The organism is Flavobacterium humi, from assembly GCF_004745595.1.
Classification (GTDB): domain Bacteria; phylum Bacteroidota; class Bacteroidia; order Flavobacteriales; family Flavobacteriaceae; genus Flavobacterium; species Flavobacterium humi.
In genome coordinates this window covers 115,344-230,686 of the sequence record NZ_SRLH01000002.1, presented here as the reverse complement: position 1 = coordinate 230,686, position 115,343 = coordinate 115,344, and the positions used below count along the sequence as shown (strand labels likewise).

103 protein-coding genes and 1 other RNA gene (2 of these 104 cut by a window edge) are annotated in these 115,343 nt (G+C 37.2%); 40 read left to right on the top strand and 64 right to left on the bottom strand.

What is annotated here, in order from left to right; translation table 11 throughout:
- Nucleotides 1–816 carry the 5' portion of a hypothetical protein gene (locus tag E4635_RS03960; protein ID WP_135525325.1) on the bottom strand. Its footprint begins 534 nt before the window's first position, so only the first 816 of its 1,350 coding nucleotides appear in the window; the start codon lies at nt 814–816; the stop codon falls past the left edge of the window.
- Nucleotides 817–1,359: 543 nt separating this feature from the next.
- On the opposite strand from E4635_RS03960, the gene E4635_RS03955 reads away from it, so the two are divergent.
- The 7 genes from E4635_RS03955 (at nt 1,360) to E4635_RS03925 (ending at nt 6,442) form a co-directional block, all read left to right on the top strand.
- Complete coding sequence (locus tag E4635_RS03955) at nt 1,360–1,737, top strand: single-stranded DNA-binding protein (protein WP_135525324.1); 378 nt, start codon at nt 1,360–1,362, stop codon at nt 1,735–1,737.
- Nucleotides 1,738–1,782: 45 nt separating this feature from the next.
- A complete protein-coding gene (locus E4635_RS03950) occupies nt 1,783–2,856 on the top strand; it encodes a DUF932 domain-containing protein (protein WP_135525323.1) in 1,074 nt (357 codons plus the stop codon).
- Between the two features lie 92 nt (nt 2,857–2,948).
- Complete coding sequence (locus E4635_RS03945) at nt 2,949–3,488, top strand: PRTRC system protein E (RefSeq protein ID WP_135525322.1); 540 nt, start codon at nt 2,949–2,951, stop codon at nt 3,486–3,488.
- Between the two features lie 18 nt (nt 3,489–3,506).
- Nucleotides 3,507–3,725: a PRTRC system protein C gene (locus E4635_RS03940; protein ID WP_135525321.1), complete on the top strand. Its 219-nt coding sequence runs from the start codon at nt 3,507–3,509 to the stop codon at nt 3,723–3,725.
- Nucleotides 3,726–3,741: 16 nt separating this feature from the next.
- Nucleotides 3,742–4,914: a hypothetical protein gene (locus E4635_RS03935; RefSeq protein ID WP_135525320.1), complete on the top strand. Its 1,173-nt coding sequence runs from the start codon at nt 3,742–3,744 to the stop codon at nt 4,912–4,914.
- Nucleotides 4,911–5,636: a PRTRC system protein B gene (locus tag E4635_RS03930; protein WP_135525319.1), complete on the top strand. Its 726-nt coding sequence runs from the start codon at nt 4,911–4,913 to the stop codon at nt 5,634–5,636. The genes E4635_RS03935 and E4635_RS03930 overlap by 4 nt, the downstream gene beginning before the upstream one ends.
- Nucleotides 5,636–6,442, top strand: a complete 807-nt coding sequence (locus E4635_RS03925) for a PRTRC system ThiF family protein (protein ID WP_135525318.1) — start codon at nt 5,636–5,638, stop codon at nt 6,440–6,442. Before E4635_RS03930 ends, E4635_RS03925 begins: the two co-directional genes overlap by 1 nt.
- 261 nt (nt 6,443–6,703) lie before the next feature.
- On the opposite strand, the gene E4635_RS03920 is transcribed toward E4635_RS03925, so the two are convergent.
- Nucleotides 6,704–7,471: an XRE family transcriptional regulator gene (locus E4635_RS03920; protein WP_135525317.1), complete on the bottom strand. Its 768-nt coding sequence runs from the start codon at nt 7,469–7,471 to the stop codon at nt 6,704–6,706.
- 100 nt (nt 7,472–7,571) lie between these two features.
- Here E4635_RS03920 and dinB point away from each other — a divergent pair, with 100 nt between their 5' ends.
- From dinB to E4635_RS03895, 5 genes are all read left to right on the top strand, one after another.
- Nucleotides 7,572–8,780 (top strand): DNA polymerase IV, encoded by a 1,209-nt coding sequence (dinB, locus tag E4635_RS03915; protein ID WP_135525316.1) that lies wholly within the window; start codon nt 7,572–7,574, stop codon nt 8,778–8,780.
- Complete coding sequence (locus E4635_RS03910) at nt 8,780–11,836, top strand: DNA polymerase III subunit alpha (protein WP_135525315.1); 3,057 nt, start codon at nt 8,780–8,782, stop codon at nt 11,834–11,836. The genes dinB and E4635_RS03910 overlap by 1 nt, the downstream gene beginning before the upstream one ends.
- A 37-nt stretch (nt 11,837–11,873) precedes the next feature.
- Entirely contained in the window at nt 11,874–12,497 is a 624-nt protein-coding gene (locus tag E4635_RS03905) for an alpha-ketoglutarate-dependent dioxygenase AlkB family protein (RefSeq protein WP_135525593.1), read from the top strand.
- Between the two features lie 175 nt (nt 12,498–12,672).
- Nucleotides 12,673–13,230: a hypothetical protein gene (locus tag E4635_RS03900; protein ID WP_135525314.1), complete on the top strand. Its 558-nt coding sequence runs from the start codon at nt 12,673–12,675 to the stop codon at nt 13,228–13,230.
- Between the two features lie 138 nt (nt 13,231–13,368).
- On the top strand, nt 13,369–14,361 hold the full coding sequence (locus E4635_RS03895) for a hypothetical protein (protein WP_135525313.1): 993 nt from the start codon (nt 13,369–13,371) through the stop codon (nt 14,359–14,361).
- Nucleotides 14,362–14,614: 253 nt separating this feature from the next.
- Here E4635_RS03895 and E4635_RS03890 read toward each other — a convergent pair whose 3' ends face one another.
- Genes E4635_RS03890 through E4635_RS03835 form a run of 12 tightly spaced genes read right to left on the bottom strand, consistent with a single transcriptional unit; the run spans nt 14,615 to nt 24,089 of the window.
- Nucleotides 14,615–15,076 (bottom strand): TraQ conjugal transfer family protein, encoded by a 462-nt coding sequence (locus E4635_RS03890; protein WP_135525312.1) that lies wholly within the window; start codon nt 15,074–15,076, stop codon nt 14,615–14,617.
- An 11-nt stretch (nt 15,077–15,087) separates the two neighbouring features.
- Nucleotides 15,088–15,648, bottom strand: coding sequence for a conjugal transfer protein TraO (locus tag E4635_RS03885; RefSeq protein ID WP_135525311.1), 561 nt, complete (start codon nt 15,646–15,648; stop codon nt 15,088–15,090).
- 21 nt (nt 15,649–15,669) lie between these two features.
- Nucleotides 15,670–16,563 (bottom strand): conjugative transposon protein TraN, encoded by an 894-nt coding sequence (traN, locus tag E4635_RS03880; RefSeq protein WP_135525310.1) that lies wholly within the window; start codon nt 16,561–16,563, stop codon nt 15,670–15,672.
- Nucleotides 16,564–16,585: 22 nt separating this feature from the next.
- Nucleotides 16,586–17,911: a conjugative transposon protein TraM gene (traM, locus tag E4635_RS03875; protein WP_135525309.1), complete on the bottom strand. Its 1,326-nt coding sequence runs from the start codon at nt 17,909–17,911 to the stop codon at nt 16,586–16,588.
- Nucleotides 17,898–18,185 (bottom strand): nitrogen regulatory IIA protein, encoded by a 288-nt coding sequence (locus tag E4635_RS03870; RefSeq protein WP_135525308.1) that lies wholly within the window; start codon nt 18,183–18,185, stop codon nt 17,898–17,900. Before E4635_RS03870 ends, traM begins: the two co-directional genes overlap by 14 nt.
- A gap of 14 nt (nt 18,186–18,199) precedes the next feature.
- Nucleotides 18,200–18,625, bottom strand: coding sequence for a hypothetical protein (locus E4635_RS03865; RefSeq protein WP_135525307.1), 426 nt, complete (start codon nt 18,623–18,625; stop codon nt 18,200–18,202).
- 11 nt (nt 18,626–18,636) lie between these two features.
- Nucleotides 18,637–19,260, bottom strand: coding sequence for a conjugative transposon protein TraK (gene traK, locus E4635_RS03860; protein WP_135525306.1), 624 nt, complete (start codon nt 19,258–19,260; stop codon nt 18,637–18,639).
- 20 nt (nt 19,261–19,280) lie between these two features.
- The gene (traJ, locus tag E4635_RS03855; RefSeq protein WP_135525305.1) at nt 19,281–20,276 is read right to left on the bottom strand and encodes a conjugative transposon protein TraJ; all 996 of its coding nucleotides are present in this window, start codon (nt 20,274–20,276) and stop codon (nt 19,281–19,283) included.
- A gap of 2 nt (nt 20,277–20,278) precedes the next feature.
- Complete coding sequence (locus E4635_RS03850; RefSeq protein ID WP_135525304.1) at nt 20,279–20,911, bottom strand: DUF4141 domain-containing protein; 633 nt, start codon at nt 20,909–20,911, stop codon at nt 20,279–20,281.
- 29 nt (nt 20,912–20,940) lie between these two features.
- The gene (locus tag E4635_RS03845) at nt 20,941–23,445 is read right to left on the bottom strand and encodes a TraG family conjugative transposon ATPase (protein ID WP_135525303.1); all 2,505 of its coding nucleotides are present in this window, start codon (nt 23,443–23,445) and stop codon (nt 20,941–20,943) included.
- Complete coding sequence (locus E4635_RS03840; protein ID WP_135525302.1) at nt 23,442–23,774, bottom strand: DUF4133 domain-containing protein; 333 nt, start codon at nt 23,772–23,774, stop codon at nt 23,442–23,444. The genes E4635_RS03845 and E4635_RS03840 overlap by 4 nt, the downstream gene beginning before the upstream one ends.
- 9 nt (nt 23,775–23,783) lie before the next feature.
- Complete coding sequence (locus E4635_RS03835) at nt 23,784–24,089, bottom strand: DUF4134 domain-containing protein (RefSeq protein WP_135525301.1); 306 nt, start codon at nt 24,087–24,089, stop codon at nt 23,784–23,786.
- Nucleotides 24,090–24,270: 181 nt separating this feature from the next.
- Between E4635_RS03835 and E4635_RS03830 the strand changes: the two genes are divergently transcribed.
- The 4 genes from E4635_RS03830 to E4635_RS03815 are packed head-to-tail and all read left to right on the top strand — an operon-like array spanning nt 24,271 to nt 29,595.
- Nucleotides 24,271–25,413 carry a cysteine desulfurase family protein gene (locus E4635_RS03830; protein ID WP_135525300.1) on the top strand — a complete coding sequence of 381 codons (1,143 nt, stop codon included), beginning with the start codon at nt 24,271–24,273 and terminating at the stop codon, nt 25,411–25,413.
- Nucleotides 25,414–25,425: 12 nt separating this feature from the next.
- Entirely contained in the window at nt 25,426–27,807 is a 2,382-nt protein-coding gene (locus E4635_RS03825; protein ID WP_135525299.1) for a hypothetical protein, read from the top strand.
- Nucleotides 27,808–27,823: 16 nt separating this feature from the next.
- Entirely contained in the window at nt 27,824–28,348 is a 525-nt protein-coding gene (locus tag E4635_RS03820; RefSeq protein ID WP_135525298.1) for a hypothetical protein, read from the top strand.
- Between the two features lie 2 nt (nt 28,349–28,350).
- Nucleotides 28,351–29,595, top strand: a complete 1,245-nt coding sequence (locus tag E4635_RS03815; protein ID WP_135525297.1) for a DNA sulfur modification protein DndB — start codon at nt 28,351–28,353, stop codon at nt 29,593–29,595.
- 164 nt (nt 29,596–29,759) lie between these two features.
- Here the strand turns inward: E4635_RS03815 and E4635_RS03810 are convergent, their stop codons facing one another.
- From E4635_RS03810 to E4635_RS03765, 9 genes are all read right to left on the bottom strand, one after another.
- Nucleotides 29,760–30,614 (bottom strand): SIR2 family protein, encoded by an 855-nt coding sequence (locus E4635_RS03810; protein WP_135525296.1) that lies wholly within the window; start codon nt 30,612–30,614, stop codon nt 29,760–29,762.
- Between the two features lie 2 nt (nt 30,615–30,616).
- Complete coding sequence (locus E4635_RS03805; protein WP_135525295.1) at nt 30,617–31,651, bottom strand: DUF262 domain-containing protein; 1,035 nt, start codon at nt 31,649–31,651, stop codon at nt 30,617–30,619.
- 8 nt (nt 31,652–31,659) lie between these two features.
- Nucleotides 31,660–32,766 (bottom strand): phosphoadenosine phosphosulfate reductase family protein, encoded by a 1,107-nt coding sequence (locus E4635_RS03800; RefSeq protein WP_135525294.1) that lies wholly within the window; start codon nt 32,764–32,766, stop codon nt 31,660–31,662.
- Entirely contained in the window at nt 32,766–35,981 is a 3,216-nt protein-coding gene (locus tag E4635_RS03795; RefSeq protein ID WP_135525293.1) for a hypothetical protein, read from the bottom strand. Before E4635_RS03795 ends, E4635_RS03800 begins: the two co-directional genes overlap by 1 nt.
- Nucleotides 35,971–36,867 (bottom strand): DUF4007 family protein, encoded by an 897-nt coding sequence (locus E4635_RS03790; protein WP_135525292.1) that lies wholly within the window; start codon nt 36,865–36,867, stop codon nt 35,971–35,973. Before E4635_RS03790 ends, E4635_RS03795 begins: the two co-directional genes overlap by 11 nt.
- A 340-nt stretch (nt 36,868–37,207) precedes the next feature.
- Complete coding sequence (locus E4635_RS03780; protein WP_135525291.1) at nt 37,208–37,738, bottom strand: hypothetical protein; 531 nt, start codon at nt 37,736–37,738, stop codon at nt 37,208–37,210.
- A gap of 32 nt (nt 37,739–37,770) precedes the next feature.
- On the bottom strand, nt 37,771–38,403 hold the full coding sequence (locus E4635_RS03775) for a conjugal transfer protein TraD (protein ID WP_135525290.1): 633 nt from the start codon (nt 38,401–38,403) through the stop codon (nt 37,771–37,773).
- Nucleotides 38,404–38,411: 8 nt separating this feature from the next.
- The gene (locus E4635_RS03770; protein ID WP_135525289.1) at nt 38,412–38,816 is read right to left on the bottom strand and encodes a DUF3408 domain-containing protein; all 405 of its coding nucleotides are present in this window, start codon (nt 38,814–38,816) and stop codon (nt 38,412–38,414) included.
- Nucleotides 38,817–38,829: 13 nt separating this feature from the next.
- On the bottom strand, nt 38,830–39,597 hold the full coding sequence (locus E4635_RS03765) for a ParA family protein (RefSeq protein ID WP_135525288.1): 768 nt from the start codon (nt 39,595–39,597) through the stop codon (nt 38,830–38,832).
- A 683-nt stretch (nt 39,598–40,280) separates the two neighbouring features.
- Between E4635_RS03765 and mobA the strand changes: the two genes are divergently transcribed.
- From mobA to mobC, 3 genes are read left to right on the top strand one after another with little or no spacing between them, the layout of a single operon-like run.
- Nucleotides 40,281–40,712 carry a conjugal transfer protein MobA gene (gene mobA, locus E4635_RS03760; RefSeq protein WP_135525592.1) on the top strand — a complete coding sequence of 144 codons (432 nt, stop codon included), beginning with the start codon at nt 40,281–40,283 and terminating at the stop codon, nt 40,710–40,712.
- 8 nt (nt 40,713–40,720) lie between these two features.
- A complete protein-coding gene (gene mobB, locus E4635_RS03755; protein WP_135525287.1) occupies nt 40,721–42,022 on the top strand; it encodes a conjugal transfer protein MobB in 1,302 nt (433 codons plus the stop codon).
- Nucleotides 42,023–42,032: 10 nt separating this feature from the next.
- On the top strand, nt 42,033–44,066 hold the full coding sequence (gene mobC, locus E4635_RS03750) for a conjugal transfer protein MobC (RefSeq protein ID WP_135525286.1): 2,034 nt from the start codon (nt 42,033–42,035) through the stop codon (nt 44,064–44,066).
- 21 nt (nt 44,067–44,087) lie between these two features.
- On the opposite strand, the gene E4635_RS03745 is transcribed toward mobC, so the two are convergent.
- Both E4635_RS03745 and E4635_RS03740 read right to left on the bottom strand, forming a co-directional pair.
- Nucleotides 44,088–49,412 carry an N-6 DNA methylase gene (locus E4635_RS03745; RefSeq protein ID WP_135525285.1) on the bottom strand — a complete coding sequence of 1,775 codons (5,325 nt, stop codon included), beginning with the start codon at nt 49,410–49,412 and terminating at the stop codon, nt 44,088–44,090.
- Nucleotides 49,399–49,833, bottom strand: coding sequence for a DUF1896 domain-containing protein (locus E4635_RS03740; protein ID WP_135525284.1), 435 nt, complete (start codon nt 49,831–49,833; stop codon nt 49,399–49,401). Before E4635_RS03740 ends, E4635_RS03745 begins: the two co-directional genes overlap by 14 nt.
- Before the next feature lie 239 nt (nt 49,834–50,072).
- Here E4635_RS03740 and E4635_RS03735 point away from each other — a divergent pair, with 239 nt between their 5' ends.
- The 3 genes from E4635_RS03735 (at nt 50,073) to E4635_RS03725 (ending at nt 51,977) form a co-directional block, all read left to right on the top strand.
- Nucleotides 50,073–50,528: a MauE/DoxX family redox-associated membrane protein gene (locus E4635_RS03735; RefSeq protein WP_135525283.1), complete on the top strand. Its 456-nt coding sequence runs from the start codon at nt 50,073–50,075 to the stop codon at nt 50,526–50,528.
- Nucleotides 50,525–51,619, top strand: coding sequence for a hypothetical protein (locus E4635_RS03730; RefSeq protein ID WP_135525282.1), 1,095 nt, complete (start codon nt 50,525–50,527; stop codon nt 51,617–51,619). Before E4635_RS03735 ends, E4635_RS03730 begins: the two co-directional genes overlap by 4 nt.
- Before the next feature lie 82 nt (nt 51,620–51,701).
- Nucleotides 51,702–51,977 (top strand): DUF6520 family protein, encoded by a 276-nt coding sequence (locus E4635_RS03725; protein WP_135525281.1) that lies wholly within the window; start codon nt 51,702–51,704, stop codon nt 51,975–51,977.
- An 89-nt stretch (nt 51,978–52,066) separates the two neighbouring features.
- Here E4635_RS03725 and E4635_RS03720 read toward each other — a convergent pair whose 3' ends face one another.
- From E4635_RS03720 to E4635_RS03710, 3 genes are read right to left on the bottom strand one after another with little or no spacing between them, the layout of a single operon-like run.
- On the bottom strand, nt 52,067–54,691 hold the full coding sequence (locus tag E4635_RS03720) for an alpha/beta hydrolase family protein (protein ID WP_135525280.1): 2,625 nt from the start codon (nt 54,689–54,691) through the stop codon (nt 52,067–52,069).
- A complete protein-coding gene (locus E4635_RS03715; RefSeq protein WP_135525279.1) occupies nt 54,691–56,121 on the bottom strand; it encodes a RagB/SusD family nutrient uptake outer membrane protein in 1,431 nt (476 codons plus the stop codon). Before E4635_RS03715 ends, E4635_RS03720 begins: the two co-directional genes overlap by 1 nt.
- A gap of 16 nt (nt 56,122–56,137) precedes the next feature.
- Nucleotides 56,138–59,155, bottom strand: coding sequence for a SusC/RagA family TonB-linked outer membrane protein (locus E4635_RS03710; RefSeq protein WP_135525278.1), 3,018 nt, complete (start codon nt 59,153–59,155; stop codon nt 56,138–56,140).
- Nucleotides 59,156–59,669: 514 nt separating this feature from the next.
- Here E4635_RS03710 and E4635_RS03705 point away from each other — a divergent pair.
- From E4635_RS03705 to E4635_RS03695, 3 genes are all read left to right on the top strand, one after another.
- A complete protein-coding gene (locus E4635_RS03705) occupies nt 59,670–59,978 on the top strand; it encodes a hypothetical protein (protein ID WP_135525277.1) in 309 nt (102 codons plus the stop codon).
- A gap of 91 nt (nt 59,979–60,069) precedes the next feature.
- Nucleotides 60,070–61,110: a phage exclusion protein Lit family protein gene (locus E4635_RS03700; protein WP_135525276.1), complete on the top strand. Its 1,041-nt coding sequence runs from the start codon at nt 60,070–60,072 to the stop codon at nt 61,108–61,110.
- A 59-nt stretch (nt 61,111–61,169) separates the two neighbouring features.
- A complete protein-coding gene (locus E4635_RS03695; protein ID WP_135525275.1) occupies nt 61,170–61,718 on the top strand; it encodes a hypothetical protein in 549 nt (182 codons plus the stop codon).
- A 57-nt stretch (nt 61,719–61,775) separates the two neighbouring features.
- On the opposite strand, the gene E4635_RS03690 is transcribed toward E4635_RS03695, so the two are convergent.
- The gene (locus tag E4635_RS03690) at nt 61,776–62,078 is read right to left on the bottom strand and encodes a hypothetical protein (RefSeq protein WP_135525274.1); all 303 of its coding nucleotides are present in this window, start codon (nt 62,076–62,078) and stop codon (nt 61,776–61,778) included.
- Nucleotides 62,079–62,195: 117 nt separating this feature from the next.
- A complete protein-coding gene (locus E4635_RS03685; RefSeq protein ID WP_135525273.1) occupies nt 62,196–63,044 on the bottom strand; it encodes a hypothetical protein in 849 nt (282 codons plus the stop codon).
- 170 nt (nt 63,045–63,214) lie between these two features.
- Here E4635_RS03685 and E4635_RS03680 point away from each other — a divergent pair, with 170 nt between their 5' ends.
- Entirely contained in the window at nt 63,215–64,183 is a 969-nt protein-coding gene (locus E4635_RS03680) for a hypothetical protein (RefSeq protein WP_135525272.1), read from the top strand.
- Between the two features lie 30 nt (nt 64,184–64,213).
- On the opposite strand, the gene gwsS is transcribed toward E4635_RS03680, so the two are convergent.
- The 12 genes from gwsS to E4635_RS03620 form a co-directional block, all read right to left on the bottom strand.
- The gene (gene gwsS / locus E4635_RS03675) at nt 64,214–65,308 is read right to left on the bottom strand and encodes a grasp-with-spasm system SPASM domain peptide maturase (protein ID WP_135525271.1); all 1,095 of its coding nucleotides are present in this window, start codon (nt 65,306–65,308) and stop codon (nt 64,214–64,216) included.
- A gap of 2 nt (nt 65,309–65,310) precedes the next feature.
- A complete protein-coding gene (locus E4635_RS03670) occupies nt 65,311–65,499 on the bottom strand; it encodes a hypothetical protein (protein WP_135525270.1) in 189 nt (62 codons plus the stop codon).
- Nucleotides 65,489–66,409, bottom strand: a complete 921-nt coding sequence (gene gwsG, locus E4635_RS03665) for a grasp-with-spasm system ATP-grasp peptide maturase (RefSeq protein ID WP_169630195.1) — start codon at nt 66,407–66,409, stop codon at nt 65,489–65,491. Before gwsG ends, E4635_RS03670 begins: the two co-directional genes overlap by 11 nt.
- A 57-nt stretch (nt 66,410–66,466) precedes the next feature.
- Nucleotides 66,467–66,694 carry a hypothetical protein gene (locus tag E4635_RS03660; RefSeq protein WP_135525268.1) on the bottom strand — a complete coding sequence of 76 codons (228 nt, stop codon included), beginning with the start codon at nt 66,692–66,694 and terminating at the stop codon, nt 66,467–66,469.
- Nucleotides 66,695–66,711: 17 nt separating this feature from the next.
- Nucleotides 66,712–67,695, bottom strand: a complete 984-nt coding sequence (locus E4635_RS03655) for a hypothetical protein (protein ID WP_135525267.1) — start codon at nt 67,693–67,695, stop codon at nt 66,712–66,714.
- Between the two features lie 9 nt (nt 67,696–67,704).
- Entirely contained in the window at nt 67,705–68,430 is a 726-nt protein-coding gene (locus E4635_RS03650; protein ID WP_136937706.1) for a hypothetical protein, read from the bottom strand.
- 463 nt (nt 68,431–68,893) lie between these two features.
- Entirely contained in the window at nt 68,894–70,984 is a 2,091-nt protein-coding gene (locus tag E4635_RS03645; protein ID WP_135525265.1) for a type IA DNA topoisomerase, read from the bottom strand.
- Nucleotides 70,985–71,002: 18 nt separating this feature from the next.
- On the bottom strand, nt 71,003–72,442 hold the full coding sequence (locus tag E4635_RS03640; protein WP_135525264.1) for a DUF3945 domain-containing protein: 1,440 nt from the start codon (nt 72,440–72,442) through the stop codon (nt 71,003–71,005).
- A gap of 91 nt (nt 72,443–72,533) precedes the next feature.
- The gene (locus tag E4635_RS03635; RefSeq protein ID WP_135525263.1) at nt 72,534–72,839 is read right to left on the bottom strand and encodes a helix-turn-helix domain-containing protein; all 306 of its coding nucleotides are present in this window, start codon (nt 72,837–72,839) and stop codon (nt 72,534–72,536) included.
- A 275-nt stretch (nt 72,840–73,114) separates the two neighbouring features.
- Nucleotides 73,115–73,966 (bottom strand): RteC domain-containing protein, encoded by an 852-nt coding sequence (locus E4635_RS03630; RefSeq protein ID WP_135525262.1) that lies wholly within the window; start codon nt 73,964–73,966, stop codon nt 73,115–73,117.
- A 77-nt stretch (nt 73,967–74,043) separates the two neighbouring features.
- Complete coding sequence (locus E4635_RS03625; RefSeq protein ID WP_169630194.1) at nt 74,044–74,760, bottom strand: helix-turn-helix domain-containing protein; 717 nt, start codon at nt 74,758–74,760, stop codon at nt 74,044–74,046.
- A gap of 481 nt (nt 74,761–75,241) precedes the next feature.
- Nucleotides 75,242–75,946, bottom strand: coding sequence for a hypothetical protein (locus tag E4635_RS03620; RefSeq protein WP_135525260.1), 705 nt, complete (start codon nt 75,944–75,946; stop codon nt 75,242–75,244).
- A 351-nt stretch (nt 75,947–76,297) separates the two neighbouring features.
- Between E4635_RS03620 and E4635_RS03615 the strand changes: the two genes are divergently transcribed.
- The 8 genes from E4635_RS03615 (at nt 76,298) to E4635_RS15695 (ending at nt 89,017) form a co-directional block, all read left to right on the top strand.
- Nucleotides 76,298–78,007 carry an AraC family transcriptional regulator gene (locus E4635_RS03615; protein WP_135525259.1) on the top strand — a complete coding sequence of 570 codons (1,710 nt, stop codon included), beginning with the start codon at nt 76,298–76,300 and terminating at the stop codon, nt 78,005–78,007.
- 225 nt (nt 78,008–78,232) lie between these two features.
- On the top strand, nt 78,233–78,688 hold the full coding sequence (locus E4635_RS03610; protein ID WP_246020672.1) for a T9SS type A sorting domain-containing protein: 456 nt from the start codon (nt 78,233–78,235) through the stop codon (nt 78,686–78,688).
- A gap of 2 nt (nt 78,689–78,690) precedes the next feature.
- Nucleotides 78,691–85,413, top strand: coding sequence for an RHS repeat-associated core domain-containing protein (locus tag E4635_RS03605; protein ID WP_135525258.1), 6,723 nt, complete (start codon nt 78,691–78,693; stop codon nt 85,411–85,413).
- A 6-nt stretch (nt 85,414–85,419) separates the two neighbouring features.
- Complete coding sequence (locus E4635_RS03600) at nt 85,420–86,043, top strand: hypothetical protein (protein WP_135525257.1); 624 nt, start codon at nt 85,420–85,422, stop codon at nt 86,041–86,043.
- A 100-nt stretch (nt 86,044–86,143) separates the two neighbouring features.
- Entirely contained in the window at nt 86,144–86,470 is a 327-nt protein-coding gene (locus E4635_RS03595) for a hypothetical protein (RefSeq protein WP_135525256.1), read from the top strand.
- 166 nt (nt 86,471–86,636) lie between these two features.
- Entirely contained in the window at nt 86,637–87,104 is a 468-nt protein-coding gene (locus E4635_RS03590; protein ID WP_135525255.1) for a hypothetical protein, read from the top strand.
- A 157-nt stretch (nt 87,105–87,261) separates the two neighbouring features.
- Complete coding sequence (locus tag E4635_RS03585; protein ID WP_135525254.1) at nt 87,262–87,477, top strand: hypothetical protein; 216 nt, start codon at nt 87,262–87,264, stop codon at nt 87,475–87,477.
- Nucleotides 87,461–89,017 (top strand): recombinase family protein, encoded by a 1,557-nt coding sequence (locus tag E4635_RS15695; protein WP_169630193.1) that lies wholly within the window; start codon nt 87,461–87,463, stop codon nt 89,015–89,017. Before E4635_RS03585 ends, E4635_RS15695 begins: the two co-directional genes overlap by 17 nt.
- Here E4635_RS15695 and ssrA read toward each other — a convergent pair.
- Both ssrA and E4635_RS03565 read right to left on the bottom strand, forming a co-directional pair.
- Nucleotides 88,972–89,368: a transfer-messenger RNA gene (ssrA, locus tag E4635_RS03570) on the bottom strand. The two genes, E4635_RS15695 and ssrA, sit on opposite strands and share 46 nt — an antisense overlap.
- Nucleotides 89,369–89,407: 39 nt before the next feature.
- Nucleotides 89,408–90,532, bottom strand: a complete 1,125-nt coding sequence (locus E4635_RS03565; protein ID WP_246020666.1) for a serine hydrolase domain-containing protein — start codon at nt 90,530–90,532, stop codon at nt 89,408–89,410.
- A 244-nt stretch (nt 90,533–90,776) separates the two neighbouring features.
- Here E4635_RS03565 and E4635_RS03560 point away from each other — a divergent pair, with 244 nt between their 5' ends.
- Together E4635_RS03560 and E4635_RS03555 are read left to right on the top strand one after the other, a co-directional pair.
- Nucleotides 90,777–91,979 carry an NAD(P)-dependent oxidoreductase gene (locus E4635_RS03560; RefSeq protein WP_135525252.1) on the top strand — a complete coding sequence of 401 codons (1,203 nt, stop codon included), beginning with the start codon at nt 90,777–90,779 and terminating at the stop codon, nt 91,977–91,979.
- Between the two features lie 72 nt (nt 91,980–92,051).
- On the top strand, nt 92,052–93,425 hold the full coding sequence (locus tag E4635_RS03555; protein WP_135525251.1) for a M28 family peptidase: 1,374 nt from the start codon (nt 92,052–92,054) through the stop codon (nt 93,423–93,425).
- 35 nt (nt 93,426–93,460) lie between these two features.
- Here E4635_RS03555 and creD read toward each other — a convergent pair whose 3' ends face one another.
- The 20 genes from creD to E4635_RS03455 form a co-directional block, all read right to left on the bottom strand.
- Nucleotides 93,461–94,828, bottom strand: a complete 1,368-nt coding sequence (creD, locus tag E4635_RS03550) for a cell envelope integrity protein CreD (protein ID WP_135525250.1) — start codon at nt 94,826–94,828, stop codon at nt 93,461–93,463.
- 28 nt (nt 94,829–94,856) lie between these two features.
- The gene (locus E4635_RS03545) at nt 94,857–95,159 is read right to left on the bottom strand and encodes a hypothetical protein (RefSeq protein WP_135525249.1); all 303 of its coding nucleotides are present in this window, start codon (nt 95,157–95,159) and stop codon (nt 94,857–94,859) included.
- Nucleotides 95,160–95,161: 2 nt separating this feature from the next.
- Complete coding sequence (locus tag E4635_RS03540) at nt 95,162–95,617, bottom strand: hypothetical protein (protein WP_135525248.1); 456 nt, start codon at nt 95,615–95,617, stop codon at nt 95,162–95,164.
- Nucleotides 95,618–95,668: 51 nt separating this feature from the next.
- Nucleotides 95,669–95,965, bottom strand: a complete 297-nt coding sequence (locus tag E4635_RS03535; RefSeq protein ID WP_135525247.1) for a winged helix-turn-helix domain-containing protein — start codon at nt 95,963–95,965, stop codon at nt 95,669–95,671.
- Between the two features lie 3 nt (nt 95,966–95,968).
- The gene (locus E4635_RS03530) at nt 95,969–96,637 is read right to left on the bottom strand and encodes a YiiX family permuted papain-like enzyme (RefSeq protein WP_135525246.1); all 669 of its coding nucleotides are present in this window, start codon (nt 96,635–96,637) and stop codon (nt 95,969–95,971) included.
- 5 nt (nt 96,638–96,642) lie between these two features.
- Nucleotides 96,643–97,251, bottom strand: a complete 609-nt coding sequence (locus E4635_RS03525) for a hypothetical protein (protein WP_135525245.1) — start codon at nt 97,249–97,251, stop codon at nt 96,643–96,645.
- A gap of 153 nt (nt 97,252–97,404) precedes the next feature.
- Complete coding sequence (locus tag E4635_RS03520; RefSeq protein ID WP_135525244.1) at nt 97,405–98,256, bottom strand: hypothetical protein; 852 nt, start codon at nt 98,254–98,256, stop codon at nt 97,405–97,407.
- A 15-nt stretch (nt 98,257–98,271) separates the two neighbouring features.
- Entirely contained in the window at nt 98,272–99,090 is an 819-nt protein-coding gene (gene kdsA / locus E4635_RS03515; protein ID WP_135525243.1) for a 3-deoxy-8-phosphooctulonate synthase, read from the bottom strand.
- A 68-nt stretch (nt 99,091–99,158) separates the two neighbouring features.
- Nucleotides 99,159–100,748, bottom strand: a complete 1,590-nt coding sequence (locus tag E4635_RS03510; protein ID WP_135525242.1) for an MDR family MFS transporter — start codon at nt 100,746–100,748, stop codon at nt 99,159–99,161.
- A 132-nt stretch (nt 100,749–100,880) separates the two neighbouring features.
- A complete protein-coding gene (locus tag E4635_RS03505) occupies nt 100,881–101,960 on the bottom strand; it encodes an HlyD family secretion protein (RefSeq protein ID WP_135525241.1) in 1,080 nt (359 codons plus the stop codon).
- A 13-nt stretch (nt 101,961–101,973) separates the two neighbouring features.
- Nucleotides 101,974–103,296 (bottom strand): TolC family protein, encoded by a 1,323-nt coding sequence (locus tag E4635_RS03500; RefSeq protein WP_135525240.1) that lies wholly within the window; start codon nt 103,294–103,296, stop codon nt 101,974–101,976.
- Nucleotides 103,286–103,909 (bottom strand): TetR/AcrR family transcriptional regulator, encoded by a 624-nt coding sequence (locus E4635_RS03495; RefSeq protein WP_135525239.1) that lies wholly within the window; start codon nt 103,907–103,909, stop codon nt 103,286–103,288. The genes E4635_RS03500 and E4635_RS03495 overlap by 11 nt, the downstream gene beginning before the upstream one ends.
- A 162-nt stretch (nt 103,910–104,071) precedes the next feature.
- Nucleotides 104,072–104,947, bottom strand: coding sequence for a metalloprotease (locus E4635_RS03490; protein WP_135525238.1), 876 nt, complete (start codon nt 104,945–104,947; stop codon nt 104,072–104,074).
- Nucleotides 104,948–105,069: 122 nt separating this feature from the next.
- On the bottom strand, nt 105,070–105,831 hold the full coding sequence (trpA, locus tag E4635_RS03485) for a tryptophan synthase subunit alpha (protein ID WP_135525237.1): 762 nt from the start codon (nt 105,829–105,831) through the stop codon (nt 105,070–105,072).
- Between the two features lie 49 nt (nt 105,832–105,880).
- The gene (gene trpB, locus E4635_RS03480) at nt 105,881–107,059 is read right to left on the bottom strand and encodes a tryptophan synthase subunit beta (protein ID WP_135525236.1); all 1,179 of its coding nucleotides are present in this window, start codon (nt 107,057–107,059) and stop codon (nt 105,881–105,883) included.
- A gap of 2 nt (nt 107,060–107,061) precedes the next feature.
- Nucleotides 107,062–107,655, bottom strand: a complete 594-nt coding sequence (locus tag E4635_RS03475) for a phosphoribosylanthranilate isomerase (protein WP_135525235.1) — start codon at nt 107,653–107,655, stop codon at nt 107,062–107,064.
- Nucleotides 107,656–107,660: 5 nt separating this feature from the next.
- A complete protein-coding gene (trpC, locus tag E4635_RS03470) occupies nt 107,661–108,443 on the bottom strand; it encodes an indole-3-glycerol phosphate synthase TrpC (RefSeq protein WP_135525234.1) in 783 nt (260 codons plus the stop codon).
- A 2-nt stretch (nt 108,444–108,445) separates the two neighbouring features.
- Nucleotides 108,446–109,438, bottom strand: coding sequence for an anthranilate phosphoribosyltransferase (gene trpD, locus E4635_RS03465; protein ID WP_135525233.1), 993 nt, complete (start codon nt 109,436–109,438; stop codon nt 108,446–108,448).
- Between the two features lie 144 nt (nt 109,439–109,582).
- Entirely contained in the window at nt 109,583–110,152 is a 570-nt protein-coding gene (locus tag E4635_RS03460; RefSeq protein WP_135525232.1) for an anthranilate synthase component II, read from the bottom strand.
- Between the two features lie 34 nt (nt 110,153–110,186).
- Entirely contained in the window at nt 110,187–111,587 is a 1,401-nt protein-coding gene (locus E4635_RS03455) for an anthranilate synthase component I family protein (RefSeq protein ID WP_135525231.1), read from the bottom strand.
- A 332-nt stretch (nt 111,588–111,919) separates the two neighbouring features.
- Between E4635_RS03455 and E4635_RS03450 the strand changes: the two genes are divergently transcribed.
- The 4 genes from E4635_RS03450 to E4635_RS03435 form a co-directional block, all read left to right on the top strand.
- Entirely contained in the window at nt 111,920–112,435 is a 516-nt protein-coding gene (locus tag E4635_RS03450; protein ID WP_135525230.1) for a DUF2975 domain-containing protein, read from the top strand.
- Nucleotides 112,436–112,438: 3 nt separating this feature from the next.
- Entirely contained in the window at nt 112,439–112,645 is a 207-nt protein-coding gene (locus E4635_RS03445; protein ID WP_135525229.1) for a helix-turn-helix domain-containing protein, read from the top strand.
- A 111-nt stretch (nt 112,646–112,756) separates the two neighbouring features.
- Complete coding sequence (locus E4635_RS03440) at nt 112,757–113,653, top strand: ABC transporter ATP-binding protein (protein WP_135525228.1); 897 nt, start codon at nt 112,757–112,759, stop codon at nt 113,651–113,653.
- Nucleotides 113,646–115,343, top strand: partial view of an ABC transporter permease/M1 family aminopeptidase gene (locus E4635_RS03435; RefSeq protein ID WP_135525227.1) — the 5' end (the start) only. 1,860 nt of this gene lie beyond the right edge of the window; the window shows 1,698 of its 3,558 coding nt (coding positions 1–1,698); its start codon is at nt 113,646–113,648; the stop codon falls past the right edge of the window. The genes E4635_RS03440 and E4635_RS03435 overlap by 8 nt, the downstream gene beginning before the upstream one ends.

The window sequence follows — 115,343 nt, the reverse complement described above, 5'->3', positions numbered from 1 at the left end:
TATGTGAGCTGAAGTAACAATCCCTCTAAAAGTATTGTTACCGAGCTTTGATTCTACCGCGCAACAGATTGATCCCGCATATTCTGCATTATCATCTCTAGCAATTTCTGAACGTAGTTGAGAATATTGGATTTTTGCCTTACCAGTGCCTTTGATAATCTCAGTCCCAATAATTTTGATTGTATTATCCGGCATTCTTACTTCCAAAACAGAAGGAATATCAGATGAATTATCATCTTTTAGATATATGGCAATGACATGAGTAACAGGATCGACGGAATTAGATACTGCATCGCTGATAGTTATAATATTAAGATATTTTGCCATTAAATATTCTTTATTTTGCAGTATTGCAAGACGTGCAATGTCCGCGCTTGTGAACTCTAAAGCAGCAATCCCTACTTTTTCTGGTTCTTTGAACACCGCCATCCTACTTTCAAAAAAACTCTGTGTTGCCTTTGCACCAAATGTAAAAGCGATAATTCCTACCCAATATTGATCAATACCAATATCTTTCAATGAGTCAATCTCATTACCCCAACCAATTTTAAGCATTAGCATGCAGATGACATTCGTCATCATAAAAACTACAATTCTCATTGTACTTAACCCTTCGTTTCCTTCAAGCAAAGAAGGAAAAGCCAGGGAAAAACCAAGCATAGTTATAAAAAAAGAAATTGCTATAATATTAGCCACAGGATTTTTTGTCTCAAATGAACATATCATCAAGGAAACTACCCCAATAGCCATTAAACAAAAGCCTATAAAGCGAAGTACTGTGAGCTTACCTTCATTTTTTTCTATAATGTCCCTCATAATAGTGTTTGGGTGGTTAGAAGTTAATAGTTGAGTGTTTTTGACTAAATAAAAATATAATGAGAGTTAATTGATATTAATCATCAAATTTATGTCATATATAACTATTTAAAATAAGTACAAATACCTGTTTTTTAGTGTTTTATAAGAATAATGAGCAGAAAAATCGAAAACAACTTAATGTATGGAATTAGTTGGCTTGATAAGTCACCCTAATCCATGTTTTGTTATTCCGTACTTAAACGGAGAATAAGAATCGAGTAATCTTACCGGAACATTTTCCAATACGAAAGGGACAAAAAGGCAGCTAAGGTATTATGGACACCAGCCGCCCCTGCCGCCAAAAGACTACGGCATAAACGGTTTCCTCCCCTAAAGGGTGCCCCTCCAATTATTCCGTTTCCTTTTTGCTTTCCGCGTTGTCCATACCTTTTTATGGCTTTCTTTTTTCCCTTTTTCTTTTGGAAAAATGCTTTTTGAGGCAGGCAGGTTAAGAGAAAAAAAAGCGAAACAGGAATGTATAACATTTAAAGGACACAGATTATGAACATTATCGGAAGAGTGACAAAAGATGCGGAAGTACGCACATTGTCAAACAGCAAACAAGTAGTAAACTTTTCAGTAGCCATCAACGACAGCTACCGAAATAAAGCGGGCGAGCGCATAGAGCAGACAACGTATTTCGATTGTGCTTATTGGATTACCCCAAAGGTAGCGGAGATACTCACTAAAGGTTCCATAGTGGAACTTACAGGCAGGGTAAGCGCAAGAGCGTGGACGGGCAGTAACGGAGAAACGCATGCAGGGCTGAATTTCAATACCTCACAAATCAAACTGCACGGAGGAGGTAAAAAATCCCAAATGGCACAAGCCTCTACAGGAAACAAAAATGACAAGACAGCGGAAGACCTCCCATTTTAAAAAAGGGTTACGAAGCAATTTTTAAACATTTAAAATTTCAAAATCATGGCACATAATATCAATTTCAACAGCGAAACAGGACGTTATTCATTTTTCAGCGTTAAAGAAAAAGCGTGGCACGGCTTGGGGCAGATTATAGAGCAATACCCGACAAGCGAAGAGGCTATAAAGCACGCAGGATTAGATTATGAAGTCGCTAAAAGCCCGCTATACATAAAAGGTTCAGGCATTATACAAACTTCTGACGGTATTGAGATAGGCAGTAACGAATTGGAAGTGCCTAACTACTTTGCCAACATCCGTACTGATAACAATGCAGTATTAGGCGTAGTGGGCAAAGACTACCACATCGTACAGAACCGTGAAGCATTCAATTTCTTTGATGAGATTGTAGGCGGTGGCGAGGGTATTCTGTACGAAACCGCAGGAGCGTTGGGCAATGGCGAACGTATATTTATCACAGCCAAACTGCCCGATTATATACGTGTAGGCAATGGCGACGATGTTACTGAGAAGTATATCTTTCTGACCACTTCGCACGATGGAAGCGGAAGTATTACAGCCGCTTTTACCCCTATCCGCATCGTATGTCAAAACACTCTTAACGCTTCGCTTCGTTCGATGAGCAACGTGGTACGTATCAAACACACTTCAGGAGCAAAACAGCGTTTGGATAATGCCCACAAAGTTATGGGATTGGCAAACACTTTAAGCAGTCAATTAGAGGGCATATTTAATGAATGGGCTAAAGTAAAGGTAACAGACCAGGAAGTAAAAAAGCTAATTCAACTGGCACTCTGCCCAAATAAAGAGACTTACGATTTGCTCAAAAAAGGGGCTGAAGATGAGGTTTCCACCTTGTTCAAAAACACCGTAGAAGATGCCTTTGCCTATGCAATGGTAAGCGATACACAGCAGATGGACACAACTAAAGGCACATTATTCGGGGCATACAATGCCGTGACAGGCTACTATCAGAATGTACGCAGTTACAAAGATAATGAAGCCAAGTTACAAAGTATTGTAATGGGCGGTACGGCACAGCTAAAGTCCCAAAAGGCTTTTGAATTGTGTACCTCTTTTGCATCGGATGGAGCGGAAATTTTAAACCTTAATTAAATAAACAAAGGCTATCGCCTTACATAGTGGTAGCCTTTAAAAAACTTTATGAGGTGAGCATTAGATGAATGGACAATTAAATTTTTAGAAAGATGAATACAAATTTTTTCAATCAGATAGCACAGATGGACTTGCAGGGAGATTTACACCTGACCATCACAAAAGGAGTAGAAAGCAATCTTATTGTATCTGTGATACTTCAAAACGAACAATGCGGGGATAATGCGAAGAATATCATACCGCCCCTTAATCTTAGGGGAACAGCAGAAGAACTGGACAATGGTTTCTTTGAGAAAATAACCACTCCTATACAGACCGCATCGGGCTTGATGGTCGATATGGAAGGATTTATGAAGCAATTGGAGGAAGCCAAAAAGCAATCCGCAATGGAGAAAGAAAAAGCCGATAAGAACAAGAAAGAGCAGGAAGCCAAAGACAAGAAGTATAAAGACGGCATGGGAAAGGCTGATGAATTAGAGAAAGAGGGCAAATTCCGTGAGGCGTGGATGAAAGTACCTGAAATAGCAGAGTTCCCTGAAAAGGCTGATGAGATACGCAGACGCAAAACGGAACTATCAGATAAGTTTTCCGCACCAAGTCTTTTTGGAACAGAACAGCAACAGAATGTATAACCGCAAAATTCAGAAATCATGTTACTAGCAACACAATTGGAACGAGTGTTTATACTCAAAGACAAGGGACAGGACATCAGGCTGACTGACCCTGAACCACGCTGGAGCGTGGAAGCCGTATTGAATTTTTATGCCAATACATACCCCATTTTGACTACCGCTAAAATATCCGCTCCGGCCATCAAAGATGATGCGGTCGAATACCGATTTGAGAGCGTTATGGGGACTAAAGGTTAACCAAAAACTTAAAGCAATGAATTATGTACAAACACATTATATCGGGAACAATCAGCCCGCCCGAACAAGAAAGGCAAAAGCAGTTGTATCAACAGCTCAGCAGGTTCGAGCATTGGATGCAAAAACCGAAAGATGCCAGCGAGATTCAGAAAGACAGACGCAAATCAGTACCAATACGGATGCTTCCAATGGTTTTCTAAAGACTTCTTTCCTGCCTAAACTCAAAGAAACCAAAATGGTACAGGCTTGTCAGAAAACAGCAAAAACGGAAAAGGATTTTTATAAGTCCCTTTCCCAACTTGCAGAGCATTACAAGATAGAACCGATGCAGACCAGTCAATTTGACTATCCCTACAATATGGCATTGGCTGTATGGGATATGGAAGAAAAGCTAAAACAGCGTGTTGTAAACTGGCAGGAAATACGTTTGCTGCAGGACAGTAAGAAAACCTATTTTATCAGTGAAGAGAAATACAACACAGGCACAACCCTGTATTACATTCCTATTGAACCGCTTTATCAGATGTTGCACGACCCCAAGTACAGAAGGAATGCCCAATTGCTCGTTTCAGTTTGCTCTTACCTCTATCATATTGCGGATATTCCCTATTTCAGACAGGAAAACAGTTATTTGTATTGGATGTATGAAATGCACAAGGAATGGGCAGAACAGGATGATGAAACAGACGAAGCAGAAGCGTATCAATCTGAATCTAGCAAAGCGGAAGTAATTGGGGATTGTATCGAGCAAAAGATTTTTAGCACTATCAATTTACAGGTTTTTGAACAGCGTTTAAATGCTTTTAAAAGCCGTGATACCTTCGACTACAAGTGTTGGCAGGTGGCTTGTACTGCCTTGGCTTTATATACTGAGTACCCGCAGGAAAGCATTTTCCGAAATGCACCAATGCAGGATGATCCCGACAATGAAGAGGAGGAATGCGAAACCATCGGCATGGAAAAGTATATTTCCTTTATATCACATACCAAAGGATGGCTGTACGAAAACATAGTCGAGAGCATCAATAACGAGTTTAATGAGTATGGAGTAATGGACGAACCGACCATTTGCAAATGTTTTGACGGCAGAGATGTAACCAGTACCAATCTTGATTTTGAGAACCGATTATTTGCCCTATTGGACGATATGTGCAGTCTATTGTATAACTATAAAACCGCTGAAAAATGAACAATACAAACAATATAACCGCAAGTTTTGGAACATTGTACCACCCAAAATGTGCTTTGGTTTTCTATGAAACAAAAGGAAGCAATAACGAGGTATATGTAGAGCATTTTGATATGGATAAAAACGGAAGCCCTATAAATGCACATCCTCTCACAGTAAGGGAAGCCAATGTATTGGCAAAGGCATTGCAGACCGAAAAGGACAAGGACAAAGCCTTTTTGAAATCCAATGGAATCCTGCCGACTAATATTTTGAATATCAATCCCAATGCTGATAGGGGTGCAGTATTATGGTACACCAAAGCACAAAAGAGACAATTGTATTTTGTAAACGGTTTGGACATCCCAAACGGTACAGCGTATGTGCCTCCGATGGTTTGGTACGCCAGCAAAAACAGCCTTTGGGTACTTGCACTCACAAGTGACAGAAGACCGACAGAAAAAACACCTTTGTACTACGCACCTTTTTTCAACATTTATGAAGATGGCAGGGTATGCATGGGGTCGGTCAGTATCAACATCAAAAACTCGGCTTCGATAGAGGAATTTACAGGGGCTTGGGAAGACTATTTTTTTAACAGCTATTTCAGCCATTTACTGGGAAGTAACAGCCCGATAAAAGGTAATTGTGTAAGCCTGTGGAAAGACCTTATCGGGACAGGAAAACCCTTTCCGAAAGAAGTATTGAAGAAGCATAACAAAACAGTTAAAAATCTATTGTGATGGATACTGATAAAACAAAAATGCATTTTACGGACAATTACCTGATAAATCCGACAAACCCCATTACCGTAAACCTAATCGGTGCGGGCGGTACAGGCTCAAAAGTATTGACTGCACTTATGGAAATGAACCACAGTCTCGTAGAACTCGGACACGCAGGATTGTCCGTCCGTCTTTGGGATGATGATATTGTAACGAGTGCCAATTTAGGCAGACAGCGTTTTGCAGAATGTGAAACAGGGTTGTACAAATCCGTTGCCCTTATAAACCGAGCGAACCGTTTTATGGGAACGAACTGGAAAGCGGAAACCGTGAAATTTGAAAAAAACACTTTGGGAAAATTGCCCAAAAGTGCAGAAGCCACTCTTTATATTTCCTGTGTAGACAGCGTACAATCCCGCTTTGATATTGCAGATATTCTAAGCCTGCAAAACAACCACAGACTCCATAGGGATGCACCAAAATACTGGCTGGACTTTGGGAACAGTCAGCATACAGGACAGGTAATACTATCCACTATTGGAATCATAAAACAACCTAATTCTGAAAAGTACGAAACGGTGGCAGGTCTGCCATTAGTTACCGAAGAATTTGGAGAGTTATTAAAGCAGTCTGAAGGGCAGGACGACACACCAAGCTGTTCCCTTGCCGAAGCATTGGAGAAACAGGAATTGTTTATCAATTCCGCACTGGCTCAGATGGGATGCTCTTTATTATGGGGTTTGTTTCGCTATGGAATGACCCAGTACAGGGGATTTTTCCTGAACCTGAAAGATTTCCGTTCACAGCCCATACCACTCGCCTGACCTCAAAAGTCGGGCGGCAAAAAGACAAACCCTTCCGATGGTCGGGACTGTCTTTTTGCATAAAAGCGGAACAGCCACATTGGTAAAATGTACCTTTCCGAATTTCCCCTCCCTGCATTTTTCCAAAGAGGCTGGTATTTATTACAGGGACGCAGATCCCTAAGATAAATTCTGCGGACTTCTTTTCTTTCTTCAGTCAGGCGGCCAAAGAAAAGAAGCAAAAGAAGGTCGCTCTGGAGGCACCCATTTTATTGCCAATTTTTAAGCCAATTTTTGTTTTACTTCCTTAATATCATTACTGAGACTTTGGAACATCTGCTCCACACTTAATGCCGAAGCGGTTTCCTGTTTGCTGTCATCCCTTCCAATATGGGCGACATATTCCCAAATCTCCAAAATGTCAGAGAGTTTAATATCATAAGGATTGTAAATTACATTGTCCGGTGCTACCGTAAAGGAGTCCGGATTTTTTTTGCTCAGCCGTTTATAGGTGATCCCCTCGCTGACCGTAATTAGGATATATGTCTTATCATTTCTCACTTCGCCCAGATTCTCAATGTATTTCCCCACAACGAAAGTTTTGTTGTTATGCGGCGGCATGGAATCCCCGTCAATGGGAAAAGCCCTGAATTTACCGGGTCCCAAAAATGGCAGTGTAAGCTGCTGCAGGCTTTCCATAAATTCAGCATCGGCATAACCCGTAAGATAACCTGCCTGGGCTTTATGCGGTATAATTTCTATTAGGTTGTTTCCCTCACGATCGACAACAACAGGCAGTACAATCCTGTTGTCTTCTAACTGCAGTAAATTTTCAATGGAGATTTTCCTTAAATCAACGGTCAGCAGTAAATCAATGCTGATATAATAATACCTTGAAATGGCTAAGAGCGTTTCTGCCGGCGGTGTGTTCTTTCCGTATTCATATTTCTTATAACGGTCAACGGGTAAATTCATACCGTCAGCCACTTCTTGCTGGGACATGTTTCTCCTGCTTCTCAGCCACTTCAGATTGTCAGAAATATACAACATACGTTAAAGGGATTTTAAATCACTACAAAGATAAATAAAATAGTGATTTAACGTCCTAATTTTGTAAATATATATTTCAACCTAAAATATTCAGGATAACATGACACGTGCCATCGTACATATGGATTTGGACACCTTTTTTGTCTCCTGCGCAAGACTGCAAAACCCGCAGCTCAATGGTATTCCCTTGATTGTTGGCGGTGGCGAAAGAGGTGTTGTTGCATCATGCTCATATGAGGCAAGGTATTTTGGTGTCCGCTCGGCAATGCCAATCAGAATGGCTTTACAGCTTTGTCCACAGGCAAAAATTATAAAAGGAGATATGGAACTGTTCTCCAACAAATCTCATGAAGTCACACAGATTATTGAAGAGAATGCACCATTAGTTGAAAAAGCCAGTATTGACGAATTCTATCTGGACATTTCAGGCATGGATAAATTTTATGGCTGTTATAAATGGACAAACGAACTCTCAAATAGCATTACCAAAGAAACAGGACTGCCTATTAGTTTTGCTTTATCGGTCAATAAAACGGTTTCTAAAATTGCCACGGGTGAGGGAAAGCCAAAAGGAAACCTCGAGATTCCGCAAAATATGGTACAGCCTTTCCTGAACCCGCTCTCTATCCGTAAAATCCCAATGGTGGGTGAAGTCACTTTTAATCTGTTGTCCAGACTGGGTATCAGGAATATAGAAAAATTATCGGAAACTCCTGCCGAAGTGTTACAAAGCCTTATAGGTAAAAATGGCCTGGAACTATGGAAAAAAGCCAATGGCATTGACAATTCACCCGTTGAACCGTATAGAGAAAGAAAATCCCTTTCTACTGAACATACTTATCTTCAGGACACCATTGACATAGAACAGGTGAAATCGTTGATTCTGGGAATGGTCGAAAAATTAGCCTATCAGGCACGCTGTGAAGAATGGCTGGTCTCTACGTTGTCCGTAAAAATACGGTATGCCAATTTTGATACCGAAAATCAGCAAAGAAGAATTCCCTATACCTCCTGCGATCATATTTTAGCAAAAACGGCACTTGAGTTATTCCATAAGCTTTACAATCGCCGTATGAGAATCAGGCTCGTTGGAATAACATTCACTGGTTTGGTGCGGGGTACTTATCAGATTAATATGTTTGAAGATACAGAAGAGATGATGGCATTATACCAGACGATGGACAAAATCAAAAACCGGTTTGGCTTTGATGCTGTTACCAGATGCGGGGGCAGGACCCTTAAATCAAAAGCAGGAAACATCATTTCAAATCCGCGAGCCCAATTTATTGACCCTAAAAATATTGAATAATGTACCTCAACTGTCATTCTTTCTATTCACTCCGTTACGGGACTATTCCATTACAGGAACTGGTGGAACAGGCTGCGCAGTTTGGTGTGAAGTCAATGGCACTCACAGACATTAATACGGTAACAGGAATTTATGACTTTACAAAGGCGTGCGAAGTTCTTAAAATAAAGCCTTTGGTTGGTGTTGATTTCCATAACAGCTCCAAACAGCTGTACGTAGGCTTGGCAAAGAATAACGAAGGGATAGCCGAGATGAACCGTGTACTGACCAGACATAATTTTGAAGATAAGATGCTTCCCATACAGGCACCTGATTTTGAAAATACTTTTATCATCTATCCCTTTGACAATGTTCCTGACCAGCTGCGGGAAAATGAATTTATTGGTATTACCGCAGATCAGCTGTCCAAGCTATACAATCCTGTATGGAAAAACAGGATCAATAAAATGGTAGTACTGCAAAGTGTTACCTATAGAACAAAAGAGGAATTTAATCTGCATAAGATACTCAGGGCAATCGATTTGAATATTATTGGTACCAAGTTAACAGAAGAAGATTATTGCAAAGTTTCAGAGGTCATGCTGCCGTTAGAGAACCTTGCAGCCAAATTTATTGACTATCCGGTTATTATTGAAAATACCAAAAAAATAATAGGGCAATGTAATTTCCATTACGATTTCAATACCCCAAAAAACAAAAAACATTACACCGCAAATAAACAGGAGGATATTGCACTGCTTACCAAACTGGCTTACGAAGGAATGATCCGCCGATATGGTAATGGCAATAATGAAGCATTGCAAAGAGTTGAAAAGGAACTCAGGGTAATTGATGAATTGGAATTCAGTGGTTATTTTCTCATCACATGGGATATCGTACAATACAGCATCAGTCAGGGCTTTCTTCACATCGGCCGTGGGAGTGGTGCCAATAGTATTATTGCGTACTGCCTTGATATTACAGACATATGCCCGCTGGAACTGGATTTGTATTTTGAACGTTTTCTGAACCTCAACCGCAAAACGCCTCCTGATTTTGATATTGACTGGTCCTGGAGAGAACGCGACATCATTTTAGAATATATATTCACTAAATACGGAGCAGACCATGTAGCTTTTTGCGGTACAAACGTAGAGTTCAAATACCGTTCTATTTTCCGGGAAGTGGGTAAGGTCTTTGGTCTGCCAAAGGAAGAACTGGATGAATTGGCAAAGAACCCGATGAAGCAGCATCATAAAAATAAAGTGGTGAAGATGGTACAGTATTATGGCATGATGCTTGAAAAATATCCTAATCAGCGCAGCATGCATTCCTGTGGCATTATTATTTCCGAAAAGCCGATTACTAATTATTCTGCTTTGGAAATGCCCCCAAAAGGTTTTCCAATTGTCCAGTTTGATATGCATGTGGCAGAAGAAATTGGTTTTGATAAATTCGATATTTTGAGCCAGCGGGGTATTGGACATATTGACGATGCTGTAAAACTGATTAAAAAAAACCAAAGCATTGAAGTTAATATCCGGGACACTTCCATTTCTAAGGATGAGGTAGAATGCAACAGGTTTTTAAGTCTGGGCAAAACTATTGGCTGCTTTTATATTGAAAGCCCTGCCATGCGGGGGTTGCTCAGAAGACTTAACTGTGATAATTATAAAGTACTGGTGGCAGCCTCTTCCATTATCCGACCGGGAGTGGCACAATCAGGAATGATGAAGGAATATATTTTCAGGCACAACCATCCTGACCGTTTTGAATATTTCCACGAGGTATTCAAAGAACAATTGGGTGAAACCTATGGTATTATGGTGTATCAGGAAGACGTGATTAAAATTGCACTGCATTATGGCGGACTGCCTGCTGCCGATGGCGATATCCTCAGACGTGCCATGAGCGGCAAGGGACGATCCAAAGAAGCCCTGCAAAAAGTAAAAGACAACTTTTTTGCTTCCTGCGCTCAAAAAGGGCATCCGCTATCATTAAGTGAGGAAATTTACAGGCAGATAGAATCTTTTGCCGGATATTCCTTTTGCAAGGCACACTCGGCATCCTATGCAGTGGAAAGTTACCAGAGCCTCTATTTGAAAGTCCATTACCCCATTGAGTTCATGACAGCCGTAATCAACAATTTCGGAGGTTTTTACCGCACCGAAGTCTATGTGCATGAAGCAAGGATGTCGGGTGCGAAAATCCATAATCCGTGTGTCAATAAAAGTGATGTGCAGACCAATGTATCGGGCAGGAACATTTATTTGGGATTTCAGCATTTGAAAAGTCTGGAATCAAAAACAGCAGAGTGGATAGTAATGGAACGAGATACCAATGGTCCATACCAATCGTTAGAAGATTTTATTAACCGTGTCCCTATTGGGATTGAAGGAATCCAGACGCTGATTTTCATTAATGCCTTTCGTTTTACCGGCAAGCAGAAAAACGAACTGCTCATCATTGCACGGTTGATTCTGATCAATTTCAAGCCCGAGAACCGTAATCCCCTGTTGCTTCAGGAACCTGTAAAAGAGTATAAATTACCGGTACTCGAACGCTCACCATTTGAGGACGCCTTTGATGAAATTGAGCTTCTTGATTTTCCTGTTTCCGTTACGCCCTTTAATTTACTGAAGACTTCCTTCCGTGGGGATGTAATGGCAAAGGAGCTAACTAAACATCATAAGAAAATGGTCAGAATGCTTGCGTATCTGATTTCAAGAAAACACGTTCCCACCAAACGCGGTGACATGTATTTTGGGACCTGGATAGATGCGGAAGGGGAGTTTTTCGACACGGCCCATTTTGCAGATTCGCTGCGCGATTATCCTTTTAAGAGTGGAGGATGTTACCTGCTGCTGGGCAAAGTAGAAGTTGATTATCATTTCCCGACCATCACCATATCCAAAATGGCAAAAATGCCCTTTATTGCTGATCCTCGCTATTCAGCTACAGACGAAAGAAGATTCCATACTCAGCAGCAGATTCGTGAGGATGTGAGCATGACCCATCGGGAACCTTATCCGCAGGAACACGAATATAATATGCCGCGACACAGAATGGCCCAATAGTAAAAAAGTAAAGAACATGAAAAAGCAAATAACAATGATGACGCTCTTTAACGACACCGAAATTTTCGCATCCGGAACAGGCGGTAAAAGAATTTTTGACGCTCCTGACGCTGATTTAATATTGATTGACAATTTTTTCTCTAAGGAAGAGTCCGATGTTTATTATAACACTTTGCTCCATCAAACCACATGGCGCAAATATGATATGCCGATGTACGACAAGGTGGTAACGGCACCAAGAATGGTCTCATGGTATGGAGATACGAATCGAAGCTCCCGAAAATCCAATCCCAACTGGCCTGCGGAACTGCTTGCCATCAGGGAAAAGGTAGAAAATGAAACACAAATGAAATTCAATGCAGTATTGCTCAATCTCTATCGAAATGGGAATGATGGTGTATCCTGGCATAGTGATAAAACCGCCAGCAGCAACAAAGATATGAATATAGCCTCGGTAACATTTGGTGAAACCCGTATGTTCCGTCTGCGCCATAAATTTTTAAAACATATTCCACAGATAGAAATCCCTTTGCATCATGGTACTTTCCTATTGATGGCAGGGAGTACAAACACGTATTGGGAGCATCAGGTACCTAAAACGGCCCGCGATGTATTGCCAAGAATTAATTTAACTTTTCGTCAGATTAGTGCCCAGCAATAGTGATTTTATTATTTTGTTATAAGTCAAAAAACTGGTTTATAATTTATTATATTTGAAACATATAATATGATAAAAAACAGAATTTATCATCACAATCTATCTAAAAACAGGTGTATTATGATGAGCTAGTCATCACTATAAACAAGTTAGGCGCAACTTAACAACAACTAATATAATGACAACCAACCAAAATACATTAAAGTTCTGCGAGCTTATTAGAAAAAGATCAGAAGAAAATAAATCTGCCGTAGATATTCTGTTTTCCTCAAATTATTACGGACAAGTTGCTTCAATTTTAAGACAAGAATTAGATTCAATGGTAAGATGCATTTTTCTTCTTAACCTTCCAATCCCAGAAAGAGAAAGATTAATTCAACTCACATTAAATGGTAAAAGATGGAGAAATTCTAATGGTTCAATTGTTACGGATAAAAGCATGGTCGATATCTCAAATAATTTACAAGGTTGGTCAAATTCAGTATATAAATTTGGATGCGCATTTATACATTTATCAAATTTTCATGACTATGATAACAATGACATATTTCAAACTTTAGACGCAACGGAAAGACGAGATATAAAACAGTTTATGAATAATTATCATAATTATGACTTAAATGAAGAATTGACTTTTGACTCAATTAAACCATACTTATTCAAAGTTTTTATTAAAATTTATGACAATTTAAATTGTTACATTTCATATTTAGAACAAAACGAAATGGTTATATAAGCTGCGCCTAACGGTTTGGCAAAATTTGGGTTTTTGGCTTGATTTAAAACTGATTTTGCATTTGGAAAATAATCATAAACTGAAAATAAATCTTAATTTAGTCCCAAACCTCGCCAAGCCGGCGGGACGTTATATGATATGCCAGAAAACTACGACCTAGAAATAGAAAACTCAACGAAAAACAGCATTCTAAAAAATGCAGATATCTTTGATTTTAGAGGATTACCTATCGAAGAGCATTTTGAAGGGTTATATAAATTTTGTAGAGAAAATTTAGACATTAACTCTAAAAAAGAAAATATTTCTCCAAACATTTTCTTATACACAAATTCTTTTGAAATAAACGCGAAGGCAGGTTTTGTAAATGGGCAAAATGTTATTTTAATTAATTTAGGTTTAATGAAAAATTGCCTTTCAAATTATTCACAAAACAAAAAACTAAATGAATTTGTAGAAAATAAGTTCCCTGATTTAATTAAAAAGCTTGACAATCCTATGAGTTATTTAGCTTTTCAACTAACTACACAATTTACATATTATCATGAATTGGCGCATTTGTTTCAGTTTTGTAAAAAGAAAAACGAGATTGAATTACAAGAAAGAAAAACTGATGATAAATATGATTTAGTCAAGCATAAATTAGAAATAAATGCTGACACTTATGCCTCTATTGCAATTGCAACACATTTACAACAATACATTGATAAAATTTTAGGCAACGAGATAGATCAAAAAACTGCCACTGCCACGATTAAAATACTTGGAGCTTGCTTACTTAATTATGTAATTAATTTTTCAGATAAAGCTGAAATTTATATAGATAATTATTCTCATCCTCATCCATTTTTGAGATTGTTAAACATAATTTTAAATATTTCTAACCATATCGAAAATATGCCAAACCTTAGAGAAAAGAACATTACTTTAAATGGAAGTGAAATTTTCAAAAGTATTCTTGAATTCTATCAAGAGTTGGAAGATAATGGAATATTTCCAACCAAATTTTCTGATTTAGTATATAAAACTGAAGCTTTCTATAATGAGATTTTAAAGTATATGAACGAGATTTTAAACTTTGATAGTACAGATTATGAAGACGCTATGGAAGTTTGGAATAAGCACATTATATAACAAGTCCAAATAGACGGTAGAACGTGGCAAGTACAATGGGGAAAAGAAGAGGATAGAGCGGTAATCCGAATATATTAAAAAAACTTTATTAGTATTGGTGTTGAAGGCTGTTTCATAGTTGGTAAAGCCTTCAACACCAGATTAAGCCTGTTGAACTGGCTTTTACTAATCCAGTACCCCTAAAACAGATCATAAAAAATTGACCTGCTATATTTTAGCAGGTCAATTCACTTTATAGTAATTGTTAATAAATTTATCGATTAATGCTGTTTAATTGAAAATTAAGCTGTTTCTCATTTCCAAAATTATCAGAAATCCACAAAGTGAAAGAATGTGTTACATAGGCCTGTGACGTATAATACAATCGGAATTGCTCTGCCGGAACTGCATATAAATTATTGGGAACAAAGGAATGCTGCTGGTCGTATCGCAGCAGACCCAGACCCTCATATTGAAAATAGCGAATAAAATATTGATTGCCGCTGTATCTGTCCTTTCTTTGAATTGTAAGCCTTAGTTCAACTGTTTGACCATTGGCAATTGCTACCGGGATCGGCATTACACTAACTTCAAATGGAAAATCTTTTTGGATTTCCAAATCTTCCTTTTCACATGAAGAAAGAAGACTTGTGCTTAGCATTAGGACAAAAAACAGCCATAGATATTTAAAGGGTGCTGTAAAACCGAAGTTTTTGTATTTGAATATTGATTTCATAATTATTGTTTTTAAAAGTTATATCGTAATCCCACACCTACAGACGCTCGAAGCTGTTCCAACGATGTTCCCCAGAATACTTTTGCCCTTGCCTGAACAAGTAATACAAAATGATCTGATAAATAGGTCTCCAAAGACAGTTTTCCTCCCGTGCCGTAGATAAAATCTTCTTCACTCAGAATCTTAGCACCATCATAGAGGACTTCATTACCACGATTGATGGTTTCATAACCGATAATCCCAGTAATGCCTGCATTAAGGGAAATATTTTTTCGTATATCTCCAAACAGGTAAAAACTATAACCTCCTTCCATACTGTACGTTTCCTGCGGTATTCTCAGCTCTTTGTATTTTGAATATTGATGGGTATATTCCACTGCATACAATTGGTAATTACCATTTCTGCCATTTACGGTCAGCCCTATGCTTAGGTAATAATTCTTGTCGGAATCATAACGGGATAAGGTTCCTGTATTAATTTCCAGTCCTTTTTGTCTGGGCAGCAGGCGCTGTGCTTGCATCATAGTGCTGCCTGTTATGACAAACAGCACTGCCAATAGATATTTTTTCATTTATTGTTTTTTATTAGGTTGCTATATCTTCAGGTGCATATCATCAATTAGCCGGGCTCTTATCAAATCCGAATTTTCTACCTGAAGTGTCTGGTGTCTGCCGCCATTCTTCTCGAAGATCTCAATCTGTAGTACCTTGTCATCAGTAATTGTAAACTGGTCCAGCAGGAACACATTTTGATCGATCGTTTTTCCGTCAATGGCATCCAGCTGCTTGTAAATACGAAGCGGTATAATAGCTCTTTGTTGTACAACAGTACGTTTGGCCAGCTTTTTGTCGACTATTTTGAAGTTGATAAAATCAATCTGGAAAGGAACATGAGCGCGGTTGGCAAGTTCCATGTGGAAATAGTATTGTCCTTTATGGATGTAAATACCTTTCAGGATCAATTCTATGCCGAAACTTTTAGCCCCGATATGTTTTATAATACGCCTGTCTTTTTTGTAAATAGTTTCCAATAACAGGCCTGCCAGTGATGGTGGGTTGCTGCCCAGCTCTTCAAAAAGCACATCATTTCCATTGGACTTATCTGCCGTTTTTTGCATCGCCTGCAGATCATAGCTTAATGTCTCAGGACAGGGACTGTAATAGACATTAAAACTGTAAAAGCGGCCGTCGTTGGTAATCACCGAAAAATTGGTTTCGGCTTCAAACTCCCTTACTGATGCTTTTATACGCAACACATTTTCCGCATCATCTGCTTTTCCGGCAATCAGGTATTCGCTTCCCAGATCAACATAGCGGATAGCAGTGGGAAAAATCAGATGGGAAGTCTTCTCGTACGTAACTTCCATGTGGTATGGCTCTATACTGCCCGAAGCAAGTGACGATTTTACATTATCCTGTGCCATGGACGAAGCAAAAGGAACGATCATCAGGGCAAAAGCCCTAAAGGTTTTAAAATGTTTTTTCATTATGTGATTGATTTTAAGATTACTATTTTTTAGAGACCAGGAAGAGTTGATGCCCGGCCTTAAGGGTAACTTTTGGCGTCCTCACTTTTTTAGCGAAATATCCCGAGATCCCCTGAACTACTCCTTTGCTCATCTCTGCGGCTATCTGCTGTCCAGCCGATTGGGTCAGCATCAGGCTTGTTCCTGACTGCTGGCTCATATTGCCCGCCATTTCGGTAAGGGCATTTATTTCTGGAGAGTATGGTACAAACAAACCCTGTTGTCCATCGAGATCATAAATGGTAATTTCTACCGGGATGATATTGCCGTCCAGCTCTATGGAATTAATTTTTAACTGTAAGCGCCCTGCTTGAAATTTGCTGATTGCGGTTAAGACAGTTCCCTGCTTAATAGTATGCTCTGGTGTTTTAGCAGGCTCTAATAAACGCAGCTGTACTATGCTTTCACCGATGATGGTCTGAGTTTCCTGTACACACGCTTTGATGCTGTTCTTGGGCTGTAGAACTTTCTGCACCGAACCTGCGGTATAAAAACTACGGTTTCTGGCTTGGTTCCAGTCGGCCAAAAAAATGCTGTCACTGGGTTCACGGTACAGCGATGATACTGTACTTTTTCTTGCAGGACTGAATGAAGCAAGATATTCTTTCTGACCAGCTGAAGGAGTAACAGTATTAGGAGTGCTGCTTGAGGCCTGCGTGGTATTGGTTCCAGAGGGAAGGTATTTGGCAGCCATTTGGTAGGATTTCTCCATTAGTGCCAGCTGCTCATTGGCTGTTATACCAGCAGGTATATCCTTTTCAGCCAGTTTTTCCTTTAGATTGTCGAGCTGCTTACGGAGTTCCTGAGTTTCATTGTTATCGTCCTGATAAAAAGAATTCAAGGCACTTTGCGCACTACGGTAGCTGTTTAGTGCAGGATTACCGGATTTTCCCGTACCGTTACCATTTGCACTGGTTTGATCTTCTTCATTTGATAACAGCTTTTGTTCTTCATTGGATGAACTATCTTCATTCCAATAATCGGACAGCGTGGTAAGAGCGTTGCTCTTTTCCTGCTCTTTCTGTTCCAGCATGTCCTGCTCGTAGGCCTTTTGTTTGTCTGCCTGCATCCCGGCATCGCTCGCCTGGGGAACAGAATCGTTTAGTCCGATGTTTTCGATTTCGTTTTTCCCTGAAGACGGTTTAAATATCAGGTACATACAGCCTAAAAAAACGACACCCATTAAAACAAATATCAGTGGCTTTTTCAACCGTTCTTTCCTGCTTTTTGCATCATCGGGAAGATTGGATGTTTTGTTCTGGCCGCCTTCCTCAACAAGGATGCTGACCTTTTTTTCATTTTCCTTCATAAATCTTATTTTTTAGAATTGTTTTCAAAGTGTCCTTTATCGCTCTGGGACTTTCTTTCTTTTTTAGGGCTGGTTTTTCGATATGATTGATCAACATGTCATTGTCAGACCTTGCTGTATCGAGGCAGACTTTACAAATAACCCCGGCGGTAAGCAGCAGGTATCCCACAAAAAAATAAAGGGTGTATTGCTGCTGTTTGCGTAAGGTCAACGCCCGCCAGCGTTCATCCAGCTCATCAAACCACTTCTCCAGATTTGCTCTTAATTTTTTCATAACTTTATCTGTTTTTAAAACTTGAAGCGCTTGCTTGATGGAACAGTTGTCTGCAATATCATTTCTTTGACCATAGCTATTGCTTCACTGACTTTGGGTGCTGTTTCAGCAGAAAGGCTGGTTAATGACCAATGCTTTAGCGAATGCCCGAACTGGTCTTTTCTCACGATCTCCATTTTTTGAAGGTCGAAGGCTCCCTTTACGTGTTTTATCCACAGCGAACATTCAACTCTTGGTTTATCATCTCCTGACCATTGCAGGTATCCCATCATCAATAGTTCAGATTTTAAAGGCTCTATGCCTTTGGCACAGCTATCCAGATATTCCCTGATACTGTCCTTTAGTTTTCCCGGATAAGCTGCCTGTGTAGTGAAATAGCCATTGTAGCCTTTATCGGAAAGAACCTTGCTGAATGTGTCTAAATCAAGTAACTGTTTCATATTCTTTCTTTTTAGCGTTCAATAACTTCTATATCCTTGTTCTCGATTACGTCAAACTTTTCAATATTGAATCCCTGCGGATTATTATCTGAGCGAACAGAGTTGACCAGAAAACAGGATGTAACCAGATTGCGCCTTGTTACGTTGCTTGAACGAATGATGAATTGTTTGGCATAGGTACGCACAGCATAAGGATAGGTTTCGAAATTGCAGGACACACTGTCTATTTCGATACGCTGTTGTACATTACCAGATATGATGCGGTTGTAATACCCTTTTTCCGAAAGGTCTTTGTAGTAATCGAAGGCACTTTTATCGGCGAGATTGAACGCCCGTTTCATATTGCTTTCAATGGCGTTCTTGTCGGGAGCGAGTGTAAAGAACAGTTCGTGAAAACGTCTTATGTGTTCGCGTGCTTCCACCGGACGGTTAATGGAGGCATCCTGCGCGAGTGCCAGCATCAATGATTTGCCGTTGTCCAGTACATATATTTTCTGGCGCTGCTGTTCCGCAAAACGGTAGGAATGCCATACGGCATATCCAGTTATACCAGTGCACAGTACAGCAAATACTATAGCATACAACCTGATCTGCCTGAAACTGTTTTCTATATTTCTTAGCGTTTTAAATTCCATTTTCTTCAGTGATTAATTGTTTACTTGCTTACCAGCCTGCCGCCGATATTACCCACAGCTGAACCAGCTCCGGCACCGGCAATATTTCCAGATTTCATGGCTGTCTGATTGACATTACGGGTAAAGTTTCCTGCGCCTCCAGCCTGAATAATCCAGCCTGTTACGGTCGGAATGGTAAAATAGCCCACGATACCTATAATCATAAATATGATATACACGGTATTTGAAGTATCGGGGATGAACGTCGGATCGGCCAGCATTTCAATATCCCTTTCAATAATTAGGGATTGTATCTTGGCAAGCATGGAACTGAACAGGTCTGCTACCGGAAGCCATAAATACACGCTTACGTATCGGGTGAGCCACTGTGTAAGGGTAGATTGAAAACCATCCCATACCGATATGGCAAATGCTATTGGGCCGAGTATGGATAAGACAATCAGAAAAAAAGTCCGTATGGTATCAATGACGAGTGCTGCCGCCTGAAATAGTATCTCCAGCAGATTGCGGAACCATTCCTTTATTGCTTTCTCTATCTTGTAAGCTTGTCTGTCCATATACATCCCTGCCATTGTTCCAACATCTTCAGGCGACCAGCCCAATTCTTCCAGTTTTTTATCAAACTCTTCGTTCGATATCAGATAGGCCGTCTCGGGGTCGCGAAGCATCGCTTCTCTGTCCAGCTGGTCTTTTTTTGCCTGTAGATCGTTCAGGTCAAGCACCTGGTTTTCGAGAATGGAATGGGTTCCCGTTACCACCGGACTTAGAACGGCATTGATAGTTCCCAGTACAATGGTGGGAAAAAACATGATGCAGAGACCTAATGCAAATGGACGCAGCAGCGGGTACATATCAATAGGTTCTGCACGGCTGAGCGCCTGCCACACCTTAATGGCTACATAGAACAAGGCTCCCAGACCCGCCAGACCTTTGGACACTGCCGCCATATCGGCGGACAGTGGAAGCATCTCATCGTAAAGAGAACGCAGTACTTCGTGAAGATTACTAAATTCCATAGCTACCAGTATTTTTGGTTTGGCGTTCCATAAAGGTCAAGTACCCTTTTGGTGTTGTTCTGCTTCTTTGCCCTTAGAATGCTGATCGATATATTCTTGTTGGTGTAATATCGTACCAAGCTGTGGTATTCTTTTACTTCTTTGTACACGCGGTCAATAATATCCATACGCTCTTTGTCATTTAAAGAAAGACTTGAGGAGCTAACTATTTGTTTGAGTTCTTTTAGAAGTTCGGTGCTCTCATTAAGTAATGCGGAATAGCCATTGGCAATAGCTGCCAATTCCTGGGCAGAGAAGTTTGGATCATTTAGCATTTTGCCAAAATTCTTTACATACATTTCTGATACATCGCCGACCAGCAATACGGTCTGCTGTACTTTGCGTGCATCTTTGACCAGATTGTTTACCGCCTGCAGTTTGTCGTAATATTCTTTGCCCTGTTTATACACCTTTTCCACTTCCTTGAAATTTTTAATCACATTGGATACCGTGGAAGATGTCTGTACAATTTCATTGGCACTGTTAAGAATACCTGAAGCAAGATTTACAGGGTCTGTGACAACCAGCTGGGCTTTCACAGAAGATGCAGTGGCAAGGATGAATGCCGTATACACCGTGAGCATTAATTTTTTCATTGTTCTTCGATTTTTAAAATTGTTATTGATTATTGATTTGTTTTATCACGCCGCCCGATGGCGATGTGCTTGATGGCGAGCTCAACATTCCCGTTCAGCTCTGCGGCGAGCTGCATGACTTCCATTTTTTCAGTTTCTTCGGTGGTGTAAGCCAGATACTCTTCGAGGCTGACTTCGGTGGCATATACTGCAGAGTGCGTACCGCCCAGACCAATCCATACTTCTTTGTAAAGCCGTGAGGAATCGTTATTCATGTTGATTGAAAGTACCTGTGCCTTTTCTTTGTCGGTCAGGCCAAGCATGGCTTGTATATCATCAAATTTGTTCATGTACTTACGCTGATCCAGAAGGATTTTACAATCTGAGTTGTTGATGATGCTTTCCTTGACTATTGGTGACTGGATGATGTCGTCCACTTCCTGTGTCACTACAATGGCTTCCCCGAAGAATTTACGGACAGTCTTGAAAAGGTACTTGATGTATTCTGCCATTCCTTCTTTGGCAATGGCTTTCCAGGCCTCTTCAATGAGGATAAGTTTACGGATACCTTTTAATCTTCTCATCTTATTGATGAATACTTCCATTATGATAATAGTCACAATCGGAAAAAGGATTTTGTGATCTTTGATAGCATCAATTTCAAACACGATAAAGCGTTTGGAAAGCAGGTCTAACTGCTTATCGGAATTGAGCAGATAATCATATTCGCCGCCTTTGTAATACGGTTCTAATACATTGAGGAAATTGGCAATGTCAAAGTCTTTTTCCCTTACCTGTTTTTCTTCCAGTACTTTTCGGTAATCACCCTTCACATATTCATAAAAGCCATTGAAAGAAGGATACACTTTACTTTGTTTGATGCGCTCGATATAACCGCTTACGGCATTGGACAATGCCACTTCTTCTGAACGGGTTGGCGGTTCGTCGTCGCGTTTCCAAAGTGTGAGAATAAGTGTTTTGACACTTTCTCTCTTTTCAATGTCGAAAATCCCATCATCCGTGTAAAATGGATTAAAGGCAATGGGATTGTCCTCAGTGTAAGTGAAATACACTCCGTCTTCGCCTTTGGTCTTACCTTTAATGAGTTCGCACAATCCCTGATATGAATTACCGGTATCGACCAGCAGGACGTGTGCACCCTGCTCATAATACTGCCGCACCATATGGTTGGTAAAAAAAGACTTGCCGCTTCCCGAAGGACCAAGTATAAATTTGTTCCTGTTGGTGATAATACCGCGTTTCATAGGCAGGTCTGAAATATCCAGATGGATGGGTTTGCCCGTGAGCCTGTCTGCCATTTTGATACCAAAAGGTGATGGTGAATTATGATAATTGGTTTCTTCAGTAAAGAAACACAAGGCCGGTTCGATAAAGCTGTAAAAGCTTTCCTCACTTGGAAAATCACCTGCATTGCCGGGCATTCCAGCCCAATAGAGCGTAGCTGTATCGGTAGTGTTATGTCTAGGTTTACATTCCATTAGCGCGAGTGCGCTCCCGCAGTCATTCTTTATCTGCTTGAGTTCACTGGGATCTTCAGACCAGGCCATGATGTTGAAATGCGCCCTGATGGACGAGAGTCCAAAAGAATGTGCTTCATTTAGATACCTTTCTATCCATTCTTTGTTGATTTGGTTGGCACGGCTGTAACGGGCCAGTGAATGCATGTTTCGTGCGGACTTTTCAAACTTCTGCAGGCTCTCATCGCTGTTATCCAAAAACAGGTATTGGTTGTAGATATGATTACAGCTGAGCAGCAGTCCCACAGGAGCAGCAAACGACAGGCGGCAGTCGCTGCGATCGGTAGACAGTTTTTCATAACGCGTATCTGCCGATACGGTTCCTGGCAAATCATCTGTATCGGACAAGGTGTGCAGGCACAGCCTTTTGTTGCCAATACGTACTTCTTCATCTCCCAGGGCGATGTCCTGCATGGGTGTTCCAGCTTCCCTTGACAAAGTGAGGTACTGTTCCAGTAATCCCTGTTTTCCTTCTGTACCGATAATATCCTCTTCGCTCAGGCGCTGCAATTTGACAAATCCGCAGTCGTTGATGATACGTTCAAACTGGGCCACCGCTTCCATAAAGCGATGGATGGCTTCTTTGTCCCTGATTTCTTTTGGTATAAGCGAACCTTTGCAAAGCGACGAGAAATTGCTCTGCATCCGCATTCTTTCTTTGGTAGTTTTAGTCAGGAACAGGTAGCAGTAATGGTTCAGGAATGGACGTTCATTGAAATGGCGCTGGTAAGACTTTGCCAAAAAACTCTGGTCGTCTTCTTCCAAATCAGGTGCATAGCTTTCCTTGATGTACCAATCCTGTTTATGGACTACCGTAAAATCTGGCAGGGTCTTGATGGCTTTATGCCAGGCGGAATGAATGGCTTCATATTCAGCGGAAGCTATCGTGAACAGTTCCGGTAGATGAACCTGAAAGCAGGCGGTAATGTCTGCATCTTTGGATAGGATACAATTGTTTTCTACCGCCAGTAATGGGAACCTGCTTTCCAGAGTTGTGGTCTTGGCTGCATTTCTCATACTGTGCTGGATTTAGGGGTGAACTTCAGGTAGCGGTTTATCGGCTTACGGCAGATGATATGACGGGGATGCCTTTTTCTCGCACCTGCCTTCATCAGTCCGTGTTCTCCATACTTTTTGTTCAGGGTGAAGGTCTGCCATACAATCAGCGAAGCACCACCGGTTCCGAGAAACAGGCAGATATACGAATTGACTCCAGCCATATAAAGTATCATAATCAGAATAAGGGTCCCGAGTAATCCGCCGGCGAAAATGAACAGGTATTGTGCCTTGAGTCCTTTAAATTCTACTGTTCTTCCAATGCCTTTATTGATATTGTAATTGTTCATATATCAATTTTAAAGGAAGAAGGAACGCAGTATGGTAGCCGCTACAATCAGAAAGATACAAGCACCAAACCAGCTTGCGGCGGTTTTACTGGTGTCAGGGTCTCCACTGCTGAATTTGTTATACACTTTTACCCCGCCGATGAGGCCAACCACGGCCCCGATGGCGTAAATGAGTTGTGTGGCGGGATCGAAATAGGATGTTACCATTTGGGTGGCTTCATTAATGCCTGCTGTACCGTTGCCTTGGGCCAGTACACTCAAACCTGTCAGCAATAGAAAGCCCGACAGTCCTCTTTTTTTTGTTAGTTTCTCCATAACTTGAATGAATTAGATTATTACTTTTTCCTGCTTTGTTCAGGTTTTTAGGCAAATCTATTGGAGAAGTAAAGACGTTTTGAGGAGCTGTCTTTAAGTGGAATTATTTGGCTGGAAGAGTCTGATAAAAAGTTAAAATGTAGTATATTAGCTTACTTTTAATAATTCATCTTTTATTTTTTTGGAAAATAGTATAATATACTTAGATAATAATGCAACCACAACAGTTGATGATAGAGTTATCAAGATAATAACATCATATTTCAGTGATCTTTACGGAAATGCTTCAAGTCTTTATTCATTTGGGAATAAGGCTAAAATAGCTATTGATAAAGCTAAGGTCGAGAGTGCAAAATTGATAGGAGCAGAACCAAATGAAATTTACTTTACTTCAGGTGCTACTGAAGGAATAAATTTCGCTTTAAAAGGTTTGGCTATGCATCCGGTTAACCGCAAGAAGCATATTATAACCTGTCGGACAGAACATAAGGCTGTATTGGAAACCTGCCACTATTTAGAGAGTATTGGATATAAGATTGATTATCTTCCTGTTGATGCTGAGGGAAACATTGATTTAGAAGCTTTGCAGAAGCTGATCTCAAATGATACTTTATTAGTTTGTTTAATGTGGGTTAATAATGAAACAGGTGTTATATATCCAATTGAAAAAATTGGGGAAATAACGAAAGCGGCAGACGTTTACTTTATATGTGACGGGACACAAGGGGTTGGAAAATTACCTATCAATATTAACGAATGCAATATTGATGTATTATGCTTTTCCGGTCATAAAATGTATGGCCCAAAAGGTATTGGAGGAATATATATAAACCAAAGTATAACCAGACAAAATAAAATTCAGCCTTTAATTCATGGAGGCGGGCAAGAAGACGGTCTTAGAAGCGGTACATATAATGTGCCATTAATAGCAGGATTGGGAAATGCTTGTGAGATTGCATTTGAGGAAATGGAAAAAAACAGAACCCATATTGAACATCTCCAAATTTTTTTAGAAAAGGAATTATTGCAAATCAAAGGAGCGTTTATTAATGGCAATCGTGTTTCAAGAATATATAATACAATAAATATTTACATTCCAGGGTTTGATTCAGAAATCTTTATAGGTGTCAATAAGGACATTGCGGTTAGCAATGGATCAGCATGTACTTCCGAATTGATTCAACCATCTCATGTATTATTGGCAATGGGCCTAAATAATAATGATGCAATGAATAGCCTGCGTATCTCTATAGGAAAGCATAATACAAAAGAAGACATTCAATTGCTTATACAAAGAATAAAAGACTTTATTAATAATTATTAAATCAATTCACCTATGCTGAAAACTTTATTCCTTTCCATTTACAGCTCCAAAACGGAAGCAGATATTGATAAATTAATCTCAGAAGAATCTAAATTATCTGATTCGAAGAATTGGTTTCCAATAGGAGGGAATGAGTCGAATTTTAGCATTATTGAAAATCAGCAATCTAATCCGATAGCCGCATTAGTAGAAAAAGTCACCAATTCCATTGATGCAATTTTAATGAAAAAATGCCTGGAGACAAACTTGGATCCTAGAGGCAAGTCAGCTCCAAAATCTATGGATGATGCAATTGATTTATTCTTTCCTGACAATAAAAATTGGGATTTAAATACTTTTAGAAGAAAGCAGGCAGAGGATATACAAATTATTGCAGATGGTCCAACCAAACAAAGCTCCGTGATTATATATGATAATGGTGAAGGACAGGATCCAAAAGATTTTGAAAGTACTTTTCTTTCTCTAATGCGTGGAAATAAAAATGAAATTCATTTTGTTCAGGGAAAATATAATATGGGAGGCAGCGGAGCCATTGTATTTTGCGGTACTAAAGGTTATCAGCTGATTGGTTCTAAAAGATTTGATGGTTCAGGTAAATTCGGTTTTACATTAGTTAGGGAACATCCTTTGTCTAAAGACGAATTAGAAACTAAAAAAAATACCTGGTATGAATACTTAAAAATTGATGGGGAGATTCCTGCTTTTGAAATTTCAGAACTGGATTTAAAACTTTTGAATAGACAGTTTACGACCGGATCGATTATCAAAATGTATTCCTATCAGATGAAGGGTGTTTCCGGGTTTGCCCAAGATTTAAATCAAAACTTGAACGAATTTCTTTTTAAGCCTGTATTGCCAGTTTTTACCATTGATACCAAAGAGCGTTATCCAAATAATAAAGTATTGGAAACAACCGTGTATGGTCTTCAAAGGCGATTGGAAGAGGAAAAGGATTATGTAGAAGAATGGTTTTCCGAAGAGTACGAAGATGCTCTTTTCGGTACAATGAAAGTGACCTGTTATGTTTTTAAGGCAAAACAAGAAGGGAAAACCGTGAAAGAGACCAAAGCTGACATACAAAGGAGGTATTTTAAGAATAATATGTCAGGATTATTCTCTATGAATGGGCAAGTCCACGGCCATTATACTAGTGAATTTATTACTAGAGGTTTAAAATATAATCTGCTGAAGGATTATCTGCTTATTAATGTAGATTGTTCGAAGATGAAGTACGAATTCAGAAAGGATCTTTTTATGGCTTCTCGCGATCGTTTAAAAAATGGAGCAAAAGCAGAAGAACTGAGAGACTATCTAAAAAAGAAATTAACAAAGTCAAAGTTAGACGAAATTAATAAACGTAGAAAAGATTCTATTGGCTTAGAAAGTGAGGATACATCTGAACTAATAAAGAATTTTGCTAAAAACCTTTCGAAAGACAGTGATCTTTTTAAACTATTGCAAAATACCCTTAAACTAGAGGAAAAGACTAAAGAAAAACCCGAGAAAAAACAATCGGGCGGCAGATCAGAGAAGGAACAAGTACCATTTAAACCGGAACGCTTTCCAAGCTTCTTTAAATTGCAACATAAAGCAAATACTCCCATTCCAGTACCAATTGGAGGAGAAAAGACGCTGCGTTTTGAAACCGATGTGGAAGATCACTATTTTGACCGTACAGATCACCCAGGTGATTTACAAGTTAGCATTTTGAAAGTAAAGAGAACGGATCATAAGGGAGGTAATCAACAAGGAAGTAGCAAAGAACCGGGGGAATTATTAAATATTATTAAATCTAGTCCAGACAAGGGAACAATTAAAATTACTTTTAACCCCGATACAGAATTGAAGCAAGGGGATGAGATAGAGGTTGAAGCAACCTTGAAAGGTGCAGGGGATGATTTTTTTCAAGAAATTGTTTTTCTGAAGATTGTTGATGCCGAACAAAAAAAGGAAACGGCTCCAAAAGAAGAGGAGGATTATAGCAATATAGGATTACCAGAACTGGTAAAAGTATCAAAAGAACAATGGGATGAGCTTGAATCTCATGGTGTTTCAATGAACTATGAAACGGTTATGAACCCAATAGCATCCGGAGATATTTTAGAGAAAATTTATATAAACCTAGATAGTAATGTTTTTCTTAATTATCGCAAGAAATTAAAAAATGAGGATCAAATAATTGTGGCTCAAAAAAGATACATAGCTTCAGTATATTTTCACTCATTATTTTTATATATGATCACTAAAAAGAAAAACTACAGACTTACTTCTTCTGAAAATCCTGAAGACGAAATAACTATCGACGACTATATTAGGGATGTATTCGATAGTTATTATTCCGACTTTTTATTAAATTTCGGGATGGAACAGTTAATGGGTAGCTTAGAGGATTAAATAATTTAAATTTAGTATGATTTCATCTGCTTTTGATTTAGGCGAAAAATTAAATAATCAAAGTGTTAATTACTATTTGCATAGTCCACTTTGGAATAGATTTAACTTTTCGCACATTGATATATCTTTTACCAATTGGCAAAAAAGTAAATATTTGAATATTACCGCTGACGATTTTGATCCCGCAATAAATAGTATACCAAATGATAGTGGAGGTTTATATTTGTTTTATGTTAAATGTAATATAATTACAGGAATAACTGAATTTCCATTTTATATTGGGAGGGCTCAATATACTGAAAACCAAAATCTAAGAAAAAGGGTAAAAGAATACTTTCAAAAATACTCTCGAAGTGATGAACGGCCTAAAATTACAAAAATGTTTAAATATTGGGCTTTAGATTTGCATTTAGCTTATCTTCCGTTAGACAATAATAGCAATATAGTTGATTTAGAAAAGCAATTAATCAATTATTTATTATTACCGATGAACGATGAGATTCCTGATCAAGAGATTAAACAAGCAATAAAGGCATTCTAATTATGAAAATCCCCGCATTAAAAGCAAATATAGGTAGTTGGAACTATTATGTAACAACTTTAACCTTTGAACAAATTTCAATTTTTGTTTCTAAAATAGATGATCAATTATATAAATCCGAAAGCCTTCAGGATTTGATTCAACGCAGTATTACAAATAATTATGTAAGTATTAAAGAGTATATATTAAATCAGCCGGATGTTTTTTTTAACTCATTAGTACTTGCTGTTTATGATGACTATCCTGACTGGCGAGAAATAGAATTTAAGTATGAAAGCGGTGAAGAAACTTATCAAATGGGATTACTAGAATTTCCTAGTAATCATAAAGTATTTCCTGTAGATGGTCAACACAGGGTAGAGGGAATAAAAGCTTCTTTACTAGTTAATCCTCAGTTAAAGGATCAAAAAATAGCTGCAATTTTTATAGGGCATAAAAATGATGAAGAGGGAAAGCAAAAGACGAGAAGATTATTTACTACTCTCAATAGATATGCTAAACCTGTATCTTTAGATGATATAATTGCATTAGATGAAGATGACTCAGTAGCAATTGTTACAAGATATTTACTGGAGGAATATGAATTATTCGCAGGAAAAAGAATAATTTATGCTAAGCAAAAAGCAATTCCACCTACAAACAAAGAAGCCATAACGTCCATTATTACATTATATCAGGCTAATTTAGAGATTTTTAAAATATTTTATGAGGCTAAATTTGAGAAAAAAGCCACCCAAAAACTACTAATAGAGTATCTGAAATTTAGGCCATCAAATGAAATAATTCATGAATTCACAACATTTACTATAAGTTTCTGGGATGCATTTAAAACAGAACTAGCCTTTATTAGTGAATATTTAATTCAAACAAATAGCGCCGCACAAAATTATAGGAATAATGATACAGGAGGAAATTTAGTTTTTAGACCTATTGGTTTCCTGCCATTAGTAAAATCAAGTTTGTTAATATATAAACGAGAAGGAAAATCATTTACTGAAATATTTCAAAGATATAATAATGTTAACTTTAATTTGGACACCAAACCTTGGCACTATGTTGCTTGGAATCCAATTGAACACAAAATGGTAATGAGTTCTGATTCCGTTATTCAATTATTATTGTTGTACTTATATAATTCTGAAATATTAGAAGCGAAAGAGACAAAAAAATTAAAGGAAGGTTATGCAGCTAAAATATCGTATGAAAATCCAAATCTTGATGATGTTTTAAATGATATTCAACAGTAGTTTTATTTTAAAGACAAGATATTTGCTGTGCTTATCTTCTTCTATTATTATTTGATAAGATTTTTATGAATTGTTTAAGTGAATAAAGCAATATGGGGTTCAACTCGATGTTGAACCCCATATTGTTTTAAATTATTAAGAAGTATTTTGTATCGTACCTCTTATTAAATTTTACTTTTTAATTCTTTTAGATATTCATTAATCTCTGAGTGACGACCCGATTTATTATTATATGTTATTGTTTTAATTTTAAAATCCTCAAAAAAACGTCGTTGTATGATAGGATTTGCTTTCTCATCACTAATAAGTAGATAATGTGTTGGTCCACCTCCTGAATATGATTCATGTAAGTAATCTAATAATAAATTAAATTCAGGATCAGTCATAGAAGTACCAACAAAAAAAATAGATTTAGTTGAAAATATGGATTGCAGAATACTCTTGTAGCCTAACTCTCTGTATAACGTTTTTCTATAATCACGCTGTGATAGAATAATCCCTTGCACATCTGAAAAAGCATCACCATGCGCCTTTAGTACAAAAAATTTTTGTTTCCAGTAATTGTTGGCTATTTCTCTACTTTGACTGTAAGTAAAAGTAGGAGGTGGATAACCATTAAGTTTTGTATAAGTATTTTCAATTAAGCGATCATAATTAGAAGTTATAATAATATTTGAATTAAAGCTTAATATAGATTCCATAGTTTCAGTTGGTCTGATGTCCGGTCTACCAAAGGTATCTTCCATGAAATCGTAAAATACGCTTCCTAATTCACTTTTCAATTCTTCTGCTAATAATAAAAAACTGTTCCCTTCTGCTAAAAGTTTGTTATATTCCGAAACTTTATCAGCACTGCACCATGGTTGGCTTGAAGCTAATGTAATTAGCTCAGAAATCAATTTGCCCCATGTAGGCAAACCGGCCTCTATTGATATGCCTGCTCCAACAAAAAAAACGCTTGATTTATCTTTGAAGCTTTCTATCATTTCTGATGGGAAATGGTCATCTGTAAAACTCATATTTAAATTATAAATTTTTTAAACATATTATCTAATACATTCGCTCTAGTACTAATACTTTCCGTCAAAGCCCCTGATCTATCATAATTCATAATATAATTATATAAATTAATAGAATCATTTGTCTTTTCTTGAGCAAGATCTTTTAAATTATCTTTTCTGTCTAATCTACTGTTTTCAAACTCATTAAATGCTTTTTTAAAGCCCTTAACATTAAGTTTCGTGTTATTAATATTTCGATAAAGAAACCAAAAAATATCTATGAAGGTATACTTATTAACTATTCTTTTACCATCTGCTAAGTCCAATTCATAAATCAAATCTAGAACTTCATCAATTTTCTTTAATTCATTTGCAGTTACAGAAATAGATTTATCTAAGTAAAGTTTTTCAATTAAATTGGCTTTTAAATCGTCGTGATTTTTATAATAAATTAAACAAAATACGTGGGCTAAATAATCCTGGTGTTTGAATCTTTCCCTAGATATTTTACATTTTTCGAAAAATTTATGATTAAGTGCTAAACTATCTATATGTTTTCCAACATTGCTTATAATAGCATTTCTTTTTTCAGCGGCATTTAATGTAACCCCTTCCTGTAATCTGCCAAAAAGCACACGTACTTCGTCTTCTGTACAACTATCTATAATAGCAATTGTGACTTCTGTGTCTAAAAATTTTTGTTGTAAATTTTTATCTAAGTTTTCGTATTTTTTATTACCAACTGAATATTCTTCAATTTTATCTGTTTTAAGGCCTTTGATACTCTTATCAAGTAATTTAAATAAGTTATCGTGGAAATTAAAAATGGCTGTTAATCTTTGCTGGCCATCAGCTACCTCATAGTCGTGAATATGATTTTTAACACTACGTAAGTAAATTTTAGGAATATCTATGCCACGTAATATCGAGTCAATAAGTAGTGCCTCCTTTTCGGTAGACCAGACTTTTCCTCTTTGATATTCAGGTTGTTCATTTATTTTTTCTCTTTTTTTTAGAAGAGTCGAAATCTTCCAGTTAGTAACTTTTACTTCCATATAGATTATTATATAAAACAGCTTGCACAGCCTTCGCCTTCAGCATCTTCTAGAATGTCTAGAAGATAAGGGGATTGTACTTTTGATTTTGTTCTTTCTTTACGTTTAATATATTCTTCTTTAATTTTTTCTATTCTCTCAGGCTGTACTAACTCTACAAGTGACTCATCCTGTATCCAAGTATAGCCATCTTTCTCGTACTCCATTGCTTTCAAAAACAAATCGGGATGTTGTTCGTATAGCCACACCCATTCAATTTTTTGCTGATAGAAACAAAAGAAACATCCTGAGCGGCTTCTCGCATAGGTTGATTTTTTGCCATTGACTTCAAATTCTATCGCTTTATAATATGCAGGAACACCTACGCCTGATTCTTCTAAAATTTTAAAAATATCATCTCGTACTAATATATCTTCATTATTGATCAGAGGAAAACCATCTTCTTTAGATAAAGGATAGTCGGTTGTCTGAAGAAATTGGAAAACAGCATCATTGTATTCTTTAATTCCTAAATCTAAAATACTATTTAATTTTTGTGTTTGGCTAAAATTTATAGAAATTTCTGTATTTATTATTTCGAAGATGCGCCCTTTCTTTTCTCCCAAGTCTAACGCTTCGTAATATTTTATAACATTAACAATGTTATTGTTTGCCAGAAATTTTGTCGTGACGTCCTCACTAAATATATTTTTTCGGAATGGAAATATAGACTGTATATTGGATTTTTTAGATATATAACCTTCCCTGTCTTCGTCTCCACGAATACCTACGTAAGATATTACTAAGTCATTTCCAACAAATTTTTCGAAAGGTTCCAATTTCAATTTTTTTGTACACCATCTCGAAATAGATCCGGGCAAAAAACCATTGTACATTTTAATGAAGTGATCAAATGGATTCAGACTGTCATCCTCAAGAGCAGGAAGTTTTATTATTTCTTTACCGAGAAAATTTTCTAAATTTTCAATCAGATCATAAGTGTCCTGAAGTTCTTTTCCCGTATCGGATGTATAATATTCTATGTCTAAATCAGGATAATTTTGCTTCATATATATAGCTAAAGCTGCGCTGTCTTTTCCTCCGGAAATACCTAATACATGTCTAACTTTACCCATTATAATAATTTTTTCAAAACAGCTGCAATTGCTGCCAAATCAATACTTTTATCTTTTGAAAGCAACTCGTTTATACGTTTTTCAAGGTTATCAACCTCTTTACTTTTCCCTTTTGGTAAGCGAATCACCTTGTTTGCCATTCCTTCTTCAAAGGAGTTAATCTGTATATTTAAAGCTATTTCTTTTTCTTCATCAAATTTAACTTTAGAAATTTCATTTAGGCTATCTAAATCCAAAATCATATCTGCAAACTTATCATAAAGTAGAAGTTCATCTTCATCTTTAAATTTCTCTAAGGATTTACCAGTCAATGATTGTGCTAATGAACTCAGCCATGCTTTTTTATCCTCAATTTTGGAATCTATACGAAGTACAAATGACTTCTGTGAGTTTAATAATAAATGACGATGTAGGTTTTCATACCTGTTTTGAAATTTGATTTTGTATTCCTCAAATTTTAGAGGTTTATCAAAATATTTGTCTTGTAAAAAGATTTCAAAGCGACTTACTAATTCATCAAAACAGTTACGAACCTCTTTGATAGAGTCTTGTAATTGGATTATAAAATGCTGTAATTCAGCTCTGTCTTTTTGTATTCTTGCTACTGAATAACCCAAAGCGGTTGGAAAATCTTCAAAGAAAGATTGTTCCGGATCCTTTGAATTGGCTATTGCCTCTCTTATTGCAATGCTCTCTTTGGATAATCGTTTGGTTTCTTTAGAGTAGTCCGGTAACGCTCTGTAAAATACCAGAAACGGTTTAATGGTTTCGATAAAGGTCTGCGCGTTACCTGATTTATTTAGTTCAATATTCAAAAATTTACGATAGCTATTGAATATATCTAATTTTACTCCTTCTAAAACAAATGACTTTATTTCAAACTCAAAAGGTACTTTTGCTATTAGTTCTAGGATATCACCGTTAATTATAGGAGTATAAATACCTTCATTGAATAATGCATATTCATCTCTTTTAATGAATAAGAAAGTAGGTACCCAAAAATCGATAAATCCCTGCTTTAATTTAAAAGGTTTGTTACTCAATATTTCTATAAACTCTGAAACACTTCTCTTTGTCAGTTTAGCACTGTTTAAAAATGCAACTGAAGTTTCCCATAAACTATGAAAACCATTTTCATTATGAGGATGAATAATGTTTGATGAATTTTCATCAAATAATTTAATACCATTATTTTCTAGTAAGGATAAATAGATGGTTTTCTCTGGTGGAAATTTATCTTGGGGAAAACCAAGCTGCGGCACATCCCATTCATTTGCTAAAGCTCTAAAATAGCTTCTCTTTGCTGAATGAATTGAAGCTGATATCTTATGCTTGTTAACTAATTCGTTATTAAAATAGGGAGTTTTGTTATAAATCGTTTGGCAGATTTCCGAAAGAAAAGAATTAAATTCCTTTTGTGTTTTAAACTCCTTTTGTTTACCGTTAAATATCCAAACCACAGAGGCATTATTACCAAAAAAGCTGTTGAGGATTTTATGATTTAGTAAATTTCGTTGGTGTAGTACAATGATTTTCAACTCATCTACAGCAACTTTGTCATCCGGGTTTTCTTCAATTACCTTTCTTGTTTTTTCTATTTCAAACAGCAGGTCTTTTATCTCCTTCGATTTCAAATAGTAGCAATATAAAATAGCTTCTTGATTTTGTGCTGATATTTTTTTAATTTCGGCAAGTATCCCCTTTTCATTAAAAATTAAATTAATGAATCCATCCACATCTCCTTCTGGTTTTGTTGAAATAGGATGAGATGATATTTTATATTCAAATAAACGGGGCGTACCTGTTTCAAACATTGTTCTTTTAGCAAGAACAGGAGACAGTGAATAGTTTTTATTAAGTAATGTTACTACATCAGTTATATCATCAATCTTATTACCTGCTTCATAAAGGGCAGTGGGGATATCCAAGTCAGTTCCCTCAAAAAGAATATATCTGTTACTATAATTTCTGTAAAGTATTACCTTTTTAACCTCTAGATTTTCAATTAATTTATCTGCATTCTTTATATCTAAACTCATTTCGGCATAGGCTACCAAAAAGTTACGGTTTATAAAAGAGCCTGCTTGCGAATTGATAGATAACAGACCTATTGTCTTAATTAATTTTTCATAGTTTATAAGGTCCTCATCAAATAAGGATTCTATCTTTTCTAAGGACGTTCTAATTGCTTTCCATGCGCTGAAATCAGGATTGTACCTCGAATTTACAAAAGAAAAATAATTATAAACTAAAAAATCATAAACCTCTGCAATTGAGTAAAATCGATCACTCAATATGCTATGTTGATATAATCCAGTGTGATCTGTTGATTCTAAAAAAGAAAATAGCGAACGCTCATTTTGCCCATACTTTTGCAAAGATAATGTCAATACATATGCAGAAATTGCATCTAAAGGATATAGCTTTTTCGCTATACCTCTAATATAATCCTCATTGGTATTAAATGTCTTCGAAGTGGTTAATAATTCTACAAGTTCACTAATCGCTTTCTCTTTCTTGCTCGTTGATTGTTTTTCCTCCATATGCTCAGATGCAAGAAATAACAATTGTTCTACCGGCTCATTAAAAGTAATTTCCTTAAACCTTCCTTTTACTTTGGTCCACTCTTGTTTTTGTGATGGATCTAAATGAAGAGCATACGCATCAAAGTTTTGATGTACAGTGGTTAATAAAACTATATTGTTATCTGAATTATTGGCAAATTCAGCTAATTGTTGAATAAAATACAGCTCTTTCTCAGGTTGGTTATTTGAAGCATATTCTAAAAACTTTCCAAACTCATCGATGACAATAAAAAGAAGAGGGTTCTTTTGATCTAAATCATAATAGCGATTATAAATGTGAGAGAAAATATTTTCAGATAGATGCTTATCATTTCTGATTTCGAACAAATCAGCTAGAGTATCCTTCAAAGATTGATATTCACCTACTATTTTAATAAAGTCAATTTTTGGATTTGAAATTAAATTCAATCCAAAATATAGTTTGTTTGCTTTTAAAGTTTGTTCTATAGCCCAAAGAAAAGAACTTTTTCCAGTACCGTATGATCCAATTATATTAAATGACCTGATGCCTAACTTAAAGTCATTGCTTATCTGGTTGCTTATACGAATGGCATTTGGAGTAGGTATGTATTTCAATTCCCTATCCGTATCACGAATAATGTTAGTTGATGTGGTAAATTTAGTTGCCATAATAAAAATTTAAAACATCAAATTTGTCCGGTTTTGATGTAAATTGTAGTTCCTGAATACCAGCATGATCACTCAGTGTAATACCGTATTTTTTATAATTAGAGTTGTTAACTAGAGATTCCAGCTTTTCCATTAATGCTTTTTTTGTAATTGCAAATACGGAACCTGGTTGATTTCTATCCTGAAATAAAAGATTCAAACTTATAGAGTTTTGAAATTCAGGTTTGTCTAAAATAGTATACAGTATAATTTCCGCCGGTAAATTATTACGACTTTCATTTGTTATACTATATAGTGAATGACTCTTTTTTTCCTCCTGTATAAGCTGTAAGTCTGTTAATAATCCTGAAAATGTATCTTCTTTGTCTTTCACTTGTTCAACAGTCCTAATGTACATCTTTGCTAAAACTTCAAAATCAGTACTTGCGGTTTTTTTATTAAACTGTGAAAATCCTATTTCATTTGATTTTCTTTCAGCAAAAACTAAAAAATTTTCTCTTGTAAATTCTATTTTTTCTTTTCTCAATTCATTAAAGATTAAATCATAAATTGATGAAATACCTTGACTTACCAAATTATAATGAAGTAACCACAATGATCCCTCGTCTTCAAGATAAGGATCTTTTCCTTTTGAAGAGAATATATAATCAGCAAAACTGGTAGTTTTGCCTTGTTTGTCTAGTAGACCAAATGCTTTCATCCAAAAATAGATTGCTGAAACCATATTTTTACCAACGCCTAAAATAACCACAGCATCATTGTCAGTAAATTTATTTCCGTTCTTTATAAAATCATATCCTTTCTTGAGCCACATTTGTCTGCAGTGAAAGGTTTCGTGGCCCGAAAATGTAAGTTTATTTATTGGAGGTGTCAATATTTCAGACATACTTTTTTATTCTTTTTGTTTGGTACAAAGTAACAAAATATAACTAGAAAAGAACCTTCTGCGAAGTAAATATTGTATTTTAATCCAAGTTCCTTTTTTGTCTCATACAAACTCCCCAATATCAAAATCTTCCAAATCATTTTTCCGCAAATTGGAAGAGCCAGAACCGTTTTCAGAAGAAAGGCTCTCATCCAATATCTGGTTATACTGTTGGATCCATTTACCATGGAATTTTTCAAAGGACTGAATAATATGGTTTCTTCTGTTTTCTAAATAGAAATTGGGAAAAAAAAGCACCAAACTTTTACCGTTTGACGTTTCACTGTTTAGTATTTCCAATTTATATTTTGCGGCCTTTTTGTTTACTTTGCTTAATTTGGGTTGGTTGTTGTTTTTCAACAGCTTTTTTCAGCTTCTCTTCTGTTTTAATATTGCTTTTAATCAAATCAACAAGAAAGGTTTTTCCCCAGGGAATATGCTTTGCGGTAAACTGTAATTTTAAGCCATTTTTTACCAGTCCGTGTGTAAGTTCAAATCCGTATTGTCTGTTCCAGCCAATCCTGTCAAGAAGTCTTTCAGAGGGAAATCTCACAGCGATTAAATCTTTAGGCAGCTCTTTTATATTTAGATAATCAGGTTCCTGAAATTCATGTGTATTCGGATTGTAAGGAATACTATAGGTTCTTTTGTCTTGATCATAGTAGTTTCCAATATCTGAGAACACAATACCTTTAGAGAGAAAATCATCTTTAGGCCGGAGCATATCCATGCGAATATCTACATAGAATGTATGCCCTGCAATATCTATGGTTGGTAAGATACCTTTGTTTACACGCAGATCGTAGGCTTCCTTATTAATTTCATTTTCCATATTCCCTTGTTTTTAAAAAGACAATGGGAAGTCTATACAAACTCCCCAATGTCAAAATCCCCCAAATCATTTTTCCGCAAAGTGGAAGAACCGGCATTTGTTTCAGAAGAAAGGCTTCCGTCCAATAGCTCGGCTATCTTACGCGAAGCACCTTCCATAGAATTTTCCAAAAGGCTGAACAACTCGGTTCCCTGTATTTTCTGAACTATATTGACCGCTGTTTCCTTCTGGGATGGCTCCAATTTTTCTTTTTGTAGCAGCATCCCCACGGAACTTAGTTCTTCAAAGGTAACCCCTTGGGCCAAACTGAATTCGCCATCGGATATTCCATACCTGTTCCATTCTTCTTCCTCTTGCTCAAAATCAGGCATGTTTCTGAAAATTTCGTCCAGCTCTTCCTGCGGAATTTGTATGTCAAAATCGTTTTCTTCGATTTCTGATTCAAAATTATCAATCTCTATTACCAAGCCCTCGTTTTGGCTGTTAGAGGCAATACTTGGCACTGAAAGTCTTTTATTTGGTTTTGGAATACCCATTATTTCGGGCAGGTTGGGATTTACATAGTGTGGATTTTCATCTTTAGGGACTACGTTTTTGATTACAATCTTATCTTTTGCCAAAAGAGCAATAACAATCAGCAGGCATATTACAATCACTATTTCCATAACAGTATCTATAAAATTGGTTTGTTTCTTTCATTGAAAAAATCAACAATGTCCGTTCCAAATTCTTTAAAATGATATTCAAGAATATTGTCTATATAGGAATAGAGTGTTGTTTTCTCATCTCTTGTCAATTGTACGATACGAAGCAATCGTTCGTGATAATCCGGACGTATATAAACAACTTTTCCATTTCTTCCGGACGGATACCGGTTACCAAGAAATACTTCTTCATAATTTACATTTTTTAAAGAACCTGTTCTTTGTTTTTCCCTATGCTTAACTTCTTTGGGTTCAGTATGCTGCTTCGAGGCCTCTTTCGGCTGAACAGATTCGTCGCCGCTAATAACATTCATTAGATAGTCTTCATCAACGTTTGGTTTTTCAAAGCCTGTATTTCCTTTGTTAGTTCCCATTGTCAAATTTGTTTTAAGAGTGAATGATCTTCAGAAATTCCTGTAAAAAGAGATCCAGTTTTGTAGCTTTCAAAAGGTGAGGCTCCGCTGCAAGCAGGCTGGACCTGAATATATAATTGCCTGTATCATCGCTTTCCTTTCGGAATCGTTTACTGTCCATGATTCTTGTATCCATGGTGGAGAGCCCCAGTTCTTCAATTACGTGCTGATAGGCTTCGTAGAGAATTGATTTCTCCCTGCCGTCTACCTGGTTCCAGAATAACCTAAAAACCTGATCTTTATTGGTATTCTCAGTTTCGGGAAGTTCAAGGAATACCTTGGCAAATCCGAGCGTACTTTCCACGACGAGACGATCCGCTGTAATGGGTGAGAAAATAAAATCCATAGCCTTTAGTGTCGTCAGGACACCTTTGGTATTTGCAGTTCCGGGAAGATCAAAGAAGACCATATTCCAATGGACCGGTGATTGCTGGATGTACTCTAATGCTTCGTCCAATGCTTCCTCTGCTTTGCACTTAATGATTGGGTAAGCCTTTTTGTTGATGGTTGTGAACTGCTTAAGTGCCGCCTTTTTATGGTATTCATTCTGCATAACAGTCTTCAGGTCTCTTTCCCTCATCTTAGTCAGGCTGTACTGTGGATAGTCACAGTCCATTACCAGCACATTGTAACCTAAACGGTAATGCAGGAGACTTGCTAAAAAAGTTGTGATAGTGGATTTTCCAACTCCGCCTTTTTGAGTGGAGAAGCTAATTTTTAAAGGTTTTTTTATTGTTGTCATTATTCTAAAATTTAAAATTGTTTGTTTTATAAATTGTGAAGCTGTATTGCTATATTTCAGCTTTCATATTTTGCTGTATTCTTGTACTGTTTTATTTTTTTAAAGCTGCCTTTGAATATGTCTTTGCTTAAACCTGCAAAACAGCACAGTATTCTTTAGGTATTCCTGCTTTTATGCTTTTACATTTTTAAAACTTTATGCTTTTATAGTTTCACATTTTTATTCTCATAAACTTTTCAGCTTTTTTGGCTGCCTGTCCATTTTCAAATACATTTTCTTTTTTTTCTGCAAAGGGCCTTGTATGCATTGTTTTATAACTGTGAAACAAAGAAAGCACCTCATTAATCTGATTTTATAAAAGTGGCAGCCAATGGCTTCCAGTGGCACTCCTTGGCAGTGTAATCCACTGTGATGGTTCCATTTTTACAGCTTTATTTTGTAAAGGCTTTAATCTGTAAAAACAGATCAAAATTTTGGGGTGGCAGCCGGAACGGCCAGAGGCCGTTTTTCCCTGCTAAAATTAATCCGCCTGAAAGGGCGGATTTTCCTTTCGCTAGAAAGGAGCAAGTTGTGTTTTGAGGCACTCGAAACCGAGTTTGTGCCTCAAAACGACTTGCCCCTTCGGGGAGCAGAAAACGCCTTCCAAAGTCAGGGTTTTGTAGAATATTATAAATGGATTTATGATGACTGATAACAGTAATAAAAAAGAGAATAAAGGCGGGCGGAAACCTAAAAGTGACCCCAGTACACATCGTCACGTTTTTCGTTTAACCGATCAGGAAAACGCTAAGCTGTTATCCCTTTTTGAAGGATCGGGATCAAGCAATAAGGCAAAGTTTATTATTTCCCTGCTGTTTGGCAGGGAGATGAAATCCCTTAAAATAGATAAGGGAACCGTTGATTTTTATATGCGGCTGACCTCTTTTCATAGTCAGTTCCGTTCTGTTGGAGTGAATTATAACCAGGTGGTAAAGCTTTTGTACCGTCATTTTTCGGAGAAAAAAGCAGCAGCCTATCTGTACAAATTAGAAAAACAGACGGTTGAAATGGCTGTATTATGTCAAAAAATTGTTCAGCTAATCGAAGAATTTGAAGTAAAATATCTGAAAAAATAACATTTGGAATGATAGCAAAAATAGGAAGAGGAAGCAATTTATACGGAGTACTGTTATATAACCAGCTCAAAGTAGAGAAAGGAAATGGGCGGATTTTGTTCACCAATAAGATAATTGAAACAGCTGACGGTTATTATTCCTCAGCACAATTGACCCGATCTTTTGAGCCTTACCTGATAGCAAACCGCAATACTGAAAAACCAATTTTACATATTTCACTCAATCCCGATCCTAAAGATAATGTAAGTAATAACAGGTTTAAGGAAATGGCAGAGCAATATATGCAGGAAATGGGTTACGGTGAGCAGCCTTTTCTGGTATTCAAGCATACAGATATTGACCGCACCCATATCCATATTGTATCGGTTTGTGTAGACGAAGAAGGAAAAAAAATTTCAGATAAGTTTGAAAAAAGACGTTCTATGAATGTATGCCGGGACTTAGAAAACAAATACGGACTGATACCTGCTGCGGATAAGGTGCGCAATCAGAGCGATACAATTTTCCATCCGGTGGATTATCAGTCTGGTGATATAAAAAGCCAGATTGCTTCGGTCGTCCGGCAGCTGCCAAACTACTATCAGTTTCAGACATTGGGCGAATACAATGCTTTGTTATCCCTGTTTAATATCACGTCAGAAGAGGTTAGGGGAGAACTAGACGGGAAGCCCAGACAAGGTCTGGTTTATTTTGCCCTGAATGAAAATGGGAAAAAATCAAGTAACCCGTTTAAGGCATCTCTTTTTGGTAAAAGTGCAGGATACATCGAGCTTCAAAATCATTTTACAGCATCCAAAGAAGCACTTAAAGAAAGTGATGCAAAACTATCAGTCAGAAAAGAAATTGAAAGGATTCTACAATCGACCACTGACGAACAGGAATTTAAAAAGCTGCTGATTAAAAGTGGAATTAATGTGATTATTCGAAAAAATGAAACAGGCCGTATTTATGGAATTACATTCATTGACCGTAATTCCAAAACAGTATGGAATGGTTCGCGTTTGGGAAAAGAACTCTCAGCTAATGTATTCAATGATTGGCGGAATAACGGGCTGCGGCCGGAAGTCAAAAACACAAAGGATACTCAAACAGTTTTAACTAAAACAGAATCGGAAAGGCTGCCAACTGAGAACTCCCACGATTTATTTGATTTTCTAAGTAATCAAAGTCCTTCGCAGGTTGATGACGGACATAGCATTATAGAAGGTTTCGGCGGGTTATTACCGGAAGCTCAAGGGGAAGATTACCAGGAACAGGCATTTGCTGACCGTCTGAAGAAAAAGAAAAAGAGAAGAAACAGAAATACTTAAAACAACAGTTATGCAGGGAGAAGATGATTTGAGAGGATTGGCTAAGATTATGGAATTTATGCGGGCCGTCAGTATTTTATTGGTACTGATGCACTGCTATTGGTTTTGTTATGGGTTCTTCAAAGAAGAACAATGGACATTAGCAATTATTGATAAAATATTGCAAAACTTTCAGCGAACAGCCGGGCTGTTTTCCCATACGCTGTATACGAAGCTATTTGCTTTGGTGCTTTTGGCACTAAGCTGTCTGGGCAGTAAAGGAGTGAAAAACGAAAAGATTACCTGGAGAAAAATTTATTCAGCGCTCACGACGGGCTTTATTTTTTTCTTTCTCAATACTCCATTACTCATGCTGTCTATAGAAATGGGAACCTTCTTATATATTTTTACCTTAGGTCTGGGATATATCGCTCTGCTGATGGCGGGTGTATGGATGAGCAGGTTACTCAAAAATAACCTTATGGATGACGTCTTTAATACTGAAAACGAAAGTTTCATGCAGGAGACACAGTTGATGCAAAACGAGTATTCTGTCAATCTGCCAACCAAATTCTGGTATCAGAAAAAACAGCACGATGGCTGGATCAATATTGTAAATCCTTTTCGAGCAACTATTGTATTAGGGACGCCCGGCTCCGGTAAATCTTATGCTATTGTAAACAATTACATTAAACAGCAGATCGAAAAGGGTTTTTCGATGTATATCTATGATTTCAAGTTTGATGACCTTTCCACCATTGCATACAATCATTTATTGAAACATACCGACAAATACAAAGTTAAACCAAAGTTTTACGTCATCAATTTTGATGACCCCAGAAGAAGTCACCGGTGTAATCCTATAAATCCCGATTTTATGACCGACATATCCGATGCCTATGAGTCAGCCTATACTATTATGCTGAACCTGAATCGTTCTTGGATCCAAAAACAGGGTGATTTTTTTGTCGAAAGCCCTATTATACTTTTGGCGGCCATCATTTGGTTTTTAAAAATTTATGATAATGGAAAATACTGCACTTTTCCTCATGCGATTGAACTGCTTAACAAAAAATATGCGGACGTCTTTACCATCCTTACCACTTATTCAGAATTGGAGAATTATCTTTCCCCGTTTATGGACGCGTGGCAAGGCGGGGCTCAGGACCAGTTACAGGGACAAATTGCTTCGGCTAAAATTCCATTGTCAAGGATGATTTCGCCACAGTTGTACTGGGTCATGACCGGAGATGATTTTTCGCTTGACATCAATAATCCCAATGAACCTAAAATACTCTGTGTGGGTAATAATCCCGACCGCCAGAATATCTATTCAGCAGCGCTGGGTTTATACAATTCAAGAATCGTGAAGTTAATAAACAAAAAAGGACAGCTCAAAAGTTCGGTAATCATAGATGAACTTCCAACCATATATTTTCGAGGGCTTGACAATCTGATTGCGACCGCCCGAAGCAATAAGGTGGCTGTTTGTTTGGGCTTTCAGGATTATTCACAATTGACAAGAGATTATGGAGATAAAGAGAGTAAAGTAATTCAAAATACGGTAGGGAATATTTTCAGCGGGCAGGTCGTGGGTGAAACAGCTAAAAGCCTTTCGGAACGTTTTGGGAAAATATTACAGCGCCGTCAAAGTATGACAATCAATCGAAATGATAAATCGACCTCTATATCTACGCAATTAGAAAGCCTTATACCGGCTTCTAAGATCTCTACCCTGACTCAGGGAATGTTTGTAGGGGCCGTTTCCGATAACTTTGAGGAACGTATCGAACAAAAGATTTTTCATGCGGAGATTGTGGTTGATAATGAAAAAGTTGCAGCTGAAACCAAAACGTACCAAAAAATCCCGGAGATACGTTCTTTTGTAAATGAACAGGGAGAAGATATGATGAAAGCTGAAATTGAAGCCAACTACAAGCAAATCAAACAGGATATTATTGCGATAGTGTCGGATGAACTCGAACGAATTAAAAGCGATCCGGACCTGCAGCATTTGGTACCAAAGGCAAAGACAGATGATAAAAAAGATGATAATCACAAATAAGCATACTTTTGAGCATTGCCATCAGGAGATTTTCAGTTTCTGAAGAGGCTGTGATATTTGATCTTCCTGTATTCTTTCGGAACCCGTTACTTCCTGTTCCGGAGTAATGGATAATTGAATTTTTCTGTCCAGTGCAGCCAGCTCGTTTTTAAATTCCCCTATTGTATGTTCTTTAGTCCATACGCTGTTTACTATTTCTTCAAGAACTGGGATATCTTTTTCTATCTCACTTATTTTCTTTTGTTCCTCTCTTATCAATCCTGGTAATTTTTCCAGTGCATTTAAAAAGTTCATGGATGCCAGTTTAGGATCGCCTGCCATCTGCCCGTTGTTATAAGTGTATTTGATATTTCCTTCACCCTTTATAAAAAAGCGGTTATCCCTGATAGTAATTCCTTCTTTTTGCGAAGCCTCCGTTTTTACCAAAAGTGTAAATCCATACAATGTACCGATTTCCTCATACTGGCCTTCTGTACGTGCTTTATCGGCGAGGAGATTGAGCTTTTGACCAATCTGTTTTATATCGGCATCACCGGGTAATCCAATAAGCTGGACCAGATTCAATACAGTGCCGTCCTGATTTTTTTGAATGCGTTTTTCAATATTTTGGCAATCGATGGACATTCTTTCCATAAGGGATTTTGCAGATTCAAGGGAGGTCATACTGTTTTCAAGTTTATATCTTGACATAGATTTGGAACGTGTGAAAGCCTGTCTTTCGCTTTCCAGAGAAGTAATCTTTTTTTCCAGTTTGGCTTTTTCCAGCAAATCAGTATTACCGGAAAGAATAGCGACGTACTCCGAGAAATTCATTCCCGATTTTTCATCCATACCGCCTTCATCAATGGTACGTTTACCGAGGTTGTTGTTTTTGAGCTGATCGATAAATAATTGTTTATTATGCAGCAGGTTAAATTTATAGCTGTCCAAAGATTTTTCAACAGCATAGATGATTATATCTACTTTGTTATCCGCAAAAAATTTGGCAGTCTCATTTCCCTTACGGATGGCTCTGCCATCGCGTTGGGCCAAATCACTCGGTCTCCAAGGCGTGTCCAAATGATGTACCGCTACGGCACGTTTCTGGGCATTCACCCCTGTTCCCAACATATCGGTTGAACCAAACAGTATTCTGATTTTCCCTTCATTCATGGCACTTATAAATTCTTTGCGTATCTTATCGGTTTTGGCTTCCTGAATAAAACGGATTTCAGGTGCCGGAATGCCATGATCCTCCATTAGTTTGCGTTTGATTTCTGAATAAACATTCCATTCCCCCGGTTTGTAGGTGCCTAAATCAGAGAATACAAATTGGGTGCCTTTTTGGGCATTAAATCGATGGTAATAGTCTGCCAGCTTTGCTGCACAATGGGAGGCTTTACTGTCTGGGTGGTCATCGTACTTTTGACTGATCATGCGCATGTCCAATGACATCTTACGTGCATAGTCTGTAGCAATCAGCATTTTTGCTTTTTCTTCAGAGGCAGACAGCTTTGCTCTTCCCAATAATGTCGCATCGCCCGTTTTGGCAAACTCCATCAATTTTTGAATGAATATCTCCTGCTGCGGGGTGGGTGGGATATTATGCAGTATTTCATTCTTCTGCGGGCGGTCAATACCAATATCTTTTGCCGTTCTGTAATCTGTAATTTCTGTGTAAAACTGGGCCAGCTCCGGTACTTTTATAAAGTATCGGAAGCGTTCTTTTTGAACAATATTGTTGGCTACTGAAAATTCATAGTCGGTAGTTTTTCGTGCATAAATAGCCGCCCACGCATCAAAACAATTGATCCCTTGTTTTTCCAATGCCTGCGGGCGAAGGTATTTAAATAATAAATAAAGTTCTGTGAGAGAGTTGCTGATGGTTGTGCCGGAAAGGAAAGTAGCTCCCAAATCTTTTCCGCTTCTTTCCTGTATGGTCCTAATGGCAAACAGCAGGTTCAATGCCTTCTGGCTTCCCTGTATATTACCGAGTCCTGCCACACGGTCATGGCGGGTATTAAACATCAGGTTTTTGAAACGGTGGCTTTCATCCACCAGCAAGTGATCAATGCCCATCATTTTAAAGTCCACTACATCATCCTTGCGGTTTTCAATATCATGCTGGAGTGTTTTGAGTTTGACTTCCAGATTTTGTTTTCGTATGATAACACCCTTGAGCATGGCACGTGATATTTCTTTTCCCTGTGACTGCAATGCCTCAAGATTTTCTTCCACACTATCGAGTTCCGCCTGTAATATTTCTTTTTGCATTTCCGGTGACTGCGGGATCATCCCGAACTGGTCATGGGTTAGGATAATACAATCCCAATTGTTGTTTTTAATCTCTCCGAAAATACGCAGGCGTTTTTGAGGGGTGAAATCTTCTTTGCCCGGATACAATATTTTAGCATGTGGATACGCTTTGCGGTAGGTTTCCGCTATTTCGTGGACATTGGCTTTCAGGCCAATAATCATTGGCTTGTGTGCCAATCCCAGACGTTTCATTTCCTGGGCAGCGGTGCACATAATGAGCGTTTTTCCTGCACCCACCTCGTGGTCACAGATAGCTCCGCCGTTCAGCTTAATCATCCATACAGCATCCTTCTGGCTGGAATACAGGTCTTCAATCCCCAGCGCTTTGCGGTCCAGTCCGGGAAAGTCCTGATGACTGCCGTCATATTGGGGACGGACAAAACAATTGAAGGTATCATTGTATTTATCGGTCAGCCTTTTTTTAAACTCATCGTTCTGGGCATACAGCCACTGTGAAAATGCTTTACGGATTTCATCAATTTTGGTATTGGCCATCTGAATGGCTTCCATATCCCTAACCTTGATCTCTTGATCACCATGCATTATTTTTTTGGTAATGTCCGGCGTGGTATTAACTAATGCATGTTTAAGCAGAGTAATCCCGTCAAAGTTTCGGCTTTGGGATTTTATAGCATACTTCTCCGTTATATGAATATTTTTCTTGTCGCAATTAAGGGAAAAATCATCCGTATTTTCCGTGTAATGAATCCGTACATCGGTATCAAACAGGTGAGAGGAAAAATGATTGTAAATACCTGTGGGTATCCAGCGTTCGCCTAAATTAAAATCCAGTTCTTCAAATTCAATACGTCTTGGAACCGCCTGCTGTAAAGCAGCAAGACTTTCCCTTGCCTGCGAATCTTCAGGGTTTTGTTCTAAATAATGATGTATTTCCTGAGCTTTTTCCACCACATTTCCTGAAATCCACCGCTCCGATATTTCATACTCATTTTCTAAAGGGTTAAAGAAAATGCGTCCTTTGAGGGACTCTTTCAAATTGTCAGCAGATAACCCGCTGATTTGCGACATATAATCCAAATCGACAGCCCCGCACCTGTTGAGTGATGCAGCTAACGCCTCCTCAGGATTATCGGCTGCCAGTGGATTATTTGAAAAACTGACCGGATGTTGAAAGATATCCGCTTTATGCACCACACCACCAACTACACGTTCCAGATAGGGAATCTCGTTTCCGGCACTATCGGTTTTAATCAGTTGGATGTTCTCAGCGCTGTTCAGGTTCCCAAATCTTTTGACAAAGGCGTCATAAAGATGGTTGAATGTTTCCCTTTCCTTCGGATGCTCGGCTTGCTTTTCGGCTTCTTTCTGATACAATTCCAGATAAGCATTGCGTACCTGTACATAGGCTTCTGCTCTCATTTTCTGCATTGGGGGAAGTGGGAGCGCTTGAAACTCCGCTTTTTGTTCCCCAGGATCTAGACTGATAAGATAACCAACATATCCTTTGTAAGCTACCAAACAATCCTTTCGGTAAAAAGATTGTAATTTGTCCGTATAAATACGTAATTCCTCAGCACTTATATTTTGTGACTCGACACTATCTGAGAATAAATCTCCTGCTATTATCTTATTTTCCCTGTCTTGCTCTTTTGGAACCGATGGTATTGTATCTTTTTGATTGAAGGGTAAATCGAATAAATTCCCCTGCCGGTTTGGTGCTGCTTTTTTTCGTTTCGATGAGGAAACCGCTTTCTTTTTTGGAAGGGTATTTTTGATGTCGGGCGTATTTTCATAAAAACTAAACAGGCTTAATTGCGAATCTGCTGAAAAGCTTTCTTGAGCTGTCGATTTGTCTTTATCTGACTGTTCTTTTTCAATGGTAAATAAAGGAGTGGCAGATTTAGCTATGGAAACCTCAGAAATAGTTTCTGCAGTATTACGCCCATTATATAAACTGATATCGAAATAATGAGCCATATCCTCGGACAGCATCTTTTTTAAATCTTTGGCTATTCCATCAACACCTCCTTGATGCTCATAAATCACAGCGGGTCTGCCATACATGTCGGTGGCTTGGTAGGAAGTCGTTTGCACGATATGCTCTGCGTTTTCAAATAACAGGCTGTTTGTAGTATTCTCAGTCGTGGTATAGGTAGTACAAAATTGCTGCTCTCTTTGAGTAAGCCCTGATTTGGAGTTGTTTTTTTGCAGTACAATCAAATCGCTCCCCACTTCAGTTCCGGCATACTCGGTAAACAAATTATTGGGCAGGCGTATGGCTGAAACCAGGCTGCAGTTTTGCATCAGAGCTTGACGTATTGGTTCATTTTTACTGCTGTTCAGAACACCCTGTGATGTAATAAAGGCTAATATTCCGCCATCACGAAGCAGGTCTGCTGACTTTAGAAAAAAGTAATTGTGTATACTTCTGGCCGCCTGCACACGGGTAGGGTCTTTACTGCGTACAAAAGAAAGGTCAAATACCGATACATCCCCAAAAGGAATATTGCTGGCAATGACATCATAGTTTTCTTTCTCACTGTCGGGGATTTCTTCAAATCCGGCAGTCCGGATGTTGTTATCAGGATAAAGCTGTTTTGTTATTTTTCCTGTCAGCAATTCCTTTTCGTATGCTGTTGTATGTGATATGCTTTCATTGCTGAAAGCTTCGATAAAGGAGCCAGTTCCGGCGGATGGTTCTAGAAAACGTTTGATATTTATTTGGTTTTCTCCAAAGGAATCTGCAATGGCTTCAATGACCGACGGCGGGGTATAAAAAGCAGTCAGAACGGAAGCTCTTATACTATCTACATAACGGTAGTATTGTTTTTCGTCAAGTGCATTTTCCCGTAAAAGCTGGTGAAGTTCTTGAGTCAGGGGGAATAAATCCTGTTCGGATTTTACCCAGCGGCTAATATCGCTGGCTTTGTCAGCCGGATTGAGTACAAATTTTAACCCGCCGAAGCCGCTGTATTGTATGAGTAATTCCCGTTCGGCTGCAGTGGCATGGCGTCTTTCTTTTTCCAGCTGGAAAACAATCCGTATTGCCTCGATATTCTGCTTTAAATGTTCTCTTTTATTGAAGGCCATTGTCTTCTATCCAAATTTGAATAGTGCCGGTCAATTCAGTATAGAGCCATTCATATTCAGGGCGGTCCTCAAAATCATCCGTAAGTTTGTACTGATCAAACACAGGAATACAGACAGGAAGCATTTTTAAAGCGAACGGGCGCAGTTCCTCGTCAGCCATGATAGTGTCGAACTCGCTGCAGACCACCTTAAATACTGTATCGAATCTTGAAAAATGAAGTCCTTCAAATAATATATATTGGGCAATCTCATTGCATTGCTCAATTGTATTGCCAGCCATAAAAGCATCATTGTATACCTTAGCAGCTAATTGTGCACGTTTGTCTATAAATGCCTTATTTCCGGATAATTCTGGAAAACTTACCTGTAATAATTGTTTTAATTTTAAAGAGTAGTAGGATAATTTATTCTCTGCGGCCATTATTATTTAGTATTAGGGTATTGCAAAATTACTTTATTAGAAAACAGGAATAAAAATAGAGATATATGTTAGATGTAGTTAACTGATAGCATATTTTGACACCGGAAGGCATTCATTGGCTCTCACTTTTCTTTTTTTAGACGAAAATGATTGGAAAAGATATAACTTGGCGGGATTTTGGCAAGTATTTTCTTTAGGTTTCTTTTTAATTTGGCTCTTGAAAACAAATTCAGATTCAGATGAAACTTAATCACCGCTATAAATCAATTCTTATAGATGTAATTTGTCTGCTTTACATTCTTCTGTTTGTATACGCTGCGACAAGTAAATTGCTGGAATTTCAAAATTTCCGTATACAGTTAGGTCAATCGCCGCTTTTAAGTGCTTTTGCAAATTGGGTTTCCTATATTGTACCAATTTCAGAACTTTCTATAGTCATTGTATTGCTTCTACCGAAGCGTAGAATACTTGGTCTTTTTGCAGCTTACACCCTGATGGTAATGTTTACGTCCTATATCTATATCATATTACATTACAGCTCTTTTGTTCCTTGTTCCTGCGGAGGTATATTGGAGAAAATGACTTGGGAAGAGCATCTCGCATTTAATATTTTCTTTGTCATTTTAGCGGTAATCGGATTACTATTGATCTCGAAAAATGATATCTCAAATAATCCACAAATCACAGCGCCATGAAATTAAGATCGAAAATTATTATTCTGGTGATTTGCACTGTTTTTGGTTTGGGAAGTATGATTTTGTTCTTCAGCCTTTCTGAGCATATGATACATTATCAGAACAAGTTTATAAGAAGATTTCCACAACATGTTGCCCAGGAAATACATCAAAGGGATTTAATATATAATTCTTATTATTTTGCCGGAGCAGATAATGGTAAAATTTATCTTGGTAACGCTACTGCGCCATTACAGATAATGGAGCTTGATTCGACATTGAAGGTAAAAAAGATTCATCACATTGAATTAAAGCAGAAGTATCTTCCTTTTCAAGTACCACAAATAAGAGTACAAAATAAAAACTTTTACGTTTTTGAAGGTATAGTCCCTTATATCTATAAAGGGAGTATTGTTAATTGGAAAGCCTCACTACGGATAAACAGTGGATATTATTTTTCGCAATTAGAACCAATGGATTCGGTCAACCTGGCTATTCGTTATATGAAACCCAAAAGGGGAGAGAGCCTTATGGGAACTATAAATCTCGCCGATACAACAAAAGTAAAATATGCAGCATCTCTGCTGGAGAAACAGTTTGATGGTATATTTGATACTGACGGCAGTTTTCATTTCAGCCAAAAGCTCAACAGGATTGTTTATGTATATCTGTATCGGAATCAATATATTGTTACTGATCCCAATCTAAATTTAATTTACAGAGGTAATACTATTGATACGGTAAGTATTGCCCATGTTAAATTGGCAAGTCTTAAAAACAGCACTATGAAGACCTTCGCTGAACCTCCATTGATTGTCAATAAAACAAATTCCGTTGACGGCAATTTATTATATGTTAATTCTGCTTTGCCAGGTCTTTATGAGTCTGAAGATATTTGGAAAAGAGCCAGTATTGTAGATGTATATGATCTGACCGACGGAACCTATCGATCAAGCTTTCCAATCTACAATATCGGCGAAAAAAAATTGAGAAGCATGCTTGTATCAAGCAATTGCCTGTATGCTTTAATAGGTGAAAAAATAATATGCTATAAACTCAGGGAGCACCTTAAACAAAATAATCCTGTTGATAATAAAGAGAAATCAAAATGATTAAAATACATCGCGCGATGCCAGGGCTAAGATCGAAAACCTGTAGAAAAGAGTAGATCATAATGATTAAATACCTTTATACATGAAAACAAATTTTTTCAAAAAAATCATGATGCCGGCGGCAGTCGTGATTTTAGGTTCAGGTGGTGCTTTTGTAACTACCTCCATGAGTAGCACCAAAGGACTTGCAAATGTTCAGGGCTACAGATTTGTATCACAGGCTGATCCATGTCACGCGCAACAGCTGTGTAGCAATGTTTTTAATCCGACTATCTGTACATCCGGAAGCAACCAATTATTCGGTAAAGCAAATCCAAACGTAAATGTTTGTGATGTGCCTTTGTACAAAATTCCCTAACTAATTAGTTATTGGAATTGTTTTAAAAGGCAATGCAGTTCCTTCATTAGGGGGAACTGCATTGTTTTTTTACCAAGATATCTTTATTTCTATTTTTGTTCAAACCACTCTGGTTTTGCACTCCCTTTCAAATAATAATCAAACCACTGGGTAATTTTTTCTGTCAGATTGATTTGATTTTCAGGATTTTGTATAACATGGTTTTCTTTGGGATAAATCAGCATAATATTATCTTTTTGAAGCCTTCTTAATGCTAAGTGGAATTCCATAGTCTGATAAGGATTAACCTGTCTGTCGTCACCTCCTGTATAGGATAATAATGGAGTGGTTATATTTGCAGCAAAGTTAATTGGAGAATTTTTTTGGTAACCTTCATAATTGTTAAACAGTGTTTTTCCCATTCGCATCTGGTCGTATTCAAAACGTCGGGCATTAGGTTTTATATCTGCCCAGCCTACTGATAAATAGCAGCTGGTTAAGTCAGATACACCTGCACCTGCAACAGCTGCGGCAAACATATCAGTTTGTGTAATAATGAAATTGGTTTCATAGCCTCCAAAGGAATGTCCCATTACCCCAATTTTAGTTTTGTCTATCGGTGCTGATTCAGTTGCAGTTTGAGTTGCTGCAATTACACAATCTGAAGCTGAAAATCCAGGATTTCCAATCTCATACTCAATATCAGGGAACAGTACAAAATATCCCCGGCTGGTAAAATTTGTGGGGTTAAATGCGGAGCCATTCAGAAGACTTGGATTGGTATAGGTATGAAGTGCTTTGGTCTGTCTTTCATAAATGTATACTATCATTGGGTACTTCCGGTTTGGGTCATAGTTGAAAGGATAAAATAGAACCCCTTTTAAATTTACTGCTTTAGAATTTTTATATTCAATAAGTTTCAAAGTTCCCCACCCGTAATGATTGTGCTGCGGGTTGCTTTTGTAAATAGATTTTGTCAATCCATTATCCTTTTTTACCAGTAATGCAGGAGGCTCATTAAAATCTTCCTTTTGATACACATAGGTATTGGATTTCTCAGCTTTAAACAAAGCACTGATTAATTTTGGCTCGTAAACCAGAGTTTGTAATCTTTGCTTTTTATCTAAGTTAAAATACCCGGATTCTCTATTATCAATTGACTGCACTTTGAGTAGTAAATCGGAGTTCAAATTAATTATTTTATCATTGCGTATAATATCATCGATGTTTCCTTTGTCAGAATCTGCCAATCTGAAAATCTGCTTATTTTCCCTGCCATTAGTAAGTCTTTTTGCAACTTGCTCATTAAGCTTAAACTGCCAAATATCAAACTGATCGTATAACAATATTGTTTCATCATTTACCGTAAATCCAGCACAGCCATAAGGCATAGGTTCCTGCGGCCTGTCGCTGGAATCATCATAAAAAGAAGCGGGTATCCTTGCTGTAATATTGATATGATTTTGTGTGGCAAAGCTATATACCCACCAATTGTATTCCCTAAAATAAACGACATATTTACCTTGGGGAGAGAAATACAAACTTCCTAAAACACTGGTTTGTCCCTTTAAAAACAAAGTTTTTTTGTTGGTTTTCAAATTCAGTAAAAAATAATCTATATCTGTTTCCTGCTTGAAAGATGGTTTATTATCATCGGGATGGTATACAAGTGCATATTGCTGGTTTCCGTTAAGTATTGCCAGAGGATGTAAATCATTGCCAATTTCCGCAAATAAATTGCTTTTTGGCTCCCACATGACAAGCCTTGGATAATCTTGGGCATTTCCGTATTTCTTTCCAAAGGCAAAGAGTTCTTTATCTTTGGCATTCCAGATCTGAACTTTTAAGTTATCATTTGCATCATTTTCTGCAGGCTTTTTATTTGTCGTAAAAAATACCTTCATGCCATCTTTTGAAATTCCAAGTGATGAAGTATAATTGACAGCTAATAGCCTGCCAGTTGGCCAGCTTTTTTCAAGAGTCGTATCATATTGGAAAAGCTCTTTATCTTCGATGTTATAAAACAAAACACTTTCAGCGGCAGATGATTTTGCATGTAGTGAGCTGCCTGCAAAGGCAAGTGATTTCCCCTTTTCTTGCCAAATTATATTGCCAAAGATTTTCTCGGTACTCTCCTTGATGACAGTCCTGATTTTTTTCTCACTAAGTTGTATCAGTCCAATGCTGTTATGCATTTTTGTAGAAGTGCAAAATGCTAATGTATTATTACTGGGACTTAGAGAATATGAAGTCACATTGTTGACACTCTCGAGGATTTGACCCTTTTGATTTTTGACAACAATCTTTATTTTGTCTTCTTCATCGGTGCAATAAAAAATGTAATATTGATTACAAATGGAAAATGATTTTACGTTTTCAAACTTCTGTAGTGCACCGGTTTGTAAATCTACTAACTGGAATTTGTCCTCCGGCAACATACATCCATACCACGAATCAGTTATAAACTTTCCGTCATAGCCTTTTGGAAAAACAAATGTTTTTGCGGTAGTTGTACTTCTGACAAAAAGTGTATCCAATTTTGATTCATAACAAAGGGAATAACTTACCCAATGACCGTTATTAGAAATATTTTCGGGCTTAAGGGTACTCCACAAAGGATAGTCATTGGAAGTCAGCTGTCTTGTTTTTTCGACCTGCCCTTTAACAGGACAGGTCGTCAAAAACAAAATAATACTAATCCAAATTATTTTGCAGTTGTAAATAATATAGATCATTAATATCCCGGATTTTGTGGCAGTAAGTTTGGATTCAGATTCAATTCCACCTCTGGAATTGGAAATAGTATGTCGTGCGCATCCCACCCGGTTTTTATGCCTGATAAAACAGATTGGATTCTGCCCATGCGTTTAAGGTCAAAAAAGCGATTTCCAAATTCGGTAAAAAGTTCCAATTGTCTTTCCTGTAATATGGCATCAAGAATTTCAGTTTGTGTAATTGCAGATGTATCTCCTAATCCGGCTGTATTTCTTACCTTATTTAAATCTTCCTTGGCACCTATCAGATCACCGGAATGTGCTCTGGCTTCGGCTCTTATTAAATATATTTCTGCAAGACGAAAGATGATCGAAAATTCAACAGATGATCCTGTATCAGAATACTTATACTTGAATGGATGATACCATGTCGTAGTACCATCGGTGACGGCTTTTGTCCAATGTATTTTTCTCTGGTCATTGATGGGAAATGCGGACATCAATTCGGTCGTTAGTGCCGATAGTGGTGGTGGACCGCCGGTAAAATTAAATGTGACACTTTCCAGTGTATTGCCACCGCTAAACCCTGGAGCCAATTGCCAGATTGTTGAAGTGCTTTCTTTGAGAAAGATTTTATCAAGGTCCTGTTCATAAACATACAATCCTGTATTGTTCAGTACAGCCGATGCCTCATTGGAAGCTTCGTCCCATAAATCGGCATATAAATCCAAACGCGCTAGCAGTGCATGCGCTGCATATTTGTTAGGACGAACACGATCTGCAGAAATATAGTTTTCAGGCAAAAGCTGGATGGCTAGCTCCAGATCCGTCTTGATATTGTTATATATCGTACCCACAGGCAGTTTTACTGCGTGGCGGTTCTGCTCATAATTGGTTGTAGTAATATAAGGGACTGCGCCATAGAGGTTGGTAAGATAAAAATGAATCAGAGCCCTTACAAACAGGGCCTCACCTTTTAATTGATCACGGTCGACAGCAGGTAAATGAACTGATTGGTCAACGCCCTCAATAACAGCATTGGAGGCATAAATTTGATTATAACTGCTGTCCCATAATCCTTTAACATCGGCATTGGATGCAATAAGGGAATTGTTAAAAAAAGCAACTGTACCGTTTTGCGGATCACCATAAAATTTAAGTTCATCCGCATAATTCCCAAGAAAATGGGAAAGTCCCGACGCTGAACCTGTTAGTAATCCTGTATCCCTGATTTTGGAATAGATATCAGTCATAGCTGCATTTGCGGTTGCCTTTTCCTCAAAGACTGCAGTGGCGGTAAGTTGTGAGTTAGGCAGATCTACATCCACAAAGTTATCACAGGCATTTATAATTAAGGCCAACAGCAAAAGACAAATAGAGGAAAAGGTGATTCTCCAAATGGGATTTGCGGAATTCTGCCAATGTAAATTATTTATATTGAAATTTTTCATGGTTTCTACTTTTAAATTAAAAACTAAACTGTACTCCTGCAGAAAAGATCCTCAGTGGAGGCAGATATCCCGCAGATTTAAATTCGGGATCTGCTCCTTTGTATTTTGTGAAAGTCAGTATATTTTGTCCTTCGAAAAACAATTTGCATTGCAGATCTTTAATTGGTAGATCATAGGAGAGTGAAACGTTTTTCAGACGTACAAAAGAAGCGTCGCTGATTACCCCATCACTTTCAAAATACTTATAGTACGAGTCAACAGCGGCACTGTTGGAACCGTCCGTATAAAGAGGGTATGGCACAATATCGCCAGCTTGGTGCCAATGATTCAATATTGTTAAAGGCTGGTTGCCTTGTGAACCAGGAACACCGAAATAAATTGTTTCGTTATAATTAATCTGCTTCACAAATTGGAATAAGAAATCAAGTTGCCAGTTTTTATACTTTAAGCTATTTTGTAATCCTCCATAGTACTCAGGACTAAAATCTTTTATGGTTTTTTTATCGTCTGGGCCTGATAATATTCCATCACCATTTACATCTTCAAACGTGTATATTCCTGTTTGTGGGTCAACTCCCGTAAAATGATAAACTTTCTGGATGCTCAGTGCCTGTCCAATTACATATTGATTAGTATAGGTTGAACCGGCTAGATCGGGGAATTTTAATAATTTGTTTTTAGCGATAGTCAGGTTTATATTGGTACTCCAGTTGAAATTTTTTCTTTGGAAGTTTAGCGTACGCAGCGTCAATTCTAGACCACGGTTTTGTACTGTTGCATTAAGATTGGCTTGAAGGGTGGAAAAACCCGTAGTTCCCGGCAGAGGTATTCCGGTCAATTGGTTTGAGGATTGGTTGTTATACCATCCGGCGGTAATAAACAGACAGTCATTTAAAAAACCTGTTTCGAGAGCAACTTCAAACTTTCTGTTGGTTTCCCATCCAAACTTTGGATTAAATAGTCTTGTAGGCTGCAGTCCAATAGTACCGCCATAATTAATTCCGGAGGATGCGTAAGTGTCAAGATACTGATAGTCCCCAATCTGGTCATTTCCTGTAATCCCATAACTGGCTCTTAGTTTTCCAAAACTTAGAACAGTATTGTTTTCAAAGAATTTTTCTCTTGAAAATAACCATGCTGCCCCAACGGCACCAAAGGCGGCAAATTGGTCTCCTGGGCCAAAACGGCTTGATCCATCTCGTCTTCCGGTAAGATTGACGATGTATTTCTCTTGCCAATTGTAGTTCACACGCCCAAAAAATGCCTGATACCTGTACTGTGATTCTTCACTGACCATTGTAAAAATATTCGAAGCCGACGCAAGATTGTAAATCAGGCTATTGCTCGAAAATCCGGATGCATACTGTACCAATTGATTACTTTGCTGTGATTGAAAGGTGGCTCCTGCAAGGATATCCAGCTTTCCCTTTCCGATGACTTTATTCCAATTCAGTTGTGGTTCAATAATCCATGAATTTCGGTCTGCACTGCTGGCAATAAGGGTTGAAAATTCGGGACCTAGTCCATAGGAAGGATTATATTTTGTAGAAGGTGAGGCCGTAGTTTCGGTATTACCTAAAGTGGTATATCCAAAACTTGTTTTAAGTTGAAGGTTATCCATCAACTGATAAGATAACATTATATTGGCAATCAAATCATTGGTTTTGGTCTGATATTTTCCTTCCAAATTTCGCAGTGGATTATTAAAGGTGTTATTCTCCCAATTTAGGGTTCCGTCAGCATTATACAGCGCCGGAGCATTTGGAGACATATTGACCGCTTCCCTCATCAGGTCCAGTCGGGGCTGATTGTTGTTCTGAATCGTGTATCCTGCGGAGAGATTGATTCGGAACTTTTTATTATCCGATTCATGGTTCAAATTCAAATGCAGATTGCTTTTTTTATAATTGAAATCACCCGGAAAAACTGTAGTCTGTTTGTTGAAGTTACCGCTTACCAAAAATTGTGTCTGGGCAGAACCTCCCGAAAGCGACGTTTGAATATCGGTGATATTGGCAGTGCCTCCCAGTAATTCCTTCTGCCAATCCGTATAACGATTTTGATCCCAAGTTCCGTTAACATCGTAGGCATAGTCAGGTATTGGAGAAATACCATCATTGGCAAATGCTTCTCTTCGCATTTGCAGGTATTGCTGGGTATTCATAAGATCCATAAAACTTGTGACTCTTCCGGCCCCTGTTAAGAGTTTAGCATTGAATTTGGTTTTCCCCGCTTTACCTTTTTTTGTAGTGATTAGTACCACACCATTTGCACCACGTGAACCATAGATGGAAGTGGCATCAGCATCTTTTAAAACTTCAATACTTTCGATTTGATCTGGATTGATACTGTTCAGTGGACTTGGTTGTGTCGGCAGCACAGCAGAATTAATTCCTGTGCCTATAGGATCTGATGAATAGGGAACTCCATCAATAATATAAAGAGGATTATTTCCGTTGATACGCAAACTGTTTTGCCCTCTGATCTGGATATCAAACCCGCCTCCGGGCGTTCCGGTAGTTTGAACGATATTGACTCCTGCCATTCTCCCTTGCATAGCTGCCAAGACATTGGATACAGGCTGCTTATCGATGTCTTTGGAGCTTATTTTGGCAATACTTCCGGTACGTTCACTTTCTTTGACTGAATAATATCCTGCATTGATTTTTACCTCCTGAAGTGAAGCGATGTCTTCCTGCATATGAACATTAATAGTTTTGCGATCAGCAACGGGAATTGTAACGGTTTTAAAGCCTAAATAAGAGAAAACGAGTATGTCCTGTGCGGATGCCGTTATGGTGAATTTGCCATCATAATCTGAAGACACGGCTATTTGTTTTCCTTTGATCGAGATAATGACTCCTGCAAGAGGAACAGTACCATCGCTTACTATCCCTGTGACTTGCGATTGTTGTTGATAATCAGAAAGCCGTAAGGGATTTCGTGCTAAGGCTGGCGTACAGAATAGGTAAAAGCTGAAAATTATCGGATACCAAAGTACTGTCAACCCTTTGTTTAATGAAAAAGTTTTCATAATATTGGATTACTGGTTAAATAGAAGTTAGTTTTTGTTTAGCTACAGCCCTCCATGAATGTTTGTCGACGTTGAATGGAGGGCATTTTTTTGCGCTTTATCGACCGGATAAAAATCGCAAAGACGTGAAGTTTCTTAGATCATAGGCATTTGGTTTGATGGTTATGGCAAATGCTGCGAATCTTATTTAATCGAATATGCGCTCTGAATAAAGTGAAGAAAGCCTAAAAAAATAGGCGCGGAACTCAGCTTACTGCATCAGAGGTACTGGTATACCGAGCAACAATAAGTGAGCCCACGCCATAGACGTGAGCATCTTACTTATCATCTCGTTGCTTAAAATTACCAGTTTTCTGATACGAGACTCAAAGCGAATGCTTCAAATATTTTATATGAAGAATCGCAAAATTAATAAAAATCTATACTAGATGACTAGTTAAAAAGCAAATATATAATAATTTATCGGTACGCCAAAGCGTACCGATAAATTATTTTAAATATAGTTAATTGCATTGTGAAAGAAAATTCTACAGAGCATATTAAAATTAAGACTGCAATCAGTTTAAAAAAGCTATTAGCGAGCATTCAAAATAGTGCGCAGGTTAAGAATGCTGATAATTCTATTGTCAAAAGCTATAATGATATTGCACTTAATGCAGATATTAGAAAAGCTACTGTTTCGAATACTTTTAATGCTAATTCTATTGCAGATTCGACCACACTAATTTTAATTATTGAAGCAATGGGGTTTTCATTAACTGATTTTGCCAAAATATATGACTCTATAAAAGATTCTGAGATACTTACTTTTAAAAAATCTTAGGCAAAGATTGTAGTTTTCGTACTTGCAACAATTTTTGAAAAAAAACGACTACTAACTTAAACGTGGTTAAAAATTAAACTGCTTCCAATTAATGAGTATAAACCATAGAATTGTCCTAATTAGAGTATTTCTTTTAGAGCAAAAGAATTTTATAAAGTGTCTTTTTAATAAAATCATTTTCAAAAAAAAATCATTTTATAATCCAAAGAGCCATGTCGGCGAATTACCCGTACGTGTTCTACAGCATAATATAACTTATTGGCTTGAAATAGTCTCCCCTGAATTTTACAAAACGTTGTTAAATGAAATTAAAAATAATGGTTTGCAACAAGGAATATTATATCATATAGATAAACAAAAAATTCTTCATGTTGCGAGCGTTAATGCTGCTAGTATTAGTTCCAAGAGAAAAATTAGTATTTATGAAACTTTTAATTCTTACTTATGGTGCATCTGCTACTCTCTTCTTGTAACATTTGATGAAATTATTCAGAAACCACACTTAAGAGGAAATTATACCGGCTTAATAGATAAAAATAACGAACAGGTAAATGCTGCAATCGCAGTATTCAACTATGGGATGTCCTTAAGAAATAATTATAGTGATTGGGATAAAACTTTACCAAATCCTGAAGAATTTGATTGTAAGTATTCGTACTATGTTGAGAGAGCCAACTCTTTATTTACTTCCGCTATGTTTTTTGTGCTGAGTCATGAAATAGGGCATAATTATTTTAATCATGTAACATATATGCCGGCCACGGCGGCTCAATCACTTGCGGAAGAACTAGATGCAGATAATTTTGCATTAGAACAAGTTTTAAGCTGTGAAAACCAAGACCTAATTCCTTCCCTAAAACATGGTGCGGTAGCTGGAATGTGTGCATTATTATTTCTTAGCCCAAAACTATACAAAGGCGGTACTTATCCAGATGCCGATGATAGAATTAGAAATGTTATGGAAAAACTTAATTTAAAAGATTTAGATCTACAATGGGGTATGGCGTCATTAGCATTTAAATTGTGGGGTAACTATTTTAAAATTGACTTTGAAATATCTGAAACTTCTGAAAATTATAGTGAAATGTTTTATGAAATCCTTGCTGAAATGAACAAAATAAAAAAACCATAATTTACTGGATGGGTACTTAATTCTCGAATTGTTTGAAAGATTAAAGACATAAACGAAAAATGAAAGAAAAACTTAATATTGAATTATATAAAGAGATTTACATAGAAGAACTTAAAACAAAAGTCAATATTGATTCTCAATTAAGTCTTCCGATGAATTTAATTGTCATATTAATTGGCATTGGATTATTCTTATTTCAAAAACACTATGTCAATAGTCACAATAACAGTTTATATATGTTACTTCTGACAAAATCTCTTTTTGCTTTATTTGGAGGTTTGGTGGCTCTCTCTACTATGTATTTAATGAAAATGTATTTAAATGGATTTTATAAATATCAATACTTACCCATTTCTACCGATTTACAAAAAACAGAAGGTGAATTTGTAAAATCTAATAAAGATCAAGCTAAAATGTTAAAAAAGAAAACAGTAAGTAATACACAAATTAACTTTGATGCATACTTAAGGGATTGTTATATTATTACCTCTTCTAATAACAGAATAGTAAATGATGAAAGAATGAAGACTATGTATCTCTCAAAACTTTACTTAATGATTTCAATACTTTTGATTGCATTAATCGGGTTCTTAGTAATCCAGAAATAAATTCTTTAAAAATCTAGTACCTGTATACCCTGCTTATATTAAGGGGAGTCTTTAGTTTTATACTTTTTTATTCCACAATTTATTCGGATTGTTAAGACCAAAAACAGTTTCACTAATAACTTTTCCATTTTTCTCAATTTCTAAATAATCCATATTCTTCGCAAGATTAAGTGCAATTTGTGCATGAACGATTCTATGAGTATTTCTCTTATAACGAGCTAAAAGGGTGACATATTGGGGTTCAAATTTTTTTGCAAACACCTTTATAAATTCATGTGAATCAAACTTATCATTTGGCGATGTTTTAATAATACATTTTATAGTGTCCAAATTTTCATTTATTAAGTCATTAGTTTTCATAATATATTGTTTTGTAATTTATACATATATAATACGATAAAAATATTTAACCTTAAAAACGAAAAAAATAACTGGATATAAATCAGAGATTATTGGGAATTAATGATAAGTGGTAGCTTAATATTTTTTGATATCTAAAAGTACTTGCATGACTTTATCAGTGAATTTTTGAGTTTCAAAATTTTGAGGGTCATCATGGCTGTCATTCAAACCTTGATCTATATTAGCGTGGAAAGCCGGTACAAGCCATTCTCCTTTTCTAAAACTAGAGCATATGTATAGCAATGCTAATCTTTCATATTGAGCTTCAGTAAATCCAGGTTTAGGTGCAACTGGTGCATTTCCTGCATTTCCAGGTGGATAAACTCTTGGTTGTATTAACTCAATATGAATATATAAGCCCCGTGACGGTATCCCTAATTTTTTTAATTCAAATTTTGTAGCTCTTAATCCTTCAGAGAAATCAGCCACAGTTTTTGATTTCCCGGTTCTGGCTAAATAAACATGAGTAACTTTTTTATTCCATCGATCTAAATTATTAAAGCTCCATGATTCTTCATTAATATCTTGAGGAAAGTTATGTTCAAGGGCCGGAGTACTTACATCATGAATAACGAAATATTTTGCAAAAACTTTCTTGCCACCAGCAGTTACACTTGAAATTGGTGAATTTATGTCACCGCCAATTTCATTATTGGTTATATTTTTAAATGATAGATACTTTTGAATTTGCTCTTTTGTTATACCAATACTAGAGATCAAAAGGTCTAAATAAGCAGCATCTAGTTTAGCTTCCTTTTCACTTATTTTACCCCACATTTCTACGTGTCTCATCAGGAGTTTAGCTTGAACAGCTTTAGTTCCTTTATATTCCATTTTTACTTTGTCAAATTCTTGAGAAGGAATTTGTGCTTCTATTTTAGTTATGTTAAAAACGAATAGTATGATAATTAATAAATTTTTCATAACACAGTTTTATTTAGCTTGCTTAAATTTAACAAAGAATTAGATGTAAGACAATACGTATTTATACTGGTTTTTGATATAAATCTTTTCCTTAACTTTATTAACTCTGCGTAAGAATCGAATATCATAAAAAGAAAAGTGGTAAAGTCAATGTAAAAAAAATACAACAGATGGGAGCGAAACAACATGATGACAAGAAAATCGGAACCTACATTTTTGGTTCTATACTTTTAGTTTTTTTTATCTATATTTTTTTATTTTCCCCTGATACACTACCATTTTATAAGCAAAGAATGATGGCATTTGCTTCATCTTTATTGGCTGGTCTATTTACATTTTTTCTTTCAGGTTCAGTTAAGCTGACCGGGCAATCCCCGGATACAAGATTTGGAAAAATTGCAATTCAAGCGACTTCCGGTATTGCAGTTTTTATTCTAGTTTTAATATGGTGGCTTAGTCCGTCACCCCCAGTTCAAATAGGTACGGAATTATCAACTATCAAAATCCAGGATATTACTGCGAAAGTTACGTTCCATATCGATAATGCAGGTGAAGATACACCTGAAATTTTCAAGAACACATCTGAACTTGAATTAAGAATAATTGAAAATAAAGATCTAGATTCTCTGAATGTTCAAGGATGGAAAAAAGGTTTCTTTATCTCAGGCAATTCATTGGATATAAAATCTAGTATTCAGTTGTTTGATAAAAAATTGATTCAGACTGTAGATCTAAGCTCTATTGAATTGATAAGAAATTATAAGGATTTTAAAGGAACGATTAATAGTTTAAGAGATAATAAAAAATGGGCAAGATCAAGCTTTGAAGGCGCAATACGAGTTGTTGAAACTAATAAATGGCTAGATACCTTAAAAAAATATAATGATAGTTTGGATTTACCTGTAACATTAGATGAATTTTATAACCTTTATAAGGTGACTAAAAAGCAAAAAATTGAATTGACAGAGTATGATTATAGTCGTATAAAAGTTTACCCTATAAGAGCAACACTAGAAGTTTTTAAAAACGATTCTCTTATAGGAAGATCTCAAGGTATTGTAGTTAAGGTCTGGGAAGGTGATGAAGATGTCGGAAACCATTTTGTAGTAAAATTTCCTGTGACAAAACTTAATTTATAAAAACAAACTAAACAGCTGAGAGATATAACTTTAATTGTTTTTTTGCACAAGTTGTTCCATTTGGTAATAATTGATTGCTGTTTCTTTCAGCGGGTTTGTACTCCATTCTTCCCAAACATTCGTATAAGGATTATAACCACATTTTAAAGGCTTGGAGTATTGATTTCCAGGTTCTTCTACATAAGCGCGACAATCGGTGCATATATGACGGAATTCGCAATCTTTGCAAACATCAATTTGATCTTTAGTTACGTTCCAATACTTCGTGAAACTAGATTGATTTATGACATCTACTAAAGTAGTATCCCTAATGTTACCAAAACTGTCAGGTATAGAAGGACAGTTTTTTATTTCACCATTTTGAGTAACAGATATTTTTTTATGAAGGCAGGAATTATGATTTAAAGATTCAAATATTTTATATTTATTGACATTGTTAAAATATTTACTGTCAACAATTCCACAATTCCTAAAATCTTTTAGTTCATGGTTAATAAAAATAATATTGAAAGTTCCTTTTGAAACTTCTTTATTCTTGTTTGCCGAAGAATGTAAAGTAAGCTCTGTAATCCTGAAATTATTTTTATCTATCTCCCCAATAAACTCAAATACTTCTTTGGAATATTTTAAAATGAGTTCTATCGATCTGAAATTGGTTTCGTTGGTAGCTTTTAGTACATATTTTAAAGTGTCTAAATCCAGTGATTCATAGCAAACAAATTGCACATCTTTACAGTACAAAGATTCTAAATCGCGAACGATTTTATCAATACTCGGAATTGTTTCGTCAGAAATCTCAACAATACAGTTAGTGATATGAGAAGCTATTTCAAAATTGGTATCGATATCTATAAACAAATCGAATTCATCAGCATCGGTAATAAATCCAAACTCATTCTCAATTAAAAATTCTAAATATTCATGGACAATTTCTTTATTTTCTTCCCCATAGAAATGAATTACATCATCAATAGATTTCTTATTTTGGAATAGAGAAATCATTTTCTGGAGTGTATCTGGTATAGCTACAAAATTATTTCGTTGCCAATCCAGTATAAGACTTCTATTATAGCCTGTGACAATGATGCAATTACTGAATATTTTAAAATACTTTTTGGAATTCATAATTATTTAAGACGGGAAATTGGTTTGTAGAATTTAAAAATAGAATAGTTTCCATCTTTAAATTTTTCAGAATTTATAGATTTCCCAGTCTTTTCAATTTCTTCATTGGTCTTGTACATTAAATTATTATAAGATAATGGTAGTTTATCTTTATTGTCTTCTATGAACTTTTTTACTTTTTCAATTTTCATAACTCAGATAATCAGCTATTCTTTTCTCAATATTGTAGTTGCAGGGAAACGAAGTCATACCAAATTGTCCGACGGGGTTAATTTCTAAAAAGACATATTCATTTTCAGGTGTTACAATCATATCAATGGAACCACTGTTTAAATCCATTTTTTTCATTAAAACATCTAATTTCTCTTCAATTTCTAATGGGAGTTTATATGGTACTCTTCTGTTTGGTTTATGATTGTTGTAATTTCTAAAATCAACACTAGTTTGATTGTCTTTTTGAGAAAAGATAGCCATAGTATAGAATTCGCCAGCTAAATAAAATATTCTTAGTTCGTATTTCTTTATTATCTGATTCTGCACTAAAGAAGGGGAAAAGGAATCGGGAATTAACCAATCGTTGGTAAATTCTGAGGTGTAGTTAAAAGCAATAAAATCCTCAAATTCTCGAATTGAGTCTCCACTTATTGATTTTGTTATGTATGTATTTTTAGAATTTATCACTTGCTCTAAACCTTCTTTATTTGAAAAAATATAATCCTCAGGAGTATTGATATTACAATCTCTAGCCATTGAGGTTACAATTAATTTGTTAACGTTTGCATTCTTTATTGAATTTAAATGATGTTTATCATCTAATTTATAATATATAAATTGCATGATAATTTTTAGTTCTTCATTCTGAAATTCATCGAATGGTCTAATTCCTGTAGTATCATTTTGTAAATTTATATAACCTCTTCTATACCAAAAACTGGTGACATCTGAGAAGTTAAATACAATATTATTTAACTTAAATATTATTTCTTTCCCACAAAACTCAATTTTTACTTTATCTTCCTGGTTAATACGAATCCATTTTCTATTTAAGAATTCCAACCACTCAATAACTTGAGTGGTTGATAAATCCCTTTCATCTGACAATATTAATATCATTTGCAAATAAAAATACTTGATTTAAACTTTCAAGTATTAGAATAATTAATAATTTACTAGGATCCCTTCTTCCTTATCTTCAAAGAATCCCATTCTGTCTTTTCTTGCCCAACGTATACAATCTGATGTAGGGAAAGATGTGTCTTCATAGCGGACAGATTCTGATGATGCTGGCACAGGTTGACCAATGCCTCCATCAGCATTCAATAATTCTTCTTTGTTTAGACAAAGTCCTTCTTGCCTAAAATCTTCCAATGATTTCATTTTTTTCATAGTTATTTAAGATTAAATTAATTTGTATTTACTTTTTCTTCAAATATTTGGTTATATCTCCATACTTCATAGCCTAAATGCGGTAATCCTATTGATTTTCTTATTGTATTTATTTTTTTAGGATATTTCAAATTAAGTTTTGGGAAGGTACCATATAGTTGTTGAGGATTATTTTTTTCAGACGTAGACTGCCAAATGCTTTTATCAAAAATTGCAGCATAATCAGCTGGTAAAAAAGTCCCTTTTTTCACGCCTTCCAGCATCATTGGTAAATATTTTTCTTTCACATTCATATCCTGATGTAAAAAAATAGTGGTAAACGACACTGATTTATATATTTTATCAGTGCCATCAGAATAACTTACATCCCCAATTACTTTATAATTTGGATAACCATATTTAGAAATAATATCTTCAATTTCTATTTTGTGCTTTTCCTGATAGAATTTTATTTTGTCAGTATTATAATCTATCCTTGGCGCTTGATCTTCTTCTGACATGATTACAATTTTTTGCCGTAGATCCAGATTGATCTTTTTGGAGTGTTCAAGCTTTAATATTCTTATTTCTGTTTCGGTAAGTTTCGAAGTCTTCATAATGCTGTCATAAAAATCAAATGAATTTTTATGAGATATACTAATATGCCCAAAATCAGCATAACCTTTCCTGATTTTTTTATCAATATCTTTTAAATGATGTGTCAAAACGGATGTAGCAATGTATGCGCTGTACTCAAAGTAACCTTCCATATTCAGAGGTTCATAGTGTTGAAATAAACTATCAAGAATCTCATAGCTTCTCTGGTAATTATTAGTTAGAAATAAGCTGTCGGCTTCATACACTTTTAGGTAATAAGGAATGTAGTTGATTTCATTTTTAACAACGGGATCAATTGCAGTAACTTTAATGGTTTTGCATGACAAAAATGAAACTATAAGCAGACCCATTGCTAACATGGTAACACCGTTTGATAAAATATATCCGTATCTATTCAAAGTCATTTTTAAATTTTAGTTTTTATCAGAAATATTAGGAAAAGCAGTGTTAAATGCCCACGTCTCATATCCAAATCGCGGTAATCCAATAGATTTCCTGATAGAATCAATTTTTTCAGGATGTAGATTTCCATGATCTGGAAATGTACCATAAAGTTGTTTTGAATCTTTTCTTGTTTCCCACATCAGCCTGTCAAAGATTGAAGCATAATCATCTGGCGAACATTTACCTTTCTTTAGATTTTCCAATAACATTGGTAAGTGCTTCTTGAGTATCTTATTATCCTGATGTAAAAAAATGGTGGTGAATATAATCGGCATCTGCGTTGGATTTGAAGGATCTGAATACCCTGATGATCCAATAATTTGATAATTTGGATAACCATAATTTGAAATAATATCTTCTATTTCTTTTTTATGTTTTTTTTGATAAAATTTCATTTTCTCCACACTATAGTTATCACCTCTGGAGGATTGATCTTCAATATCCATTTGAACGATTCTTTTCCTAAGATCCAGATTTATTTTTTTTGAGTAGTCTTTTAAGAAAAGTGTGAAATCTTCCTTAGATAGTTTTGTGACTTTTCTTATGGTATCAAACAATTTAGATGATTCAGGGTGATTAAAACCAATAGTGCCGAAATTGCTGAATCCTTTTTTTATTTTTTCATCAATGTCTTTTATGTGACCTGTCATTACAGAAGACGCTATATAATTTCCATATTCTTTGTAGTTTTCCATATTTATGGGTTCGTACTTTTGAAACAGACTATCAAGTATTTTATAGCTTCCTTTAAAGTTATTAGTTAGGAATAAGCTGTCTGCTTCGTACACTTTTAAGTAATATGGGATGTAATTAATATCAGTATTTTTACTGGAAGTAATTTGTTTAGTCTTAAATGATGATACTATTATAGGTACCATTATGATACAGATAAGTAATAAAATCTTATGTAAATTTTTAAAAGGTTGGATTTGCATTATCATAAAATTGAACCCAAAACAAATTAAAAATTCTTACAAATACAAGTATGTGAGTATGTATAATCTGGTATGTTTGAAAGTTTAGCATTTGTTACGGTTTTGCCGTAATAAATGTTAAAATTATTTCAAATCGGAAGAGAGATATTCAGTATTTATACTTCAGTATAAATACTGAATTAATAACTTTTAGAAAAACTTTACTTATTTACTATTTATTTAATTAACGTCGGTAAACTATTTTTTTATCCCCTTCAAATTCAAAAGTTGTTTTTCCATTTTCGTTAAGTACAATTGAGGCATTGAATTTTTTCCCCGACTTAGATTTCATATCCTTAAGTACAGTAGTTTTTCCTTTATTGATTAGATTTTCTAAATCCGTTACACTCAAGTTGACACCGCAGATATTACGAAATTGTACCCATTTACAAATATCATCAGGACATTTGACAAGTATATCTTTAATGAGCAAATGTTGCTTATTGCACTTTGGACAATTAAGAACAGGTAAAATTTCAGTAACTATAGCTGTGTTGAGAAGTTCTTGAGTGATAGAAACTACATACTCCTCAATTCCTTTTTGGAATGCATCCGTATCAATTTGGTTATTTTCTATTTTTTCCAAAGTCAGTTCCCACTCAGCTGTCATTGATACATCGGCAATCTTCTTGTCTTTGACAAGGTTATACACATGTACTCCTTTTTCAGTTGGAACCAGAGATTTTTTTTCCCTTTGAATATAATTTCTGGTAAATAGTATTTCTATGATTGCGGCTCTGGTTGCTGGTGTTCCTATTCCGATATTTAGCAGAGCCTTACGTTCTTCTTCGTTTTCAATTTCTTTTCCAGCTGATTCCATAGCTGATAGAAGTCCTGCTTCTGTGTATAAAACCGGAGGTTTGGTTTTCTTTTCGAGTAGAACAACATCTTTAACTTTAAGCTCATCGCCAACTTTCAGAGAAGGCAAATCCTGGGTGTGCTCATTATCTTCATCAAAAAAGCAGCCTTTAATGGTCCGCCATCCTGCCTGTACAACTTTACAGCCCTTGACTGAAAAATCATAATGTAAGACCTGTAAGGTTATGTCTGTTATTTCTTTTATACTAGTCTCGGAAACTGCTTCTAATAAGCGTAACGCAATTATATCATAAATCGCATTTTCCTTCGCAGATAAAGCCGATGGTTTTTTCTCTGTGATAAGCAACCCATGATGATCCGTTACTTTCAGGTCATTTACTATGCGTTTATTTAGTTGTCCAAATTTTATCTTTGTAAAGCCTTCTCTGCAAGTATTTCTGGTTTCTAATGTTCTAATAAGGCTAGATACTTCAGGCCAAAGATCTTCAGGAATGTATTTACTTCCAGTTCTTGGATAAGTAATGAACCTTTTTTCATAGAGACTTTGCGCAATAGCAAGGGCTTCTTCTGCAGAAAGGTTTAATTTTTTATTGGCCTCTTTTTGCAGACCTGTAAGATCAAATAGGAGGGGAGGATGCTCAGTGATGGTTTTACTTTCTATAGAGATGACACTGGCTGTCATACTGCGCTGAATGGATTTAAAAATCGATTCAGCTTGTTTTTTATCATTCCATTTGTTTTTGGAAAGGCTCAAAAAGTTAATATAGTCTTTTTGATGAATCAATTGAAGCTGCCAGTAGGTTTGAATTTTAAAACTTTTGTTTTCCAAATAACGTTTGCAGATTAAAGCCAGCGTTGGTGTCTGTACCCTGCCTAAGCTATAAATAGTATTTCCTGCAGAAATACTGAGAGCCTGTGAGGCATTAATACCAACCAGCCAATCAGCACGGCTTCTAGCTTGTGCGGCCAGATATAAACCATCGAAATCAATGCCTGGTTTTAGATTATCAAATCCCTGTTTGATGGCTTTTTCCGTAAGAGAGCTAATCCACAGTCTTTCAAAGGGTTTCTTGCACTTTAGATATTGGTAGATGTAACGGAAAATCAGTTCACCTTCACGGCCGGCATCTGTAGCTACAATGATGCTATCACATTGCTTTATGACCTGCTCAATGATTTTTAGCTGTTTCGAAGCGCCTATATCGGTAACATAACCTTTTTCTTTTTTTACTCTTCGTATTTTTAAAAGAAATGGCTTAGGCAGTATGGGTAAGGCATCCTTCTGGAATCCTGAAATACCATAATCTTCCGGCATACCTAGTCCTACTAAATGACCCAGTGCCCAAGTTACCATATAACCATTTCCAGAATAGACACCTTCATCCTTATTTGTGGCACCTAATAATAATGCTATTTCACGGGCCACGCTTGGTTTTTCTGCAATTACTGCTTTCATATTTCAATCTTTTTGTAATTACATTTTTCGGCTTTTATTCTTGGCTGGCGTGTTGTTTTGTTCTTGTTCTTCCTGTTGTTTTTTGCTGTCAGGTTCCTTTTGCCCGGATTTTAATGGTTCATTTATTTTTTTTGTAGCTTCATTAGTTTTGCCTTCAGAATTGACAGCTGTCTGTGTTTTATGCTCTTCTGCTGGCTGAATCTTTACACTGTTGGGATTGCTAAATGAATAATCTGGTCTGCCTGTAACTTTATTGAACGTAAAATAACCTTTGTATTCCTTACCTTTTTTATCTTTTAAGCCGTCTAAATAAATAGTCTTTCCTTCTTTAAATTGTTCGTATTGCTTTTCAGTTAGTTCTTTTCCTCGAATGTTTTTTGGGACTTCGTGGTTTTGCTCTTGTTGTTGATTTTGATCAACTTTACTGGTTCTGTCGAATTGGAATTCAACATATCGTTTGTCAGCATTGAATTGAACGGTGGCATCAAATGGCTCCCCTTTTTTGGAGATCATGCCTTCAAGATAAAGTGGTTTCCCTTCCAGTAAAGTTTGTTTTTGTTCATCACTGAGCTTGATGCCTTTGATTTCATCTGGTATTTTTATTTTATCAACCCGTAGAGCGACCAATTCATTGGTTAACCTGTCTATACTTATAATTGAAGGAGTCTGCTCACCTGTCTTAAGAACTGTAAGATCTACGACACGTCCCATATTGCCAGTTTTAAGTAGATTATCTTTGTCTTCTTTACTGAATTCGTGACCGAAAAAAGCAAAGTTCAATTGCGGTTCTTTTCGTATGCCGTGTATTGCCATTACTACTTTTCCTTCTTCAGAAGTTTGAAGAGATAATCGGGCATCGAGTCGGGCAATAGCCGTACCTAGATTTAGACTGATAGGTACCAGTTCATTGGTTTTATAACCTTTTAATAAGGGCTCGAGCAAATTCATTTTTTCGAGTTTTTCTTTACTCAGCCCCAAATTTGACATTGTTTCCCAATCAATTTCTTCCGGTTTGAAACGATATTCGCTTGTTTCCTGTGTTGTTTCTGGTGTTTCCATAGTATCTTTATTTTCGTTTTTATTATCCTTTTCTGATTTGATTTTAACTTCGTGTTCTTGTAAAAGCTTTTCACCTTCCGGTTTGGGATTGTCTATCTGTTGCTGCATCTCTTTCGCAATGTCTACAGCTAATAATTGAGGTACTTTGAAAAAACTGAAACGGGTAGGGTTTTGCAGCTGACTTATAAAATTGGAAAAGAAATTAGAGAAAACATCTCCTTGTTTATCTACCCGCATAAATTGATTTTGATTTTTTTTATCAACTGGTGTCGTTGTCAACTCTCCATTTTTATCGATTCCTTTTACAGCCTCAATTTTCATTTTTTCCTTATCAAACACTAAAAGAATATCTGTAAGTTGTTCCGGGGATTCATTTTTGGTTTTATCTTGTTCAATCATAATTTGATTCTTGTTTGGTTAAAATAATGTCGAAAGTAAACCAAGAATGAACAGTTGAGCTTGTCAAGTCTTCAGCTGGCTTTATTTGCCTTCACTTGTCCTTATTTATTTTTTGAGATGCTGAAAAACTTTCACGAATAAATTGGTTTACGTCTGATAGTTTGTAATAGAGCTTGCCACTAATGGTGTAATATGGAAGTTTGCCGGATGATCTATAACGTTGTAAAGATCTCGAGCTCACTTTTAACATCATGAAGAGATCCTGGTTGTCCAACAGTTCCTCCCCATCAATAGTACTCTTTTGTCTCTGGGCATTTTCAAAGCGTTCACCAAGCAAATCGAAGCGCTCCATTATACGTTCCATCCATCCCATAAATTCCATTCTGTCGATATTCATATAGATATGTTTTATGAATTATTACTTTTTGAATAATGATCTATGCAAAATTGGAAAGTATATACTGCATTTTCCGCCAAGCTTTGCCAATTGAAAAGTCTTTTTTTTCGGAATTTCAAAAAACAATAATTGTTTAATTGTCAACTTTTATTGACTATCATTATCAGAATTCTGCGTTTGATGAGCATTTTGCCAATGGGTGAATATGGGTAGGTTTATTAATAAAAAAGCAGTGTGAAAAACACTGCTTTTTTGCTTGGCTGTATATTTGATTGTTATAAATCTTTGTCCATGTAGTGTTCTAAAGAAGATTTGAGCTGGTCCAGAAATAAAGTGCGATTACCAGCGCGATCTTTCATACGATGAAAGGCATGATGAACATCTCCAAGTTGAGTTCGGAATAGTAACTGAAAGACTAAGCTTATTTTACGGATTCCTATATTGCCATTAGAAATTGCTCCAGATGCGTAAAGGGCGTAAATCAATTCGATCATAGCGTTTTTAGATTCCGTCCAAAAGACATCTTTGGTAGATTCAGAATTTTGTAAAACCATATCAGGTTTATCAACTGGATTGATTTTAATAATCAGATAATTATATAACAGTTCATCAGCTATAATTCGCGAAACCTTATAATCGTAATAAGTCGAAAATTGTGTATCAACTTCGAAGATAAAGCTGTTCAGTCCAGTGTTAAGATTAATTTTTCCCAATTTAAAAAAATCGTGGTCCCTATCCGTTCGTCCTGAACGGTAATATCTGTAAAAATCTGAATTACAAATATGTTCTTTATATTCATTCTTCAAATGCTGTAATTCACTGGAAAAATACTTGTAGTACATTTTGCCGCTACTCACTGGACAAGAAGTTTCTATGCGGTATACTTTGTTATAATATATTAACTTTCCTAATATTTGAGGTTTGATAATACGGAAGAATTCTATTTCTTCATTTTCTTCTATAAAGTGATGCTCCAAAACATGCTTTTTTACGCTTGAGAGTAGCTCCTGGAGGAAAATGATCATTCGATAGGATTCGTCGATGATATGCACCGATTCCAAACTTATTTCCTGCTCTTTTTTCAGAATACTGTAAAGAGCATCTTTATAAGTGGACTCCGTGATCATATTAAACAATAAAGCGGATATTTAATTCATTCATATATTCCATCTTTAAAATAGCTTGTTAATTCTTATTTAAGAATTTATAATTTTAATTTTAATCGGTATTCTGAAGGAGACATAGAGGTGGATTTTTTGAAAAAATTGCTAAAAGATGAGGAATTACTAAAATGTAATTCCTCAATAATCTGCAAAATTGTTAAGTCGCCATTCTGCAGCAAAATTTTTGCTTCTAAAATAATTGCTTCTTTAATAAACTCTTTAATTGTTTTATTGGTTATTTGTTTTACAACTTTACTTAAATGCCCTTCCGAAATTAAGAGAGTATTTGAATAAAATTTTACAGCGTGCTGCTCTCTACAGTGTATATCCAAGATTTCTAAAAAACTGAAAACCAATTTTTCTTTTCTATTATATCGTGTTCTTACATCATAGGAATTTTCGCTATATATTCCTGCAATAAGATATAAAATAAGGTTGAAATTCAATAGCTGTATTTCACTGAAAAATACATTCTCGTTTATTTTGTATTTTTCATTTCCTATTAAAGCAAGCAGATCAGAGAGTAAAAGAGATTCATCATTTTTAAGTACAACTTTGGATGGAAATTTGGCTATAAAAATTTCAAAAAATCCTATGTTTGGCTTTCTTATCGTATTCTTAAAAAGAAACTCCGAAGTAAATGAAAGCAGTGAAATTCTCAATTCACTGCTTATTTTTATAATATCTATAGGAGTTGTTACAGGAACTACAATAAGCTCATTTAAATGTAAACAATTGACAATTGCATTTACTTTCATAGTTAAAAATCCACTATTAACCACTAGTATAGAAAAACAGTTGGTTTGGAAAAGACGCTCCATCGAATTTACGGAATGTACCTTTTCAAAAGTTATGACGTGTAGATCTCTATGCCGGCATGATAAATCCTTTTTACTCAAAATTTAGTTTTTAAAACTTTATTTACTTTGAACTCTAAAGAAAACTCTTGTTGTGTTTTGACATATGACCTTTAGGGCAATAGTTCGATAAAAATGCAGACATTAGAAAAATAATTACAAATAATAAATTTGTTAGATTAACTGCCAGAAACAATAATGCTAGTGGCCTAGTGTTGCATCTTTTGATCTCATCTATAGATAGATATCCTATTATTTCGTCATAATTCAATAGATCAATAATGAAATAAAGGACTATAAGATTCAGGGTAATTAGAAGAAAGCAAAAAACACTTACAATCTTTTTTTCAGTTATTGGTGATAAGTACATGATTAGTTTTTTTCAATTATTTTGAATAATTCCGGCTAGAAGAGCCATTCTGACCGTTTTAAAAGTAATTTCATCAGTTGGTATAAAATCGTCGTTCCTGTTAGCAACAGCTGTTTCCCAATCTTTATCCCTGCGCTTTCTTTCATAGAAAAGTGAAGAACTTCCAATGGAAGATATTCGTAGTATGACATTCTTATCTTCTGATGTAAAAGAGTCGTCTGCAGTTATTATAGATTGATAAAGTTCTATATACTTCAGAATGCTTTCGTAATCTCCATCATTGAATAGCATGACATTTTCAATAAAAGTTGATAAACTGGCTTTAGCTGCTAAAGTCATTGATGAATTTTCGACACTAAGATCAAATTGTGATTGGTTTGCGACAGTTCTGATTTGGTCGATTGAGGAATTAGTTAGGTCCAAATTACCAGTAACCAATATCACAGTTGTATTTGTATTAGGATGAATCGCCTGGTTAATGGAAATAATTGATGCGGAATCAAAATTACTTTGATCATAAAACTGCGCCAGTAATGTATCGATTTGAGGATAAAGAGAGTTTTGATCCACAACATTTTCATTTGATCTATCCAGTTTTGAACTTGAGGGTCTTAGCGAATCAGTTTGTTTTGATTCACTGTCAATTGTAAAATCATTAGTGCAGGAAATTGAAAGGATTGTAATGGTAAGTAGTGTCCATAATGATAACTTTTTCATGATTAGATTTGTTAAATGTGACCGGCGACTTTTTTTTCGCCAGTTCATTTTACCCGGGTCAGCAGAACTTTTATTTGGCACGATGCCAAACATTTTTGCTTTTGAATTCGGGACAAAGCTATGTGCTTAATTTCGGGCTCACAACTTATGTATTGTGGGTTTTCCGAAATAATGGTATGGATTTTCCGAAAATCCATACCATTATTTTTAGTGAATATTTAGCTCGCTACCAATTGTTTATATTATATTTGATTAGCTATTTTCGTCAAAATAGCCAAAAGCATCTTCTGCAGACAGCCCCCTTTTTAAGAATGATTTTGTTATAAACTAGTATTCACTTTATCTTAACCTATGATTAAAAAATATGTACTTGTTTTTTTCCTATGCTTAGGAGAAAATGTTATTGCTCAAGAAAGTGTATTTAAAATCCCAGACTCAATTATAAATAAAGATTATGACTATCTTTTTGACCGTATAGAGCAATTAGAAGGAGATACAACTCGACAATCCCTTTATCTTAAATCATTTTTACTAAAATCAAAATCTGAAAATCATTTTGAGGAAATAATAAATGGGTACAAAAATTATGTTCATCATTCACCGGATAAACTAAAACTCATTTATGCAGATAGTATGGTGTATGCCGCTAAACAATCTAAAGAGAACAATCTCATCGGGGCTGCTTATTTATCAAAAGGAATAGTTTTTTACGGCTTTAAACAACATAATCAGGCATTGGACAATTACCTGATTGCAAATGAGTATATTTCAAAAACTAATGACAAATATTTAATTCATAAGGTAAAGTATAACATCGGATACATAAAGTACTATTTGGGTTTCTACAATGATGCCATATCATTATTCCGCGAGTGTGTGCTATACTTTGAAAAAGAAGATCCTAGAGGCTATCTAAACTCGCTCCATGCGCTTGGATTATGTTACAACAGAATTGGAAATTATGGTTTATGTTCTGATACAAATAAAAAAGGACTAGCTGAAGGGAAAAGGCTGTCAGAAACTGCAATGAATTCCTATTTTATTCACTCAGAAGGTATTAATCAATATTCCCGCAAGAATTATAGGGAAGCAATTAGGCATATAAACTATTCATTACCTGTCATAAAAGAAAAAGAAGACTTTGCAAATGAAGCTGTTGGTTATTTTTATATTGGTAAAAGTTACTGGCAGCTAAATGAGCAGGAAGTAGCATTGCCGTACTTTAAAAAAGTTGTAAAAATTATTGAAGATAAAAATTATGTTCGTCCAGATTTACGTGAGAACTATGAATTGATGATTAATTATTATAAATCAAAAGATAATTTAAATTTACAGCTTTACTACATACAAAAATTATTGAAAATCGACAATATTTTAGACACAAAGTACCAATACTTGTCCAATAGGATCCATAAAGAATACGATACTAAAAAACTTTTAATAGATAAGAAAAACATAGAAAACCTCCTTGACAGAAGGAAGTACAATGATTTGATTTTAGGTTTGGTTATAGCTTTACTTTTTGTTTCCTTAGTCTTTTTGTCATATAGAAACATACGAAATAAACGTATTTACAGACAAAAATATGACGAACTGATGAATAAAGGTAAAGCGCCGAAATTAGAAGAAAAACAAATAAATAGTGTCATTGCTGATATTAATGAGGAAAAAGTGAAATCACTTGTGAAGCAATTAGAAAAATTTGAAAAAGACAATAGATTTCTTGAAAGAGACCTAACCTCAGTAAAATTAGCTGCCACATTTGATTCAAATGCAAAGTATTTATCAAAAATTATCTATCATTATAGAGAAAAGAAGTTTGTCGATTATATCAACGATCTTAAAGTTGATTATTTAATATCATTACTACAAAGGGATAAATTATTTAGAAACTACACCAATAAAGCCTTAGCTGAAGAAGTTGGATTTAGTAGTACTCAGAGGTTTGCTAATGCTTTTTTTGCCAGAACTGGAATGCCGGTTTCATTCTTTATTCAGGAACTTAAGAAGGAAACAGTGACTGGATTGGATGAAAAAAAGAAACTTGAAGGTGTTCGCTGAGTAACTGATCAGAGACAATCTTAAATACCGAATATCTCTAATTCAAAAATCAATAACTAGGAATTTTCTTAAAGGAAAATGCCCTGAATTGACGGGTATTTATACCTGTTTTTGTGCTATATAGTCCTTTTACGGATTACCAGTAAAAAACATAATCATATTAAAATCATATTTGCCAATTTTTTAAATATTATAATAATATAATTTAAAAACCATTAGGCATTTATGAAAAAAATCTTTACGCTGTTTTTCTTTGGGATGCTCCTTTTTACAAAGGCCCAGAATAAGCTTAAGTTTACTTACGATCCCATCACAGGAAGCCAGATAACACGCGAATTATGTTTTGGCTGTCCAAACGTTTCAAAACCTTCTAAAGACATTAAAGAGATAGAAGCCGTAACAGAGGAAGACCTTCAGAAGTTCTCTCCCGAGGACATGATCTCCTACTATCCAAACCCTGTTAGGGAAGAGCTCTACTTAAAATGGGAAGTCATAGATCAAAATACCATTTCATCTATTCAGGTTTATTCTTTGACTGGCCAGGTACTGAGAAACTATACAGAGAATACAGTTTCTAATTCCATTAATATTCCTTTTCAGGATTACGCTAATGGGGTCTATTTAGTGCAGCTCAATTATGTCAAAGGAGATCAAAAAACCATCAAAATTATTAAGCAGTAGTCATGAAACAGTTTTACATTACCTTACTTTTATTTATAAGCCTAAGTTTAACACTTACAGCTCAAACTGCGCCTACTGGTACTTCAACAGAGGTTGGAGTCACAAATGGAACCTTGAGCGTTTCTTTAACCGGAAATGCCACTTATACAATTCCTATTCTTGTTCCTCCAGGTATAAACGGTGTGGAACCCCAGATAAGCATCAATTACAGTAGCCAGCGAGGCCTTAGCGGTACAGCTGGTAAGGGCTGGGATATTGGCGGTGTATCATCAATTACCAGAATACCTGCAACTAAATTTCATGATAATAAAATTGATCCCGTTGATTTTAATAGTTATGATAGGTTTGCATTAGACGGGCAGCGCCTTATTGTAAAAAATGTTAATTCTGTTTATGGTGCAGATGCTACTGTTTATGAAACAGAATATTTTTCCAATATAAAAGTAACGTCATATGGCGTACATCCAAGCGGAGCTAATTATGGTCCTGCTTATTTCAAAGTAGAATATCCAAATGGTTCAAAGGCCTACTATGGAAATTCTACAGATTCACGCTCTGTAACAGAGTGGTCAATTACGAACATCGATAATCCACAAGGACTTCGTATCAGCTATAGTTATACTACCTCGAATAATTCTTTGTATATAGCTTCTATAAAATATGGAGGACTCACCTCAGCAGCACCTATTAACGAAGTTAAATTCATTTATGGCCCAAGAGCTGTTATTGAAGACAGTTATATAGGAGGAGTGAATATTAAAAGAGATAAAAATTTAACTGAAATAAATGTAATCGGTAATGGTGCTGGTTTTAGAAACTATGTATTTGATAATCAAAACATTTTCAATTCAGTTACCGAAAAAAATGGTGATAAAACAAAAAGCTATAATCCGACCGTTTTTACATATGGCTGGGGTAGTACAGATCTGATTAATTATGTAAAAGGAACAAATACCTTAGATGTAGGAAATATCCAAAGCATTAATGCGGGGACTGTATCAGGAGATTTTGATGGGGACGGCAATATGGATTTTCTTTTATATCCAACTACCGGCGCTGCAGCAAGGGCTAAATACTGGCTGTATGCAGATGTAGATCCAAATACACCATTTAGTACCAGCATACCTCATAATGTCGGTGCATTTGATGAAATTTTTCCGGTTTCGTATATTGATTTAGGCAATAGACTGGCATCTTCTCAGGGATGGACTGTTGTGCAGGGAAGTACCTTTACTACATTTTTCCTAAGTTCAACTTGGGGTATTATACAAAACGATCAAAAAGGGTATAATTTTCCCCGATTTATTTTAGATTATCAATATGAATGTGAAGGGGTTAATAGTCAGGCTAAAGACAATATTCAATTACAATCGGTGGTAGAACCTGATCCAACCGGCCCGCTTACCGAACATTATGAAAGTGATATTCCAAGAAGGTTTATAAGCGGAGATTTTAACGGTGATGGTATCACTGACATTGTTGCTATAGAAAAATCATTTACATATCCTTATCGATATGGATGCACAACTTTTACCCAGACCTATCAAGGCGGCAGGTCCTTTTTCATAAATCTGGATAAAAGAGTCAGCGCTAATTTTGTTGCAGGCGCAGGCAGTCTGCAGTCAAACGACAGCAGCGATATTAGGGTTGGTGATTTTAACGGCGATGGTAAATCGGACATATTCGTATTTAATGCCGGAATAGTAAAAATATTTGGACTGGATGATACTCTGCACTTTGTACTGCTGTATCAAAAATCGGATGCGAATATCGTTTTGGACAGGCCGCTTTTGATGGGAGATTACAATGGAGATGGAAAAACGGAGTTTATTCTTCCAAAATTATATAATACCATGGACTGGTATAAGTTCATGTCAACTGGGAATTCATTAGTGAAAGAAGAAAAACATGGCCCCACTTATCAGCCAAATGATTCCTACAACTCTTTTAATTATGTTTCCATCGACTTCAACAACGACGGCAAAACGGATATAATCGGTTCAAAAAGTTATAGAAATACGGCAAACACCGTGGGTGCAATTGGTATTAATTGCTACATAAGCCATGATGGAGCATTTACACCAAATCCAGGTTATTCATCTGCCTATACAACAGAGCAGGCCGATATTAATATCTATTCACTCCCGGTCGCTCTGCCAACTTATAATCAAAATATAGGGAGCAGTACTAATAAATCTACTTTGCAGATCGCTTTTCTTAATCAGAATAAAGTCCATTTTTTCTCTTCTGCAGGTGATGCTATTAAAGACAATTCATTGAGTTCTATTACAACTGGAAATGGGGTTAAAGAGCTTGTAAGCTATGTTCCATTAAATTCAAGTTACAGAAACACCTATAACAGCATATATAATCCTGGTCTGGGTTTAGCCGTCTACCCTTATCAGGACATTAAAACTAATCCGGGTCTATATGTAGTTTCTCAAATCGAGCAGAAAAGCAAAGATGTCTCCAGCAGGAAAAGATTATTTGGTTATTATGGAGCTGTAACCAATGTTGAAGGTCTTGGCTTTATAGGATTCCGTTCAGTGACCCAAACCAACTGGCACGATGATACTGCAAGAGTATTTACGGATATATACAAAAACGATATTAATTTAAGGGGTGCAAATGTAGAAAGTGCAAAGGTTTCATATCTGAGCTATCCATCTACCTCAGTCTTACCTAGTAATTTCGAAACAAAATCAATTATTACGTACAATATTCCGCCGGAAGTTCCATTGCAAAGCAATAAGGTATTCAAGCTTAAAACTACAAACATTCAACAATTTAATACATTGAATGATACCAGTTCTGAGATTAAGGATTTTGTGTATGATTCTGATAATAACATAAAATCATCAACAATTTTTTCAAAAAATGGAGGAGCTGTTTCAAAAACTGTCAAAACAGATATCGATTATCAGGCAGTGATAACGACTCCACTTTACATATTAGGCAGACCTGCTACTAAAACCGAAACTGTGACAGCCGATGGGCACACAATGACCAGCAAGGAAGTATATACTTACGATAGTCAGCAGTTACTTAGCAATACTGATAAAAGTGCAACGGGAACAGCTACTATATCAGAAGGTAATGAGTATGATCTTTACGGAAACATTATAAAAAAAACTATCACACCACCTCTTCCTTTGCTGCCGAGAGTCACAAAGTATGAATATGATGCTACTAAAAGATTTGTAAGCAAGATAACAGACAATGATGATTTGTTTTCGACATTTGCATATGATGCAAATGGCTTATTAAAAAAAGAAACTGATCCTTACTTACTTTCAAAATCATATACGTATGATTCATGGTTTCAAAATTTAACTATCAAGGACGATCAGTTAGATAAAATTGTTACAAGTACATATACCCGAAGTACTGAGAAGACTATTGTTAACACAACTGTTTCTGCGTCAGGTCTGGATACTTGTGTGTATGAAGAAACATTCGATGATTTAGGTCGAAAAATAAAAACTGGGGTAAAGGATTTAAATGGAAATATGTCATATGAATCTTATCAATATGATCTATATGACCGTAATATTAAAGTCAGTGAACCTTATTTTGGAGTATCTCCTTCAGAATGGAATGAAGTAAAATTTGATGATTATGGAAGAAATAATCAGAGTATATTATTTAATGGAAGAACTACTTCGACATCATATCCTGTTTCGAGTCTAAAAGGGATCTTTACTGATGGACTAAAATCCAAAACTATTGCAAAAAATGCTGCAGGGAATACAGTATCAACAGATGAAACGACAGGAGGCCAGATTTTGTATAATTATTTTGCCAATGGAAGTTTAAGAAAAACCAGCTATAACGGTGTGGATATAGTGATGGAACAGGACGGCTGGGGAAACAAAACGAAACTTACTGATCCTTCAGCGGGAACTTACAGATACAGCTATAATGATTTAGGGGAATTGATAACAGAAACAATTGACGGTACAGGTATTACTACAACAATTACACGTGATAAAAGCGGCAGGCCTACCAAAAAGACAATTAGCGGTTCAGGAACAAGCAGTGAAACTACATATACTTATGACGGCGACTTACCATTAGTAACAACGTATAAAGATTTAAATGAACCTGCTGCGACTAGAACAACTACAACCACTATTACGTATGACGCTTCAAAAAGAATATCAAGTATCGTTGAGGATAAAACGGGTGTAAGTAAGTTCACCAGAATTTTTACCTATGATAATCTTGACAGAATTGTTACAGAAACTAAAAAAGCAGAAGTAAGCGGTAAAAGCAGCAGTGTTAAAACAAAAAACATTTATAAAAATGGCAGTCTGCATCAAATTGTATTAGATGATGGTACAGACAAATTATTATGGAAAGCTAATGATTTAAATGCTAAAGGACAGTTAAAGGAAAGCGAAACAGGAAATGGAATTAAAGCGACCTATGACTATAACAGTGACGGTTATTTATCTAGCATTAAATATGATAAAACTACTGCTCCAACTGGCAATGTCCTGACCCTTACCACAAATTTTAATAAAAATACAGATTACTTAGACAAAAGGATAAACAGTGCCTTTGGTAACTACACAGAAACATTTTTTTACGATGATATCGGCAGGTTAAAAGAATTCACTAACAAATTAGGTGTGCAGGAAACCCAGACCTATGATGTTTCGGGAAAGATAACAGGGAATAATTTAGGGACTTACGGCTATGCCGATTCCACTAAGCCTTATCAGAATACGGCCATTACTCTTAGTCCGGAGGCAACAGGATATTATTCCAACAGAGAAGGCATATTTAATGACAGCATGGAAGATAAAACCGGCTGGGGAACACAGAAATATCCGAATACTAACTTTTTTAGTTACGATTTAATCAAAACCCCGCATGCTTATGGTAAAAGTACATTAAAGTTAGCCAACACAACATCAACAGAGCAATACATATTCTCAGACAAGTGGATTGACATTAATAATAATGCTGCAACCCAATACACTTATTCGGTTTGGGTGTATAGCGACAATCCTCAGTCAGAAATATTTCTTTATATGAAAGATGCTGCGAATACAGTATCGCAGGTAAATACGGTAAATAATACAAAAAATGCATGGACGCAGATTACAGGAACATTTTCAGTTCCTGCAAATATTAAAAAATTGTGTCTTCGATTAGACAATAATGGCTTGGGAAATGTCTGGTTTGATGATGTTGAAATACGTAAAACAAGTGATCCAGTAGTTACAACTGGCAGGTTTCTTAATATCATTTACAATGCGTTTAAAAGCCCAATTCAAATAGAAGAAACAGCTGTTGATAAGATAAGTTTTACTTACAATGATGATAACCAACGCAGCACCATGTATTATGGCGGATTCCAAACGGTTAAAACAGATAGACCATTATGGAAACATTATTCTGCTGATGGCAGTATGGAGGTTAAGGAAAATAAACTGACTGGTGCTGTTGAATTTATTACATATATTGGAGACGATGGCTATGCCGCCCCAATTGCTGTAAAAAGTGATGGATCAACGCCAAATTTTTTATATTTACACAGGGATTACCAAGGAACAATAATGGCCATAACAAATTCTAGTGGCGCATTAGTTGAAAAACGTTTGTTTGATGCCTGGGGTACTATAATAAAAGTACAAGACGGAGCAGGTAATTCTCTAGCCGGATTAACTATATTAGACAGAGGATATACAGGGCATGAGCATTTGCAGAATGTAGGACTTATTAATATGAATGCCAGATTGTATGACCCGATGCTTCATCGTTTTCTGCAGTCTGATAATTATGTTCAGGATATAACAAGTACACAAAATTATAACCAGTATAGCTATGTCTTTAACAACCCACTATTATACACAGATCCAACCGGAGATATAGTCTCCCAAGGAAATGGAAATGGTCAGGATTGTGTAGACTGTAGTACTTATGGCGGTATTATTGGAAGTGCTTTAACTACTTTACAGCAAAATTGGGACGATTGGGGGATAAAGGATTGGGCTAATAAAAATATAAATGGTGATAAATTCAGTAAATGGTGGAAGAGTAAAGTAAGCTTTAACAATATGTTTGGAGGAGGTAATAAAAATGATGCTCCACCTCCTAATTTAAGCAAAAATGTAAATATAGCTCAAACTGGCAGTGGCCAATATTATGGAGGAGACGGAAGTGGTAGTTTATTAGATTATATTAGTAGATTTGTATACGAAACAGATCAATTCAATCCTATTGCTCTTGCATGGGATGGAATAAAGGGTAACGTTAATGGTACTGATAGATACGGCAATGAATTATCAGGTTTCGAGGCCAATGTAAAGATTGTTAGCGCAATTCCAGCTGGCAAAACAGCAGGAATTCTTACTAGTGTTACTGAAAGAGCGTTATTGTCTGAAGGTAAAGCTGCCATAAATGGTGCATTTAGAGGGGGAAAAACTTTTGCTCAATATAAAATTGCTAGAGGGGGTACGGAAACATTAGCAAAGATTACAACGTCGACTGGAACACAAAGAATTAGTACTGAATTTCATCACGTTTTTTTAACTCAGAGAGTGCAAAGGGCTTATAATTTGCCCAATTGGATGGTTAATAATCGTATGAATGTTTGGAAAGTGAATACTATACAACATTCACTTATTGATCCTTACAGATTTAAATTTTTACGTGTCGGTATAAAACAAGAAGTTGGATGGTTTGCAAAATATAATTGGTTCACTAAATTTTAATTAAATATGTTTGGAATATTCAAAAGAACAAAGCTAAAAAATAGCGAAATAAAATTGTTAGAAAACGTCATAAAAAAACTACCTAGTCCATATTCTGATCTAATTAATCAGATAAAAGATGGCTTACTTAAAGGAGTATTAACCAATGCAAGTGATATCCCTGGATATGTTGCATTCACTTTCAATTCCAGCATTTTAAAAAAATATGACCGCGAAAATGAAAGAGATTTCAAGTTATGTAATATTGAAGTCTATGATAGGAAGTTTTCAAGCTATCTGCCATACGAAATTTATGTTTCTAGTGGTACATTAAGTGGTTATTCTTGGATAGGTAACAATGATTTTGATATTGATTTTGATAAAATAAGGACTGAAAATTTTAAAATGATATATTCTGATGTTTCAGATTATAACAAAATAGAAAATTTATTGAGTGAAGTAGAAAAAAAATTACTGAATCCTTCGGAAGTTTATTCTGTCTTCATAAATAAGAAGGAATATTTTCATATTAAAGATCTTGAAGATGGTGATTTTATTGGGATTGACATTAATAAGAATTTGTATAAGATAACCCATGATCCAATGGAAATTAAAATTCTTAATGAAACGATTGAGGCTATTTTTGATTAAATAATTGTGTTTTTTCTAATATTATTCCAGATATTCCTTAATAAAAATGTCTGGACTAGTGTTAATCATTATCCTTTGTAGATTCAATTTTAAAAATATTATGAATTTAAAGGAGTTAATTAAATTTTTTAGAGAAGGTGGGTCTTATGACAGTTTTTATCAATCTCAATCATTAAATAATGATTCGGAGGTCATAGAAATATATATGGAAAAGCCTTTTAATATTGATAATGATTTGGCCTTTTTTGAAATAGAAAACACTAAAGGTCAGGTAGAATACACTTTTAATAACATAAAGTATTTTAACCTTTTTGACTTTTATTATTTTCTTGATGCAATAGAAGAATCTAATAATGGTGAAAATAGCTCTTTAACAAATGAAGTAATTGCCGAACGCTTATTTCACTGCGCAATTTATGACGCATAAGGAAGAGCCGCCAATTGGCGGCTTTTTTTATTTTAAACGAAATACCTAATTCTTGTTACTCCTTTATAGTGATTTCTTTTGTTTTAACTTCGTGAATTAGATATAAATAAAAATAGTTGAAATATGAAATAATAGATTATGACAGAAAAATATATAAATGTATAAAATGGTTAAGGACAAGTATACACAATCGGTAAATGAGATAAGTAAAGCAGCAGATATTGCTGTAAAGGTAATTAAACAATATCCTCCTTCATATTGGGATGAAAAGACAGTAAGCCACGTTGTAAATTGTTATATAGAATGGAAGAATGATGCAGAAAACCCTCAACCTCAATTCGCTAACTTAAAAAGTTTAAAATTTGTTATGCAATGTATATTGACTATGTTTCATGAAGGACATGGAATATTTGTAGAAGAATTTTGGAAGGAAATAAAAAATCAGAAGTTACCATATAAACGAGAGAATAAGATGGTAAAAATTTTAAAAAGAAAAAAAATTAATAACATTAGGGAATATGATTTTGTAATCGATGTGATGATTCCTTATGAGCAGGAAGGACTTATAAATCATGATGAGGTAATATTGTTGAACGACCTAATTTCTCAATTTGAGACACGAAAAAAGAAGTAATTAGAATGTCAATAATTTTGTTAGAGGGATAATCTTTTGATTATCCCTTTTTTTGATATATTAAGATAGACATTGAAAGTCAAAAGGTTCCACTAATGCCACTGTGAGACTTATAATTTAATTTGTTTGCTAGATTTAAAGTTCAAATTCACAAAGTGTGAATTATAAATTAGTTAAGACCGTTAGGGTTTTGCTTTGTTTAGCGAGGAGGTGTAAAATGAAGGAGCAAAAAGAGGATGATGATTTGATTAATGAAAAGATAACTGAAATATATTGTGATATTGAGAACGAAAAAGAACAAAAATTAGTAAATTTACTTGTTAAAATTATTGTTTCTATCACATTAAAAGAATTATATGAAAAAGGCGATTAGATATTTAAGATTTAGTCAACTGGGACAAAGTAATAGCTCTATTGAGAGACAGGAGATGTATACTGACCAATGGATAAAGTTTAATAATGTTGACCTAGTTGATACTTTTATCGATCGAGGAAAAAGTGCTAAAACTTTTGATAGACCAGATTTTATAAAGTTGCAAGAGTTCATTGTTAAACACCACAGAGTAGTAGATTTTTTGCTCGTGGATCAAATGGACAGGTTCAGTCGAGATGCAGGAGAGGCGATGAGTATGGTTAAAATGTTGCAAAAGAAGTACAGCATACAAGTGGTTAGTGTTACAGAGGGCATTACATTCGATTACGACACACCAGGAAGTTTTTTTAGAGCAGGTCTACAATTACTACTTGCTGAAGAAGATAATATTAATAGAAGTATAAAAATTAGAGGAGGGCTTTATACAGCCAGGGCTAAGGAAGGCCGTTATATAGGCATTAAACCTCCATTTGGTTATACTAAACAGGGAGAGCAAAAAGAACGTAGACTAGTTATTGAGGAAAGCGAAGCTAAGGTTATTAAGGTAATATATGATTCTTTTCTTAAAAATATGCCACTGTATATGATTAAACAAAAAGCATTTGAATTAGGGTTTAAAAACAAGGGAAATACAGCTATAGAAAGGATACTTACGAATCCTGTTTACGCAGGTATGTTAAAAGTCCAAGGGTATAAAGAATATCCTGGCGGTAATTTCCCGGGTATTCACGAACCTATTATTGATACCATTACTTGGCAAATGGTACAAAATAAAATACGAAAACCTGAAAAAACTAGAGTAATTTTTGATGAAGAATTACCATTACGTGGAATTCTTAAATGTCATTGTGGTAATCCTTTAACAGGTGCTCCTTCTAGAGGGAAATCAGGAAAATACTTTTACTATTATAAATGTCAGAATTCAAAACACAATAATATAAGCGCAATAAAAGCACATAATCAATTTTTAGAAATATGTGAGTTAATGAGTATTCCAGAGCAAAAACTATTAGATATAAAGAATGATTGTAACAATGCTTTAGAGGATGATATGAAATTTAGAGTGCAAAAGCTAGCTGAAAAGAAGCAGCTTCTAGAAAATACTAAAGAAAAAATGTTTTCTTTAGAGGAGAAATGGATTAACAATGAAATTTCGAAAGAAACTTACGATAGATGGTACACAAACTATAATAGTATAATTCAACCTCTTAAAGGTGCAATTGACCGACTAAACCAAAAAGAGGATCGCGTATTTACTATCCTTGAAAAAAATCTAGAGATGCTAACAAATCTTAAGTTTGTGTATTCAAAAGCTGACATTCTGCAAAAGAGAGAGTTCGTAAACATGGTGTTCGATAGTAATTTATACTATCAAGAAGGTATATATCGAACACCTACTATGATGAATATTTTATCTTCTAATCATTTGATAATGAAGGAAAAAGGCTGTTTGATATATGAGAAAAAAAGGGATGATTTTTCAATCATCCCTTCCAGTGGAGTCGCCGAGAATCGAACTCGGGTCCAAACAAGCAACTAAAGAGCTTTCTACATGTTTAGTTCCTGATTAGATTTTCGATAGTGTGCTATGCCAGGAACAGCAACACACTACTTAGCTTTATCAGTGTCAAAACGGATTTAAAGCATTACCGTTTCTAGGTTTACTTTTACGGTTCCCCTTTGCGAAACGCCATAAACCAAGGCTTTTCAGGAGAATCCAGCTTTCCTACCTTGTAGGAACGAGGCAAATCTTACTATGATTCAGATTAAGCAGCTAAAGCGTAATTATTTTCGCCGTGTAAAATTTTGAGACATTATATTAATGAGCAACACCTCAATGCTCAACATGCTTACAATTCAATTCGACTTGCTGTCAAAACCAGTCGACCCCATAAATGAGTTTACAAAAGTAGTTAAATTATATCAATTATTATTCCAAAGTTTCGTCTTTGCCCTTTAATTCAAAAGGATAATTCCCAAAAAGACTGGATAGGAGCTTTAATCTGTAAGTGCATCGCGTGTATTTATTTGAAATACAGATTAATGTCGCTTTTTCGTCTTTTAATTTGATGTAGGCCGAAGTACTGCCGTGCCACCATCCGTTGTGGTAAAACATTTTTTTGCCATCTTCCCACTCAAACATCCGGATGCCGAGTCCATAATTCCTGGTGCCCCTGCTTTCATAACTGTATCCTTTGAATACTTCCTTGAGCAGTTTTTTGTTTAAAAAGGCCGGGTTGTAGGTTGCCATGTCAAATTTCAACAAATCCCTCGGTGTGGAAAAAATGTTTTTATCCCCATAAATGTCATCCAGGTAGTTCAGCGGGTATTTTATTTTATTCCCTTTATAAGATTGGCTGGCCGTATTTCCATCTTTTTTCAAATCAAAAACAAAGGTGTTTTTCATGTCAAGAGGCTCAAAAATGAGTTTTTTCATCGCGGTACGATAATCCATTTTTGTTATTTTCTCGATGATTAAAGCCAGGAAAGAATAATTGGTATTGCAATAGCTAAAACGGGAATCAGGCTTAAACTCCAGTTCTATGTTATTTTTGATGATGAAAGGGATTAAATCGCTGTTGTGCAGTGTGTCCCGCTTGTTCCAGACATTGTTTTTGTCTGTAAAATAGCTGTAATTCCTTAGCCCGCTGCGATGGTTCAATAAGGTCCGTACCGTTATTTCCTCATAAGGGAAACCTTCCAGGATGGTATTTACCTTTTGGTCCAGATCGATTTTTTTCGAATCAACCAGTAGCAAAACAGCCGTAGCCGTAAGTACCTTGCTTAATGAGGCAATATGCAAAGGTGTTTCCGAAGTAATAGTGTCCTTGTTTTCAAAATTGGACATGCCCCGGTATTTTTCAAAAACGATATGCCCGTTCTTGGCGACCAGGAAACTACCTGAAAAATTATTCGGAACATAGATTTTATCATAAAATTGCTGGATAGTATGCTGTAGCCGGGTTTTATCTGCCGGGCTGACCTCGGGCAAATTACCGGAAAACGGCTGCATCGAGTATACGGAACCTACTTTCATTTCCTCTTTTGTTTTCAATGCCTTTTTTTTCTCAGTGCATGAAAAACAGATAGTTAGCGAAGCTAAAAGTAGGATAAGTCGTATGTTTAGTTTTGATGTCATTTTGAAGTGCTTACCTAACAAATATAAATAAAGTATTGACATTCAAAATAGGTTAAAACTATTTATTTTGACTTGTTTCATATGATGTAATTGTTATATTTGTAACAAATATTAAATAATTAGTTATAATTATTTTAAACATTTAAAATCAAGAAGTTATATGAAATTTGGCATTATAAAAGAAAGAAAAAACCCGCCGGACAGACGCGTTGTTTTTACCCCTGAAGAGCTGGTTAAACTCAAAGAACAGTTTCCGTTGGCGGAAATCAAGGTAGAATCTTCCGATATCCGTGTTTTTCCTGATTCGCTTTACAGTGATTTAGGGTTTGAAGTAACTGAGGATGTTTCGGATTGCGACGTTTTAATCGGGGTGAAAGAAGTGCCTACCGATGCCTTGATTCCAAATAAAAAATATTTCTTTTTCTCGCATACCATTAAAAAACAGCCATATAACAGAAAATTGTTAGTGGCCTGCCTGGAAAAAAACATCGAATTGTATGACCATGAAACGGTAGTGAACGAAACCAACCACAGGCTGATCGGTTTTGGCCGTTATGCAGGAATTGTTGGAGCTTATAACGGAATCCGGGCTTTCGGGATGAAGTATGAGCTGTTTAATTTGGCTAAAGCCGAAACATTGGCCGATAAAAATGCTTTGGTAGAACGTTTGCGCAGGCCGGTATTGCCTCCAATCAAAATCGTGCTTACCGGGCATGGTAAAGTTGGGCTGGGCGCCAAAGAGATGCTCGATGCCATGAAAATCAAGGAAGTTTCCATTAGCGATTATTTATCTAAAAGCTACGATGTCCCGGTTTATACGCACCTGGATTTGGAGGATTACAACAAAAGAATTGACGGAAAACCATACGATAAAAAAGATTTTTATACCAATCCTCAGGAATATACCTCAGATTTTGAGCGTTTTACCAAAGTTTCAGATGTATTTATGGCCGGGCATTTTTACGGAAACGGTGCTCCGGTTATCTTAACCAGGGAAATGCTCAAGGCGGCAGGTAACAAAATAAAAGTCGTTGCCGATATTTCCTGTGATGTAGATGGCCCAATTGCCTGTACGCTACGCGCTTCAACCATTGCAGAACCATTGTATGGCTATTTGCCAAGCGAGCATAAGGAAGCGGATTATATGCATCCTGCTGCCATTGTAGTCATGGCAGTAGACAACCTGCCTTGCGAGCTGCCTAAAGATGCAAGCGAAGGTTTCGGGGAAATGTTCCTGGAGCATGTCATCCCTGCTTTTTACAACAATGACAAGGACGGAATACTGCAAAGAGCCAAAATCACCGAAAACGGAAAACTCACAGAAAGGTTTCAGTACCTGCAGGATTATGCAGATGGCAAATAAATATAAAGTCCCGATTTTGTCGGGATTTTTTTATTTTGTTACTTTACTATTCTCTAAAAATAAAATCCAAAAATGAAAAAAATCATTGCCCTTTTCCTATTGAATTCTATTGTTGGGTTCGCTCAAAATCCGGATGAAAAGCAATTGGCTGCTATCTATAAATCTGCTTTGACAGAATCAAAATGTTACAACTGGCTGGATCATTTGTCCAATGTTGTCGGTTCCAGGTTATCAGGTTCGGAAGGTGCCCAAAAAGCGGTTGCCTATACCAAACTCCAAATGGAATCTTCAGAGGCTTTTGATAAAGTATACCTTCAGGAAGTCATGGTACCGAAATGGGTCCGGGGCGAGAAAGAAATCGGTTATTTCCTAGATGGGAAGAAAAAAACCGCAGTGCCTGTTTGTGCTTTGGGCGGTTCAATTGCTACTCCAAAAGCCGGAATCACCGCTGAAATTATAGAAGTACAGTCTTTAGAGGAACTGAAAGCATTGGGAACAGATAAAATCAAAGGGAAAATCATTTTTTTTAACCGTCCGATGGAGGCTTCTAAAATCGAAACCTTCCATTCTTATTTTGAAGCGGGAGACCAAAGAAGGGCAGGAGCCAAAGAAGCCTCGAAATATGGTGCAGTTGGTGCTATTGTGCGCTCACTGACCTTGCGTTTGGACGATTTTCCGCATACAGGATGGATGGGTTATGGAGATATCCCGGAAAGCCAATATATCCCGGCAGCCGCCATTAGTACAAATGGTGCCGAATTATTAAGCAAAACACTCAAAAACAACCCGAAACTGCTCTTTCATTTTAAACAATCCTGCCGAAAAGAAGCCGATGTATTGTCCTATAATGTCGTTGGGGAAATCAAAGGTAGCGAGCATCCGGAAAAAGTGATGGTGGTTGGCGGCCATCTGGATTCCTGGGATCTTGCAGACGGTTCGCACGATGACGGCGCCGGCTGTGTCCAAAGTATGGAAGTGGCCAATATATTTAAAAACATTGGTTTTAAACCGAAAAATACGCTTAGGGTTGTCTTGTTTATGAATGAGGAAAATGGAGGCAGAGGAGGACAAAAGTACCAGGAATTGGCTTTAAAGAATAACGAAAACCATATTTTTGCGATGGAAAGCGATTCGGGCGGATTTGCACCAAGAGGTTTTTCACTGCAAAGCGATGCTGTCAATTTCAAGAAGATAACAGCCTGGAAAAATCTTTTCGAGCCGTATTATGTCCATGTTTTTTCCGAAGGACATGCAGGTTCCGATATTGAGCCGCTTACATCTTCCAAGATCGTTAAGGCCGGCTTGCTTCCTGATCCGCAGCGTTATTTTGATTACCACCATGCCCAAAACGACACTTTTGACGCTGTAAACAAAAGAGAGCTCGAACTGGGAGCCGCTACCATGACATCGTTGATTTATCTCATTGATACTTATGGAATTGAATAAAAAAAAGCCCTGGATGACAGGGCTTTTTCTTTTTATTAGGCGTTTGAATTGTTCCAGTCTATTTTCCTCGAAAAATACATGACTGCTCCAAGAATCAGGAATAAGCCGGTACTGCCTACCAAAAGGGCATAATTTTCCAGTTGTATGATAACATAAATGAAAGTATACAAAGCCGTTAACGAAAGTCCTATAAACATTGGGAATTTCCTGTTTTTTAAAATAGAAACCGAATAGAGGACCAGCATGGTAATTACAGAAGTTCCTGCTACAAGATAGGCCAGTGTGAAACTCGAATGTTCCGTAATGGAAATCAGCAAAGTATAAAACATGATGAGCGCCAGCCCGATCATGCTGTATTGGAAGATATGGATGCTTATCTTACTGATGGATTGTATTAAGAAGAAAATCAGGAATGTCAAACCGATTACAAGGAAACCGTATTTGGAAGCACGCTCGTTTTGCTGGTATTCGTCAACGGTTTCAATGAGTTTTACGCCAAAAGAATATTCGTTCAGGTTCGGGATTTTTTCGGTATACTGTTGCGAAAAAGATCGGTTGATGTCCAATATTTTCCAATCAGCATGAAACCCTTTTTTTCCTATGGTCTTTGTCGTGTCGTTCGCGGCAAAAGTTCCTTCGAAACTTGGGGAATCCCAGTCGGAATTAATGTTTATAACCGTTGTTTTCCCTACCGGGATGAATTTGACGCTATTGCTTCCGTTGTATTGCATCAGTAGGTCGAAGCGGATCGTTTCTTTGCTGGCCAGGGTTTTGTAATTGAAAGCCGGAGTTTCCAAAGTACCGTAAAAAGTGTCTTCTGCCGGTTTGGATTCAAAATCCAGTTTTTGCTGGTTCAGGCGTATATTCAAATCACTTTTGACACTTTTCAGATTTGTTGTTTTGACCATAATTGTGGCTTTATCCCAAAGCAGGTCTTCTTCTTTGAGGCCCAATTTGGCATAATCAGGCTTGGCGAATGAACCATCAAAATGCATATTGGCCGTAAAAACCACATTGTTGTAAATGCCTCGCTTTAAAGAGGTGTTTTTTTTCACTTCCGATGTATTGTTTAGTTTTTCCGGGAAAAAATAAGCATATTCGATTGTGGCGCTTCTTTCAATAGTGACGGTCTTGGTCTTAGGGTTTGTCACATTGTATTCCTGGTACGATTTATAAGGGATTTTCAATATCGGGCCATAAAAGACTACATCTTTCCCCCAAAGCTGTGTTACTTCATCGACTACTTCCTGTTTGCGTTGGGAACGTTCCGATATCAGGTCTTTTACAAATTCCAGCGGGATGAGCAATACGAGGGTAAGTAGGCCTACCATCATCATTTTGGCTGTTGTCGACTGAAAAAAAGAACCTTTGTTCTGACTGTTGTTTTCTGTTTGATTTTCCATTTTTTAAAGTATTTAGATTGAAATAGTATTAATTATGATTGATGATAAGATCGAAATAGAGGAAGGCAATCGGGATGTTGCTCAGCAGGATTAGGATCCGGATCGTGTTTTCGGTTCTTTCAAAAGGAGCAAAAATTAGCCGGCTGATGAGATGCATCAGGATGATCAGGTTAAAAAAGAATGCAGCAACTACATACAAAAAGCCCATTACCAGTACCATTTGGCTGGGAAAAAGGATGTAATACAGGAAAAGCATTGTCCCGATGAGAAACGTGCCAAGCGCAAATAATGTGGAAAAGGAGATCGTGTGGAGCCAGGTTAGTGTTTTCATAATTATTTTATATTAAAAGCAGATTGAATATTTCCGATAGGTAAGGCTAGCATTTTTGAAAAGTCCAGATCATAAAACCGGTGTGCTTCTTTCCCTTTTTTATAACTGGAAAGAAAACGTTTGAGATGTTTGATGTGGAAAAGAAAACCGGTCATGATTACGATAAATACAAAAGGTGTTTTTTTGCCGTTTCCCAATAAATAGAACTGCATGTCAATTTCATCCACTACTGTCGTTCCTGTATTTGTCAGGACGTGGTATACATCGTGTTCTTCAAGCTGCGGTTGGATGGCAAAATTGGCCCTGACCAGGAAACTGCCCAGGTGAAATCCAAGACTATCTTTCGAATGGTTGAGATAATCCTGTAGGGATAAATTCCAGGCGGTGTTTTTTTTGAACAGAAACTGATAAGGTCTTTTGATCATTTTGTAAAGGATTTCAATTATTATGTCTTTCATTTTAATTTTAAAAGTACTTTGAATTTCAAAGTTTACGAATAAAAAAATAGGTTAGCTTTTCTGGATTAATTTTTCAAGGGCGTCAATATGTTCCTGGAAAGCTTTCCGGCCTTCCTTGGTCGCTTTATAACTCGTATTGGGCTTTTTGCCGATGAATTGTTTTTCGATCATAATATAACTTTCGGATTCCAAAGCTTTGGTATGCGAGGCCAGGTTTCCGTCTGTCACGCCTAAAAGTTCTTTTAGCGTCGAAAAATCAGCCGATTCGTTTACCATCAAAATGGACATGATGCCAAGGCGGATGCGATGGTCAAAGGCTTTGTTGATATTTTGGATGATATTTTTCAAATTTTAATACGTATCGATTACGGTTTCTAATACTGCAGAACCAGCTATTTGTGACGGCGCCACGACATCTTCATTGAGCGGAATGTTATTCCCATATCTTTCTTTCAGGACGGCCCGGACTTTAGGGTCTTTCAAATTGAAATGCTTCAATTTTTCCAAAGGGCATAATTCGATACCGGCACCGTTTTTATAGATTTTCCAGACGAGTTCAGAGCAATAAATTTTGGAATCGGACCATTCAAAATACAAATCATAGTCCTTTTTGTTGAATTGTTGCCCGTATGCTTTCATTTTTTTAATCGTGGCCGAAGTTAACACTTGAGAAGCGTTTTTCAATCTTTTTACGACATATTTTTGGCCTTCGCCACCGGAAATCCAATCTTTCAGAAGCGTTAGTTTTACCGGTTGTACTGCTTCATACACATACTGTTTCCCGTTTATGATGTAGATGATCCCGCAGTGTGAGAATTTTGAATTAGTAGCAATCCGGATGGCTTCGCATTGAGGCGATTGTGACGACTGGAAAATAATATCACCATCTTTAGTGGTTTCCAAGACCTTTTCCGTTAGGATTGTAAAGGTATCTTCCGTTTTCCGGGCATTGGCCAATCCCAAAATACAAACGAGAATGGTTAAGCCAAGGACGCTAAAGAGGATGGTTTGTTTTTTCATGACGGTTATTTTCTATCGTATTTGTAATACATCATGGCGCCGTAAACAATATGGCAGATCCCGAAACCCAAGATCCAAAAATACAATCCGTAACCTGAAAATTCAACAGCAAACAAGCCCAGTATAATTTCCGTAATGCCTAAATACCGAACATCGCGCAAGGTATATTTACTGGCATTCAGGCAAGCCAGCCCGTAAAACATCAGGGTGATAGGGGCAATGAGCCCGTAATAACCGTGACGGAGCAGGAGCAATGTAAAAATACCGCCTGTGCATAACGGAATGGCAAAATTGATGAGCAATCTTTTTGAAGATGGATTCCAGGCTTTTTCTCCCTGCTTTTTAGCTTTGTTTATGGTCATAATCGATGCGGTGGCAACAGAAGCAACCAACACAAGAATCGCTGTGAGTAAAATTTGTTTAAAAGTACTGCTTTCTAAAGTGACATATTCTCCCTTGTGGTGCAAAAGCAACTGGTTCACATACACCGCGCCAATCAGTCCGTAAATACCGGCAAGTATTCCCGACAAACCACTTAAGGATATGAATTGCGTCGATTGTGACATCATTTGTTTGATATCCTGTATGTCTTTCAGATAATTCTTGGTTTCCATATAAAGTACTTTGAAAAACAAAGTAAATGATAATTTTTAGTTTTACCAAATCTTTTTTGAATTATTTTAGTTGGGAAGTAGAGCGGTAAACAGGTGGTGCTATAAAAACGAAAAGCCCTTATAACAGGGCTTTTTTGCTTAAAATGTAATGTTTTATACTCTGAAAATTCCTCCAACGGTAATGTTTCGCTGTAGGAACCAAAAATGCTGGCTGGCTTTGTCGGCATCTTCAAAAGTGGTTTTGATGTCTTTCATGTCAATGTAACCTCCTTTTAATTCCGTCTGGATGAAGAAATATTTAAAGAAAGTAAAGTTTAAACCTGCTTTTGCCGAAACCCCGAACCCCGAAATGTGGAAATCGTCATGGCGTTCTTTTCCTAAAAGCTTGGCATTGGTTTTCGGATACAGTATACCGCCTCCAAGGCCTTCGGTAATATTAACCTGGAACTTATCCGTATTGGGCAAACCGATTAAATGCGATATGTCATCTACACGGGCCACTTCCGTATTTACATAATTCAAACCGTCTGTGTGCTCATAAGTCAGGAATTGTTCGGTTAGCATAACCTGGCTGTTGTCTTCCGGCATTGCTTCGCCATAACTTCCTTCATTTGGGTAATAACCGCTGTAATTTACGGCCCTGTCCTGGAACATGACATATTTCATGTGGTCTACACCAATGGAAACATTGTATTTGTCGGTAAAAAAATACCCAATACGCAAATTGGTCTGCGGAATGGTCATCCTGGCCGGGTTTACATAATCTACATGCCAGCCTTTTGGCTTATCGTGGGCTGTAACATCATATAATGTAAAATCGTAATCCGCTCCCCTGAAATGAATGTCGGATTTGGTATAAGATTCCCGGTTCCCGCCCCAATACACGTAAAATTTCCCCTTATTGTGAGCCGTGTATTTTTCAGGACTAGCTACAGTTTCCTGTGCGGAAAGTGTTTGAAAGACAGCGCAGAAAAACAGCACCACTGTCAAAAATGAATGTTTCATCGTTGTAAAAAATAATTAAAATTGATTGATGGTTTGCCTTATAGCGACAAGTTTGGTCATCAAACCTTCAAAATAATCAAGGTGGAGCATGTTGGCACCATCGCTTTTGGCATTTGCCGGATCAAAATGGGTTTCGATGAAAATCCCGTCAACCCCAACGGCAATACCTGCTTTGGCAATGGTTTCAATCATATCAGGACGTCCGCCGGTTACACCTGTCATCTGATTGGGTTGTTGCAAGGAATGGGTAACGTCCAAAACGGTAGTGGCCATATTCTGCATGGTTGGGATACCGCGGAAATCCACGATCATATCCTGATACCCGAACATAGTCCCTCTGTCTGTTACCATTACATTCTGGTTGTTGCAATCCAGCACTTTCTGAACCGCGTGTTTCATGCTTTCCGGGCTCATAAACTGGCCTTTTTTCAGGTTGACGGTTTTTCCGGTATTCGCTGCAGCGACAACCAAATCTGTTTGACGGACCAAAAAAGCCGGAATCTGGAGTACATCAACATACTGGGCAGCCATAGCGGCATCTTCATTGGTATGGATGTCTGTAACGGTAGGCACGCCGAATTCTTTGGATACTTTTTCTAAAATCTTCAAGGCTTTCTCATCACCAATCCCGGAAAAACTGTCAATCCTGGAGCGGTTCGCTTTTTTGAAAGATCCTTTGAAAACATACGGAATATGCAGTTTATCTGTAATACCGACTAGTTTTTCAGCAATCCTCATGGCCATTTCTTCTCCTTCAATAGCGCACGGCCCCGCCAAAATGAAGAAATTCCCACTATCTAAGTGTTTGATATTAGGGATATTTTGTAAGTTCATGTGTTGTAATTTTTTTGCAAATATACCAATTATTTCAATCGGTTATTTCGGTTTAACTTTTCCTGTTTTTAATGCATGGCATCGGCAGGGTTGATAATGTTTTTGCTTCGCTTAATCAGGAAAACAAAAAGAATGCAAAATAAAAACATGATCCCAAGGTAAAGGAAGATATCCATATAAGACAAAACGGTGCTTTGCTTCAGGATGGAAAAGTCCATAACCTGGTAGGCTTTGTTTAAAGCTTCATTCGAACTGAACCCTTTGGACATAAAACCTTTTTGCAATATCTGGATGCGCTGTTGCACTTCAATCCTGCTGCCATCAAGATGGGCCACCAAATCTACTCTGTGTTTTTGTGTAAACCTTGTGATGAAAGTGGTGATGATGGCAATACCGAACGATCCTCCCAATTGTCGCATCATCCCGGTAAAAGCGGCACCTTCGCCAATATGTTTTCCTTTTAATGTAGATAAAGATAAGGTCGTAATAGGCACGAACAATAATCCCAATCCGATCCCTCTCATAATCAATGGCCACCAGAAATGCTCAACGCCCGTATCTATCGTCATAACGTTCCGCATCCAGAAAGTAAAGAAGAAAAAGACCAAAAACCCTACGGCGATCATATATCCCTGAGGAATTCCCTTTTGGATCATTTTCCCAACAAAAGGCATTAAGATGGCTGTTGTAATAGAACCTGGGATGAGCAGCAAGCCGGCATCAAGGGCAGTCCAGCCTAAAACTGACTGTGTATAGATAGGAATGACAAGCGTTGAACCATACAATCCAAATCCGAGGATGAAACCCATTAAAATCCCGATGCGTAAGTTGCCGTCTTTTAGGACACTTAGATTTACGATAGGATATTTATAGGTAAGTTCCCGCCAGATAAATGCCAGTAAGCCAAAGAAAGAAACAATGCTTAAAAGAACAATTAAACCATTGTCAAACCAATCGTCCTGCTGGCCGTGTTCCAAAACAAACTGTAACGAACCGATAAAAGCGGAAAGGAATAAGATTCCCCACCAGTCAACCTGGTTGGCTTTTAGTTTTTCGCCATATTTAGGGCTTCTGACAAAACTTAAAGTCAAGATAGTTGCAATAATTCCCAAAGGGATATTGATATAGAAGATATACGGCCAGGAATAATGCTCCACGATATACCCTCCCAAAGGCGGTCCAAGCGTAGGCCCTACGATTACTCCCATTCCGTAAATGGCTTGGGCCATTCCGCGTTTTGCCACAGGGTAACTTTCGGTGATGATGGTTTGAGCGGTTACCAGCAGGGCACCACCTCCGAGTCCTTGTATAAAACGGAAAGCCACAAGTTCCCAAATATTGGTCGCGTTCCCGCATAAAAAGGAAGCGACAGTAAATATGATGATGGAAGCGGCAAAATAATTACGCCTTCCGAATTGCTGTGATAACCAGCTTGTCATCGGGATTACGATTACGTTGGCAATAGCGTAGGCCGTAATTACCCAGGCTACATCGGTTAAGGTCGCGCCCAAACTCCCGCGCATGTTGGTTAGGGCCACGTTTACGATCGTGGTGTCGACTATTTCGAGCAATGCGCAAAGCACGGCCGTAATGGTAATGATGACTCTCCTGAAGCCGTATTCGACTAAATCGTCTTCTGCTGCTGTCGTTGTTGCCATATTTTAATTGATAATTAGCAATTGATAATTTGTTTCAAGCGGAATGCCTAGCCCTGATAGAAACGGAAATCCTTTTTGAGGTCCTTGCCGAAAAAAGATTGCAGTGAATAGCAGGAAATAGCTCCTTATAAATTATTTGATATGAACATCTACGTCTACATTCATCCCGGGACGCAATAATTTTACTTTTGAAGCGTCGTTTGTAGCGTTAAGACTTATTTTTACTGGCAAACGCTGGATGGTTTTTACAAAGTTCCCGGTAGCGTTGTCCGGAGGCAAAATAGAGAAACGGGCACCGGTTGCTGGTGAAAACGAAGCGATTGTCCCTTCAAATTCCACGTCCGGGAAGGCATCGGCCTTGATGGTTACTTTCTGGCCTTCGACCATTTTGTTCAATTGGGTTTCTTTGAAATTAGCGATAACCCACACGTCCTGGTTGTTGATGACATAAAACAAGGATTGCCCCGGTTGGATGAACTGGCCCGGCTGTATCGCGATTTTGGATACCTGGCCGTCAATGGCTGCGGTCACAACGGTATAGTTCAGGTTGAGTTCGGCAGCTTCCAAAACAGCTTGGGCGCGTTTGATGTTGGCGGCAGCTACTTCAGCCTGTTTGGACGAAACATTAGAGCGGGAAGCGGCCACGGTTTTTTGGTAAGAAGTCGCTTTTTGTTGCTCCTGAAGGATTCTCAATTGGCTTTGAGCCTCGAGTTTGGCTGCTTCGGCTTGTTCAAATTGCTGTTTGGTAATCGAATGGTTTTTGTAAAGATTGTTGTAACGCTCGTAATCGTTTGAGGCTCTTGTCAGTCGTATTTTTGCTGTTTCGATATTTCCGCTGGCAGATTGTACATTCGCATCCGATACGGAAACGTTGGCTTGGGCTGTCCCGATATCTGCTTTGGAAACCGCATAGTTTTCTTCTGCTCCGATAAGGGCTGCTTTCGCTTCGGCTACTTTTACCATATAATCCCTGTTGTCGATGGTAAATAAAGTATCTCCTTTTTTAACGAACTGATTGTCTTTTACATATACTTTGGTAATGTATCCGGATACCCTTGGGATGATCGGATTCATGTTTTTTTCCACTTGTGCATCATCAGTCATTTCATGGGCAAGTGAATGAAGGTATTTGTAAACGCCGTATGTACCGCCTAAAAGGATTAGGACTGTAAAGATCAGTATGAATTTCTTGTTCGTTTTTTTCTTTTCCATTGTGATGAAATATTTAGTTTTGAGAAAGATTGAATGAGTTGATTAATTTTCCTGCCGCAAATTGCAACTGGTAGTATTTTAAGGCAATATCTGCTTGTGATAAGGCTAAATTTATTTTGGTCTGAAGCTGTTGTACGTCTGCCTCGAGCAAATCATTGGTCGTAGATAAACTGTTGTCGTATTTGTCTTTTACGATCCTGTAATTTTCAGTAGCTTGCTCAACAGCTTGTTTGTAGACAATGTTCTGTTTCATGGACAGGTTGTAATTTTCCTGTGCCTGTTGGGTTTCTTCCTTGATTTTATCCGTTAGGATGGACACGGCAGTTTTGGCCTGTTCGGATTTGCTCCTGGCCAGTTTTACTTCTTTCCCGTTTTTGAAAATGGAAGATAAATCATAGCTAAGCCCCACACCGATATTCATCGCATTGGTAACGGTGATAACATCTTTCAGGTCGAAAGCAATATAACCGCCTACAAGGGACAAGGAAGGATAATAACCGCTTTGCGCCACTTTTATACCCGATTCTGACGCTTTTTGCTGGAAATTCAGTGCTTCCAGGTCATTTCTCTGTGCGTTTAAAGTCATGCTTTGCGTTTTGAGCATATCGTTTTTAATCGTTTCGATATCGATGTCGATTTGCGTGTTTTCAGGCAACTGCAAAAGAGTAACCAATTGATAATTAATCACGCTTACATTTTTATTGGCACTATCCAAAGAAAGCTGGACATTAGATTCCTGAAGCTGGGCTTTTAAAAGATCGTTTCGGGGAATGATCCCGTTGGCTTCCATAGCTGTAAAATCGACGGTACGCTGATGCGCGCTTTTCAGGTTTTCCTCAATAAGTTTTGCCGTTTCCTGTGATTGGTAAAGTTTGGCGAATAATTCCACGACATAAATAGCCAATTGTTCTTTGGTATGGGAAGAATTGGCTGTTTCGGCCTTGTATAAACTTTCGGAAGCCGAAATGCTGTTTTTTAGTTTGAAACCACTGAATATAGGCATCGAAACATTCGCCTGGCCTAAAAGCAACTGGCTTACTTCCAGCGGAGAAGAACTTCCTCCGGATCCTCCCGTTTTAAGGCTGGAATCCACATTGGCATTGGTAAGCTGCAGGAACTGCCCCGAGATTTTCAGGTTAGGGTATTGGTTGTTTTTCATGGTTTCCATCTCCAGTTTTGAAGTAGCTACCTTGATATTGGCAAGATTGGCCTCATTACTTTTGGTCGTTGCCAACGAAATGGCTTCTTTGAGCGAAAGTGTTTTCCTTTCCTGAGCGTACCCAACAGTTATGCCTAAAAAGGAAATGGCAATTAGGATTGTTTTGTTAATTTTCATAAACCAATAGCGCTTTAATTGTTTTTTGAATGTGTTTTATTAGATGGGTGAGGATGTATGTATCGAAATCTTCCTCTGTTTTTAAATTGAAAATTTCACCATAAAAAGGCTTGTTCATCTGGAAGTGGAAATACGTTCCCATGATGGTAGGAGGAATCAAAGCCACATCGATGTTTTTGACGAATAGCCCTTTTTCCTGGCCTTCTTCAATAATTTTCATTAAAGCCTGGAGATTGTATTTTTTAACTTCATTGAAAGATTGGTAATTGATATCCCTTTTTTTGGTGGCAATCTCAAAATGGATGATCTGGTACATGCGGCAATTTTTATTGATCCGCCTGATGTATAATTCGATTAGCCTGTCGATTTTTTCAAAAGGAGTAAGGTTTTCCTTGAAAAGGTTCTCCATTTCCAGTCGAAGGTCTGATATCCTATTGATAATCAAAGCTTCCAATAGTTTTTCTTTCGAACCAAAATAGTAGGAAATCATCGCAATATTGATATTGGCCTCTTTGGCAATATCCCTAACCGAAGTACCGTCGAAACCATGCTCCGAAAAGAGTTTTTCTGCTACCAGAAGAATCTCATTTTGCTTATCATTAAATTCGGTCATTAGTATAGGTATTAAATTCGGCTACAAAATTAAACGTTTGTTTAAATTAAACGTTTGTTTAAATTGATTTTAACGTTTATTTAACAGTTGAAAACCTCCGCAACGCCCATAAAAAAAGGCAGCCTATAACTGGCCGCCTTTTTATGTAATGGTAAATAAGGATTAATCGTTTAGCTTTCCGAATTCAGTTCCATCGATTTCGCCGGAATTGATTTTTCGAAGTTCCTCCATTTTAGAATTGATAAAAGCATCCATTTCATCAGTAACAGTGCTCGGCCTTGCGCCTCTGTAGGAACCGCTCAACACATTATTATAATAGTAGAAGAAATTGCTGTCAAAAGCCGAAGCCGAAAGATTATATTCGCCTAAATACCAGCCCAAACGGGTTGCAGAACGCCTTTGCGGAGGTGTACCGTGATGTCCAGGGTTTGAGGTCGAATAATCACCAATGGCATACGCAAACTCGAAAGCCGGCCCGGCCGCAGCCCAAGTAGCATTGTAGCCGCTTGGTTTTCGCATATAATAACCGGCAAATCCGTCAGCTTCGAGCTCGTTTGGCCTGGCTGTACTTTCTGATACCGATGGCAAACCGTACGCATATTGCAATTGGTGCCCGAATTCATGGGCAAGGATCATGGCCGGAACGATTTGGCCTTTGGCTAAAGCCGCTCTGTAAATAGCTTCCCCAAAATAAATTTTCTTCGGATACGAATACGAAATGGCATTGTATGTCGAATTCGGGTTGCTGTCGTCATGCACAATCCTCAATGTTACCGCTGCTTGCCCGAATACGCTGGCAATCTTGGTGTTCTGGGCATAAATGAAATTGGTCTGCGTCGTGTTGATAATAGTAGAATTCAAATACGCATTCGAACTCCAGTAAGCGTCTACATAGCTGCATTCTTTGTTTAATGCCGATGGCTGGCTAATGGCTTCTTTTGAAGTTTCGGTTTCTGCCGAATCGTCTTTGCTACAGGCAAATAGCATCCCTAATGCCATGGCAGACATAATCAGGCTTGTTTTTTTAATTGTTTTCATTCTTTTATGATATTTGGTTGATTAAATAGGCCTCAAAAGAAAGAAAAGCAATTGTAAGAAAAACACCATAAATACGACTTAAATGATTCTTAACTTCTTCTTATGTATTGAAATTGAGTTTGTTAGATTATTTTTTTTAGAAAACCCCCAATGTTTTCCATGCCATTTTCTGCCAGGTTTTTGATGAAGGCACTTCCAATGATAGCGCCTTTGGCATATTGGGTCGCCTGATTGAAAGTTTTCCTGTCATGAACCCCAAAACCTACAATCTGGGGATTCTTCAGCTTCATTTGTGCTATGCGTTTGAAATAGTCTTGCTGGCTTTCGCCGAAACCTTCCTGGCTCCCTGTAACACTAGCCGAAGAAACCATATAAATAAAACTATCGGAGAGGGCATCAATGGCCAGGATGCGTTCGTCCGAGGTTTGTGGCGTGATCAAAAACACATTTTTCAGGCCGTAGTGTTCAAAAATGGCTTTATATTCTTTTTCATACATATCCAGCGGAAGGTCTGGGATGATAAGGCCATCAATGCCAATTTCGGCACATTTTTGGCAGAATGTTTCCACACCAAATTGCATAATAGGGTTGAAATAGCCCATGATCAATAACGGGATATGGATGGTTTTCCGGATGCTTTGCAATTGCTCAAAAAGCAGTTTTGTAGTCATGCCGTTGGCCAGGGCCTGCGCCGAACTTGCCTGTATGGTTGGACCGTCTGCCAAAGGATCGCTAAATGGCAACCCGATTTCGACCATATCCGCACCGTTTTCCTGAAGCCTGTTTAGGATGGGAACCGTATCGTTGAGGTTCGGAAATCCTGCTGTAAAATAAATAGACAGCAGTTTTTTATTTTCTTGTAATTTTTGATGAATAGGGTTCATTATCAGTCATGTGTTATAATTTATTTTAATTTGTTGAAGCCTTATCTTTTTATTTGAAATAATCGATATACGTGCTAAGGTCCTTGTCTCCGCGCCCGGAAAGATTAATGACCACCACATCGTCTTTCCGGAAGGTTTGCTGTTCCAAAACGGCCAGGGCATGGGCACTTTCAATGGCGGGAATGATGCCTTCCATGTTACATAAAGCCAATCCTGCCTGCATAGCCTGATCGTCGGTAACAGCCATGAATTCAGCCCTTTTTGATTGGAAAAGATGCGCATGGAGCGGCCCTACGCCAGGATAATCCAAACCTGCCGAGATAGAATAAGGCTCGGTAATCTGCCCGTCTTCGGATTGCATCAAAAGCGTTTTGCTGCCGTGTATGATACCGGTTTTCCCCAATACCGAAGTCGCTGCACTTTCGCCGGAATGAATCCCTTTCCCCGCCGCTTCAACAGCAATCAGGCCTACTTTTTTTTCTTCCAAAAAATGATAAAAAGCCCCGGCAGCATTGCTTCCGCCGCCCACGCAGGCAATGACATAATCGGGAGTATCGCGCCCTTCTTTTTCGAGCAGCTGCTGTTTTATTTCGGCAGAAATAACGCTCTGGAAACGGGCCACCATATCCGGATAAGGATGCGGCCCCACAACCGAACCGATAATATAATAGGTATCCAAAGGGTTGTTAATCCAATCCCGGATGGCTTCATTGGTGGCGTCTTTCAATGTTTTGGAACCGGAAACCGCCGGCCGGACTTCGGCGCCAAGCATTTTCATCCTGGCTACATTTGGAGCTTGCCTCCGGATGTCGATTTCGCCCATATACACAATGCATTGCAATCCCATCAAGGCGCAAACCGTAGCCGTTGCCACACCATGCTGCCCGGCTCCGGTTTCAGCAATGATACGGGTTTTGCCCAATCGTTTTGCCAGTAAAACCTGTCCTATGGTATTGTTGATTTTGTGCGCGCCGGTATGGCACAAATCTTCCCTTTTCAGGTATATTTTGGCTTGGTATTTGGCAGAAAGCCGATGGGCAAAGTAGAGTGGGGTAGGCCGCCCTACATAATCAGCCAACAACTGATGGAATTCCCTCTGAAACTCCGGCTCATTCATATAATCCAGGTAATTTTGACGTAATTCTTCTACATTCAGGTGGAGCATTTCAGGGATGAAAGCGCCGCCAAATTCGCCATAAAATCCATTTTCGTTTGCGTTGTATTTCATTTTTAAAGCTGTATTTTTTGTAGTGATTGAATGTTTTTCAGCCCCGGGCCACTTTCGAACTTACTGTTTACATCGATGGCATACACCGGGATTTTGAGTGTTTTGATTTTTTCTATTTCCGTCAGGCCAATGCCGCCGCTGAGGAAGAATGGTTTTTGGGAAGGATAGTGGTCCAACAATTGCCAGTTGAAAGCGATTCCGTTTCCGCCGGGCTTTTTTCCTTTGGTATCGAACAAAAAATAATCACAGACCTCTTCATAGGGCAGGATGTCATCGAAATCAAAATAATCGCCTACCGCAAAAGCCTTGATGATCCTGATATTGAGGTATTTCAAAAGGAGGCAGAATTCAGGGGTTTCCGCTCCGTGAAGCTGCACCAGCTGTAAATCATATTGCTTGATTTTAGCCAGGATATCATCCAGCGAAGCATTGACAAAAACACCTACTTTCTCAATGGTTTGAGGGAGTTTTGGAATTTCGGCAGTACAGTAACGGGCAGATTTCTGATAGAAGATAAACCCAAGGTAATCAGGCTGTAATTGAGCCGTTTGCTGAATATTTCCAGGATATTTCATGCCGCATATTTTGAGTTTCATAGTTTTTAGATTATTTTTTTGATAAAATCCGAGGCTGAAGCTCCGGGATTATTGGTTTTCATGAAATTTTCGCCAATCAGGAATCCTTGGTAGCCAAAAGATTGCAGTTCTGCAATGGCTGCTGTTGTACTGATTCCGCTTTCGGACACTTTTACAAATTCGTCAGGAATCTCCCTGGCCAGCTCTTTACTGGTGTTGAGGCTGATTTCAAATGTTTTCAGGTTACGGTTGTTTACCCCAATCATATCCAGGCTGGGCATAATCGATTTGTCGAGTTCTTCTTTGTCATGGACTTCCAGGAGCACTTCCAGCGCAAGCGACTGTGCAAATTCGGAAAACTGCCTGATTTCTGCCCGTGTCAGGACGGCTGCAATTAGTAAAATGGCATCGGCACCATAGGCTTTGGCTTCCAGGATTTGGTATTCATCTATGATAAATTCCTTCCGGAGCAATGGCACATGCACCGAAGCCCTTGCCAGCAGTAAATCTTCAATGGATCCTCCAAAATATTGATTGTCAGTTAGTATTGAAATCCCGCAGGCGCCGGCACTTTCGTATCCTTTTACCACTTCCTCCACAGAAAGCCCCTGATTGATAATTTCCCTTGAAGGAGAACGGCGTTTGTGTTCGGTAATGATGCCCGAGCGGCTGTTTCGCAGTAATTTGCTCAAGGAAACGGTCCTGTTGCCGAAAAGCATTGTATTTTCCAGTTGAGAGATCGGGAAAATGGTCTTTTTAAGTGCAACTTCCTTCTTTTTTGTAGCGATTATAGTGTCGAGGATGTTCATGTTTAAAGGCTTATTTGTTGTAATTTTTGCAATTTTCCTAATGCTTTTCCGCTGAGCAGGCTTTCTTTGGCCAAATTAAAACCCTCAGCAGGAGAGATACCTTTTACATTGGCAATGGCCATGCCGGCATTGGCGCAAACGACGTTGTTTTGTGCTTCCGTCCCTTTTCCTGAAAGGATATTCATGAAAATTGCCGCCGATTCCTCAATGGTAGTACCGCCCTGAATATCGGTTTGTTGGAGTTGGCTTACGCCGAAATCTTCCGGTTTTAGCATTCCCTCCTTTGTGTTGGAAATGGTTTTGGTACTTCCGGTAAGGGAAATTTCATCGTAGCCGTCCAGGCTGTGCAAAATGGTAAAATTAGTTTCTGTATTTTGGTATAAATAGGCATACATCCTGGCCAGTTCCAGACTGAAAACACCTACCAGCTGGTTTTTTGGGAAAGCCGGATTGACCATCGGCCCCAGCATATTAAAGAATGTTTTCACGGCCAGTTCCTTTCGGATGGGAGCCACGTTTTTCATCGCGGGATGAAATAAAGGAGCATGCAGGACACAAATCCCGGCTTCTTCGATACACTTGTGCAGGAAATCTTTGTCATTGCTGAACCGGACTCCTAAAGTTTCCATGACATTGCTGGACCCGGAAATGGATGAAACCCCGTAATTGCCGTGCTTGGCCACGTGGATCCCGGCTCCGGCAGTAATAAAAGAAGCCAGTGTCGAAATATTGAAAGTATCTTTCCCATCTCCGCCGGTACCGCACAAATCGATAGTATTATAAGCAGATAAGTCAACAGCGATACACAGTTCGAGCAGTGCTTCACGGAAACCGGCCAATTCATCAATGGTAATGCTCCGCATCATATATACGGTCAAAAAACTGGCAATCTGGCTGGGGTTGTACAATCCGTTTGAGATGTTGACAAGGACGTTTTTGGCTTCGGCTGAAGTTAAGGTTTCGTGCCGGATGAGCCTGTTTAATATTGTTTTCATTTCGCTATGCGTTTATTTATTATTGGGTATCATGCTGTCGCCTTGCAGGCTCGAGTCATTTCGTTCGAATTAGGTATGGGTTGAGCCGGTTTTAAGCTTTTTCGACTTAAAACGACGGTATTTTTCGATAAAATGGATTGTTAATTAGCTATTGAGCCAGTTTTCAAGAATTTGTTTCCCGTGTGGTGTCAGGACACTTTCCGGATGGAACTGCACGCCCCGGATGTCATAGGTTTTATGCCGCAGGGACATGATCTGGCCATTGTCATCTACCGAAGTGATTTCAAGGGTTTCAGGGAAATCATCCGGGTTTACGACCCAAGAATGGTAGCGTCCTACCTCGATTTGCTTGTCCAGGCCTTTAAAAAGTGTTTCATCATCTGCAAGGATGGTCACTTTTGTTGCAACGCCATGGTATACTTTTTCGAGATTGATCAGGCTTCCGCCGAAAACTTCTCCGATGGCTTGCTGCCCGAGGCAAACTCCAAGGATGCTTTTTGTTGGTGCATAGGTTTGGATGACTTCTTTCAATAAACCTGCTTCCTGAGGGATCCCAGGCCCAGGCGAAAGGAGTATTTTGTTGAATTTTTCAAGTTCCTCCATCTCAAATTCATCGTTCCGGAAAACGGTTACATCGCCATTTAAATCTTCCAGATAATGTACTAAATTATACGTGAAGCTATCGTAATTGTCTATGACTGCTATTTTATCCATGGGTTGTGAATTATGAGTTATACGTTAGGTGTTTTTAAATTAATTCGGCCAGGTCCAATGCTTTATGGAGCGCTCCGAGTTTGTTATAGACTTCCTGCATTTCGTTTTCTTCGTCCGAATGCGCCACTATTCCTGCTCCTGCCTGGTAATGCAACTGATGGTTCTTGCTTAAAAAAGTCCGGATCATAATTGCGTGATTAAAGTTACCATCAAAATCCATATAACCAATAGCACCGCCGTAAAAACCCCGGTTGGTATTCTCAATGGCTTCGATTAACTGTAACGCCTTGTGTTTGGGTGCGCCCGACAAAGTCCCTGCCGGGAAAGTATCGGCAACTACCTGCATTGTAGTTGCTTTTTCGTGGAGTTGGCCGCTTACTTTGGATACCAAATGAATGACATGGGAAAAAAACTGTACTTCTCTGTATTTTTCAATTGCCACATGGTGCCCGTTGCGGCTTAAATCATTCCGGGCCAAATCGACTAACATGACATGTTCGCTGTTTTCTTTCGGGTCTTCAGACAATTGCTTGGCTAAAATAGCGTCTTGTTCGTCATTTCCCGTTCGTTTGAACGTTCCCGCGATTGGATGGATTTCCGCTTTGCGGTTGGCCACAATTAACTGCGCTTCCGGGGAAGATCCAATGATCTTAAAATCGCCATAATCGAAAAAGAACAAATACGGAGAAGGGTTGATGTTCCGCAGCGCACGATACACATTGAATTCGTCGCCTTTAAAACCCTGCGTGAACCTTCTGGAAAGCACTAATTGGAAAACATTCCCAAGAAAGCAGTTTTTTTTGGCCAACGTTACATTATCCTTAAAATCCTGGTCGCTTAGATTTGAAACCGGTTGCCCTTCTTTTGCAAAAGGATACGACGCAAAGTTTTTAGATTGGATTAATTGTTCTATTTCTGATATATTACTTTGATTGTCAATACTATGACAAAAAATATAGGCCTCGTTTTTGAAATGGTTGATGGCGATGATGTTCTGATAAATGGCATAAAAAACATCGGGAATCTGGAGTTCGTTACCTTTCTTTTCCAGAGTGACTTTCTCAAAATAACGGACGGCATCGTAGCTTATAAAACCGAACAGGCCGCTATTGATAAACTTAAACGGATTGGGATCGGACTCAAATCGGGAGGCAAACTCCTGGATGCCGGCCATGACATCCTGGTTGTTTTTGATAGGTGATTCTTCAGAAGCCCCGTTCGGGAATGTAGTCGTAATTTGTTCATTTTGCACTTTTATGCTGGCGATAGGATTGCAGCAGATGTAAGAAAAACTATTGTCACTGGCATGGTAATCACTGCTTTCGAGCAAAAGGCTGTTCGGGAATTTGTCGCGGAGTTTCAGGTAAATGCTCACCGGTGTCACGGTATCGGCAAGGATTTGCTTGAAGTCTGTATGTAATTTATATTTTTTCATGGTGTTTGTTGTTCCGTTTTTGGCAATAAAAAAAGGCTTGTCGTGATTGACAAGCCTTTTATATATGGTTTTTAAAAATTCATATAGGAGGTTTTGCTCACGACGTCTGACGTAAGTTGCTCCACCACCAATTAGTATTTAAAAATGTGTTCATTGTTTCAATTGTATGCTGCAAATGTATAGAAATGATTTTTTAAAAAGCAAGTATTTTTTGAAATAAATTTTTGGCCTTCAAAATGATTATTGTAAATATTTATCTTAAAAAAGCAACTAATTATTGTTTTATGATAATTAATTATTATATTTGCTCATGTAAATTTTAAATTCAAATTATGAAATTAGTCAGAATCATATCCGCATTTTTATTTTATATGGCCCGGATTTTAGCCATAGGATATTTAATAAGCACTTTTCATTTGTTTGTTTCGACTGCTTTTAAGCTGCCCACTTTAAAGATTTTGGAGCATAACAGGTTTGTTGTTTATTATCCATTTACCGAAAAAGGTTTTTTACTCGGAAGTGAGTATACGTTTTCTTATGTCACGGAAATGGTGGCAACTATTGGCTTTTACGGCTTGTTTTTTTGGTTGCTCAGCAATGTTTTCCATACATTCAGGCAAAGTCCTTTGTTTACCAAACGGGGCATCCGGAATTTGAAGCTGTTTTGCGGGATCAATCTGGTGGTTTCTCCGGTGCTTTTTGGCCTTTTAAGCATGTTCTCCCATGAAGACCTGCCGTTTTTTGGGATGATCGTAGCACATGCCATTATAGGGATATTCGCTTATTTTTTAACAGCGATTTTCAATGAAGGTGTAGGATTGCAAAACGAACAGGATTTATATATTTAGCCTATGCCAATTATAGTAAACATAGATGTAATGCTCGCCAAACGGAAGATGCAATCGAAGGAATTGGCGGAAATTTTAGGGATCACCCAAGCGAACCTGTCCATATTAAAAACCGGGAAAGCGAAAGGCATCAGGTTCGAAACCCTCGAAGCAATCTGCAAGGCACTAGATTGCCAACCAGGCGACATTATAGAATACATCAGCAGGTAAATCCATTTTGAAATAAAGCATACGGACCGGCATCACACAGAAGCCGGCAGGAACCCTTTTGGTCTTTTTTTACAACAATAAATCATCAATAATCATCAAAATCATCAGAAAATGAACAGTTTAATTATCAAAAATCTCTCCAAGAGATACGAAAACGGAGTGCAGGCCATTGACAACATTTCGTTTGAAATTACCAATGGCATGCTGGGGCTTTTAGGGCCTAACGGAGCCGGGAAATCATCGCTTATGCGAACCATTGCGGGTTTGCAGCAACCGGACGGCGGGAGTATAGAATTTAACGGGGTCAATGTTGTGGAAAACCCGGATTTCATCCGTCGGCATTTAGGGTATTTGCCGCAGGAATTTGGGGTGTATCCTAAAATTTCGGCCTATCGCTTATTAGAGCATTTGGCTGTCCTGAAAGGCATCGTCCATAAAAATGACCGTCACCAGCAAATTATCAGCTTGTTGCAACAAACCAATTTACTGGAACATAAAAATAAGGCGGTGCATACTTTTTCAGGAGGGATGCGCCAGCGATTCGGGATTGCCCAAGCCCTTTTGGGAAACCCTAAAATCATTATTGTCGATGAGCCAACGGCAGGCCTGGATCCCGAAGAACGCAACAGGTTTAATAATTTATTAAGTGAAATAGGGGAGAATATCATTGTGCTTTTGTCTACCCATATCGTTGATGACGTACGCGATTTATGCACCAATATGATGGTGGTTTCGGATGGGAAAATGATTTTGCAGGCCAAGCCCGATGCGGCTGTTGCTTCTATAAATGGCAAGATTTGGGCCAAGACTATTGAAAAACCGCAACTGGAAGAATACCAGCTGAAAACAAACCTGATTTCTTCACAGCTTTCCGGCGGGAAACTCAATATCAGAGTATATGCCGATGTGCAGCCTGAAGCCGGTTTTGTTTCAGCCTTGCCGGATTTAGCCGATGTTTATTTTACCGTTTTAGTCCAAAACCAGCCAAAACCAGCGAGCCATGTTTAGGAAATTGTTGCAATTCGAATGGCATTACCACACAAGGAATGTGTTGTTTTATGTCGCTTTTTTAGTGTACCTGTGCTTTGGATTTTTATTGGGAGCTTTTGTAAATGGCGGTTTTCCGGGCGTTAGCAAAAATTCACCTTTTATGATCAGCTATTTTATCGGGTTATTTTCAATGAATACCGTTTTTTCAACGACCGTATTTGTTGCCCAGTCCTTTTTAAGGGAAAGTGAAACCAAATTCGATTCGATTGTCTATGCGACGCCTGTGCCCAAATGGAAATACCTCGGAAGCCGGTTTTTGATGGCTTTCCTGGTTAGTACCTTCTCTTTTGCCATGTTTGTTTTCGGTTTGATGGCCGGACAATTGATGCCTTGGCTGCCTAAAGAAGATATGGTCCCGTTTTCATTTTTCCATTATATCTGGCCGTTTGCAACGATCGCTTTGCCTAACATTTTGCTTTGCACTTCGATTTTGGCAGGTTTTGCGTGGCTGACAAGGAATAAACTAATCATTTATGTAGGTGGCCTGTTTATTTTTATACTGTACATAGTAGGCTCCATATTTTCAAATTCCCCTGTTTTTGCAGGTGCTTCGCCGGCTTCTGCAAGCGCGATGGCTGTAGTGGCAAAATTGGATCCTTTTGGTTTGGCCGCTTTTTTCGAACAGACACGGTATTGGACAGCCATAGAAAAAGATACCCATACAATCGCATTAACGGGTAATTTTCTTTTCAATAGGGTCTTACTTTTAGTGGTTTCCCTGATTATTTTGGCAACAGCCTACTACTTTTTCTCTTTCCGGAAATTGAAAGTCAGAAAAATCAAAAAAGAGAAGAAAACCACCTCAATGCCAATGGCCGTTAGATTTGAAAAACTTCAAAAAACAGAATTCCACACCCTAAAACACAACTGGCAAGTGCTGAAAACTTTTGTCAAAATTGATGTTTCGCTTAGTATCAAAGGCATTCCTTTTTTGTTGATTATTATGTTGTTAGGCGGATTGCTCATCATTGAAATCAAGGACGAAATTAATGGCGGCATACGTATGGCCGAAAGCATTACGACAACCGGCCTGATGGTTTCCACGATACTCGACAGGCTTTCTTTTGTGCTGGTCCTGGTAATGCTTTTTTATAGTAATGAATTGGTTTGGCGAAGCAAATCGGTTCGTTTTGAATCGCTCGAAAATGTGGCGCCTTATAACAAAAGCATCGTTTTTGTATCGAAATTACTCTCTCTTGCGACCGTACCTTTTTTACTGATTTTGATCAGCATAGGCATAGGGATTTCTTTCCAGTTGATTAAAGGCAATGCACCTATTGAATGGGGATTGTATCTTTCCTTGTTCTGTTTCATGGGGTTGCCAATGGTATTTGCGGCCGTACTGATCCTGGCCATCCAGGTAATGTTCCGGCGCAGGTATGCCGGATTGGTGGCTGCAACCATCATCGTTTTGATCGTTTCTACCAGTGTGGGCGGAATATTAGGAATCAACCATCCGTTGTTTCGATTTGCTGAGCCACTGCAAATGGAATATTTCGATATGAACGGCTTCGGGAAATACACTTTTTCTTTCTTTTTCAAAATGTTGTATAGTTTTGGATTGGTGCTTATTTTGTTCTTTTTTGGCACTATTTCATGGAAAAACAATCAAAAATCATTCAAAAACGCCTTAAAATCATCAAAAATG

What these genes read in the sequence shown, in the direction of transcription:
- E4635_RS03940 (WP_135525321.1), top strand. Translation starts at nt 3,507, where the DNA reads ATGTTACTAGCAACACAATTGGAACGAGTGTTTATACTCAAAGACAAG.
- E4635_RS03935 (WP_135525320.1), top strand. Translation starts at nt 3,742, where the DNA reads ATGAATTATGTACAAACACATTATATCGGGAACAATCAGCCCGCCCGA.
- E4635_RS03700 (WP_135525276.1), top strand. Translation starts at nt 60,070, where the DNA reads ATGAGTATAAACCATAGAATTGTCCTAATTAGAGTATTTCTTTTAGAG.
- kdsA (WP_135525243.1), bottom strand. Translation starts at nt 99,090, where the DNA reads ATGAACTTACAAAATATCCCTAATATCAAACACTTAGATAGTGGGAAT.
- E4635_RS03545 (WP_135525249.1), bottom strand. Translation starts at nt 95,159, where the DNA reads ATGAAAACACTAACCTGGCTCCACACGATCTCCTTTTCCACATTATTT.
- E4635_RS03835 (WP_135525301.1), bottom strand. Translation starts at nt 24,089, where the DNA reads ATGGAGAAACTAACAAAAAAAAGAGGACTGTCGGGCTTTCTATTGCTG.
- E4635_RS03500 (WP_135525240.1), bottom strand. Translation starts at nt 103,296, where the DNA reads ATGAAAATTAACAAAACAATCCTAATTGCCATTTCCTTTTTAGGCATA.
- E4635_RS03630 (WP_135525262.1), bottom strand. Translation starts at nt 73,966, where the DNA reads ATGATCACGGAGTCCACTTATAAAGATGCTCTTTACAGTATTCTGAAA.
- E4635_RS03695 (WP_135525275.1), top strand. Translation starts at nt 61,170, where the DNA reads ATGAAAGAAAAACTTAATATTGAATTATATAAAGAGATTTACATAGAA.
- E4635_RS03850 (WP_135525304.1), bottom strand. Translation starts at nt 20,911, where the DNA reads ATGAAAAAATTAATGCTCACGGTGTATACGGCATTCATCCTTGCCACT.
- E4635_RS03625 (WP_169630194.1), bottom strand. Translation starts at nt 74,760, where the DNA reads ATGAAAGTAAATGCAATTGTCAATTGTTTACATTTAAATGAGCTTATT.
- E4635_RS03780 (WP_135525291.1), bottom strand. Translation starts at nt 37,738, where the DNA reads ATGGAAAATGAAATTAATAAGGAAGCCTACGATCTGCGTGTAAACAAA.
- E4635_RS03950 (WP_135525323.1), top strand. Translation starts at nt 1,783, where the DNA reads ATGGCACATAATATCAATTTCAACAGCGAAACAGGACGTTATTCATTT.
- E4635_RS03615 (WP_135525259.1), top strand. Translation starts at nt 76,298, where the DNA reads ATGATTAAAAAATATGTACTTGTTTTTTTCCTATGCTTAGGAGAAAAT.
- E4635_RS03560 (WP_135525252.1), top strand. Translation starts at nt 90,777, where the DNA reads ATGAAATTTGGCATTATAAAAGAAAGAAAAAACCCGCCGGACAGACGC.
- E4635_RS03725 (WP_135525281.1), top strand. Translation starts at nt 51,702, where the DNA reads ATGAAAACAAATTTTTTCAAAAAAATCATGATGCCGGCGGCAGTCGTG.
- E4635_RS03805 (WP_135525295.1), bottom strand. Translation starts at nt 31,651, where the DNA reads ATGGAAGTAAAAGTTACTAACTGGAAGATTTCGACTCTTCTAAAAAAA.
- mobA (WP_135525592.1), top strand. Translation starts at nt 40,281, where the DNA reads ATGACTGATAACAGTAATAAAAAAGAGAATAAAGGCGGGCGGAAACCT.
- E4635_RS03495 (WP_135525239.1), bottom strand. Translation starts at nt 103,909, where the DNA reads ATGACCGAATTTAATGATAAGCAAAATGAGATTCTTCTGGTAGCAGAA.
- E4635_RS03645 (WP_135525265.1), bottom strand. Translation starts at nt 70,984, where the DNA reads ATGAAAGCAGTAATTGCAGAAAAACCAAGCGTGGCCCGTGAAATAGCA.
- E4635_RS03800 (WP_135525294.1), bottom strand. Translation starts at nt 32,766, where the DNA reads ATGGGTAAAGTTAGACATGTATTAGGTATTTCCGGAGGAAAAGACAGC.
- E4635_RS03810 (WP_135525296.1), bottom strand. Translation starts at nt 30,614, where the DNA reads ATGAGTTTTACAGATGACCATTTCCCATCAGAAATGATAGAAAGCTTC.
- gwsS (WP_135525271.1), bottom strand. Translation starts at nt 65,308, where the DNA reads ATGAATTCCAAAAAGTATTTTAAAATATTCAGTAATTGCATCATTGTC.
- creD (WP_135525250.1), bottom strand. Translation starts at nt 94,828, where the DNA reads ATGGAAAATCAAACAGAAAACAACAGTCAGAACAAAGGTTCTTTTTTT.
- E4635_RS03600 (WP_135525257.1), top strand. Translation starts at nt 85,420, where the DNA reads ATGTTTGGAATATTCAAAAGAACAAAGCTAAAAAATAGCGAAATAAAA.
- E4635_RS03650 (WP_136937706.1), bottom strand. Translation starts at nt 68,430, where the DNA reads ATGGAAAACTACAAAGAATATGGAAATTATATAGCGTCTTCTGTAATG.
- E4635_RS03460 (WP_135525232.1), bottom strand. Translation starts at nt 110,152, where the DNA reads ATGGATAAAATAGCAGTCATAGACAATTACGATAGCTTCACGTATAAT.
- trpC (WP_135525234.1), bottom strand. Translation starts at nt 108,443, where the DNA reads ATGAACATCCTCGACACTATAATCGCTACAAAAAAGAAGGAAGTTGCA.
- E4635_RS03905 (WP_135525593.1), top strand. Translation starts at nt 11,874, where the DNA reads ATGACGCTCTTTAACGACACCGAAATTTTCGCATCCGGAACAGGCGGT.
- E4635_RS03945 (WP_135525322.1), top strand. Translation starts at nt 2,949, where the DNA reads ATGAATACAAATTTTTTCAATCAGATAGCACAGATGGACTTGCAGGGA.
- E4635_RS03765 (WP_135525288.1), bottom strand. Translation starts at nt 39,597, where the DNA reads ATGACAACAATAAAAAAACCTTTAAAAATTAGCTTCTCCACTCAAAAA.
- E4635_RS03770 (WP_135525289.1), bottom strand. Translation starts at nt 38,816, where the DNA reads ATGGGAACTAACAAAGGAAATACAGGCTTTGAAAAACCAAACGTTGAT.
- E4635_RS03505 (WP_135525241.1), bottom strand. Translation starts at nt 101,960, where the DNA reads ATGGAAAAGAAAAAAACGAACAAGAAATTCATACTGATCTTTACAGTC.
- E4635_RS03590 (WP_135525255.1), top strand. Translation starts at nt 86,637, where the DNA reads ATGGTTAAGGACAAGTATACACAATCGGTAAATGAGATAAGTAAAGCA.
- E4635_RS03690 (WP_135525274.1), bottom strand. Translation starts at nt 62,078, where the DNA reads ATGAAAACTAATGACTTAATAAATGAAAATTTGGACACTATAAAATGT.
- E4635_RS03825 (WP_135525299.1), top strand. Translation starts at nt 25,426, where the DNA reads ATGCTGAAAACTTTATTCCTTTCCATTTACAGCTCCAAAACGGAAGCA.
- E4635_RS03660 (WP_135525268.1), bottom strand. Translation starts at nt 66,694, where the DNA reads ATGAAAAAAATGAAATCATTGGAAGATTTTAGGCAAGAAGGACTTTGT.
- E4635_RS03815 (WP_135525297.1), top strand. Translation starts at nt 28,351, where the DNA reads ATGAAAATCCCCGCATTAAAAGCAAATATAGGTAGTTGGAACTATTAT.
- E4635_RS03620 (WP_135525260.1), bottom strand. Translation starts at nt 75,946, where the DNA reads ATGAAAAAGTTATCATTATGGACACTACTTACCATTACAATCCTTTCA.
- E4635_RS03680 (WP_135525272.1), top strand. Translation starts at nt 63,215, where the DNA reads ATGGGAGCGAAACAACATGATGACAAGAAAATCGGAACCTACATTTTT.
- E4635_RS03610 (WP_246020672.1), top strand. Translation starts at nt 78,233, where the DNA reads ATGAAAAAAATCTTTACGCTGTTTTTCTTTGGGATGCTCCTTTTTACA.
- E4635_RS03670 (WP_135525270.1), bottom strand. Translation starts at nt 65,499, where the DNA reads ATGAAAATTGAAAAAGTAAAAAAGTTCATAGAAGACAATAAAGATAAA.
- E4635_RS03555 (WP_135525251.1), top strand. Translation starts at nt 92,052, where the DNA reads ATGAAAAAAATCATTGCCCTTTTCCTATTGAATTCTATTGTTGGGTTC.
- traJ (WP_135525305.1), bottom strand. Translation starts at nt 20,276, where the DNA reads ATGGAATTTAGTAATCTTCACGAAGTACTGCGTTCTCTTTACGATGAG.
- E4635_RS03910 (WP_135525315.1), top strand. Translation starts at nt 8,780, where the DNA reads ATGTACCTCAACTGTCATTCTTTCTATTCACTCCGTTACGGGACTATT.
- E4635_RS03740 (WP_135525284.1), bottom strand. Translation starts at nt 49,833, where the DNA reads ATGGCCGCAGAGAATAAATTATCCTACTACTCTTTAAAATTAAAACAA.
- E4635_RS03820 (WP_135525298.1), top strand. Translation starts at nt 27,824, where the DNA reads ATGATTTCATCTGCTTTTGATTTAGGCGAAAAATTAAATAATCAAAGT.
- E4635_RS03605 (WP_135525258.1), top strand. Translation starts at nt 78,691, where the DNA reads ATGAAACAGTTTTACATTACCTTACTTTTATTTATAAGCCTAAGTTTA.
- traN (WP_135525310.1), bottom strand. Translation starts at nt 16,563, where the DNA reads ATGAAAAAACATTTTAAAACCTTTAGGGCTTTTGCCCTGATGATCGTT.
- E4635_RS03925 (WP_135525318.1), top strand. Translation starts at nt 5,636, where the DNA reads ATGGATACTGATAAAACAAAAATGCATTTTACGGACAATTACCTGATA.
- E4635_RS03490 (WP_135525238.1), bottom strand. Translation starts at nt 104,947, where the DNA reads ATGAAAACAATTAAAAAAACAAGCCTGATTATGTCTGCCATGGCATTA.
- trpB (WP_135525236.1), bottom strand. Translation starts at nt 107,059, where the DNA reads ATGAAATACAACGCAAACGAAAATGGATTTTATGGCGAATTTGGCGGC.
- E4635_RS03540 (WP_135525248.1), bottom strand. Translation starts at nt 95,617, where the DNA reads ATGAAAGACATAATAATTGAAATCCTTTACAAAATGATCAAAAGACCT.
- E4635_RS03640 (WP_135525264.1), bottom strand. Translation starts at nt 72,442, where the DNA reads ATGATTGAACAAGATAAAACCAAAAATGAATCCCCGGAACAACTTACA.
- E4635_RS03710 (WP_135525278.1), bottom strand. Translation starts at nt 59,155, where the DNA reads ATGAAAACTTTTTCATTAAACAAAGGGTTGACAGTACTTTGGTATCCG.
- traM (WP_135525309.1), bottom strand. Translation starts at nt 17,911, where the DNA reads ATGAAGGAAAATGAAAAAAAGGTCAGCATCCTTGTTGAGGAAGGCGGC.
- E4635_RS03440 (WP_135525228.1), top strand. Translation starts at nt 112,757, where the DNA reads ATGAACAGTTTAATTATCAAAAATCTCTCCAAGAGATACGAAAACGGA.
- E4635_RS03720 (WP_135525280.1), bottom strand. Translation starts at nt 54,691, where the DNA reads ATGATCTATATTATTTACAACTGCAAAATAATTTGGATTAGTATTATT.
- E4635_RS03790 (WP_135525292.1), bottom strand. Translation starts at nt 36,867, where the DNA reads ATGTCTGAAATATTGACACCTCCAATAAATAAACTTACATTTTCGGGC.
- E4635_RS03685 (WP_135525273.1), bottom strand. Translation starts at nt 63,044, where the DNA reads ATGAAAAATTTATTAATTATCATACTATTCGTTTTTAACATAACTAAA.
- E4635_RS03735 (WP_135525283.1), top strand. Translation starts at nt 50,073, where the DNA reads ATGAAACTTAATCACCGCTATAAATCAATTCTTATAGATGTAATTTGT.
- E4635_RS03525 (WP_135525245.1), bottom strand. Translation starts at nt 97,251, where the DNA reads ATGGAAACCAAGAATTATCTGAAAGACATACAGGATATCAAACAAATG.
- E4635_RS03715 (WP_135525279.1), bottom strand. Translation starts at nt 56,121, where the DNA reads ATGAAAAATTTCAATATAAATAATTTACATTGGCAGAATTCCGCAAAT.
- E4635_RS03900 (WP_135525314.1), top strand. Translation starts at nt 12,673, where the DNA reads ATGACAACCAACCAAAATACATTAAAGTTCTGCGAGCTTATTAGAAAA.
- E4635_RS03455 (WP_135525231.1), bottom strand. Translation starts at nt 111,587, where the DNA reads ATGAAAAAATATAAATTACATACAGACTTCAAGCAAATCCTTGCCGAT.
- mobB (WP_135525287.1), top strand. Translation starts at nt 40,721, where the DNA reads ATGATAGCAAAAATAGGAAGAGGAAGCAATTTATACGGAGTACTGTTA.
- E4635_RS03730 (WP_135525282.1), top strand. Translation starts at nt 50,525, where the DNA reads ATGAAATTAAGATCGAAAATTATTATTCTGGTGATTTGCACTGTTTTT.
- E4635_RS03530 (WP_135525246.1), bottom strand. Translation starts at nt 96,637, where the DNA reads ATGAAAAAACAAACCATCCTCTTTAGCGTCCTTGGCTTAACCATTCTC.
- E4635_RS03450 (WP_135525230.1), top strand. Translation starts at nt 111,920, where the DNA reads ATGAAATTAGTCAGAATCATATCCGCATTTTTATTTTATATGGCCCGG.
- E4635_RS03635 (WP_135525263.1), bottom strand. Translation starts at nt 72,839, where the DNA reads ATGAATATCGACAGAATGGAATTTATGGGATGGATGGAACGTATAATG.
- E4635_RS03885 (WP_135525311.1), bottom strand. Translation starts at nt 15,648, where the DNA reads ATGAAAAAATATCTATTGGCAGTGCTGTTTGTCATAACAGGCAGCACT.
- E4635_RS03475 (WP_135525235.1), bottom strand. Translation starts at nt 107,655, where the DNA reads ATGAAACTCAAAATATGCGGCATGAAATATCCTGGAAATATTCAGCAA.
- trpA (WP_135525237.1), bottom strand. Translation starts at nt 105,831, where the DNA reads ATGAACCCTATTCATCAAAAATTACAAGAAAATAAAAAACTGCTGTCT.
- E4635_RS03865 (WP_135525307.1), bottom strand. Translation starts at nt 18,625, where the DNA reads ATGAAACAGTTACTTGATTTAGACACATTCAGCAAGGTTCTTTCCGAT.
- E4635_RS03895 (WP_135525313.1), top strand. Translation starts at nt 13,369, where the DNA reads ATGCCAGAAAACTACGACCTAGAAATAGAAAACTCAACGAAAAACAGC.
- E4635_RS03795 (WP_135525293.1), bottom strand. Translation starts at nt 35,981, where the DNA reads ATGGCAACTAAATTTACCACATCAACTAACATTATTCGTGATACGGAT.
- E4635_RS15695 (WP_169630193.1), top strand. Translation starts at nt 87,461, where the DNA reads ATGAAAAAGGCGATTAGATATTTAAGATTTAGTCAACTGGGACAAAGT.
- E4635_RS03655 (WP_135525267.1), bottom strand. Translation starts at nt 67,695, where the DNA reads ATGACTTTGAATAGATACGGATATATTTTATCAAACGGTGTTACCATG.
- E4635_RS03775 (WP_135525290.1), bottom strand. Translation starts at nt 38,403, where the DNA reads ATGGAAATAGTGATTGTAATATGCCTGCTGATTGTTATTGCTCTTTTG.
- E4635_RS03520 (WP_135525244.1), bottom strand. Translation starts at nt 98,256, where the DNA reads ATGAAACATTCATTTTTGACAGTGGTGCTGTTTTTCTGCGCTGTCTTT.
- E4635_RS03595 (WP_135525256.1), top strand. Translation starts at nt 86,144, where the DNA reads ATGAATTTAAAGGAGTTAATTAAATTTTTTAGAGAAGGTGGGTCTTAT.
- dinB (WP_135525316.1), top strand. Translation starts at nt 7,572, where the DNA reads ATGACACGTGCCATCGTACATATGGATTTGGACACCTTTTTTGTCTCC.
- E4635_RS03745 (WP_135525285.1), bottom strand. Translation starts at nt 49,412, where the DNA reads ATGGCCTTCAATAAAAGAGAACATTTAAAGCAGAATATCGAGGCAATA.
- E4635_RS03845 (WP_135525303.1), bottom strand. Translation starts at nt 23,445, where the DNA reads ATGAGAAATGCAGCCAAGACCACAACTCTGGAAAGCAGGTTCCCATTA.
- E4635_RS03930 (WP_135525319.1), top strand. Translation starts at nt 4,911, where the DNA reads ATGAACAATACAAACAATATAACCGCAAGTTTTGGAACATTGTACCAC.
- traK (WP_135525306.1), bottom strand. Translation starts at nt 19,260, where the DNA reads ATGGAATTTAAAACGCTAAGAAATATAGAAAACAGTTTCAGGCAGATC.
- E4635_RS03870 (WP_135525308.1), bottom strand. Translation starts at nt 18,185, where the DNA reads ATGAAAAAATTAAGAGCAAATCTGGAGAAGTGGTTTGATGAGCTGGAT.
- E4635_RS03840 (WP_135525302.1), bottom strand. Translation starts at nt 23,774, where the DNA reads ATGAACAATTACAATATCAATAAAGGCATTGGAAGAACAGTAGAATTT.
- E4635_RS03510 (WP_135525242.1), bottom strand. Translation starts at nt 100,748, where the DNA reads ATGGCAACAACGACAGCAGCAGAAGACGATTTAGTCGAATACGGCTTC.
- E4635_RS03890 (WP_135525312.1), bottom strand. Translation starts at nt 15,076, where the DNA reads ATGAAATCAATATTCAAATACAAAAACTTCGGTTTTACAGCACCCTTT.
- E4635_RS03920 (WP_135525317.1), bottom strand. Translation starts at nt 7,471, where the DNA reads ATGTTGTATATTTCTGACAATCTGAAGTGGCTGAGAAGCAGGAGAAAC.
- E4635_RS03955 (WP_135525324.1), top strand. Translation starts at nt 1,360, where the DNA reads ATGAACATTATCGGAAGAGTGACAAAAGATGCGGAAGTACGCACATTG.
- mobC (WP_135525286.1), top strand. Translation starts at nt 42,033, where the DNA reads ATGCAGGGAGAAGATGATTTGAGAGGATTGGCTAAGATTATGGAATTT.
- trpD (WP_135525233.1), bottom strand. Translation starts at nt 109,438, where the DNA reads ATGAAAACAATATTAAACAGGCTCATCCGGCACGAAACCTTAACTTCA.
- E4635_RS03445 (WP_135525229.1), top strand. Translation starts at nt 112,439, where the DNA reads ATGCCAATTATAGTAAACATAGATGTAATGCTCGCCAAACGGAAGATG.